General features: G+C 71.5%; 113 protein-coding genes and 1 pseudogene (2 of these 114 only partly in view). 74 read left to right on the top strand and 40 right to left on the bottom strand.

Going from position 1 to position 111,230, the window contains the following annotated elements; translation table 11 throughout:
* The 6 genes from DEJ29_RS17570 to DEJ29_RS17545 form a co-directional block, all read left to right on the top strand.
* Nucleotides 1-206: the final stretch of a DUF6197 family protein gene (locus tag DEJ29_RS17570; protein ID WP_111094078.1), read on the top strand. 397 nt of this gene lie to the left of the window's left edge; only the last 206 of its 603 coding nucleotides appear in the window; its start codon lies beyond the left edge, outside the window; it ends in the stop codon at nt 204-206.
* Nucleotides 203-946 carry a DinB family protein gene (locus DEJ29_RS17565; protein WP_111094077.1) on the top strand — a complete coding sequence of 248 codons (744 nt, stop codon included), beginning with the start codon at nt 203-205 and terminating at the stop codon, nt 944-946. Before DEJ29_RS17570 ends, DEJ29_RS17565 begins: the two co-directional genes overlap by 4 nt.
* Nucleotides 947-1,154: 208 nt before the next feature.
* Entirely contained in the window at nt 1,155-1,802 is a 648-nt protein-coding gene (locus DEJ29_RS17560; protein WP_111094076.1) for an ABC transporter permease, read from the top strand.
* The gene (locus DEJ29_RS17555) at nt 1,789-3,060 is read left to right on the top strand and encodes an ABC transporter ATP-binding protein (protein ID WP_017887899.1); all 1,272 of its coding nucleotides are present in this window, start codon (nt 1,789-1,791) and stop codon (nt 3,058-3,060) included. Before DEJ29_RS17560 ends, DEJ29_RS17555 begins: the two co-directional genes overlap by 14 nt.
* Nucleotides 3,057-3,821 (top strand): ABC transporter permease, encoded by a 765-nt coding sequence (locus tag DEJ29_RS17550; protein WP_111056509.1) that lies wholly within the window; start codon nt 3,057-3,059, stop codon nt 3,819-3,821. Before DEJ29_RS17555 ends, DEJ29_RS17550 begins: the two co-directional genes overlap by 4 nt.
* Entirely contained in the window at nt 3,818-4,843 is a 1,026-nt protein-coding gene (locus tag DEJ29_RS17545) for a glycine betaine ABC transporter substrate-binding protein (protein ID WP_111094075.1), read from the top strand. The genes DEJ29_RS17550 and DEJ29_RS17545 overlap by 4 nt, the downstream gene beginning before the upstream one ends.
* Before the next feature lie 81 nt (nt 4,844-4,924).
* Here the strand turns inward: DEJ29_RS17545 and DEJ29_RS17540 are convergent, their stop codons facing one another.
* On the bottom strand, nt 4,925-5,554 hold the full coding sequence (locus DEJ29_RS17540) for a TetR/AcrR family transcriptional regulator (protein WP_111094074.1): 630 nt from the start codon (nt 5,552-5,554) through the stop codon (nt 4,925-4,927).
* Nucleotides 5,555-5,634: 80 nt separating this feature from the next.
* Between DEJ29_RS17540 and DEJ29_RS17535 the strand changes: the two genes are divergently transcribed.
* Genes DEJ29_RS17535 through DEJ29_RS17510 form a run of 6 tightly spaced genes read left to right on the top strand, consistent with a single transcriptional unit; the run spans nt 5,635 to nt 10,849 of the window.
* Entirely contained in the window at nt 5,635-6,363 is a 729-nt protein-coding gene (locus DEJ29_RS17535) for an ABC transporter ATP-binding protein (RefSeq protein ID WP_111094073.1), read from the top strand.
* Nucleotides 6,360-7,637, top strand: coding sequence for an ABC transporter permease (locus DEJ29_RS17530; RefSeq protein ID WP_111094072.1), 1,278 nt, complete (start codon nt 6,360-6,362; stop codon nt 7,635-7,637). The genes DEJ29_RS17535 and DEJ29_RS17530 overlap by 4 nt, the downstream gene beginning before the upstream one ends.
* 30 nt (nt 7,638-7,667) lie before the next feature.
* Nucleotides 7,668-8,192, top strand: a complete 525-nt coding sequence (locus DEJ29_RS17525; RefSeq protein WP_111094071.1) for a GNAT family N-acetyltransferase — start codon at nt 7,668-7,670, stop codon at nt 8,190-8,192.
* 54 nt (nt 8,193-8,246) lie between these two features.
* A complete protein-coding gene (locus tag DEJ29_RS17520) occupies nt 8,247-8,915 on the top strand; it encodes a hypothetical protein (RefSeq protein ID WP_027466829.1) in 669 nt (222 codons plus the stop codon).
* A gap of 39 nt (nt 8,916-8,954) precedes the next feature.
* The gene (locus DEJ29_RS17515; RefSeq protein WP_111094070.1) at nt 8,955-10,400 is read left to right on the top strand and encodes a phytoene desaturase family protein; all 1,446 of its coding nucleotides are present in this window, start codon (nt 8,955-8,957) and stop codon (nt 10,398-10,400) included.
* A 5-nt stretch (nt 10,401-10,405) separates the two neighbouring features.
* Complete coding sequence (locus DEJ29_RS17510; protein ID WP_111094069.1) at nt 10,406-10,849, top strand: SRPBCC family protein; 444 nt, start codon at nt 10,406-10,408, stop codon at nt 10,847-10,849.
* 76 nt (nt 10,850-10,925) lie between these two features.
* Here the strand turns inward: DEJ29_RS17510 and DEJ29_RS17505 are convergent, their stop codons facing one another.
* The gene (locus DEJ29_RS17505; RefSeq protein WP_111094068.1) at nt 10,926-11,744 is read right to left on the bottom strand and encodes a shikimate 5-dehydrogenase; all 819 of its coding nucleotides are present in this window, start codon (nt 11,742-11,744) and stop codon (nt 10,926-10,928) included.
* A gap of 95 nt (nt 11,745-11,839) precedes the next feature.
* Between DEJ29_RS17505 and DEJ29_RS17500 the strand changes: the two genes are divergently transcribed.
* The 3 genes from DEJ29_RS17500 to DEJ29_RS17490 all read left to right on the top strand — a co-directional run bounded on the left by DEJ29_RS17500 (nt 11,840) and on the right by DEJ29_RS17490 (nt 14,500).
* Nucleotides 11,840-12,766, top strand: coding sequence for an NADP-dependent oxidoreductase (locus DEJ29_RS17500; protein WP_258369835.1), 927 nt, complete (start codon nt 11,840-11,842; stop codon nt 12,764-12,766).
* Nucleotides 12,767-12,864: 98 nt separating this feature from the next.
* On the top strand, nt 12,865-13,059 hold the full coding sequence (locus tag DEJ29_RS17495; protein WP_027466823.1) for a PspC domain-containing protein: 195 nt from the start codon (nt 12,865-12,867) through the stop codon (nt 13,057-13,059).
* A 34-nt stretch (nt 13,060-13,093) separates the two neighbouring features.
* Nucleotides 13,094-14,500, top strand: coding sequence for an L-serine ammonia-lyase (locus DEJ29_RS17490; protein WP_111094067.1), 1,407 nt, complete (start codon nt 13,094-13,096; stop codon nt 14,498-14,500).
* Between the two features lie 15 nt (nt 14,501-14,515).
* On the opposite strand, the gene DEJ29_RS17485 is transcribed toward DEJ29_RS17490, so the two are convergent.
* Genes DEJ29_RS17485 through DEJ29_RS17465 form a run of 5 tightly spaced genes read right to left on the bottom strand, consistent with a single transcriptional unit; the run spans nt 14,516 to nt 19,299 of the window.
* A complete protein-coding gene (locus DEJ29_RS17485; RefSeq protein WP_111094066.1) occupies nt 14,516-15,352 on the bottom strand; it encodes a class II fructose-bisphosphate aldolase in 837 nt (278 codons plus the stop codon).
* On the bottom strand, nt 15,349-16,398 hold the full coding sequence (locus DEJ29_RS17480; RefSeq protein ID WP_111094065.1) for a 1-phosphofructokinase family hexose kinase: 1,050 nt from the start codon (nt 16,396-16,398) through the stop codon (nt 15,349-15,351). Before DEJ29_RS17480 ends, DEJ29_RS17485 begins: the two co-directional genes overlap by 4 nt.
* Nucleotides 16,395-17,513 (bottom strand): N-acetylglucosamine-6-phosphate deacetylase, encoded by a 1,119-nt coding sequence (nagA, locus tag DEJ29_RS17475; protein ID WP_111094064.1) that lies wholly within the window; start codon nt 17,511-17,513, stop codon nt 16,395-16,397. Before nagA ends, DEJ29_RS17480 begins: the two co-directional genes overlap by 4 nt.
* Entirely contained in the window at nt 17,510-18,421 is a 912-nt protein-coding gene (locus DEJ29_RS17470) for an ROK family protein (RefSeq protein WP_111094063.1), read from the bottom strand. The genes nagA and DEJ29_RS17470 overlap by 4 nt, the downstream gene beginning before the upstream one ends.
* Nucleotides 18,421-19,299: an SIS domain-containing protein gene (locus tag DEJ29_RS17465; RefSeq protein WP_071406232.1), complete on the bottom strand. Its 879-nt coding sequence runs from the start codon at nt 19,297-19,299 to the stop codon at nt 18,421-18,423. The genes DEJ29_RS17470 and DEJ29_RS17465 overlap by 1 nt, the downstream gene beginning before the upstream one ends.
* A gap of 133 nt (nt 19,300-19,432) precedes the next feature.
* Between DEJ29_RS17465 and DEJ29_RS17460 the strand changes: the two genes are divergently transcribed.
* From DEJ29_RS17460 to DEJ29_RS17395, 14 genes are all read left to right on the top strand, one after another.
* Nucleotides 19,433-20,221: a DeoR/GlpR family DNA-binding transcription regulator gene (locus DEJ29_RS17460; protein ID WP_027466817.1), complete on the top strand. Its 789-nt coding sequence runs from the start codon at nt 19,433-19,435 to the stop codon at nt 20,219-20,221.
* 147 nt (nt 20,222-20,368) lie between these two features.
* Nucleotides 20,369-21,610, top strand: coding sequence for a Gfo/Idh/MocA family protein (locus tag DEJ29_RS17455; RefSeq protein WP_111094062.1), 1,242 nt, complete (start codon nt 20,369-20,371; stop codon nt 21,608-21,610).
* A 23-nt stretch (nt 21,611-21,633) separates the two neighbouring features.
* Nucleotides 21,634-22,959 (top strand): ABC transporter substrate-binding protein, encoded by a 1,326-nt coding sequence (locus DEJ29_RS17450; RefSeq protein WP_111032187.1) that lies wholly within the window; start codon nt 21,634-21,636, stop codon nt 22,957-22,959.
* A 9-nt stretch (nt 22,960-22,968) separates the two neighbouring features.
* The gene (locus DEJ29_RS17445) at nt 22,969-23,946 is read left to right on the top strand and encodes a carbohydrate ABC transporter permease (RefSeq protein WP_027466814.1); all 978 of its coding nucleotides are present in this window, start codon (nt 22,969-22,971) and stop codon (nt 23,944-23,946) included.
* A complete protein-coding gene (locus tag DEJ29_RS17440) occupies nt 23,943-24,803 on the top strand; it encodes a carbohydrate ABC transporter permease (protein WP_071406230.1) in 861 nt (286 codons plus the stop codon). Before DEJ29_RS17445 ends, DEJ29_RS17440 begins: the two co-directional genes overlap by 4 nt.
* Complete coding sequence (locus DEJ29_RS17435; RefSeq protein ID WP_111094061.1) at nt 24,800-25,573, top strand: hypothetical protein; 774 nt, start codon at nt 24,800-24,802, stop codon at nt 25,571-25,573. The genes DEJ29_RS17440 and DEJ29_RS17435 overlap by 4 nt, the downstream gene beginning before the upstream one ends.
* Before the next feature lie 34 nt (nt 25,574-25,607).
* A complete protein-coding gene (locus DEJ29_RS17430; RefSeq protein WP_017887924.1) occupies nt 25,608-25,802 on the top strand; it encodes a hypothetical protein in 195 nt (64 codons plus the stop codon).
* A 54-nt stretch (nt 25,803-25,856) separates the two neighbouring features.
* Entirely contained in the window at nt 25,857-27,542 is a 1,686-nt protein-coding gene (locus DEJ29_RS17425) for a bifunctional 3'-5' exonuclease/DNA polymerase (RefSeq protein ID WP_111094060.1), read from the top strand.
* 43 nt (nt 27,543-27,585) lie between these two features.
* Nucleotides 27,586-28,404, top strand: coding sequence for a phosphatase PAP2 family protein (locus DEJ29_RS17420; RefSeq protein ID WP_111094059.1), 819 nt, complete (start codon nt 27,586-27,588; stop codon nt 28,402-28,404).
* Nucleotides 28,405-28,533: 129 nt separating this feature from the next.
* Nucleotides 28,534-30,129: a serine/threonine-protein kinase gene (locus DEJ29_RS17415; RefSeq protein ID WP_111094058.1), complete on the top strand. Its 1,596-nt coding sequence runs from the start codon at nt 28,534-28,536 to the stop codon at nt 30,127-30,129.
* Between the two features lie 46 nt (nt 30,130-30,175).
* Entirely contained in the window at nt 30,176-33,388 is a 3,213-nt protein-coding gene (locus tag DEJ29_RS17410; RefSeq protein ID WP_258375872.1) for a GH92 family glycosyl hydrolase, read from the top strand.
* A gap of 34 nt (nt 33,389-33,422) precedes the next feature.
* Nucleotides 33,423-33,653 (top strand): hypothetical protein, encoded by a 231-nt coding sequence (locus tag DEJ29_RS17405; protein WP_017887929.1) that lies wholly within the window; start codon nt 33,423-33,425, stop codon nt 33,651-33,653.
* Between the two features lie 64 nt (nt 33,654-33,717).
* Nucleotides 33,718-33,930, top strand: a complete 213-nt coding sequence (locus tag DEJ29_RS17400; protein WP_146248277.1) for a hypothetical protein — start codon at nt 33,718-33,720, stop codon at nt 33,928-33,930.
* 71 nt (nt 33,931-34,001) lie between these two features.
* Nucleotides 34,002-34,547, top strand: a complete 546-nt coding sequence (locus DEJ29_RS17395; RefSeq protein WP_111094055.1) for a hypothetical protein — start codon at nt 34,002-34,004, stop codon at nt 34,545-34,547.
* Nucleotides 34,548-34,628: 81 nt separating this feature from the next.
* On the opposite strand, the gene DEJ29_RS17390 is transcribed toward DEJ29_RS17395, so the two are convergent.
* Genes DEJ29_RS17390 through DEJ29_RS17375 form a run of 4 tightly spaced genes read right to left on the bottom strand, consistent with a single transcriptional unit; the run spans nt 34,629 to nt 37,627 of the window.
* Nucleotides 34,629-35,174 (bottom strand): GNAT family N-acetyltransferase, encoded by a 546-nt coding sequence (locus DEJ29_RS17390; protein ID WP_111094054.1) that lies wholly within the window; start codon nt 35,172-35,174, stop codon nt 34,629-34,631.
* A 37-nt stretch (nt 35,175-35,211) separates the two neighbouring features.
* Nucleotides 35,212-36,150 carry an aldo/keto reductase gene (locus DEJ29_RS17385; RefSeq protein ID WP_111023351.1) on the bottom strand — a complete coding sequence of 313 codons (939 nt, stop codon included), beginning with the start codon at nt 36,148-36,150 and terminating at the stop codon, nt 35,212-35,214.
* 51 nt (nt 36,151-36,201) lie between these two features.
* Nucleotides 36,202-36,822, bottom strand: coding sequence for a CG0192-related protein (locus tag DEJ29_RS17380; protein WP_111094053.1), 621 nt, complete (start codon nt 36,820-36,822; stop codon nt 36,202-36,204).
* Nucleotides 36,823-36,871: 49 nt separating this feature from the next.
* On the bottom strand, nt 36,872-37,627 hold the full coding sequence (locus DEJ29_RS17375; RefSeq protein WP_111094052.1) for an SDR family NAD(P)-dependent oxidoreductase: 756 nt from the start codon (nt 37,625-37,627) through the stop codon (nt 36,872-36,874).
* 34 nt (nt 37,628-37,661) lie between these two features.
* On the opposite strand from DEJ29_RS17375, the gene DEJ29_RS17370 reads away from it, so the two are divergent.
* From DEJ29_RS17370 to DEJ29_RS17360, 3 genes are read left to right on the top strand one after another with little or no spacing between them, the layout of a single operon-like run.
* Entirely contained in the window at nt 37,662-38,474 is an 813-nt protein-coding gene (locus tag DEJ29_RS17370; protein WP_111094051.1) for a putative RNA methyltransferase, read from the top strand.
* Nucleotides 38,475-38,533: 59 nt separating this feature from the next.
* Complete coding sequence (locus tag DEJ29_RS17365; protein WP_111094050.1) at nt 38,534-39,124, top strand: hypothetical protein; 591 nt, start codon at nt 38,534-38,536, stop codon at nt 39,122-39,124.
* Between the two features lie 12 nt (nt 39,125-39,136).
* A complete protein-coding gene (locus DEJ29_RS17360; RefSeq protein WP_111094049.1) occupies nt 39,137-39,346 on the top strand; it encodes a hypothetical protein in 210 nt (69 codons plus the stop codon).
* Nucleotides 39,347-39,411: 65 nt separating this feature from the next.
* Here the strand turns inward: DEJ29_RS17360 and DEJ29_RS17355 are convergent, their stop codons facing one another.
* Nucleotides 39,412-39,831, bottom strand: coding sequence for a VOC family protein (locus DEJ29_RS17355; RefSeq protein ID WP_111094048.1), 420 nt, complete (start codon nt 39,829-39,831; stop codon nt 39,412-39,414).
* A gap of 62 nt (nt 39,832-39,893) precedes the next feature.
* Between DEJ29_RS17355 and DEJ29_RS17350 the strand changes: the two genes are divergently transcribed.
* Nucleotides 39,894-40,850: a helix-turn-helix transcriptional regulator gene (locus tag DEJ29_RS17350; protein ID WP_111094184.1), complete on the top strand. Its 957-nt coding sequence runs from the start codon at nt 39,894-39,896 to the stop codon at nt 40,848-40,850.
* Here DEJ29_RS17350 and DEJ29_RS17345 read toward each other — a convergent pair whose 3' ends face one another.
* On the bottom strand, nt 40,851-41,333 hold the full coding sequence (locus tag DEJ29_RS17345) for an Abi family protein (protein ID WP_111094047.1): 483 nt from the start codon (nt 41,331-41,333) through the stop codon (nt 40,851-40,853).
* Between the two features lie 344 nt (nt 41,334-41,677).
* Here DEJ29_RS17345 and DEJ29_RS17340 point away from each other — a divergent pair, with 344 nt between their 5' ends.
* The 4 genes from DEJ29_RS17340 to kdpC are packed head-to-tail and all read left to right on the top strand — an operon-like array spanning nt 41,678 to nt 46,147.
* Nucleotides 41,678-41,767 (top strand): potassium-transporting ATPase subunit F, encoded by a 90-nt coding sequence (locus DEJ29_RS17340; protein WP_017887940.1) that lies wholly within the window; start codon nt 41,678-41,680, stop codon nt 41,765-41,767.
* A complete protein-coding gene (gene kdpA, locus DEJ29_RS17335; RefSeq protein ID WP_111094046.1) occupies nt 41,767-43,449 on the top strand; it encodes a potassium-transporting ATPase subunit KdpA in 1,683 nt (560 codons plus the stop codon). The genes DEJ29_RS17340 and kdpA overlap by 1 nt, the downstream gene beginning before the upstream one ends.
* The gene (kdpB, locus tag DEJ29_RS17330; protein WP_111094045.1) at nt 43,446-45,545 is read left to right on the top strand and encodes a potassium-transporting ATPase subunit KdpB; all 2,100 of its coding nucleotides are present in this window, start codon (nt 43,446-43,448) and stop codon (nt 45,543-45,545) included. Before kdpA ends, kdpB begins: the two co-directional genes overlap by 4 nt.
* A 2-nt stretch (nt 45,546-45,547) precedes the next feature.
* A complete protein-coding gene (kdpC, locus tag DEJ29_RS17325) occupies nt 45,548-46,147 on the top strand; it encodes a K(+)-transporting ATPase subunit C (RefSeq protein ID WP_111094044.1) in 600 nt (199 codons plus the stop codon).
* Nucleotides 46,148-46,155: 8 nt separating this feature from the next.
* Here kdpC and DEJ29_RS17320 read toward each other — a convergent pair whose 3' ends face one another.
* Nucleotides 46,156-46,920 carry an Abi family protein gene (locus tag DEJ29_RS17320; RefSeq protein ID WP_111094043.1) on the bottom strand — a complete coding sequence of 255 codons (765 nt, stop codon included), beginning with the start codon at nt 46,918-46,920 and terminating at the stop codon, nt 46,156-46,158.
* A 236-nt stretch (nt 46,921-47,156) separates the two neighbouring features.
* Between DEJ29_RS17320 and DEJ29_RS17315 the strand changes: the two genes are divergently transcribed.
* From DEJ29_RS17315 to DEJ29_RS17305, 3 genes are all read left to right on the top strand, one after another.
* Entirely contained in the window at nt 47,157-49,649 is a 2,493-nt protein-coding gene (locus DEJ29_RS17315; RefSeq protein ID WP_111056540.1) for an ATP-binding protein, read from the top strand.
* Complete coding sequence (locus DEJ29_RS17310; protein WP_111094042.1) at nt 49,646-50,329, top strand: response regulator; 684 nt, start codon at nt 49,646-49,648, stop codon at nt 50,327-50,329. Before DEJ29_RS17315 ends, DEJ29_RS17310 begins: the two co-directional genes overlap by 4 nt.
* Nucleotides 50,330-50,438: 109 nt before the next feature.
* On the top strand, nt 50,439-50,957 hold the full coding sequence (locus tag DEJ29_RS17305; protein WP_111094041.1) for a helix-turn-helix domain-containing protein: 519 nt from the start codon (nt 50,439-50,441) through the stop codon (nt 50,955-50,957).
* Here the strand turns inward: DEJ29_RS17305 and DEJ29_RS17300 are convergent.
* A complete protein-coding gene (locus tag DEJ29_RS17300; RefSeq protein WP_071406217.1) occupies nt 50,941-51,786 on the bottom strand; it encodes a helix-turn-helix transcriptional regulator in 846 nt (281 codons plus the stop codon). The genes DEJ29_RS17305 and DEJ29_RS17300 overlap by 17 nt on opposite strands.
* 110 nt (nt 51,787-51,896) lie before the next feature.
* Here DEJ29_RS17300 and hxlB point away from each other — a divergent pair, with 110 nt between their 5' ends.
* From hxlB to DEJ29_RS17285, 3 genes are all read left to right on the top strand, one after another.
* Nucleotides 51,897-52,460, top strand: coding sequence for a 6-phospho-3-hexuloisomerase (gene hxlB, locus DEJ29_RS17295; RefSeq protein ID WP_056072118.1), 564 nt, complete (start codon nt 51,897-51,899; stop codon nt 52,458-52,460).
* 11 nt (nt 52,461-52,471) lie between these two features.
* Nucleotides 52,472-53,095, top strand: coding sequence for a 3-hexulose-6-phosphate synthase (gene hxlA / locus DEJ29_RS17290; protein WP_111094040.1), 624 nt, complete (start codon nt 52,472-52,474; stop codon nt 53,093-53,095).
* Between the two features lie 123 nt (nt 53,096-53,218).
* Complete coding sequence (locus DEJ29_RS17285) at nt 53,219-53,941, top strand: alpha/beta hydrolase (RefSeq protein ID WP_111094039.1); 723 nt, start codon at nt 53,219-53,221, stop codon at nt 53,939-53,941.
* A 71-nt stretch (nt 53,942-54,012) separates the two neighbouring features.
* Here DEJ29_RS17285 and DEJ29_RS17280 read toward each other — a convergent pair whose 3' ends face one another.
* On the bottom strand, nt 54,013-55,368 hold the full coding sequence (locus tag DEJ29_RS17280; protein ID WP_111094038.1) for an APC family permease: 1,356 nt from the start codon (nt 55,366-55,368) through the stop codon (nt 54,013-54,015).
* A 199-nt stretch (nt 55,369-55,567) separates the two neighbouring features.
* On the opposite strand from DEJ29_RS17280, the gene DEJ29_RS17275 reads away from it, so the two are divergent.
* From DEJ29_RS17275 to budC, 3 genes are all read left to right on the top strand, one after another.
* Complete coding sequence (locus DEJ29_RS17275; RefSeq protein ID WP_111094037.1) at nt 55,568-56,335, top strand: HAD family hydrolase; 768 nt, start codon at nt 55,568-55,570, stop codon at nt 56,333-56,335.
* A 73-nt stretch (nt 56,336-56,408) separates the two neighbouring features.
* Complete coding sequence (locus tag DEJ29_RS17270; RefSeq protein WP_111094036.1) at nt 56,409-58,919, top strand: glycoside hydrolase family 65 protein; 2,511 nt, start codon at nt 56,409-56,411, stop codon at nt 58,917-58,919.
* 202 nt (nt 58,920-59,121) lie between these two features.
* A complete protein-coding gene (gene budC / locus DEJ29_RS17265) occupies nt 59,122-59,889 on the top strand; it encodes a meso-2,3-butanediol dehydrogenase (protein ID WP_111094035.1) in 768 nt (255 codons plus the stop codon).
* A 24-nt stretch (nt 59,890-59,913) separates the two neighbouring features.
* Here budC and DEJ29_RS17260 read toward each other — a convergent pair whose 3' ends face one another.
* Genes DEJ29_RS17260 through DEJ29_RS17250 form a run of 3 tightly spaced genes read right to left on the bottom strand, consistent with a single transcriptional unit; the run spans nt 59,914 to nt 61,105 of the window.
* Nucleotides 59,914-60,297, bottom strand: coding sequence for a VOC family protein (locus DEJ29_RS17260; protein ID WP_111094034.1), 384 nt, complete (start codon nt 60,295-60,297; stop codon nt 59,914-59,916).
* Complete coding sequence (locus DEJ29_RS17255) at nt 60,297-60,812, bottom strand: DUF1697 domain-containing protein (protein ID WP_111094183.1); 516 nt, start codon at nt 60,810-60,812, stop codon at nt 60,297-60,299. Before DEJ29_RS17255 ends, DEJ29_RS17260 begins: the two co-directional genes overlap by 1 nt.
* Before the next feature lie 26 nt (nt 60,813-60,838).
* Complete coding sequence (locus tag DEJ29_RS17250; RefSeq protein ID WP_035809269.1) at nt 60,839-61,105, bottom strand: hypothetical protein; 267 nt, start codon at nt 61,103-61,105, stop codon at nt 60,839-60,841.
* Nucleotides 61,106-61,205: 100 nt separating this feature from the next.
* Here DEJ29_RS17250 and DEJ29_RS17245 point away from each other — a divergent pair, with 100 nt between their 5' ends.
* From DEJ29_RS17245 to DEJ29_RS17235, 3 genes are read left to right on the top strand one after another with little or no spacing between them, the layout of a single operon-like run.
* On the top strand, nt 61,206-61,670 hold the full coding sequence (locus tag DEJ29_RS17245; protein ID WP_027466785.1) for a hypothetical protein: 465 nt from the start codon (nt 61,206-61,208) through the stop codon (nt 61,668-61,670).
* A 4-nt stretch (nt 61,671-61,674) separates the two neighbouring features.
* Nucleotides 61,675-62,019, top strand: coding sequence for a hypothetical protein (locus tag DEJ29_RS17240; protein ID WP_027466784.1), 345 nt, complete (start codon nt 61,675-61,677; stop codon nt 62,017-62,019).
* Between the two features lie 39 nt (nt 62,020-62,058).
* A complete protein-coding gene (locus DEJ29_RS17235) occupies nt 62,059-62,511 on the top strand; it encodes a hypothetical protein (protein ID WP_111094033.1) in 453 nt (150 codons plus the stop codon).
* Between the two features lie 156 nt (nt 62,512-62,667).
* Here the strand turns inward: DEJ29_RS17235 and DEJ29_RS17230 are convergent, their stop codons facing one another.
* The gene (locus DEJ29_RS17230; RefSeq protein ID WP_110863257.1) at nt 62,668-64,143 is read right to left on the bottom strand and encodes an NCS2 family permease; all 1,476 of its coding nucleotides are present in this window, start codon (nt 64,141-64,143) and stop codon (nt 62,668-62,670) included.
* 157 nt (nt 64,144-64,300) lie between these two features.
* On the opposite strand from DEJ29_RS17230, the gene folE reads away from it, so the two are divergent.
* The 5 genes from folE to DEJ29_RS17205 all read left to right on the top strand — a co-directional run bounded on the left by folE (nt 64,301) and on the right by DEJ29_RS17205 (nt 68,505).
* Nucleotides 64,301-64,912: a GTP cyclohydrolase I gene (gene folE / locus DEJ29_RS17225; RefSeq protein WP_110863256.1), complete on the top strand. Its 612-nt coding sequence runs from the start codon at nt 64,301-64,303 to the stop codon at nt 64,910-64,912.
* Nucleotides 64,909-65,844 carry a dihydropteroate synthase gene (gene folP / locus DEJ29_RS17220; protein ID WP_111094032.1) on the top strand — a complete coding sequence of 312 codons (936 nt, stop codon included), beginning with the start codon at nt 64,909-64,911 and terminating at the stop codon, nt 65,842-65,844. The genes folE and folP overlap by 4 nt, the downstream gene beginning before the upstream one ends.
* Nucleotides 65,841-66,590: a pyrimidine reductase family protein gene (locus DEJ29_RS17215; protein WP_258375871.1), complete on the top strand. Its 750-nt coding sequence runs from the start codon at nt 65,841-65,843 to the stop codon at nt 66,588-66,590. The genes folP and DEJ29_RS17215 overlap by 4 nt, the downstream gene beginning before the upstream one ends.
* 78 nt (nt 66,591-66,668) lie before the next feature.
* Nucleotides 66,669-67,322: an HAD-IA family hydrolase gene (locus tag DEJ29_RS17210; protein WP_111094030.1), complete on the top strand. Its 654-nt coding sequence runs from the start codon at nt 66,669-66,671 to the stop codon at nt 67,320-67,322.
* Between the two features lie 640 nt (nt 67,323-67,962).
* Complete coding sequence (locus DEJ29_RS17205; RefSeq protein ID WP_071245566.1) at nt 67,963-68,505, top strand: type 1 glutamine amidotransferase domain-containing protein; 543 nt, start codon at nt 67,963-67,965, stop codon at nt 68,503-68,505.
* A 39-nt stretch (nt 68,506-68,544) separates the two neighbouring features.
* On the opposite strand, the gene DEJ29_RS17200 is transcribed toward DEJ29_RS17205, so the two are convergent.
* Nucleotides 68,545-69,129, bottom strand: a complete 585-nt coding sequence (locus tag DEJ29_RS17200; protein ID WP_258375927.1) for a molybdenum cofactor biosysynthesis protein — start codon at nt 69,127-69,129, stop codon at nt 68,545-68,547.
* 89 nt (nt 69,130-69,218) lie between these two features.
* On the opposite strand from DEJ29_RS17200, the gene DEJ29_RS17195 reads away from it, so the two are divergent.
* Genes DEJ29_RS17195 through DEJ29_RS17180 form a run of 4 tightly spaced genes read left to right on the top strand, consistent with a single transcriptional unit; the run spans nt 69,219 to nt 71,866 of the window.
* Complete coding sequence (locus DEJ29_RS17195; protein ID WP_111094786.1) at nt 69,219-70,811, top strand: AlkA N-terminal domain-containing protein; 1,593 nt, start codon at nt 69,219-69,221, stop codon at nt 70,809-70,811.
* Nucleotides 70,808-71,320: a methylated-DNA--[protein]-cysteine S-methyltransferase gene (locus DEJ29_RS17190; protein WP_111094787.1), complete on the top strand. Its 513-nt coding sequence runs from the start codon at nt 70,808-70,810 to the stop codon at nt 71,318-71,320. The genes DEJ29_RS17195 and DEJ29_RS17190 overlap by 4 nt, the downstream gene beginning before the upstream one ends.
* A 28-nt stretch (nt 71,321-71,348) precedes the next feature.
* A complete protein-coding gene (locus tag DEJ29_RS17185) occupies nt 71,349-71,609 on the top strand; it encodes a type II toxin-antitoxin system prevent-host-death family antitoxin (RefSeq protein WP_258375928.1) in 261 nt (86 codons plus the stop codon).
* Nucleotides 71,606-71,866, top strand: a complete 261-nt coding sequence (locus DEJ29_RS17180) for a type II toxin-antitoxin system RelE family toxin (RefSeq protein WP_111094789.1) — start codon at nt 71,606-71,608, stop codon at nt 71,864-71,866. The genes DEJ29_RS17185 and DEJ29_RS17180 overlap by 4 nt, the downstream gene beginning before the upstream one ends.
* Before the next feature lie 25 nt (nt 71,867-71,891).
* On the opposite strand, the gene DEJ29_RS17175 is transcribed toward DEJ29_RS17180, so the two are convergent.
* Nucleotides 71,892-72,485, bottom strand: coding sequence for a TetR/AcrR family transcriptional regulator (locus DEJ29_RS17175; RefSeq protein ID WP_111094790.1), 594 nt, complete (start codon nt 72,483-72,485; stop codon nt 71,892-71,894).
* Between the two features lie 9 nt (nt 72,486-72,494).
* Nucleotides 72,495-73,061, bottom strand: a complete 567-nt coding sequence (locus DEJ29_RS17170) for a hypothetical protein (protein WP_111094791.1) — start codon at nt 73,059-73,061, stop codon at nt 72,495-72,497.
* A 211-nt stretch (nt 73,062-73,272) separates the two neighbouring features.
* On the opposite strand from DEJ29_RS17170, the gene DEJ29_RS17165 reads away from it, so the two are divergent.
* From DEJ29_RS17165 to DEJ29_RS17155, 3 genes are all read left to right on the top strand, one after another.
* On the top strand, nt 73,273-74,094 hold the full coding sequence (locus tag DEJ29_RS17165) for an alpha/beta fold hydrolase (RefSeq protein WP_111094792.1): 822 nt from the start codon (nt 73,273-73,275) through the stop codon (nt 74,092-74,094).
* 18 nt (nt 74,095-74,112) lie between these two features.
* Nucleotides 74,113-74,985: an HAD family hydrolase gene (locus DEJ29_RS17160; protein ID WP_111094793.1), complete on the top strand. Its 873-nt coding sequence runs from the start codon at nt 74,113-74,115 to the stop codon at nt 74,983-74,985.
* A gap of 239 nt (nt 74,986-75,224) precedes the next feature.
* The gene (locus DEJ29_RS17155) at nt 75,225-76,700 is read left to right on the top strand and encodes an APC family permease (protein ID WP_111094794.1); all 1,476 of its coding nucleotides are present in this window, start codon (nt 75,225-75,227) and stop codon (nt 76,698-76,700) included.
* Between the two features lie 120 nt (nt 76,701-76,820).
* Here the strand turns inward: DEJ29_RS17155 and DEJ29_RS17150 are convergent, their stop codons facing one another.
* Complete coding sequence (locus DEJ29_RS17150) at nt 76,821-77,552, bottom strand: LysE/ArgO family amino acid transporter (protein WP_220037329.1); 732 nt, start codon at nt 77,550-77,552, stop codon at nt 76,821-76,823.
* A gap of 69 nt (nt 77,553-77,621) precedes the next feature.
* Between DEJ29_RS17150 and DEJ29_RS17145 the strand changes: the two genes are divergently transcribed.
* Complete coding sequence (locus DEJ29_RS17145) at nt 77,622-78,542, top strand: LysR family transcriptional regulator ArgP (protein WP_111094796.1); 921 nt, start codon at nt 77,622-77,624, stop codon at nt 78,540-78,542.
* Here the strand turns inward: DEJ29_RS17145 and DEJ29_RS17140 are convergent.
* Both DEJ29_RS17140 and DEJ29_RS17135 read right to left on the bottom strand, forming a co-directional pair.
* Nucleotides 78,533-79,312: an Fpg/Nei family DNA glycosylase gene (locus tag DEJ29_RS17140; protein WP_111094797.1), complete on the bottom strand. Its 780-nt coding sequence runs from the start codon at nt 79,310-79,312 to the stop codon at nt 78,533-78,535. The two genes, DEJ29_RS17145 and DEJ29_RS17140, sit on opposite strands and share 10 nt — an antisense overlap.
* A 92-nt stretch (nt 79,313-79,404) precedes the next feature.
* Nucleotides 79,405-84,162, bottom strand: coding sequence for an Lhr family ATP-dependent helicase (locus tag DEJ29_RS17135; RefSeq protein WP_111094798.1), 4,758 nt, complete (start codon nt 84,160-84,162; stop codon nt 79,405-79,407).
* Between the two features lie 154 nt (nt 84,163-84,316).
* On the opposite strand from DEJ29_RS17135, the gene DEJ29_RS17130 reads away from it, so the two are divergent.
* Nucleotides 84,317-84,991 carry a PadR family transcriptional regulator gene (locus tag DEJ29_RS17130; protein WP_027466765.1) on the top strand — a complete coding sequence of 225 codons (675 nt, stop codon included), beginning with the start codon at nt 84,317-84,319 and terminating at the stop codon, nt 84,989-84,991.
* Nucleotides 84,992-85,114: 123 nt separating this feature from the next.
* Here the strand turns inward: DEJ29_RS17130 and DEJ29_RS17125 are convergent, their stop codons facing one another.
* Nucleotides 85,115-85,735 (bottom strand): alpha/beta hydrolase, encoded by a 621-nt coding sequence (locus DEJ29_RS17125; protein WP_111094799.1) that lies wholly within the window; start codon nt 85,733-85,735, stop codon nt 85,115-85,117.
* 73 nt (nt 85,736-85,808) lie between these two features.
* Here DEJ29_RS17125 and DEJ29_RS17120 point away from each other — a divergent pair, with 73 nt between their 5' ends.
* Nucleotides 85,809-86,351 (top strand): NUDIX hydrolase family protein, encoded by a 543-nt coding sequence (locus DEJ29_RS17120; RefSeq protein ID WP_071406188.1) that lies wholly within the window; start codon nt 85,809-85,811, stop codon nt 86,349-86,351.
* A gap of 88 nt (nt 86,352-86,439) precedes the next feature.
* On the opposite strand, the gene DEJ29_RS17115 is transcribed toward DEJ29_RS17120, so the two are convergent.
* Nucleotides 86,440-86,643, bottom strand: coding sequence for a CsbD family protein (locus tag DEJ29_RS17115; protein WP_027466762.1), 204 nt, complete (start codon nt 86,641-86,643; stop codon nt 86,440-86,442).
* A 250-nt stretch (nt 86,644-86,893) separates the two neighbouring features.
* On the bottom strand, nt 86,894-88,504 hold the full coding sequence (locus tag DEJ29_RS17110) for a DEAD/DEAH box helicase (RefSeq protein WP_111092205.1): 1,611 nt from the start codon (nt 88,502-88,504) through the stop codon (nt 86,894-86,896).
* 294 nt (nt 88,505-88,798) lie between these two features.
* Here DEJ29_RS17110 and DEJ29_RS17105 point away from each other — a divergent pair, with 294 nt between their 5' ends.
* A complete protein-coding gene (locus DEJ29_RS17105) occupies nt 88,799-89,626 on the top strand; it encodes an endo alpha-1,4 polygalactosaminidase (RefSeq protein WP_258375931.1) in 828 nt (275 codons plus the stop codon).
* A 153-nt stretch (nt 89,627-89,779) separates the two neighbouring features.
* On the opposite strand, the gene DEJ29_RS17100 is transcribed toward DEJ29_RS17105, so the two are convergent.
* The 4 genes from DEJ29_RS17100 to DEJ29_RS17085 all read right to left on the bottom strand — a co-directional run bounded on the left by DEJ29_RS17100 (nt 89,780) and on the right by DEJ29_RS17085 (nt 92,047).
* Nucleotides 89,780-90,139: a GntR family transcriptional regulator gene (locus DEJ29_RS17100; RefSeq protein WP_035809483.1), complete on the bottom strand. Its 360-nt coding sequence runs from the start codon at nt 90,137-90,139 to the stop codon at nt 89,780-89,782.
* Between the two features lie 10 nt (nt 90,140-90,149).
* Nucleotides 90,150-90,722, bottom strand: a complete 573-nt coding sequence (locus tag DEJ29_RS17095; RefSeq protein ID WP_051597091.1) for a DUF1684 domain-containing protein — start codon at nt 90,720-90,722, stop codon at nt 90,150-90,152.
* A gap of 132 nt (nt 90,723-90,854) precedes the next feature.
* On the bottom strand, nt 90,855-91,337 hold the full coding sequence (locus DEJ29_RS17090; RefSeq protein ID WP_111094801.1) for a hypothetical protein: 483 nt from the start codon (nt 91,335-91,337) through the stop codon (nt 90,855-90,857).
* A 71-nt stretch (nt 91,338-91,408) separates the two neighbouring features.
* Nucleotides 91,409-92,047 (bottom strand): GNAT family N-acetyltransferase, encoded by a 639-nt coding sequence (locus DEJ29_RS17085; RefSeq protein WP_071406184.1) that lies wholly within the window; start codon nt 92,045-92,047, stop codon nt 91,409-91,411.
* A 91-nt stretch (nt 92,048-92,138) separates the two neighbouring features.
* Between DEJ29_RS17085 and DEJ29_RS17080 the strand changes: the two genes are divergently transcribed.
* Both DEJ29_RS17080 and DEJ29_RS17075 read left to right on the top strand, forming a co-directional pair.
* Nucleotides 92,139-92,744, top strand: coding sequence for a hypothetical protein (locus DEJ29_RS17080; protein ID WP_258375929.1), 606 nt, complete (start codon nt 92,139-92,141; stop codon nt 92,742-92,744).
* A 36-nt stretch (nt 92,745-92,780) separates the two neighbouring features.
* A pseudogene (locus DEJ29_RS17075) lies at nt 92,781-93,089 on the top strand (DUF427 domain-containing protein); the annotation flags it as partial.
* Between the two features lie 30 nt (nt 93,090-93,119).
* Here the strand turns inward: DEJ29_RS17075 and DEJ29_RS17070 are convergent.
* The 6 genes from DEJ29_RS17070 to DEJ29_RS17045 form a co-directional block, all read right to left on the bottom strand.
* Entirely contained in the window at nt 93,120-94,379 is a 1,260-nt protein-coding gene (locus DEJ29_RS17070; protein WP_111094803.1) for an Nramp family divalent metal transporter, read from the bottom strand.
* 422 nt (nt 94,380-94,801) lie between these two features.
* On the bottom strand, nt 94,802-95,497 hold the full coding sequence (locus tag DEJ29_RS17065) for a CGNR zinc finger domain-containing protein (RefSeq protein WP_027466753.1): 696 nt from the start codon (nt 95,495-95,497) through the stop codon (nt 94,802-94,804).
* A 47-nt stretch (nt 95,498-95,544) separates the two neighbouring features.
* A complete protein-coding gene (locus DEJ29_RS17060) occupies nt 95,545-96,036 on the bottom strand; it encodes a SprT-like domain-containing protein (protein ID WP_071406182.1) in 492 nt (163 codons plus the stop codon).
* On the bottom strand, nt 96,033-96,863 hold the full coding sequence (locus tag DEJ29_RS17055) for a hypothetical protein (protein ID WP_111094804.1): 831 nt from the start codon (nt 96,861-96,863) through the stop codon (nt 96,033-96,035). The genes DEJ29_RS17060 and DEJ29_RS17055 overlap by 4 nt, the downstream gene beginning before the upstream one ends.
* A gap of 141 nt (nt 96,864-97,004) precedes the next feature.
* Nucleotides 97,005-97,778, bottom strand: a complete 774-nt coding sequence (locus tag DEJ29_RS17050) for a YhjD/YihY/BrkB family envelope integrity protein (RefSeq protein WP_146248317.1) — start codon at nt 97,776-97,778, stop codon at nt 97,005-97,007.
* 106 nt (nt 97,779-97,884) lie between these two features.
* A complete protein-coding gene (locus DEJ29_RS17045; RefSeq protein ID WP_110863235.1) occupies nt 97,885-98,727 on the bottom strand; it encodes a spermidine synthase in 843 nt (280 codons plus the stop codon).
* Between the two features lie 131 nt (nt 98,728-98,858).
* Here DEJ29_RS17045 and DEJ29_RS17040 point away from each other — a divergent pair, with 131 nt between their 5' ends.
* The 6 genes from DEJ29_RS17040 (at nt 98,859) to rpoC (ending at nt 110,043) form a co-directional block, all read left to right on the top strand.
* Nucleotides 98,859-99,380, top strand: coding sequence for a hypothetical protein (locus DEJ29_RS17040; protein WP_181438169.1), 522 nt, complete (start codon nt 98,859-98,861; stop codon nt 99,378-99,380).
* Complete coding sequence (locus tag DEJ29_RS17035) at nt 99,377-100,591, top strand: sensor histidine kinase (protein ID WP_181438170.1); 1,215 nt, start codon at nt 99,377-99,379, stop codon at nt 100,589-100,591. The genes DEJ29_RS17040 and DEJ29_RS17035 overlap by 4 nt, the downstream gene beginning before the upstream one ends.
* Nucleotides 100,588-101,271 (top strand): response regulator transcription factor, encoded by a 684-nt coding sequence (locus DEJ29_RS17030; protein ID WP_111094807.1) that lies wholly within the window; start codon nt 100,588-100,590, stop codon nt 101,269-101,271. Before DEJ29_RS17035 ends, DEJ29_RS17030 begins: the two co-directional genes overlap by 4 nt.
* A gap of 330 nt (nt 101,272-101,601) precedes the next feature.
* Nucleotides 101,602-102,228: a hypothetical protein gene (locus DEJ29_RS17025; protein WP_111094808.1), complete on the top strand. Its 627-nt coding sequence runs from the start codon at nt 101,602-101,604 to the stop codon at nt 102,226-102,228.
* A 400-nt stretch (nt 102,229-102,628) separates the two neighbouring features.
* On the top strand, nt 102,629-106,117 hold the full coding sequence (gene rpoB, locus DEJ29_RS17020; protein WP_111094809.1) for a DNA-directed RNA polymerase subunit beta: 3,489 nt from the start codon (nt 102,629-102,631) through the stop codon (nt 106,115-106,117).
* A gap of 44 nt (nt 106,118-106,161) precedes the next feature.
* Nucleotides 106,162-110,043 carry a DNA-directed RNA polymerase subunit beta' gene (rpoC, locus tag DEJ29_RS17015; protein WP_110863230.1) on the top strand — a complete coding sequence of 1,294 codons (3,882 nt, stop codon included), beginning with the start codon at nt 106,162-106,164 and terminating at the stop codon, nt 110,041-110,043.
* Nucleotides 110,044-110,172: 129 nt separating this feature from the next.
* Here the strand turns inward: rpoC and DEJ29_RS17010 are convergent, their stop codons facing one another.
* Complete coding sequence (locus tag DEJ29_RS17010) at nt 110,173-110,568, bottom strand: VOC family protein (RefSeq protein WP_071245506.1); 396 nt, start codon at nt 110,566-110,568, stop codon at nt 110,173-110,175.
* Nucleotides 110,569-110,970: 402 nt separating this feature from the next.
* On the opposite strand from DEJ29_RS17010, the gene DEJ29_RS17005 reads away from it, so the two are divergent.
* Nucleotides 110,971-111,230: the beginning of a GspE/PulE family protein gene (locus DEJ29_RS17005; protein WP_111094810.1), read on the top strand. It continues 1,408 nt past the right edge of the window; 260 of the gene's 1,668 nt are visible here — the first part of the coding sequence; the start codon lies at nt 110,971-110,973; its stop codon lies off the right edge, out of view.

Here is a 111,230-nt window from a genome sequence, read left to right as displayed (position 1 = left end):
CCCTCGCCCGCGACGAGGGCGAGCCCGTGCTGTGGTGCCCCGCGCCGGACATCCGGATGGGGCGGGTGCGTGACCTGACGAGCTGGAACGACGCCCCGGCACGCACCGGTGCCGAGGTCGCCGGGCTGCTGCTGACGGCCGAACGGGTCGCCGTGCAGGAGTCGACGCGCCTGGAGGAGCTCCGGGTGGCACGATCGGGGGCATGAGCGACGTCGAAGCGGTCCCCGAGGTGCACCCCGCGAGCACCAGCACCCTGGCCGCGAGCGGCAACGCGCTGCTGTCGGACGAGGGGGCTGCGCGGAACCCCGACGGTGCGGCGGCCGTGGACGGCGCGGGCGCGCACGCGGACGCAGCTGCCGCCGACGCCGCGGTGAAGCGGACGCTGCACCGGTACCTGCAGAAGCACCGTGCGGCCCTGCTGGCGAAGCTCGACGGGCTGGCCGAGCGGCAGGCCCGCTGGCCGGTGACGCCCACGGGCACGAACGTCCTCGGGCTCGTGAAGCACGTCGCCGGGGTGCAGGCCGGCTACTTCGGCGAGGTGTTCGGGCGGCCGTTGCCGGACCAGCCCGCCTGGCTCGAGTCGGAGGACGGCGAGGACATGTACGCCTCGCTCGACGAGACCATGGCCGACATCGTGGCCTTCCACCACCGGAGTGCCGCCCACGCCGACGCCACGATCGAGGCGCTCGACCTCACCACCACCGGGACCGTGCCGTGGTGGCCGGAGGGGCACCGGGACGTCACCCTGCACCGGATCCTGGTGCACATGGCGTACGAGACCGCCCGGCACGCGGGCCATGCCGACATCGTGCGCGAGATGCTCGACGGCCTGGCCGGCGACGGCGACGGCAACCTGGCCGACAAGTCTCCGGAGGAATGGGTCCGGTGGCGTGAGCAGCTCGTTGACATCGCGGAGCGATCCGGGTTGCGCGACTTCGATGCATAGCCGAGCAGGCAGACCGATCGTTACCGTTCTCCCAGGCTGGGCACGCTGAACCACTCCTGACCTGGGGTTATCCTCCTCGCAACCGCAAGGGAAACCGTCGTACAGGCTGGGTTGCGTTGTACAACCGGTCCAGCTGTTGCATAGCTTTGGCCGAGCTCGTGCCCCGATCTGTGGGCAGTTCAGCCGACCGGAAGGGGAGCGCCCACCCGTGTTCCAGTACGTCGTGGAGCGATGGAGCCAGATCTGGTTCGCATCGTGGCAGCACTTCTCACTGGTCGTCCAGTGCGTCGTCCTCGCCACGGTCATCGCCGTGGTGCTCGCCACACTCGTCTACCGCAGCCCGCGCCTGACCGCGTTCGCGAACGGGGTGTCGGCCATCGGCCTCACCCTGCCGTCGTTCGCCGTCATCGGCCTGCTCATCGTCCCGCTCGGCTTCGGCGTCCTGCCGTCGGTCGTGACGGTCGTCTTCTTCGCCGCCCTGCCGATCCTGCGCAACGCGGTCGTCGGTCTGGCCGAGATCCCGCCCACCGTCGTCGAGTCGGCGCGTGGCATCGGCATGAGCCGGTTCCGCACCCTGCTGCAGGTCGAACTGCCGATGGCCTGGCCGATCATCCTGAGCGGGGTCCGCGTGTCCGCGCAGATGGTGATGGGCATCGCCGCCATCGCCGCGTACGCGCTCGGCCCCGGGCTCGGCGGCTTCATCTTCTCCGGGCTGTCCCGCCTCGGCGGCGCCAACGCCCTGTTCTCCGTCGTGGTCGGGGTGGTCGGCGTCGTCCTGCTCGCCCTGGTCCTCGACCTGCTCCTCATCGGCCTCGGCCGCCTGACCATCTCGAGAGGTATCCGTGTCCAGCACTGACTCCGCCACCACCACCGCGCCCGACGGGGACGTCACCGGGCGCAGCATCCTGCTCGACGAGGTCACCAAGCGGTACCCCGGGCAGTCGAAGCCCGCCGTCGACGGCATCACGCTCGAGATCCCGGCCGGCAAGATCGTCATGCTCGTCGGCCCGTCCGGCTGCGGCAAGACGACGACCCTCAAGATGATCAACCGCCTGATCGAGCCCACGCAGGGCCGGATCGTCGTCGGCGACGACGACGTCACGGGCATCGACGGTGACGAGCTCCGCCGCCGCATGGGCTACGTGATCCAGGCCGGCGGTCTCTTCCCGCACATGACGGTCGCGGCGAACATCGCGATCGTGCCGAAGATGCTCGGCTGGTCCAAGGAGAAGATCGCGGCGCGCGTCGACGAGCTGCTCGACCTGGTCTCGCTCGACCCCGACACCTACCGCGACCGGTTCCCCCGCGAACTCTCCGGTGGGCAGCAGCAGCGCGTCGGCGTGGCCCGTGCGCTCGCGGCGGACCCGCCCGTCCTGCTCATGGACGAGCCGTTCGGCGCCGTCGACCCGATCACCCGCCAGCGCCTGCAGGACGAGCTGCTGCGCATCCAGGAGGAACTGCACAAGACGATCGTCATCGTCACGCACGACTTCGACGAGGCCGTGAAGCTCGGCGACTGGATCGTCATCTTCACCGAGGGTGCGCACATCGTGCAGTACGACACCCCGGAGCGGATCCTGGCCGAGCCGGCGAACGAGTTCGTCGAGAACTTCATCGGTTCCGGTGCCGGCCTGAAGCAGCTCACGCTGAACCGCGTGCGCGACGTCGAGGTCGAGTCGGCCGTGACGTGCTCGCCCGGCGAAGAGGTCAAGGCCGTGCTGCAGCGGATGAACGAGGCCGGCGGGCACCAGCACGCCGTCGTCGTCGATCACCGCCAGCGCCCGATCGGGTGGCCGTCGCGCCGCCAGCTCGAGCGTCTCGACCGCATCCCCGACGGCGTCGAGCCCGGCCTGCCCGTCGTGGGCGAGGCCGCGACCCTCAACGACGCACTCGACACCATGCTCGTCTCGAGTGCGGGCGCCGCACTCGTCACCGGTCGTCGTGACGCGTTCCGCGGGGTCATCACCGTCGAGACCGTGATGGAGGCGATCACCCGCTCCCGCGCGACCGCCGCCGGCGACCAGGCCTACACGCCCGTCGGCACCAACACGAACCCGATCGAGACCATGCCGTCGTCACCGGTGTCGGCGATGCCCACCGGAGAAGACCTGTGAGCGCAGTCGCCGTCGCCGGTCCCGCCACCGGTGCGCGCACCTCGTGGAAGGGCCTGCTGTTCCAGCCGATCGCGATCCTGGTCGTCTTGGCCGGCTTCGCGGTGTGGCTCGCGACGGCGGACCTGACCCCGACGGAGCGTACGACGCTCAACCCGGCGGACATCCTGGCCCTGACCGGGCAGCACCTCGTGCTGACCCTGCAGTCGACGGTCCTGGTGCTCGTGATCGGCATCCCGCTGGGCGTCGTCCTGACCCGCGGGCCGCTGCGCCGGGCGAGCCCGTACGTGCTCGCCGTCGCGAACTTCGGGCAGGCGGCCCCGGCCGTGGGCCTGATCGTGCTGCTCGCCGCCTGGCTCGGCCTGAACAGCTCGTCCGCCGTCATCGCGCTCGTGCTCTACGCGATCCTGCCGGTGCTCCGGAACACCATGATCGGTGTGCAGAGCGTCGATGACCGCCTGGTCGAGGCCGGTCGCGGCATGGGCATGAGCGCGTTCAGCGTGCTGATGCGCGTCGAACTGCCGCTCGCGGTGCCCGTGATGCTCTCGGGTATCCGGACCGCCCTCGTGCTGCTCGTCGGCACGGCGAGCCTGGCGACCTTCGTCGGTGCGGGCGGACTCGGTCTGCTCATCACGACCGGTGTGACGCTGTTCCTGCCGAAGGTGCTCGTCGCCGGGGCCCTGCTCGTCGCCCTGCTCGCCCTCTCCATCGACTGGCTCGGCCGCGTGGTCGAGACGGTCGCACGACCGAAGGGACTCCGATGACCCGCCGCATCCGCAGCACCCGCCGCACCCGCACCCGGGTCGGAGCCGCCGCGTTCGTCGCCGGTGCCACCGCCCTCGTCCTGACCGGGTGCGGCCTGCAGCCGGCGACGTCGTTCGTGCCCGAGGCCGGTGCCGGCACGATCCAGCGCATCGACGACCTGCCCGCCGGCGCGCACATCACCGTGACGTCGAAGAACTTCACCGAGCAGCTCGTGCTCGGCAAGATCGCCGTGCTCGCCGCCAAGGCCGCCGGGTTCGACGTCACCGACGAGACGAACGTGCCGGGCAGCGTCGCGGTCCGCGAGCTGATGACCTCGCACGCCGCCGACTTCACGTACGAGTACACCGGGACCGCCTGGCTGACCTTCATGGGCCACACCAAGGGCATCCCGGACAAGACCGAGCAGTGGACGGCGGTGAAGAAGGAGGACGCCCGCAACGGGCTGACCTGGCTCAACCCGGCGCCGATGAACAACACCTACGCCTTCGCCGTCCGCGACGAGGCCGTCAAGGAACTCGGAGACGTCAAGACGCTCTCCGACATCACCAAGCTGCCGGTCGACCAGCGCACGTTCTGCGTCGAGTCGGAGTTCAACTCCCGTGCCGACGGCTTCAAGCCGATGCTCAAGAAGTACGGCTTGGAGCTCGGTGGTTCGGGGTCGAACGGCGTGCCGAGCAGCAACGTCAGCATCCTCGACACCGGCACGGTCTACACGGCCACCGACCGTGGCAAGTGCAACTTCGGTGAGGTCTTCACCACCGACGGCCGCATCAAGTCGCTCGGCCTGACGGTGCTCGACGACGACAAGGGCTTCTTCCCGGCCTACAACGTCGCCCCGGTGATGAACTCGACGACGCTCGAGGAGTACCCGCAGCTCGAGGGCATCTACGACCAGATCTCGCCGAAGCTCACGGACGCCGTGCTGCAGGAGCTGAACCGTCAGGTCGACGTCGAGGGGCGCGAGCCGGCCGACGTCGCCTTCGACTGGATGGTGAAGGAGGGCTTCATCACGAAGCCCTGACCGTTCTCGACGTGACCACCAACGGACGGGAGGCCCGGTGCCAGCTGGCACCGGGCCTCCCGTCCGTGGTGTGGCTGCGTCTCAGGCGCCGGCGATGCGCGCCGCCGTGTCGCGGATCGACGCGACCACCGCCGCACGCACCTGCTCCGGATCGGAGCCCTCGTGCCGTGCGGCACTGCGCAGCCCGGTCATGCACATGCCGAGCAGCATCTCGGCCGCCTGCGGGGTCGCGGCGTCCGGCCCCCAGGTCGGATCGCGCTCGAGGATCGTGCGCACCGCACCGGTCATCGCCTCGGCGACCGTGGTCATCCGCGCGACCTGCCGACGCATCAGCTGGGGGAAGCGCACGATGACGGCCTTGCGCTCGAGCCGCTCGTGCTCGTCGCCGAACGACGACCCGAACACCAGGAACGCCAGGTCCACGACGGCCTGCGCTGCCGGCTCCCCCGCTACTGCGGTCAGGTGCGCCGCGAGGGTGGCGGGCTCCAGGTCGAGCTCGGTGTGCCCGAGGACCGCGTCCTCCTTGCTCTCGAAGTAGTTGAAGAACGTCCGCGGGGACACGTCGGCACGCGCGGCGATCTGCTCGATCGTGGTGCCGTCGACGCCCTGCTCCAGGGCAAGGGACCGAGCGGCATCGGCGATGCGGTTGCGGGTCTCGATGCGTTTGCGGTCACGGAGACCGAGTTCTGACGCGGGCACGGAGTCGGGCATGGCCCGACTGTAACCGGAACGTCACATGATCTACAGCAAACGCAAACTTGCAGTCGTGCAGCGGACACTACGGTGAACCCATGACCACTCCCGTGCTCGAGGCCCGTGACCTCGCCAGGACCTACGGCCGCGGCGCGACGCGGTTCGACGCGCTCAAGGGGGTGTCGCTGGCGGTGCACCAGGGCGAGAGCCTGGCGATCGTCGGCAAGTCCGGCTCCGGCAAGTCGACGCTGATGCACCTGCTCGCGCTGCTCGACCAGCCCTCGGCCGGACAGGTGCTGCTCGACGGCACCGACGCGGCGACGCTCGGTGCCCGGCAGGTCAACCGCACGCGCAACAGCACCTTCGGGTTCGTGTTCCAGCAGTTCTTCCTGACCCCGAAGACCTCGGTGCTCGACAACGTCGTGCTCCCGCTCAAGATCGCCGGGGTGTCCGGTGCCGAGCGGAAGCGTCGGGGGATGGCGGCGCTCGACGCCCTCGGGCTGGCCGACAAGGCCAAGAACGACGCCAACGACCTGTCCGGCGGGCAGAAGCAGCGCGTGGTCATCGCCCGGGCGCTGGTCGGCGAGCCGAGCGTCATCTTCGCCGACGAGCCGACCGGCAACCTCGACACGAACACCGGGCAGGTGGTCGAGGACATGCTGTTCGGGCTGCAGCGCGAGCGGGGGATCACGCTCGTCGTGGTCACGCACGACGAAGAGCTCGCCGCACGCTGCGACCGCAGCGTGAACGTCCGCGACGGCCTGATCGTCGCCGGCTCGGACGACGCGGTCGACGCGTCGGCCACCCACGGAAGGCACTCCGCATGAACTTCCTCGACCTCCTGCGCACCGCGGTCTCGAACACCTTCCGCTCGAAGCTGCGCACGACCCTGACCGTCATCGCGATCTTCATCGGCGCCTTCACGATCACCCTCACCTCGGCCATCGGCACGGGCGTCAGCAACTACATCGACAGCCAGGTCTCCTCGATCGGAGACGACGGCACCCTGGTCGTCACGAAGGCCGTGGACTCCACCTCGACCGACAGCGGCCCGGCGGAGTACGACCCCGAGGCGTCCGGTCAGAGCGTCGACCGCGGCCCGGCGTCGTTCTCGTACCTCTCGCAGTCCGACGTCGACGCCATCGAGAAGACCGACGGCATCAAGAGCCTCCGCCCCGCGGTCGCCCTCGCGCCGAAGTACGCCGAGTACGGGGACCAGGGCAAGTACGTCGTGTCGCTCACGGCCAACGCCGGCGAGCTCGACGCCGACCTGGCGAGCGGCAAGCAGCTCGACGACGAGACCGACGCCAACCAGGTGATGCTGCCCACCGATTACCTGAAGAACATGGGTCTCGGCAGCGCCTCGGCCGCCGTCGGCAAGGAGCTCACGTTCGCCGTCGACGACTACCAGGGCAAGGCGCACACGCTCACCGCCACCGTCGTCGGGGTGCAGAACGAGTCGCTGTTCGGCAGCGGTGCCGGGGCGAACGCCGCACTGACCGACGCCATGCAGGCCGCGCAGGAGATCGGCAAGCCCGACTCGATCGCGACGTCCTACGCCAGCGCCACCGCGACGCTCGACGCCGACGCCTCCGTCACCACGGTCAAGAAGTCCCTGGCCGACGACGGGTTCCTCGGCCAGACCATCCAGGACCAGCTCGGTCAGTTCCAGACCGTGATCAGCGGCATCGTCGGGGTCCTGAACGCCTTCGCGGTGATCGCCCTCGTCGCCGCCGGCTTCGGCATCATCAACACCCTGCTCATGAGCGTGCAGGAGCGCACCCGCGAGATCGGCCTGATGAAGGCGATGGGCATGGGTGGCGGCAAGGTCTACACGCTGTTCTCGCTCGAGGCGGTGTTCATCGGGTTCCTCGGCAGTGCCATCGGCGCCGGGGTCGCGATCCTGCTCGGCACCGGGATCTCGAACGTCCTGGCCGGCACGCTCCTCAAGGACCTGCCGGGGCTGCAGATCATGCAGTTCGCGCCGGGGTCGGTCGCCACGATCATCCTCGTCGTGATGTTCATCGCGTTCCTGGCGGGCACCCTGCCGGCACGACGTGCGGCACGGCAGAACCCGATCGAGGCGCTCCGGTACGAGTGACAGGCAGGGGTGCCTAGTGTCTGGACGGTGATGACGTTCGGACGCGACCTCGGTGACGGCTACACGCTGACGCTGCGCGACATGACGACGGTCGACCCGGTGCTCGCACTCGTGCACGCCAACACCGATCGTCTGCGGGCCGCCGAGCCCTGGGCCTGGGACCCCCAGACCCGCCAAGCCATCGCCCTGCACACCGAGCGGCTGCTCGGCCAGTTCGCGATGGACCGCGCGCTGCCCTGCGTCATCCGCGCGGACGACCGCATCGTCGGGGTGGCCTCGCTGACGTTCGATCCGTACCTGGGCCAGGCATCGCTCGGTTACTGGGTGGACGCCGGACAGGAGGGCCGTGGTGTCGTCCGGCGGGCCGCCACCGTGTTGACGGGGGTCGCCCGGGCACGCGGCGTGGCACGGATGGAGATCCGGACGGCGGTCGACAACGTCCGGAGCCGTGGGCTCGCCGAGCGGCTCGGCTTCACGCACGAGGGGACCCTGCGGGGCGCGCTGCCGCTCGGGCCCGAGCGGGTCGACGTCGCCGTGTACGGCCTGCTGCTCTGACGCCCGTCGCCGTCGTGCAGGCCGACCGACACCGGTCGCCGGTATCGTCGGAGCATGGCCTTGTTCGGACGACGCAACCCCGACGTGCGCGATCGACCCATCAGCCAGGTCGAACTGAAGCGGGCGGTCGACGAGGGCTTCCTCATCGCGAAGGCCGCCGTCACCATCGCGGTGGCCAACCGCATCATCACGAACGCCCTGCGTGACCAGGGGTACTTCGACCACGCGCTCATCGCCGAGGCCACGCGCGAGGAACTCCACCGCATGGCCGAGGAACAGCGGGGCGACGCCGCACGCATGCGGGAGATCCGCTCCACCTCGAGCAAGCAGAAGGGCCGTTCCCGCCACCAGCACGACTACCGGCGGGGTGACGACCTGAAGCTCCGGATGCGCGAGGCCACGTACGAGCAGCTCGCCACCATGCTCGACAAGCGGCGCGACGACCAGCACTTCGTCGACGGCATCGTGCTCGCCGCGCGGGCCCGCGCCTGGGACGACATCGGCACCACCGTCGTCGGACGCCTCGGTTGGGCGCAGCGCCCGGCGGACGACTACGAGATCGGCCGTGACGACCGGCTGCAGCAGATGCTCGACGAGGACTTCGCCGAGTTGCTCGCCGAGCACCCCGTCGGATCGACCCCGGTCGACGCCGACGAGCCCGACGACGCCGACGGTGACCAGGACGAGTCGGACCCGGCTGATCCCGACACCTCGCGCACCTGACCGACACCACACGCAGTCACGAGTCCCTAGGCTCGGTGCATGGTTGATGCGGTGGTCGTCGGAGCGGGACCGAACGGGCTCGCGGCAGCGGTGACGCTGGCACGCGCCGGACTGTCGGTCGAGGTCGTCGAACGGAACGACACGATCGGCGGCGGCGCCCGCACGGCCGAGCTCACCCTGCCCGGCTTCCTGCACGACGTCTGCTCCGCCGTGCACCCGATGGCCCTGCAGTCCGAGTTCTTCCGGCTGTTCCGGATGGAGCAGCGCATCGAACTCCGCCTGCCCGAGGTGCAGTACGGCCACCCGCTCGACGGCGGCCGCGCCGGCATCGCCTACCAGGACCTCGACCGCACCGCCGCCGAGCTCGGGGTGGACGGGCCGGCCTTCAAGCAGCTGATGGCCCCGCTGGCGGAGAACGCCGACCAGGTCGCCGACTTCGCGACCGACGCGCTGCTGCACGTGCCGCGGCACCCCCTGACCGTCCTGCGCTTCGGTCTGCGGGCGCTCGAGCAGGGCACCGCCGCGTGGAACCTGCGCTTCCGCGGCGAGGCCGCCCCGGCGATGGTGTCCGGCGTCGCGGCGCACTCGATCCAGCACCTGCCGTCCCTGTCCACCGCGGCGGCGGCCCTGTCACTCGGCTCGTACGCGCACGCCCGCGGCTGGCCGGTACCGATCGGCGGCAGCCAGGCGATCGTCGACGCGCTCGCCGCCGACCTCGTCGCGCACGGCGGCCGCATCGTCACCGGGCAGGAGGTCCGGTCGCTCGGTGACCTCACCCCGGCGAAGGCGGTGCTGTTCGACACGAGTGTGCCGGGCATGCTCCGGATCGCGGGCAAGCAGATCCCGACCCCGAAGCGCGGTGCACTGCGACGCTTCCGGTTCGGCAACGCGGCGGCGAAGGTCGACTTCGCGCTGTCCGACCCGGTGCCGTGGACCAACGAGGACCTCCGGAAGGCCGGGACCGTGCACATCGGCGGGACCCGGCAGGAGATCGCGGCCGCCGAACGTGCCGTGGCGCACGGCCAGCACGCCGAGCGCCCGTACGTGCTCGGCGCGGAGCCGACCGTGGTGGACCCGACCCGCGCCCCGAAGGGCAAGCACGTCTTCTGGGCCTACGCGCACGTCCCCGCGGGGTCGGACGTCGACCCGACCGAGGCCGTCACCCGCCAGATCGAGCGGTTCGCGCCGGGGTTCCGCGACACGATCCTGTCGTCGAGCTCTCGCACCGCCGTGCAGATGGGCGAGTACAACCCGAACTACGTCGGTGGCGACATCGCCGCCGGTGCCGCGAGCTTCTGGCAGCTCGTTAAGCGCCCCGTCCTGTCCAGCGACCCGTGGCGGATGGGCGGCGGCATGTACCTGTGCTCCGAGTCCTCCGCGCCCGGCCCCGGCGTGCACGGCATGGCCGGCTGGCACGCGGCGAAGAGCGCACTCCGGCACACCTTCGGCCTGCCGGAGGACGTCGACCTCACCCCGGAAGGCTGATCACCATGGCGAAGAACGTCCGCATCCTGCACTGCCGTCCCGAAGCCGTCTTCGACGTGCTCGGCGACGGGTGGCTCTACACGACCTGGGTGGTCGGGGCCTCGCGCATGCGCCAGGAGGAGTCCGGCTGGCCGCAGGTCGGCACCCACCTGCACCATTCGTTCGGCGTGTGGCCGATCGTCATCAACGACGTCACGACGTCGCTGGTGTGGGAGCCGCCGCACCGCATGGTGATCCAGCCGAAGGGCTGGCCCATCGGCGAGGCCCGCGTCGAACTGACGGTCGAACCGCACCGGCACGGCTGCAAGGTCACGATCACCGAGAACGCGGTGGCCGGGCCCGGCTCGTACGTGCCGGGGTTCCTCATGCAGCCGCTCATCTGGATCCGGAACCGCGAGACGCTCCGCCGCCTCGAGTGGGTGGCCGTCGGGCGCGCGGCGAACGCCTGAGACGTCCCCACGGACGGACGGGAGGCCCGTGGCGGCGTCGCCACGGGCCTCCCGTCCGGCCCTGTGGGTGCGTCGGCTACTCGGCGCGCGAGAACTCGCTGGCCCGCGCCACCTGGTCGTCGGTCAGGGCGACGCCCGTGTACCGCTCGAACTGACGGGCCGCCTGCAGGGCGATGACCTCGGCGCCGGTGATGACGTGCTTGCCGGCGTCGCGGCCCGCCCGCACGAGCGGGGTCTCCGACGGGAACGCGACCACGTCGAAGACGGTGTGCGCCGCCTCGATCCGTTCCGGCGCGAAGGCGAGTGCGTCCTGCTGGTCGCCGCGCATGCCGAGCGGGGTGACGTTGACGACCAGGTCGGTCTCCCCCGCCTCGCGCTCGTCGGCGACCCACTCGTAGCCGTACTGCGACGCCAGGGCCGGGCCGGTCTGCTCGTTGCGGGCGACGACCGTCAACCGGTCGAAGCCGGCACCGCGGAACGCCGCCGTGACGGCCTTGGCCATGCCGCCCGAGCCGCGGAGCAGCACCCGCGAAGCCGGGTCGACCTGGTGCGACCCGAGCAGGGCGGCGATCGCCTCGTAGTCGGTGTTCGACGCGGTGAGCACGCCGTCGTCGTTCACGACCGTGTTGACCGACTGGATCGCGGCGGCGGAGTCCTCGATGTGGTCGACCAGCGGGATGATCGCCTCCTTGAATGGCATCGACACCGAGCAGCCGCGGATCCCGAGCGCGCGGATGCCGGCGACGGCGCCGGGCAGATCGGTCGTGGTGAACGCCTTGTACAGGAAGTTGAGGCCGAGCTCGTCGTACAGGAAGTTGTGGAACCGGGTGCCGATGTTGCTCGGGCGCGCGGCCAGCGACATGCAGACCTGCATGTCCTTGTTCAGGATGGGCATGCCCCCAGTCTCGCACCCTCTCCCTTTCGCGTCCTCGCAGGGATGGAGCGGTCCACGCAGACCGGGTGCCGCGCGCCGGGGTAGCGTCGGTTCCGATGACTGAGATCCCGGAGACCATGCGCGCTGTCCGCTTCGACGAGTGGGGTGACCGATCGGTCCTGCACGTCGCCGAGGTGCCCGTTCCCGAGGTGACGCCCGGGCGGGTGCTCGTCCGCGTCCGCGCCGCGGGCATCAACCCCGGTGAGTCCGCCATCCGCCAGGGTGCGTTCGGCGGCGATCTGCCGTCCGGGCAGGGCACCGACTTCGCCGGCATCGTGGTGGCCGTCGGGGCCGAGGTGGACGGCGTCGACGAGGGCGAAGAGGTCATCGGCTGGTCGTGGGACCGCGCCAGCCAGGCCGAGTACGTCTCCGTGCCGGCCGTCCAGGTCGTCCAGAAGCCACGCCTGCTCGACTGGACCGTGGCGGGTGGCCTCGACGTCATCGCGACCACCGCAGCCGCAGCCGTCCGTGCGGTCGACCCGCGTCCGGGCGAGACCGTCGTGGTGTCCGGCGCCGCCGGCGGGGTCGGCGGCTTCGTCACCCAGCTCCTCGCGAACGAGGGCATCGACGTCATCGCCGTCGCCTCCGAGGCGAACCACGAGTGGCTCCGCTCCAAGCGTGCACGGCCGGTCGCGTACGGCGACGGGCTGCAGGAGCGCATCACCGAACTCGCGACGAACGGCATCGACGCCGTGATCGACACCCACGGCGCCGAGTACGTCCGGCTCGGCATCGCCCTCGGGGTGCCGGTCGACCGCATCGAGACGATCATCGCGTTCGACGAGGCCGCCGAGGTCGGGGCGAAGGCCTCGGGCAGCGCGGACACTGCCGACCCGGAGATCCTCGGCGCGCTCGCCCTCGAGGTCGCGAACGGCGCGATCGAGGTGCCCGTCGCCGCGACCTACCCGCTCGACCGCGTGCAGGACGCCTTCGAGGAGCTCGAGCAGGGCCACACCCGCGGCAAGATCGTCCTCATCCCCTGATCCCAGGGCGGCTCAGGGCCGGTCCGGGGGTTTCCCCCACCACGCTCGGGGTGCGTCCCGGATGCGCTCGACCGGCGGCGTTGCGTAGCGTCGTCGGTATGAGCACACTCTCCCGTCCCCGCAACGGTCGTCTGCTGGCCGGCGTCTGCGCCGGTCTCGCCGATCGCTTCAACCTGTCCCGCACCCTGGTCCGGGTGGTCTGGGTCATCCTGAGCTTCTTCCCCGGGCCGCTGTGGATCGCGTACGTCGTGCTGTGGTTCGTGATGCCGCCCGAGGGTGGTCGGCGGCGCTGAGCACCGGTCCGTCCGGACGGGTTAGTGTGGCGGCGTGCCGGTCTCCGTCTTCGATCTGTTCAGCGTCGGTGTCGGCCCCTCGAGCTCGCACACCGTCGGCCCGATGCGGGCCGGTGCCGAGTTCGCGACCCTCGTCCGTGGCCTGCCCGTCGCGTCCGTGGTGGTCGACCTGTACGGTTCCCTCGCGTCGACCGGGCAGGGACACGGAACCCTCGGTGCCGTCGTCGCCGGGCTCATGGGGTCCCATCCGGAGACCGTCGACCCCGATGCCATGGTCCTCGCGCTCGACGCCCTCGAGCACGAGGGTGTCCTGCGGCTCGACGGCGGTGCGAGTGTGCCGTTCCGCCTCGCCGACATCGTCCTGCACCCCCTGACGATGCTGCCCCGGCACCCGAACGCCATGCGGCTGCGTGCCCGTGACGCCGACGGGACCGACCTGGCCGACGAGACCTACTACTCGATCGGTGGCGGGTTCATCGCACGGGACGAGGCGGCGGAGCCCGCGGCCGACGCGTCCGCTGCCGTCGCCGGTGCCGCGATCCCGGTCGACGACGCCGTGCCGTACCCGTTCTCGAGCGGCGCCGAGCTGCTCGCCGCGTGTGCCGGTTCCGGCCTGCCGATCAGCGGCGTCGCCCTGGCGAACGAGGCCGTCACCCGGACGGACGCCGAGATCCGGTCCGGACTGCTGGGCATCCACGGCGTGATGGAGTCGTGCGTCGACCGATCCGTCCGCCGGGGCGGGTGCCTGCCCGGGGGACTCGACGTCCGCCGCCGCGCCGCCACCTGGCACGAGCAGCTCACCCGCGAGGACCCCGACCACGACCCGCTGTTCGCGATGGAGTGGGTGAACCTCGTCGCCATGGCGGTCAACGAGGAGAACGCCACCGGAGGCCGCGTCGTCACCGCCCCGACGAACGGCGCAGCCGGCATCATCCCCGCGGTCCTGTACTACGCGCTCACCTACGTGTCCACGGTCGCCGACGCCCCCGCCGCCGAACGGGACGACGCCGTCGTCCGGTTCCTGCTCACCGCCGGGGCGATCGGGTCGATCTACAAGGAACGGGCGTCGATCTCCGGTGCCGAGGTCGGCTGTCAGGGCGAGGTCGGTTCGGCGGCGTCGATGGCGGCTGCAGGGCTCGCCGAGGTCCTCGGGGGCACGCCGGAGCAGGTCGAGAACGCCGCCGAGATCGCGATGGAGCACAACCTCGGGCTGACCTGCGACCCGATCGGCGGCCTGGTGCAGATCCCGTGCATCGAGCGGAACGCGATCGCGGCGAACAAGGCGATCAACGCCGCCCGGATGGCCCTGCGCGGGGACGGGGTGCACCACGTGTCGCTCGACCAGGTCGTCGAGACGATGCGGCAGACCGGGGCGGACATGTCGTCGAAGTACAAGGAGACCGCGATGGGCGGGCTGGCGGTGAACGTCCCGCTCTGCTGAGCGCCCGCTCGCGCGTCAGGCGTGCAGGAGCGTCAGCAGCCGTGCCGTCTCGGTGGCGATGGCGTCCCGGCCCGCCGACACGTACTTGCGCGGGTCGACGACGTCCGGCCGCTCGTCGAGCACGGTACGGAGCGCACGGGTGAACAGGCCGTTCAGGTGCGTCGAGATGTTGATCTTCGTCATCCCCGCGTGCACGGCGCCACGGAGTTCGTCGTCGGACAGGCCCGAGGACCCGTGCAGCACGAGCGGCACCGGCACCGCGGCACGGAGGCGCTCGACCAGGTCACGGTCCACCGACGCCTCGCGGGTCTGCATCGCGTGCGAGGTCCCCACCGCGACCGCCAGGGCATCGACCCCGGTGTCGGCCACGAACGCGGCGGCGTCGGTCGGATCGGTGCGGACGCCGGGCGCGTGCACGCCGTCCTTGCCGCCGACCTCGCCGAGCTCGGCCTCGATCGCGACGCCCGCGGCGTGACAACGGGCAGCGAGTTCGCGGGTCGCCGCCACATTGGCGGCGAAGTCCAGGTGTGAGCCGTCGTACATGACCGAGTCGACGCCCAGGTCGACGCCGGCCACCACCAGCTCCGGGTCCTCGATGTGGTCGAGGTGCACGAGGACCTCGACGTCGGCGGCCCGTGCGACCGCCTGGGTCGCGGTCGTGATCGGTGCGAGGCCACCGTGGTACCGGACGCAGTTCTCGCTGATCTGCAGGATCACCGGCAGACCGGCCAGCTCGGCGCCGGAGACGATCGCCTCGGCGTGCTCGAGCAGCACCACGTTGAACGCACCGACCCCGCGGCGTGCCGTGCGGGCGGTGTCGAGCAGGCCGGTGAGGGCGAGGTCGGTGATCATGCGGGGGTCCTCGTTCGGTCGTGGGCGGGAGCGGGCGGGGTGGACAGGAAGCGGTCGACGTCTGCCGGGTCGACCACGCCGGCCACCGGCTGGAGGACGGCGGCGGCCCCGTGTGCAGCGGCGGAGCGGAGGGCTCGGAACAGGGTGGCGTCGTCGGGGGCCGGGACGCTGCCGTCGGGCGCGGAGAGGCCAGCACCGACGAGGACATCGACGAGCACACTGACGAGCCCGGCGGTGGCTGCGTCCCCGGCGCCGGTGGGGTTGCCCGAGACCCCGGGGATCGCCGGCACCTCGAGCACGTGCTCGGTGGTGTGGGCGGCGATGCCGTCGGAGCCGCGAGAGACCACGACGACCGTCGCGCCGAGTCCGAGGAGCCGGAGTGCCCCCGAGCGCTCGTCGTCCGTGCCCGTGGCCTCGAGCAGTTCCTCGCGGTTTGGCTTGCAGACCGTCGCCCCGGCCGACGCGGCAGCCAGCAGCGCGGTGCCCGAGCAGTCGACCACGGAGAGCGCACCGCGGCGGCGGGCGGTGGTGACCCAGCGGGCGACGACCGTGGGGTCGGTGTCGCGGGGCAGTGAGCCCGACACGACCAGGGCCGCGGCGGCCGGGGCGCCGGCGGCACCGCGGGTGCCGCCGGCGGCACCGCGGGTGCCGCCGGCGACGCCGTCGTCGAGCAGTTGCTCGACCGCGCTGGTGACGGTGTCCCACTCGTCGGGGCTGAGCACGGGTCCGGGCTCGCCGAACATCGTCGGGTGGGCGAGGTCGTCCACCACCGTCACGGTCGTGCGGGTCTCGCCTTGGACAGCGACGTCGGTGTGGGCGAGTCCGAGGTCGTCGAGGGCGTGGGCGATCCAGTGCCCGCCGTCGCCGCCGAGGGGCACCACGGCGTGGGTCGGGACACCGGTGGCGGCGAGGACCCGTCCGACGTTCAGGCCCTTGCCGCCCGGGCGCCGCTGGACCTCGAGCACGCGCTGGGTCTCGCCGATGCTCTGTTCGGCGACGCGGTAGGTCACGTCGACGGCCGGGTTCGGGGTGACGACGAGGATCATGCGGCGACCGCCGTCGGCAGGGCTCGGACGCTGCCGCGCTCCGGGTCGAGCACGACCAGGTCGGCGGGGGCGCCCACGCTGAGCGGTGCCGGTGCCCCGAGCAGCCGTGCCGCGCGCGCCGCGGACGCCGCGACGACCTCGGGCAGGTCGGTCCCCGCGTCGAGCAGGCGGCGGACGGCGTCGGCGACCGTGATCGTGCTGCCCGCCAGCGACGAACCGTCGGCGAGCACGGCGAGCCCGTCGCGGACGGTCACCGCCGATCCGGCCACCGTGTAAGCCCCGTCGGGGCAGCCCGTCGCCGCCATGGCGTCGGAGACCAGGACCATCCGGCCCGGAGCACTGCGCTGCACGAGCGTGACCGTCACGGGGTCGAGGTGGTGGCCGTCGACGATGCACTCGAGCAGCACGCGGTCGTCGGTGAGCGCGACCCCGACCGGCCCGGGCGCGCGGTGGTGCAGCGGTGGCATCCCGTTGAACAGGTGGGTGACGAGCGAGGCACCGGCGTCGACCGCGCGGCGGGTCTGCTCGGCGGTGGCGGCGGTGTGGCCGATGGCGACGACGACCCCGGCTTCGACGAAGCGGGCGACGGCGTCGAGTGCACCCGGAAGCTCCGGCGCGAGCGTGACGATCCGCAGGGCGCCACCCGCGGCGTCGCAGTAGGCGTCGACCTCGGCGGGGTCCGGGGCGTGCAGCAGGTCGACGCGGTGCGCCCCGCGACGAGCGGGCGCGAGCCACGGCCCCTCCAGGTGCAGCCCGGCGAGCGTGCCGTCCGCGACGAGCGGCTGGAGCCGGCTGAGGGCCGCCACGGTGTCCGTGCGCTCTCCCGTGGCGATGGACCCGACCAGGGTGGTCGTGCCCCGCGACCGGTGGTGCCCGGCTGCGGCACGGGCATCCTCGGCGGAGCACCCGGCGAAGTCGTGCCCGAGCGCGCCGTGGGCGTGCAGGTCGACGAACCCGGGCACGACTGCGCCGTCGACGGTGACGGCGATGTCCGTGCGCATCGGGGACCCGGTGCCGGTCGCCAGAACGGTGTCGTCGTCACCGATGACGAGCCAGCCGTCGTGCAGGTCCGCCTGGGCCGTGACGATGCGTTGGGCTCGGACGAGGGTGGTCACAGCAGGACCCCGGTCTCGGTCTCGGTCATCGCGCGTGCGAGGATCCCCGCACCGATGGCGCCGGCTGCGTCGCCGTGCCGGGCGGCGACGATGACGGGGACACGGACGCCCTGCAGACGCTCCGTGACGGCAGCGCGCAGCGGGTCGAGCAGCAGCGGGCCCGACTCAGCGAGTCCCCCGCCGACGATGATCGTGTGGTTCCCGGCGACCGCGGTGGTCCAGGCGAGCGCATCGGCCAGGACCGCGACGCAGTCGTCCCAGACCGCACGGGCGGCGGGGTCGCCCTGGCGGACCAGGAGCATGGCGGCGTGTGCGGACGGAGCGCCGGAACGACGCGCGACTCCCCCGGCGGACGCGATCTCCTCGACGCGGTGGCCCGCGTGCGGACCGGTCTGGATGCGGACCTGCCCGATCTCCCCTGCCCAACCACCGCCGGACACGACGACGCCGTCGACCACCAGGGCGCTCGCGAGCCCGGTGCCGACCGGCACGAACGAGACCGAACCCCGCGAGAGCGCCGGGTCACCGGCCCGGACCTCGGCCAGGGCGCCGGCGCGGACGTCGTGGCCGAAGGCGAGCGGCACGTCGATCCCGTGACGCAGGAGCTCGGCACGGACGAGGTCACGCACCGGGACGTCGCGCCACCCGAGGTTGACGGACAGGTCCACGGTGCCGCGGGTCTCGTCGACGACGCCGGGGGTCACCACCCCGATGGCTCCGAGCGGCGCCCGTCGGGTGGCCTGTGCGGCCAGTTCGGCGACGACGGCGGCGAGGCGCTCGGCGCCCGGGTCGTCGCGCGGCGTCGGTACCCGGGTCTCGTCGAGGACGAGCCCGTCGGCCGTCGTCAGCCGGGTCTTGATGCCCGTGCCGCCGACGTCGACCCCGAGCACCGCGCCTGCGCCACCCATCAGGTGAGGATGACCGACCGGGTGAGCGACCGGGGGTTGTCCGGGTCGAGCCCGCGTCCCTCGGCCAGGGCGACGGCGAACCGGTGCACCACGACGAGTCCGGCGATCGGGTCGAGGTCGTGCTGGACGAAGCGGGCGCCGGTGGCGGCGACCTCGTCGGCCAGGCCCTCGGGTGCCGTGCCGAGCGACCAGACGAGCCGGCCGGGCTGGGCGATCGCGATGGGACCGTGCCGGTAGTCCATCGCCGGGTAGGACTCAGCCCAGAACTGCGCGGCCTCACGCGTCTTGAGCGCGGCTTCGAACGTCAGGCCGACTGCGGCCCCACGACCGACGAACGAGACCTGCTCGGCGTCGAGCAGGTCGTCGATCGGCACCGTCAGCGCGGTCTCGGCCTGGGCTGCGAGCGCGTCGACGTCGTCACCGATGGACGCCCGCAGCAGTGCGAGCGTCGTGGTGGCGAAGCGGGTCTGGACGACCGAGCGCTCGTCGGCGAAGGGCAGGGCGACCACCTGGTCGGCGACGGCCGCGGCAGGGCTGTCGGCGACGGCCGTGATCAGGACGGTCCGCTGCGACGGCAGGGCCTGCAGCAGGTCGACGATCTCGGTCGTCGTGCCCGAGCGGCTGATCATGAGCACGCGGTCGTACTCGCGGGATGCGGGGTACTCGGATCCGGCGAAGGCATCGGTCACACCGAGGCCCGCCTGCTCACGGGCGACGGCGTAGCTCATGGCGATGAACCAGCTCGTGCCGCAGCCGATCACGGCCACGCGTTCGCCCGGCTGGGGGAGCGCGTCGGCGAAGGTCGGCAGGAGCGCGGCGGCTGCACGCCAGGTCTCCGGCTGCGAGGCCAGTTCAGCGCTCACGAAGGTGTCGGTCATGGGAGCCTTCCGGGTCCGGATCGATCCGGGTGATCGATGATCAGGAAGCGTAGCGAGCGATCGTGCGCAAGGGAAGGGGAAAACGTCATTTCCGATCACCGAGGGACGGTGGTGACGCCGTAGGATGACCGTCATGACCCCCCAACAGCGGCTGAACGCCCTGCTCGAACTGGTGAGCGAACGCGGCAACGTGTCGATCGCCGAGATCGGGGAGCTGCTCGGGATCTCCGCCGCGACGGCTCGCCGTGACCTCGCGACCCTCGCCGACCAGCGGCTCGTCACGCGCACGCACGGGGGAGCGGCAGCACTCGGGGCCGGGTACGAGCTCCCGCTGCAGTACAAGATCGCCCGGCAGGCCGAGGCGAAGACGGCGATCGCCCGCGCGGCCGCCCGACTGGTGCAGCCGGGGGAGACCGTCGGCCTCAACGGCGGGACGACCACGACCGAGGTCGCGCGTGAACTCGGCAAGAGCGAGCGGTTCATCCGCGCCGACGGCGAGTTCGGCATCACGATCGTGACGAACGCGCTGAACGTCGGGTACGAGCTGTCCGTCCGCGCCAACGTGAAGATCGTGGTCACCGGTGGAGTGGCGCGGCGGCAGTCCTACGAGCTCGTCGGGCCGCTCGTCCGGGACACCCTCGACGAGTTCGCCCTCGACCTCGTGGTGCTCGGCGTCGACGGTCTCACCGGCCAGTACGGCGCGACCACCATGCACGAGGGCGAGGCCGAGGTCAGCCGCCACTTCGCCTCGGTCGGACGACGCGTCGTCGTGGTCGCCGACTCGACCAAGATCGAACGGTCGACCTTCGCCCGGATCTGCCCGCTCGACCGCATCGACGTCCTGGTCACCGACCAGCCGGTGCCTGCCTCGTTCGCTGCTGACCTGGCCAGCGCCGGCGTGGAGCTCGTCGTCGCCGACTGAGCACCCCCTGCGGCCACCCCGGAACGGTCCGGACGTTTCGATCGTGTAAAACCCTCCCCGGCACGGATGCGTGAGCGATCCGTGAGCGCCTATTGTGCATTCATGATCGATTCGGCATCATGGGCGTCACATTCACGCAAGGGAGCGATGAGCATGGGCGCTGACAACGCAAGACTCCGCGTCGCGGTGATCGGGATGGGCCAGCGGTCCGCCATCGCCCGCCACGTGGCCGAGGCAACCGCGGACGACCCGTCGCTGCAGGCCCGGGTCGTGGCCGTCGCGGACGTGACCGCGGCCGGCCGGGACCGCGGGCACGACGAGTACCCGGACGCCCTGGTGGTGGAACACCACCGTGACCTCACCGGTCACGTCGACGCGGCCATCGTCACCACGCCGGACTGGACCCACGCCGAGATCGCGATCGACCTGCTCCGCGCGGGCATCGCCGTCTACCTCGAGAAGCCGCTGGCCATCACGGTCGAGGACGCCGACGCCGTCCTGAACACCGCGGCGGAGACCGGGACGCCGCTGTACGTCGGGCACAACTTCCGGCACGCCGCCGTCGTCCGCCTGATGCGCGAGATCGTCGACCGCGGCGAGATCGGTCAGGTCAAGGCCGTCTGGTGCCGGCACTTCGTCGGCAACGGCGGTGACTACTACTTCAAGGACTGGCACGCCGACCGCAGCAAGGTGAACTCCCTGCTCCTGCAGAAGGCGAGCCACGACCTCGACGTCATCCACGCGCTCGGCGGGGGCGACACCGCCCGGGTCGTCGGGATGGGTTCGCTGTCGGTCTACGGCGACGTCACCGACCGGCGCGACCGCAGCGGCGAGCTCATGGGGGACTGGTTCTCCCACGACAACTGGCCGCCGCTCGCCCAGACCGGGCTGAACCCCGTCGTCGACGTCGAGGACGTCTCGATGGTGATGATGACGCTCGACAACGGGGTGCAGGCCAGCTACGAGCAGTGCCACTTCACCCCGGACTACTGGCGGAACTACACCGTCATCGGTACCGAGGGACGCCTCGAGAACATCGGCGACACCGGTGGGGGCGTCGTGAAGGTCTGGACGCACCGCCGCGGCTGGGACACCACGGGGGACCGCGAGTACCCGATCGACGGCGTCGAGGACGGGCATGCCGATGCCGACCTGCTCACCATGACCGAGTTCCTGCGGTCCGTCGCGTTCGGCGAACCGTCGGAGCTCTCCCCGATCGCGGCCCGTGCCGCGGTCGCCGCCGGCGCGCTGGCCACGCGCTCGCTCCGCAACGGGTCCGTCCCCATCGACGTCCCGCCCCTGCCGGCCGAGACCATCGCGCACTTCACGTCGAACGCCCCGCACTCCACCCCCTCCACCCCGCATCCCGCCCAGACCGTCGGCTCCTGACGGCCGTGCGAAAGGACACCCCGATGACCGCACACATCCCCACCCGAGGAACCGGCGTGCGCCGCGTCCTCCTCGGCGCCGTCGCCGCACTCGGCGCGGCAGCGCTCCTGGCCGGCTGCTCCTCGTCGTCCGGCGCGTCCGGCTCCGGCGGCGACTACGAGGCCGCGCCGAAGGACACCAAGGCGTCCCTGACCTACGCCGTCTGGGACGAGAACCAGGTCAAGGCCATCAAGGCCAACCTGAAGGGCTTCAACGAGGAGTACCCGGACATCAAGGTGAGCGTCGACGTCACGCCGTTCGCCAACTACTGGACGAAGCTGCAGACCCAGGGCTCGAGCAACACCCTGCCCGACCTGTTCTGGATGAACGGCCCGAACTTCCAGCTGTACGCGGCCAACGGCAAGCTCGCGCCGATCACCGGCGAGGTCGAGTCGGGTGACATCGACGCGTCGAAGTACTCGAGCGCACTCAACGACCTGTACACGTACGACGACACCCAGTACGGCGTGCCGAAGGACTTCGACACCATCGGCGTCTGGGTCAACAAGTCGCTGTTCGAGCAGGCCGGCATGGACCTGCCGTCCAAGGACTGGACCTGGGACGACTTCCAGCAGACCGGCGCCGAGCTGTCCGAGAAGCTCAAGTCGAAGGGTGCCTACGGGGCAGCCGGCGGCATGGACGGCCAGACGACGTACTACAACACCATCCTGCAGGCCGGGGGCTCGGTCGTGAACGCCGACGGCACCGAGTCCGAGTACGCCACGAAGGCCTCCGAGGACGGCCTGCAGTTCTGGACCGACCTGATCGACTCGGGGGCATCGCCCTCGATCAAGCAGCTCACCGACACCACGGCCGACCAGTGGTTCACCTCGGGCAAGCTCGCGATGTACCAGGGCGGCAGCTGGTTCCGCTCCGCACTGACCGGCACCGAGATGGAGAAGGACGTCGTCGCCTACCCGCTGCCGAAGGGCAAGGAGCAGGCGACCGTCATCCACGGCGTCTCGAACGTCGTGTCCGAGGCGAGCAAGGACAAGGCCGCCGCCCAGGCGCTGCAGGTCTACCTCGCTGGCGAGACGGCCCAGCAGCAGCAGGGCGACATGGGCGCGGTCATCCCGGCGTACGAGGGCACGCAGAGCGCCTTCACGAAGACGATGCCCGACGCCGACCTGCAGGTGTTCCTCGACGCGGTGGACTACGCGAAGCCGCTGCCGGTGTCGAAGAACACCGCCGCCTGGAACACCCTCGAGACCACCCTGCTGCCGAGCGCCTTCGACGGGTCGAAGCCCGTCGACCAGGTGGCAGAGGACCTCGCACAGAAGATGGACGCCGCCCTCGCCAAGGAAAAGTAGGACCCGCGCGTGACGATCAACACCGAGCGGCCCCCGGCCGCAGCCACCCCCGCCCGGACGACACGTTCGTCCGGGCGGGGCGCCCCCGCGCCGCGCGCCGACGGCGGCCGAGCGCCACGACGGACCGACGGCTGGTGGCCGTGGCTCTTCGTGCTCCCGTTGCTCGTCGGCGTCGGCACCTTCTACATCTGGCCGATCATCCAGACGTTCTGGTACTCGTTCACCAGCTGGGGCGTCTTCGGGGGCGCCACGTTCACCGGCGTCGCCAACTACGTCCGGCTCGTCGGTGACCCGCAGCTGTACCAGTCGCTGCTCAACACGGTGATCTACACCGTGATCGTCCTCGCCGGGATCCCGATCGCGGTGTGGCTCGCCAGTCTGCTGAACACCCCGGGGCTGCGGTTCGCCCAGTTCTACCGGGTGCTCTTCTTCCTGCCGTACGTTGCCATGCCCGCGGCGATCGCCCTGGTCTGGCGCATCATGTACAACGGCGACTACGGCATCGTGAACTGGTTCCTCGGCAACTTCGGCATCGACGGCCCGTACTGGATCTCGACCCCCGGCTTCGCGCTGATCGCGGTGAGCCTGGTCGGCCTCTGGTCGTCCCTCGGGTTCTCGATGATCATCCTCGGCGCCGGGCTCAAGGACATCCCGCCGGAGCTCTACGAGGCCGCGGAGCTCGACGGCGCGAGCCGGTGGCGGCAGTTCCGGTCGGTGACCGTGCCGTTGCTCAGCCCGAGCATCTTCTTCGTGGTGATCGTCACGACGATCTCGAGCTTCCAGCTGTTCGACCTGCTGTACGCGATCCTCGGCAGCACCAATCCGGTGATCCCGAAGACGATGTCGCTCGTCTTCTACTTCTACAGCGCCGGGTTCATCGACAACGACAAGGGCTTCGCGGCCGCGATCGCGATGGTGATCTTCCTGCTCATCGGCATCGTCACGCTCGTGCAGTTCCGCGTCCAACGGAAGTGGGTGCAGGGATGACCGCCACCGTCACACCGCCTCGGGCCGCACGCCGGCCCGGCCGTCGCGGCGGCAGCCACTGGTGGATCCACGTCGTGCTCGGCATCGGCGGGTTCGCGATGGCCTTCCCGTTCCTGTGGCAGATCATCATGTCGCTGTCGACGAACGCGCAGGTGCAGTCCGTCACGCCGGTCTTCTGGCCGGGGGAGCTGCAGTGGCAGAACTACGCGCAGGTGTTCGAACGCCTGCCGTTCCTCAGCCAGCTCGGCACGTCGGTGTACGTCACGATCATCCGCACGATCGCGCAGATCGTCCTGTGCACGCTCGCCGGGTACGCCTTCGCCCGGATGCGGTTCCGCGGCCGGGCGGCACTGCTCGCGATCGTGCTGTCGATCCTGCTCGTGCCCTCGCAGGTCTACCTGATCTCGCAGTACCAGATCGTGCAGGGGCTCGGCTGGCTCGACACCCTGATGGGGATCGTCGCACCCGGGCTGTTCAGCGCCTTCGGCACGTTCCTGATGCGGACCGCGTTCCTGAACATGCCGCCCGAGCTGGAAGAGGCAGCGCGGATGGACGGCGCGAACCCGTTCCAGACGTTCTGGCGGATCATGCTGCCCCTGGCCCGTCCCTCGATCAGCGTGCTCGCGATCACGACCGTGCTGTGGTCGTGGAACGAGCTGCTCTGGCCGCTCGTGGTCTCCACCCGCGCCGAGGACATGCCGCTCGCCGCCGGCCTCGCGACGCTGTCGAGCGACCGCACGATCGACTACCCGGTGCTGATGGCCGCCAGCCTGATGGCGATGGCGCCGGTGCTCATCATGTTCGTCGTGCTGCAGCGTCGGGTGATGGACGGGCTCGCGTCGTCCGGTCTGAAGTGACCACCGTGACCCCCGGCCCGGAGGCCCGTCCCGCGTCCGTCGCGGTCCTCGCCGCCGCCGTGGGGTCACCGGACGACTCCGCGACGGTGGCGGCCGCACTGGCCGCCACCGTCGCCGACGCCGGGTCCGCGGAGCGGGACGCGCGGCTGGTGGCGGCGCTCCGCGCCGCGGTGCCGGACACCGCCGACGCCCTCGCGGAGCGGGGGCTCCCGCGCGCGCTCGCCGAGGCATCCGTCGCCGACGTCGACCGCAAGCTCGCGCGCTACGGGCTGCACGGCACCGGGGTGGAGTGGCTCGTCGCCGTGGTGACCGGGCGTGTGGTGGCCGTGGGACGCCTCCAGTTCGAACTCGGCGACCACCTGGCGGACGGCACGCCGGCCTGGGGCGTGCACGTCCCGGAGACCGGGCCGCTCGACCCGGTGGCCTGCGACCGCTCGTTCGCCCGCGCACCCGAGGTCCTGCGCGGCCTCGCACCGCAGCTCGCTGCGGACCGGTGGCAGTGCCGCTCCTGGATGCTCGATCCGGGCCTGCCGGCCGCGCTCGGCCCCGATGGCAACCTCGTGCGCTTCGCCCGGCGCTTCCGTCTCGTCCCGCCGGGGGAGCACGATGCGACCGAGGGGGACGCCAGTGTCGCGAAGTTCGTCTTCGGGGTGCCGCTGGCGACCGCACGGTCCGCGGCGCCGTCCGGTCGGTTGCGCGCGGCGGTGCTCGACCGGTGGGCGAGCGGTGGGCACTGGACCGAGCGGACCGGCACGGCACCCGTCGCGTGACCGTCCGCAGCTGCGGCCGCGTACCGTGCACGGCATGACGAAGCCCGACCACGACCACCTCGACGACGGCGTCGACATGACGTTCGAGGAACGCCGACAGGACACGTTCCGCCGCATGTCCGGATCCGACGAGCACGACGCCGACCCGCGGGTCGAGGTCTCCCGTGCCGAGGACGGCGACGTCCGCATCGACGTCGCCGACACCGCGGCGGTCCGACCCGGCGAGTGACACCCGTTCCGGCCCTGGTGCACCGGGGTCGGTGGGGCACGGCATGATCGTGTCGTGCACCTCGTCCTCCGCCGCGTCGACGGCGGCGTCCTCGCGACGCCCCTGACCGACGCGGGGACCGCCGGAGGTGAGCCGATCCGCCTGGACGAACCGAGCCTCCCGGCCTTCGTCGCGGCCCACGACGCACCGGGCGTGCGCTGGGTGTGGGACGACACCGCCCGCTGGTACCCGGCCGTGCTTGCCGCTGGCGGGCGAGTCGGACGCTGCGTCGACCTGCGCCTCGGCCGTCGTGTCCTGCGGGCCGCGCTGGCGGCGCGGGGATCCGCGCTCGCGGCCGCGCCGGCCGACGCCCTGGACGCCCCGGTCGCGGAAGCTCGCGTGGTCCGGCCGACGCAGGCCCAGCTCTTCGACGACGCCCTGTTCACCGCCGCCGCGCCCGACGACGAGGTCGACCCGGTGGCGGAGTTCCGGGCGCAGCTCTCTGCGGTGGCGGGGTCGAGCGCTCCCGGTGCGCTCCGCCTGCTGCTCACCGCGGAGTCGGCCGGTGCGCTCGTGGCGGCCGAGATGCTGCACGCCGGGCTGCCGTGGCGTGCCGACGTGCACGAACGGCTGCTCGAGGACGCCCTCGGGCCGCGCGTGCCCTACGGGGTGCGGCCGCGACGCCTCGAGGAGATCGCCGCCGTCGTGCGCGAGCGCCTCGACGACCCCGGTCTCAACCCGGACTCACCCGCCGACGTCCTGAAGTCGCTGCGCCGGGCCGGCCTGATGGTCACGAGCACGCGGAAGTGGGAGCTGCAGGAGATCGAGCACCCCGTCATCGAGCCGCTGCTCGAGTACAAGCGCCTGGCGCGACTGCTCACCGCCAACGGCTGGACCTGGCTCGACGACTGGATCCGCGACGGACGGTTCCACCCGAAGTACGTCGTCGGCGGTGTCGTCACCGGCCGTTGGGCGGCCGACGGCGGGGGAGCGATGCAGCTGCCGAAGGGCATCCGCGGGGCCGTCATCGCCGATCCCGGGTGGAAGCTCGTCGTGGCGGACGCAGCGCAGCTGGAGCCCCGGGTGCTCGCCGCGATGTCCGGCGACCGGGCGATGGCCGCGGCCGGCGACGGGCGCGACCTGTACGACGGCGTGGTGGCCTCGGGTGCGGTCGAGACCCGGCAGCAGGCCAAGGTGGCGATGCTCGGCGCGATGTACGGCGCGACCCAGGGCGAGGGCGGCCGACTCGTGCCACGTCTGGTCCGGGCGTTCCCGCAGGCGCTCGACATGGTGGAGCGAGCCGCGCGTGCGGGGGAGCGCGGCGAGCCGGTGACGACGCTGCTCGGTCGGACGTCACCGGTGCCCGAGGACTCGTGGTTCGAGGCCCGGAACCAGGCGTACACGGTCGAGGGGACCCCGGCGATGCAGCGTGCGGTCGAGTCCCGGGCCCGGAGCTGGGGGCGGTTCACCCGGAACTTCATGGTGCAGGGGACCGCGGCCGAGTGGGCACTCGCGTGGATGGGCTCCCTGCGCTCGCGGTTGCTCGCGCGGTTCCCCGGCGCCGTGACGGACGGGCCGCACCTGGTGTTCTTCGTGCACGACGAGATCGTGGTGCACGCCCCGGCGGAGCACGCGGAGTGGGTGGCGCAGCAGATCGAGGAGGCCGCCGTCGATGCCGGACGGCTGTTGTTCCAGGACTTCCCGGTGACGTTCCCGCTGTCGGTCGGGGTGGTGGGGGCGTACTCGGAGGCGAAGGACTGAGGCGGCCGGGACGGCTCCCGGCGGCTTCGGGCAGGGTGGACGGATGCACACCGAACGCGGGGACGCCGCCGACCGCACCGTCGGCGAAGTCGACCTGACCCGTTGGCGCTCCCGTGCTGGCCGCAGCGTCGCCGGTGCGTGGACCGCGCTCGGCAAGCGCTTCGGCGCCATGCCCGTCCTGCTGCTGACCCTCGCCGTGGGCCTGGGCATCGCCGTCCTCGCGACGTGGATCGCCTCCGAGGTCTACGACGCCGTGCGGGAAGCCGACGACGTCGCGGTGCTCGACCGACCCGTCCTCGACTGGGCGCTCACACTCCGATCACCCACGGCGGACACGCTCGTCACCTGGTGGACCGACATCGCCGGCACGATCGGGATGCCGATCGTCGCGCTCGGGTTCCTGGTCGGCTTCACGATCCAGCGCCGTGCGTGGACGCCACTGGTGCTCCTGGTCGCCGCGAGCGGTGGTTCGTTGCTCATGACGATCGCGGGCAAGGACCTGATCGGTCGCGCCCGTCCGCCGCTGTCCGACGCGGTGCCGCCGTACGAGACGTCGCCGTCGTTCCCGTCGGGCCACACGCTCAACTCCACGGTGATCGTGGGCACGATCGTGTACCTCCTGCTCCTGCGGCAGTCGCGCGTCGTCACCCGGGTGTGGACGATCGTCGTCGGCACCCTGTTCGTGCTGTCGGTGGGGGCGTCGCGGGTGTTCCTCGGGCACCACTGGCTGACCGACGTGCTGGCGGCGTGGGCGCTCGGACTCGCCTGGCTCGCCCTCGTGATCACGGCACACCGGTTGTACCTGACGGCGCTCCACCACGGTGCCGAGCCCGCGCCGGACGTCGACCGCATCACTTCGTGAGCAGAAGACGTCGGTTGCTCGCCCGCACCCGACATCTTCTGCTCACGAAGTCGCAAAGCCCCCCGCCGCCCGGGCCCGCCCCCCCCGAACGGCAGAGCGCCGTCAGCCGCGACCGGTAGGTTGCCGGGCATGGAAGAACGGGTCTTCGGCGGCAGGTACCGCGTCACGGGCACGCTCGGACACGGTGGCATGGCGTCCGTGTACCGGGCGGTCGACGAGCAACTCGGTCGCGAGGTCGCGGTCAAGGTGTTCCGCATCGGCCCCGTCGACCGCGGTGAGCGCGCCCGCGCCGAGGCGGAGATCCAGACGCTCGCGACGCTGCGCGCCCCCGAGCTCGTCACGCTCTACGACGCCGCTCTCGACGACGTCGACGGCGACTCGTACCTCGTCATGGAACTCGTGCCGGGCAGTGACCTGGCGACCCGTCTGCGCGAGGGTCCGCTCGACCCCGCGACCGCTGCCCGCCTGGGTGCCCAGGTCGCCGACGGCCTGGCCGCCGTGCACGCGCAGGGGATCGTCCACCGTGACGTGAAGCCCGCGAACGTCCTGCTCGAGAGCGACGGCCGGCACGTCAAGCTCGCCGACTTCGGGATCGCCCTGCTCCGTGACGCCTCACGCGTGACGGGGACGGGGACCGTGATGGGGACGGCCGCGTACCTTGCCCCGGAGCAGGTCCTGGCGAAGGAGATCACCGGCAAGGCCGACGTCTACTCACTCGGGCTCGTGCTGCTCGAGTGCATGACCGGCCGCCAGCCGTTCCCGGGCAGCGCGGTCGAGTCGGCCACCGCCCGGCTCACCCGTTCGCCCGAGATCGACCGGCAGCTGCCCACGGCCTGGCGCACCCTGCTGCACGTGATGACCGCGCAGGACCCGGCGGAGCGACCGACGGCTGCCGAGGCCGCCGAGCGCCTGCGTGCGCTGGGCCGCGACGAGCCGACGAACGCCACGCAGCTGCTGCCCGGCACGCCCGGTGCGGTGACGTCTGCGGCCGCCGGTGCGGCTGGTGCCGCGGTCGGCGCCGGCGCCGCCGCAGCGGCGAACGCCGACGACCGGACGCAGGCGATGCCGGCGAGCGAACTGCCGAACGGCGGCGCGGGTCCGGGGGACGACGCCACCCGCGTCCTCGACACCCAGCGTCCGAACGCCGCCGACGACGTCTCGACGACCGTCCTCGGCGCCCAGGCGAACGGCCGCGGCGCATCGGGCCCGAGCGGGCCGACCCCGCCGCCGGTCACGCCCCGGCCGGTCCGGGCCGACCGGCCGGACGACCAGCCGGAGAAGAAGAAGCGCGGACCGCTCATCGCCGCGATCATCGTGATCGTCCTGGTGCTCATCGGCATCGGGGTCGCGGTGTTCGCCCTGAACGGCGACGACGACGGCACCCCGGCCCCGACGGACACCACGTCGACCGCGCCGACCGAGCAGCAGCCGTCCGAGGACCCGGGCGAGGAACAGCAGCCGAGCGAACCCGCCGAGCAGCAGCCCTCGCAGGAGCAGCAGCCGTCGCAGCCCGCCGAGGAACCGAGCGAGCAGCCGAGCGAACCGACCGAGCCGGAGCAGCCCACGCAGGACCCGCCCGTCGGCCCGGAGCCGAGCACCCCGGCATCGAACCCGGTGCAGGAGCCGCAGGACGGCACGGGCGCGGCCGACACCGGCGCGGTCGACACCACGTCGGACACCGCCCCCGGCAAGTCCGGCAGCGCTCCCGGGCAGAACAAGGACTGACACGCCGGGGTTTTCGTCCAGTCCCTGGAGCAAATAGGCTCGTTCCGTGCGAGAACTGCAACGGAGCGGTGGCCCGACGACGGCCGTGGCCGCTCGGAACGGTGTCGGCTTCGGTTCGGCAGAGGCCTGGTTCGTCGAGCGACCAGCGGGAGCGTCCGTGGCCGAGGCGATCGTCCCCGGTTTCACCGGACGCACCATCGCCATCGGCGACGAGCTCTCCTGGGTCTGGTTCCCCGAACGGACCCTGCCCGACGGGGCGTCGGAACCGACCGAAGCAGACCTGCCGCACTTCTGGGACGCCACGGCCTTCGCCGTCGACGTCGTCTTCACCGACGGCTCGCGGCTGCGTGACCACGCCGCGGTCCGCGACCAGTACGGCGACGCGGTCACCCCGGACGCGCAGGACGCGGCCCGCAAGCAGTGGGTGGACCAGTGGAACCGCCGCGCGGTCGACCTCACGCCGTTCGCGGGGCTGGTCATCGACCGCCTGGAGGCCCGGCTCGGCTCCGACGCACCGGCTGCGGCGACCGACGGCGAGCGTCCCGCACTGCGCGGCTGGCTCGACGCCGTCCGGATCGGTCCCGCCCGTCCGACCCCGACGACCCCGCTCGGCCACGTCCGGACGACCCGTGGCACCCAGGCGTCCTCCCGGTTCTCCCGCGGCAACAACGCCCCGCTGGTCGGCGTCCCGCACGGCGGGGTGTTCGGCCTGCCGATGACGGACGCCTCGAGCAACCGCTGGCCGTACGCGTACCAGGAGCACGACCGGCTCGACGACCAGGGGCGGCTCCGCCCGGCGATCCAGGCCTTCGCGACGAGTCACATCCCGTCGCCGTGGATGGGCGACCGCGGGGTGTTCCAGGTGATGCCCTCGCCACTCGACACCCCCGATCTCGACCGGTCCGCCCGCGCGCTCGGGTTCGACCACGAGGACGAGCAGGACGGCCCGCACGGCTACCGGGTCGCCCTCGAGCACGGTGTGACGGCCGAGCTGACCGCGGGGGAGTTCGCCCTCGGGTTCCGGTTCACCGGCACCCGCAGCGTCGTGCTCGACCACCACGGCCGGGTGTCCGACGTCTCCGTGACGATCACCGATGGCACTGCCGTGGTCGAGGCGCTCCTGGACGACCGCCCCGGCACCCCGCCGCACCACGTGCACCTGCGGGTCGCTGGGGTCACAGCCGACCACACGACGATCGGCGAGCACGAGCTGCGCGGCTGGCTGTCCCTGGGGGAACCCGGGGGCACCGGCGGCCCGGTCGACGTCCTGCTCGGCATCTCGACCGTCTCGATCGAGGACGCCCGCGCGAACCTCGACGACGCCGGCTCGTTCGACGCCATGGGGTCCCGTGCCGAGGCGCTGTGGACCGAGAAGCTCGCGACGCTGTCCTTCGACGGCGCGACCCCCGACCAGCTGACGAGCCTGTACTCCGGGCTGTACCGGCTGTTCCTCTACCCGAACCGCGCCGGGGAGACCGCCCTGACCGGCACCCCGCGGCATCGCTCCCCGTACGGCGACGTGCTGGCGAAACCGATCCGCGACGAGCCCGGGCCGGAGGTCGTCGAGGGCCCGTTCACCACCACGAACGGCTTCTGGGACACCTACCGCACGGCCTGGCCGCTCCTCGGACTCCTGACCCCCGAGACCGCTGGCGAGCTCGCGCAGGGCTTCGTCGAGCACCACCACGACGGCGGGTGGACGCCCCGCTGGAGTGCCCCCGGCGCCGAGGACTGCATGACCGGCACCACGAGCGACACCGTCTTCGCCGACCTCGCGGTGAAGGGCGTGCGCGGCTTCGACCTGGCCGAGGCGTACCGGAGCGCGGTGCGGAACGCGACCGTCCCACCGCGTGACGAGCGCGTCGGACGCAAGGGGAGCCTCCCGGGCGCCTTCCGCGGCCACGTCGACACGGCGACCCACGAAGGGATGTCGTGGACCCTGGACGCGGCCATCAACGACTGGGGTCTGGCCGTCATGGCGGGCCTGCTCGCGTCACGGGCGCGGACGCCCGCCGACCTGTCCCGCTACGAGGCCGAGGCCGAGTGGTTCGCCCGCCGGTCCCTGCAGTACCGGCACGTGTTCGACTCCGAGCGCGGGTTCTTCATCGGCCGCGACCCGGACGGCTCGTGGCGGGTCGGCACCGAGTTCGACCCGCGCGACTGGGGCGACGACTACACGGAGACGAACGCGTGGGGTACCGCGTTCACGGCGCCGCACGACGGCGCCGGCGTCGTCGACCTGCACGGCGGGCCGGAGCGCTTCGACGCCGCTCTCGACGCGTTCTTCGCGACCCCCGAGACCGGCGCGCTGGCGCGGTCCGGCTCGTACGGGTTCCCGATCCACGAGATGACCGAGGCCCGCGACGTCCGGATGGGCATGCTCGGGCTGTCGAACCAGCCGGCGCACCACATCCCCTTCTTCCCGATGTTCACCGGGCGCCACGATGACGCGCACCGCATCGTCCGCGAGTCGCTCGAGCGGCTGTTCGTCGGGTCCGACCTCGGCCAGGGCTACCCGGGTGACGAGGACAACGGTGAGATGAGCGCCTGGTACGTCTTCGCGACCATCGGCCTGTACCCGCTGGCGCCGTCGACCGGCACCTACGTACTCGTGCCGCCGTCGGTCCGCAGGACGGTGCTGCGACAGCCTGGGCCCACGCCGCCGGTTCCTGACCGACGCGCCAGCGGCGGGCAGGCCGTGCCGGTGGGGAGAGGCGCGGCCACGGTCATCGAGATCGCCGCGGGCTCCGCAGGTTCGTACGTGGCGTCGGTGACGGTCGACGGCTCGCCCTGGACCTCGGTCACCATCCCGCACAGCGTGGTCGTGGCCGCGTCGCGGATCGAGTTCACGCTGTCCGACGAACCGCAGGGATGGGCGTCGGACACCCGCCCCGTCTCCGCCTCCGACGTGCACGGCTACCGGGACGCTCCGGTGGACGTCCTGCCCGTCGGCGCGTCGGCGCTCACCGACGACACCGGCCGCACCGTCACGGCGCTCGCCGCGGGGGAGTCCGTGTCCTTCGACGTGTCGTGCCCCGCCGCCTCGTTGTACACCGTGACGGTGGCATCGCCGGGGTCCTACTCGTGGCAGGTCGGCCTCGACGACGCCGTCACGGCGGTCGACGGCGCCGAGTTCTCGTGGGCCGGCCAGACCCGGGTGTTCCGGATCCTCGGCGGCGGTTCGTCGTTCACGTTCACCGCCGGCACCGACCTGACGCTGACGCAGCTCGAGCTCATCGCGGCCGACGGACAGCGTTGACCCGGCGTTCACCGAGCGGGAGCATGCTCGCCCCATGTCGATGAGCGCACCGTTCGATCCCGAACAGCAGGGCCGGTCCATCCCCGTGGACGGCAGTGACGAGTCCGAGCTCGAGATGGAGGAGGACCGCGGCGCCGACGTCGGCGACGACTCCGCCGACCCGAGCGTCTCGCCCGTCAGTCATCACGACGAGGACGAGGCCGGCGGCGGCCCGGTGTTCCGACGTCCGCACGCCGGTGAGCGGCTCCACCCGGACGACCTCTGACCGTTCCGGGGGTCCTCCGGGGTTTCTTGGGCGATTGCCAAGCGGCTCGGGCATGCTCGTGCGCATGTCGATCGCGAACTCGTGGGACCCGTCCGGTGGCCGTGCAATCCCGGAGGACCAGGTCCGTCAGGACGGGCTCGAACTCGACGAGGACCCGGCGATGCTGGGGATTTCGTTCGACGTCGTGGGTGGTGCGTCCGCCGATCCCGCCGGGGTGTCCCCGGTCGACGTGAACGTGCCGACGCCGAGGGCTGCTGGCGCCGACTCCGACGACTAGCGCGCGCCGGCTGTATCAGCCGCGCGGTCCCATCCCACCGGTAGTATTCCGGAATGGTACCGACGGCCTACGTGGACGAGTCCGAGCCTGGAGACGAACGTGACCCCGGCGCGTACATCCTGGGGGCGGTGACAGTTGCCGACAGCGATGCTGAGCGGTTCCGGGACTCGCTCTGCGCCATCAAGCCACGTTCGGCGCGGAAGCTGCACTGGTCCGAGAGTGACGCCCGGCACCGCACCGGGATCGTCGGGATGCTGTGCGACCATCCGTTCGAAGCCATCGGGGTCGTGAGCGTGACTGACCGATCCGTCCGGAGCGAGCGTCGTCGCCGTCTTGCTCTTGAGCACTTGATCCTCGAACTCCGCGCGGGCGGTGTCGACCGAGTCGTCCTCGAATCTCGCGGGCCCTCGGACCGGAACGATCGCGCGCACCTCGACGCCCTGCGGTCACGCAAGTTGGTTCACGGGTTGGTGTTCGAGCACCTGCCGGGTGGCCGTGAGCCACTTCTCTGGGCGGCGGATGCGGTCTGCGGCGTGGTCGCGCTGGCTCGGCGAGGGGAAACGGCCTACCTCGAGCAGCTGGGCCATGTGCTGAGCGTCCACGAACACCGTCGGTGAACGCGCGAATCCCCGGGCCCCGCTATACCGCAGGAGCTCCCGGGGATCACTTCCGCACCCACCTCGATGGGGCGACTGGTCTCAGTGTGACATATCAGGCGGGATGGCGGAAGGGTCGGAGACCCGGTAATTGAACCCGACGTGCGAGCCGGTGAAGCCGAGGCGCTCGTAGAACCGGTGCGCATCGGTCCGTGCAGCGTCGGACGTGAGCTGCACGAGCGGGGTCCCGAGGGCCGGTGCCGCCACGTCGGTCACCCAGCGCATCAGCGCGGTCCCGATGCCGCCGGAGCGCCGAGCACGGCTGACCCGCACCGCCTCGACGAGCAGTCGGGTGGCACCACGACGAGCCATCCCGGGGATCCGGGTGAGTTGCAGCGTCCCGACGAGCCGTCCGTCGGCGTCCTCGGCGACGAGCAGCGCGTTCGCCGGGTCGTCCGCGATCGACCGGAGTGCCTCGGCGTACTGGGGGCGGTCCTCCGATGCGGCGACGTCACCGCGCGCGGCGCTGATCGGGTCGTCGGACAACAGCGCCATGAGTGCGTCGAGGTCCGCTTCCGTGGCGTTCCGCAGCGTCAGTTCGCCGGAGCGTGTGGTCAGGCGGACGGGCAGGGCGAGGTCGTGGAGCACGACCCCACCCTGCCCGACCCGGCGGGGCGGTCCCGGTTCAGGGAACGGTGTGTCCGGCCGCGGTGAAGATCCGGTACCACTCCTCGCGCGACAGCTCGACGTCCGAGCCGGCTGCCGAGTCCCGCACGCGCTGCGGGTTGGTGGTGCCGAGGACGACCTGGAAGTGCGCGGGGTGGCGGGTGATCCACGCGACCGCGATGCCGGTCGGGGTGACACCGTGTGCGGCGGCGACCTCCTCGAGCACGTCGTTCAGCTCGGCGTACTGCTCACGGTCGCCCAGGAAGACGCCGTCGAAGAAGCCCTTCTGGAACGGCGACCAGGCCTGCAGCGTGATGTCGTTGATGCGCGAGTAGTTGAGGATGTCGTTGTCGCGGTCCACCGACTGCTCGAGGCCGCCCATGTTCGCGGTCAGGCCCTGCGAGATGACGTTGGCGTGGGTGATGCTCAGCTGCACCTGGTTGAACGCGAGCGGCTGGCGGACGTGCTTCTTGAGCAGGTCGACCTGGCCGGGGGTGTGGTTCGAGACGCCGAAGTGGTGCACCTTGCCGGCGGCGTGCAGCTCGTCGAATGCCTTCGCGACCTCTTCCGGCTCGACCAGGGCGTCGGGGCGGTGCAGCAGCAGGACGTCGACGTACTCGGTCTGCAGTGCCTCGAGCGACTCGTGCACGGACTCGAGGATGTGCTCGTACGAGAAGTCGAAGTACGCGCCCTTCGGCGTCGGCCGGATGCCGACCTTGGTCTGCAGCACGATCTCGGCGCGTTCCGCGGGCGTCAGCGTGACGGCGGCGCCGAACCGCTCCTCGCAGCCGTGCCACTCGCCGTAGACCGCGGCGTGGTCGAACATGTTCACGCCCGCATCGCGCGAGGCGCTGTAGAGCGAACGGATGTCCTCATCGCTCATGTCGTTGATCCGCATCAGTCCGACGACGACGTCGGAGGCGGTGAGGTCTGTCTGTGGCAACTCCAGTGTCTTCACGCCGTCGATCCTGCCAGCCGGTCCCCGGCACAGGCAGGCCCTGCCAGTACCTCAGGCGCGTTCGGGCAGCAGCACGGCGAGCACCTCGGAGCCGTCCGTCCACGTCCCGGTCAGCGTCTCGCCCTCGGGCAGGGCCGTACCGACGACCCGAGCGATGACGATCGTGCCGTGGTCGGTCGCGATCGACGTCACCGCACCCGTCGTCGTCGCGTGCACCGAGGTGACTGTAGGGGAGTCCGGCGCGGAACCGCTGCCGCTGGCCCAGGCGTCCTTCGGCCGCTGTCCGGCACCGTTGGCCAACTCGAGCGAGGCTTCGTGCCCACCGGTGACGATCGCCCGGCGCAGGACGTCGGCGTGGACGGGATCACCCACCGCGTCGTACACCCACCGTCGGCCCAGCACGGAGTGGTCCATCTCGGTGACCAGGAACGCGTCGGCACCCGGCAGTGGTGCGTCCCGGTAGGTCAGTGGCGCCTGCAGGACCCGGCCGTCGTCGGTGCGGACGAGGAGCACCTCGACGCCGACCTCGCCAGCGGGGTCGTCGAACCGGAACTGCCCGACGACCTCGAGCGGCGCTCCCGCGACGACGCCGCTCCACGCCTGGTCGGGGAGCCAGGCGGCGAGCGCCTCGGCCTTGGAGGGGCGGAGCGTTGCCTGCTCGATGACTGCCATGTCCTGACCGTACTGCCGTGCAGCACCGTGCCGTCGGCGTCGCTCGAGGTCAGTGGACGGAGAACCCGCCGTCCACTGCGATGGACTGCCCGGTGACGTAGGCAGACCCGGGTCCGGCGAGGAACACCGCCGCGCTGGCGAAGTCCGACGCCAGCCCGTTCCGCCCGACCAGCGTCCGTGCGGCGAGGGCCGCGACCGTCGCCGGGTCGGACCCGAGTCGCTCGTTGAGCGGGGTGCGCACGAAACCGGGGACGAGGACGTTGGAGGTGACCCCCTGCGCGGACCAGGCCTCTGCCTGGGACCGGGCCAACGCCTCCAGACCAGCCTTGGAGACCCCGTACGCGCCGCTGGCGGCGAAGGGGCGGTGGGCCTGCTGCGAACTGATCGACACGATCCGCCCGTACCCACGGGCCGCCATGCCGGGTGCGAGCCGCTGCCCGAGCACGAACGGCGCGTCGAGGTTGACGGCCATCGTGGCGTCCCAGGTGGCCTCGTCGAGTTCCGGCATCGGCGGCCGCAGGTTGATCCCGGCGGAGTTCACCAGCACGTCGACGTCCCCGGCGGCGTCCGCGAGCGCGTGTGCGCCAGCGCGTGAGGACAGGTCCGCGACGATGCCGTCAGCCGAGCGGCCCGCCTGGCGGATGCCGGCGACGGTGGCGTCGATGGTCGCGGACGTCCGGGCGGCGACGAGGACGTGGGCACCTGCGTCGGCGAGTGCGGTGGCGATCGCTCGGCCGATGCCGGAGCTGCCTCCCGTCACGAGTGCGGTGCGGCCGTCGAGGCCGAAGAGCTGCTGCAGCGACATCCGGTCAGGCTACCGAGGCCCGTACGCTGGGCCGGTGCGTGACGACCTGCTGCCGATGCTCGCCTGCCCCGTGTGCGCCGAGCCCCTCGGCCGCGTCGACGACGGCCAGGTCGGCTGCCCGAACGGTCACCGGTTCGACGAGGCGAAGCAGGGCCACCTGACGCTCCTGCCCGCGAAGCGGCGCGCACTCACCGCGGACACTCCGGAGATGGTGGACGCGCGGCTGCGGTTCCTGGGGCGCGGGCACTACGCGCCCGTCGAGCGGGCGCTCGCCGCGATCGTCGCGGACGCCACCGCGCCCGGCATCGTGCTCGACGTCGGTTCGGGCCCAGGGACCTACCTGGCGCATGCGCTGCGCGCGGCGGACGGGAGGCTCGGGGTCGCGTTGGACTTGTCGGCCGTCGCGATCCGGCGTGCGGCACGCGCCCACGAGCGTGCGGGGGCCGTCGTCGGGGACGTGACCGAGCGCCTCCCGGTCGTCGACGGCGCTGCCGCCGTCCTGCTCGACGTCTTCGCGCCCCGCAACCAGACCGAGTACGCCCGCGTCCTGCACGCCGACGGCGTGCTCGCGGTGGTGACCCCGCGGGCCGGCCACCTGGCGGAACTCGCCGAGGCGACGATCAGCGTGGACCCGGAGAAGGAGCGCCGGCTGCACGACTCCCTGACGCCGTCGTTCGCGCTGCGGTCCTCCGAGGACCTGACGTGGACCATGGAGCTGTCGACGGAGGACGTCCACGACGTCGTGCACATGGGGCCGAGCCACCACCACGTCGCGGCGGACACGGTGTTCGAGCCGGCGACGGTGACGGCCGCGGTCACCGTGTCGACGTGGACGCCGACGCGCTGACGCGGCCACGCAAGCAGGTCTGTATCACGGTCTTGGCATGAAGAATCTGATGTTCTAGTGTGCTGCGAGGGGTCGCCAACGAGGGCGGCTCCGACACGGAGAGGCTGCACATGTCGAAGCGAACCAACACCTGCGCTGGAATCCTCCTGAGCGCCGCGCCGATCGTGGGCGGAGGCCTGACCGCCCCTGCTGCCAGCGCCGAACAGGCCGGTATCAAGGTCGTCGAGGCGCAGTCCGAAGCGCCGTTCGTCACCCGAGCGCTGATCGCACAGGCGGTCGACGAAGCTCGCAGTGCGGGCGCGGTCAAGCGGGAAGAGACGCAGTCCGACGGCAGCCGGACCGTCATCGTCGATGGTGGAAACGGATTCGAGCTGGCGTTGAACGACACCAATCCGAACGCCCGTCTGGCCTACGGCTCGGACAACCGCGGCGCTTACATCGCCTTCAACTCGTTCGACCAGGGCGTGATCATCAGCGGTGCCGGATCACTGCTCGCCGCCGGGATCTGTGCGCTCGGTCCGGCTGCGTGCATCGTCGGGAGCGCCGCGATCATCCTGGCAAGTCAGTACATCACCTCGCACAGCAAGTGCCCCAGCCCGAAGTCCGTCCGCGTCTACCCCGTCACGAAGAAGACGAGTCGCTGCGTCTAGGAGGAGTCCCTCATGTCGAAGATCCTGAACAATTTCCCCCTCGCGATCTGCGCCGCCATCGGGCTCGTGCTCATCGGGGCCGCCGTCTACGCCGGAGTCAACGGAACAACCGCGCAGTCCTGGGGCGGGATTGCCGTCGGTGCCGCTGCAGTCTCCGGGGGCGCGTGCACGGCATCAGCGATGCGGTACCGCCGCTCCCGGCACCACGGTCGGCGGGACTGACGGCGGTGGACGGCGAATGCCCCGTTCTCACTGAAGAACGGGGCATTCGCCGTTTCGCAAGGTCGTCAGTTGCCAGCCGGGGCGAGGTCGAGCTGCCAGACGACGCCGAAGCGGTCGCGCAGCTGCCCGGCCAACGGTGCCCAGGCCGAGGGTTCGAGGGGCTGCCGGATCTCGGCGCCCTCGGACAGCGCGGCCCAGTACCGCTCGATCTCGGGGGCGTCGTCGCCGTGCACGAACACGTAGAAGGCGTTCGATCCCTGGTCGTAGGGCTGCCCGGGCCAGACGTCGAAGGCCATGACGCGGAAGCCGGCGGCCGTGGCGACCTGACCGAACACGATCCGGTCCGCCCAGGCCGGGTCGTCCAGGGCGCCCATCTGGCCGTAGGTGGCGGCGGTGACCTCGCCGCCGAAGACCGATGCGTAGAAGTCGAGCGCCGCGCGGGCGTCGCCGTCGAAGTTGAGGTGGGTTGTCGTTTCGATGCTCATGGGACGAGGATGTCGGGCAATGCGGTCAGATCGTGTCCGCTTCTCTGACGAGGATGGACGCCATGGCCGGACCCTCCGCACGGATGCTCGCGCTGCTCTCCCTGCTCCAGGTACACCGCGACTGGCCGGGCGACGAGCTCGCCGGGCGGCTCGAGGTCAGCCCCCGCACCGTCCGGCGCGACGTCGATCGGCTGCGCGGCCTCGGGTACCGGGTCGAGGCGCTCCGCGGGCCGGCGGGGGGCTACCGGCTCGAGGCGGGCTCCGACCTGCCCCCGCTGCTCTTCGACGACGACCAGGCGGTGGCGATCGCCCTGGCGCTCGCCGTGGCCCCGGCATCGGGGGCGGACGTCGCCGAGTCGGCGGCCCGTGCCCTCGCGACCGTCCGGCAGGTGATGCCCGCGCGGCTGCGGTCCCGGGTCGACGCGGTGCAGGCCGTGACCGCGACGAGCCGGACCACCACCGACCCGGAGGTCCTGGTGGCGGTGAGCGAGGCCGTCCACCTGCAGGAGGTCTTCCGCTTCGGGTACGGCGAGGACGAGACTCCGCACCGGGTGGAACCGCACGCCGTCGTCGCCCGGAACGGCCGCTGGTACCTGCTCGACTGGGATGCCGATCGCGACGACTGGCGCACGCACCGCATCGACCGGATCACGCCCCGGATGCGCACCCGCGTCCCCTTCACGCTACGTCCGATCCCCGGTGGCGATGCGGCCGCGTTCGTGTCCGCGCGGTTCAAGGGGTCTGCGGTCGACGACGTGTGGCCGTACACCGGGTCGGTGACCACGACGGCGGGCGATGCGCGGCGGATCGGGCCGTACCTGCCCGAGGACGCCGTGGTCGAGCAGCTCGACGACGACCGGGCCCGCGTCACCCTCGGATCGTGGTCGTGGGACGGGCTCGCGGGCGTGGTGTCAGGACTTGCGGTCGACTTCGTCGTCGCGGGTCCGGACGAGCTCGTCGAGGCCGTGGCAGACCTCGCTGACCGGTTGCGCGCGGCCGGCACGCGTGGCCCAGCGTGATCAGTGGCGACCTCTCCAGATCGCGTGGTCCAGCCAACCGGCGCCGACACCCATCGACGAGAGATCGAGGTGTTCGTTGCTCGGGAAGGCCCCGAGGAAAGCGGCCACGCGCTCGGCCCAGTCGTGGTCGGACGGGATCGACCTGAGCAGGTAGGCCATCACCGCCAAGGTGTTGTAGACACCGAACTGCTTCGGCGCATCGGTTCCCGAGAGATGTGCGAGGAGCGGTACCGCACCGGACCTCGGCCGTTTCGGGACCACGACCAACTTCCGGTTGAACAGACGCGCATGGTGTGCTTCCACGTTCCGGACGTAGTTGACCGAGGCGAGCCAGCGGAAGGGGTAGAGGTACCCGGTGAGGCAGTAGTAGCCGACTTCGCGCAGCACCGAACGCGCGACGCCCCGATCACCGATGCGGACTCCCTTGGAAGCCAGCTTCTCGATCTGCTCACCGATCGAGAGCCACGGCTTCACGTACTCCATGCGCCCCCCCCGAGACAAGAAAATCGGCCCGAGCCGTGAGGCGAGCGGGCCGATCGTGATGCCGAAACTCTACCAGGATCCACGTCACGGGATCGAGCGCTCTCCACAGGCGTTAGGAGCGTGCATGCGTCCGCCAGGGCGGCGTCAGGGATCCGTTAGGAGCGGCCTGGAGGCGCGGCGCAGGATCCAGCATCGGTTCGGCACCACTCGTGGTGCCGGTCCGCGTCACCCGGCGCGGACACCGCAGATCTTCTGGAGTCCCTCGTGTTCGACGTGTTCGTCGTCGCCGGTGTCCTCGCCGTGTTCGGCGTGGTGGCACTGATCGCCAAGGGGGTGGAACGGCTGTGATCGGCATCACCATCGCGGCCGCCGTCCTCGGCATCGCCGCAGTCGTGTACCTCGTCTGGGCGCTCGTGCGTCCGGAGCGCTTCTAGTGGGCGCCGCGGACGTCTGGGCGGGCATCGCCCAGGTCGCCACCCTCGTCCTGCTGCTCGTCGTCGCGTACCGCCCGCTCGGTGACTGGATGGCGAAGGTCTTCACGCCCGTCCGCCACAACCGGGTCGAGCGCGGGGTCTACCGGCTGATCGGGGTCGACCCGGACGCCGAGCAGTCCTGGCCCGTGTACCTGCGCGGCGTGCTGCTCTTCAGCGTCGCCGGGCTCCTGCTCGTCTACCTGCTGCAGCGCATCCAGGTCGTCCTGCCCGGTGACCTCGGGCTGCCCGGCGTCGGACCGTCGCTCGCGTTCAACACCGCGGCGTCGTTCGTCGCGAACACGAACTGGCAGTCGTACTCGCCCGAGGCCACCCTCGGCTACACGGTGCAGATGGCCGGCCTGGCGGTGCAGAACTTCCTGTCCGCGGCCGTCGGCGTCTCGGTCGCCGTGGCGCTGGTGCGCGGGTTCGCCCGTCGCAAGTCCGGCACGCTCGGCAACGTGTGGGTGGACATCGTGCGCGGTCTCGGCCGTCTGCTGCTGCCCGGCGCGTTCGTCTTCGCGATCGTCCTCGTCGCCGGCGGGGTCGTCCAGTCGTGGGGGAGCGGTACCGACGTCACCACGCTCATCGGTGGCACGCAGCACATCCCCGACGGGTTCGTCGCGTCGCAGGAGGCGATCAAGGAGCTCGGCACGAACGGTGGTGGCTACTTCAACGCGAACTCGGCGCACCCGTTCGAGAACCCGCAGGCGTGGACGAACCTCGTCGAGATCTTCCTGATGCTCGTCATCCCGTTCTCGCTCCCGCGCACGTTCGGGCGCCTGGTCGGCGACGACCGCCAGGGGTACGCGATCCTCGCCGTGATGGGCGCGATCTTCCTCGTGTCGCTGTCGGTCATGTCGATCGCCGAACTCGGCGGCGGCGGTGTCGCCACACACGCTGCCGGGGCCGCGATGGAGGGCAAGGAGAGCCGCTTCGGCATCCTCGGTTCGACGCTCTTCTCGACCGCGACCACCTCGACGTCCACCGGTGCGGTCAACGCGATGCACGACAGCTACACCCCGATCGGCGGGATGATGGCGCTCGTCAACATGATGCTCGGCGAGGTCACCCCCGGCGGCGTCGGATCCGGCCTGTACGGCATGCTCGTGCTCGCCGTCATCACGGTGTTCATCGGCGGCCTGCTCGTCGGTCGCACCCCGGAGTACCTCGGCAAGAAGATCCGCGCCAAGGAGATGACCTTCGCGGCGCTGTACATCCTCGTCACGCCGACGCTCGTACTCCTGGCCACCGGGCTCTCGCTCGTGATCCCCGGGGTCCGCGAACAGGTGCTCGGGACGTCGATCTTCAACCCCGGCAACCACGGGCTGACCGAGCTGCTCTACGCCTTCACCTCGGGTGCCAACAACAACGGCTCGGCCTTCGGCGGGCTCACCGCGAACACCACCTGGATGAACTCCTCGCTCGGCGTCGTGATGCTGCTCGGCCGCTTCGTGCCGATGGTGTTCGTCCTGGCGCTCGCCGGGTCCCTCGCCGCGCAGGACCGGGTGCCGGAGACCGCCGGCACGCTGCCCACCCACCGCCCGCTGTTCATCGGGCTGCTCGGCGGCGTCGCCGTCATCGTCACCGCACTCACCTACTTCCCGGTGCTCGCACTGGGTCCGCTCGCAGAAGGACTGTCATGACCACCCCCGTGACCACGGATTCGGAGCCGCGCACCGCCGTGGAACCGGCCACCCGCTCGTCCGCATTCGGACCCCGCCAACTGGTGGCGGGCCTCCCGGGTGCCCTGCGGAAACTCGATCCGCGACTCATGTGGCGGAATCCCGTCATGTTCATCGTCGAGGTCGGCGCGGCGCTGACGACGGTGGCCGCCGTCGTCGAGCCGTCCGCGTTCACCATCGCGATCGCCGTGTGGCTCTGGCTCACCGTCGTCTTCGCCAACCTGGCGGAGTCGGTGGCCGAGGGTCGCGGCAAGGCGCAGGCCGACACCCTGCGGAAGACCCGCTCGACCACGAGCGCCCGCCGCGTGCTCGGGTACACGACGACCGACGCGGCCGCGACCGGCAACGAGACCGAGGAGGTCGCGTCCGTCGACCTGGCCAAGGGCGACGTGGTCGTGGTCGTCGCCGGCGAGGTCATCCCGGGCGACGGCGACGTCATCGACGGCATCGCGTCGGTCGACGAGTCGGCCGTCACGGGTGAGTCCGCACCGGTCATCCGCGAGTCCGGCGGTGACCGCAGTGCCGTCACCGGCGGCACCCGGGTGCTGTCGGACCGGATCGTGGTGCGCATCACCTCGACGCCGGGCGAGACCTTCATCGACCGGATGATCCGCCTGGTCGAGGGTGCGGCACGGCAGAAGACACCGAACGAGATCGCGCTGAACATCCTGCTCGCCTCGTTGTCGATCGTCTTCGTGATCGTCTGCCTGACGATGCAGCCCATCGCGGGACTCGTCGGCGCGACGGTCAGCGTGCCGGTGCTCATCGCCCTGCTCGTCTGCCTCATCCCGACCACCATCGGAGCCCTGCTCTCCGCGATCGGCATCGCCGGCATGGACCGGCTCGTGCAGCACAACGTGCTGGCGATGTCGGGCCGCGCGGTCGAGGCCGCCGGTGACATCACGACGCTGCTGCTCGACAAGACCGGCACGATCACCTACGGCAACCGTCGGGCATCCCGCGTGGTGCCGGTGCCGGGCGTGAGCGAGGCTTCGCTCATGGCGGCAGCCGCGCTGTCGAGCGCCGCCGACGGGACACCGGAAGGCCGCTCGATCGTGTCGCTCGCTGCTGACGCAGGGGTGGCGCCGGCACTGCCGGACGGCGCTGTCGAGGTGCCGTTCACGGCGCAGACGCGCATGTCCGGTCTCGACCTGCCCGACGGGTCGCAGATCCGGAAGGGCGCTGCTGCGGCAGTGCTCGCCTGGGCGGACACCACCGAAGCCGGTGTGGTGTCGGCCATCGACGCGACCGTCGCAGAGATCTCCGACCAGGGCGGCACCCCGCTCGTCGTCGGCCGCCGCTCCTCCGACGGCGCGGTCGCCCTGCTCGGCGTCGTGCACCTGAAGGACGTCGTCAAGGACGGAATGGCGTCGCGGTTCGCCGAGCTCCGGTCGATGGGCATCCGCACGGTGATGATCACCGGCGACAACCCCCGCACCGCCGCCGCCATCGCCCACGAGGCCGGCGTCGACGACTTCCTCGCCGAGGCCACCCCGGAGGACAAGCTCGCCTACATCAAGCGCGAGCAGGAGGGCGGCAACCTCGTCGCCATGACCGGTGACGGCACCAACGACGCCCCGGCCCTGGCCCAGGCGGACGTCGGCGTCGCGATGAACACCGGCACGACGGCGGCGAAGGAGGCGGGCAACATGGTCGACCTCGACTCCGACCCGACCAAGCTCATCGACGTCGTCCGCATCGGCAAGCAGCTGCTCATCACCCGCGGTGCCCTGACCACCTTCTCCATCGCCAACGACGTCGCGAAGTACTTCGCGATCATCCCGGCGATGTTCCAGGCGGCGTTCCCCGGGCTCGCGGCGCTCAACATCATGGGGCTGCACAGCCCGTCGTCGGCGATCCTGTCGGCTGTCATCTTCAACGCGCTCGTCATCGTGGCGCTCATCCCGCTGTCCCTGCGTGGCGTCAAGTACCGCGCGGCCGCAGCGTCGTCGATCCTCGGCCGCAACCTGCTCGTCTACGGGCTGGGCGGCGTGGTCGTCCCCTTCATCGGCATCAAACTGATCGACCTCGTGGTCGGTCTCATCCCGGGGTTCTAGTCATGGCATCTGCACGTTCCACCTTCCGTTCCGCCGGTGTGGCCATCCGCCTCACCCTCGTCGCCACCGTCGTCCTGGGCGTCGGCTACCCGCTCGCCGTCTGGGGCGTCGGCCAGGCGGCGTTCCACGACCAGGCCAACGGTTCGATGGTCACGGACTCGTCCGGCAAGGCCGTCGGTTCCTCGTTGATCGGGCAGTCGTTCACCGGCAAGCAGGCCGACCGTTGGTTCCAGTCGCGGCCGTCCGCCGCCGGGGACGGCTACGACGCGGGGGCGTCCTCCGGCTCGAACCTCGGGCCGAACAACGCCGACCTGCTCAAGGCCGTCGAGGAGCGTCGTGCGGCGCTGGCGAAGGCCGACGGGGTCTCCGCTGCGCAGGTGCCTGCCGACGCCGTGACCGCATCCGGTTCGGGGCTCGACCCGGACATCAGCCCGGCCTACGCGTCCCAGCAGGTCGTGCGGGTGGCCTCGGCGCGAGGCCTGTCGGTTGCTGACGTGCGGGCGCTCGTGGCCGAGCACACCGAGTCGCGGCAGCTCGGGTTCCTCGGCGAGCCCGTCGTGAACGTGTTGTCGCTGAACCTGGCCCTGGCAAAGCTGTCCTGACCGTGCGGTCACCTCGACGCCCAGCTCGGCCGTCCGCCGATGCCGTCGGTCAGATCGTCGTGCTCGTCGATCAACCGTCGAAGGGCATCGGCGTGACGGTCGCACGGGCCGACGGCCTCGGCGAGGTGTGCGAGCAGCTCGAGGGAGTGCACCGGCGTGCGCTTCGGCAGCCCCTCGAGTCGAGCGACCAGGTCGGCGGGGGAGCGGAAGGTCGGCGGCGGCATCCGGAAGCTGCGGCCCCAGAGTCGCGTGTGGTGGGCGCAGCAGTTCCGGACGTGCGTGATGTGGTGCAGGCACGCACGGAGCGTCCCCGCCGGCAGGCGGAACGCGAGGGCCACCGCATCGTGCAATCGGCGTTCCAGGGCACCCGTCATCCGCGAGAGTTCACCGAAGCTGAGCTCTTCGGCCAGCATCCCGAAGGGAACCTGATCGAGCGCTCGCTCTCGCCAGACCTTCTGCGTCACCGGGTCGTTTGCTCGGTCGAGTACTCCTGCTGCGCGCCGCAGCAACGAGTCGTGGTCGAACGTGTCTCGGAACGCCTTCGGGTCAAGGTGCCAGAGCTTGCCGAAACGGTGCCGTGCCGCGCGGTCGACCCGCCCGCGCAAGGCGATCTCGATCCGTTCGGTCAGTGCAAGCGCGATCGATCGGAGCTCGCTGTCGAAATCGTGCGTCCGCAGGACAGATGCGTCGGATGTGTCGAGCGTATGCACGTGCAGTGCGTGGCGAAACTGTTCGGCACGGTACTGCGACATGGGGATGCGGGCATGCGCCATGGTGCGACTCCGAGATCGAGCGAAGAACGAGGGATCTCGGGCAAGCCGGCAGCAACTACAGCGTGGGAAACGAACGTGAGCGAAAGAAAAGAGTGCCCCGCGCCAACAAGCGACACGGGGCGGTGCAGTCCCACCCGATTTGAGGAAGCCGAGGCTCGAGCCTTGGTGGGAACGGTTACGAGGAGAATATCAGTCGACCGGCTGCCCCGCAACAGCGGACGCGAGAGGATGAGCACGTGAAGCGCGGGAAGCTGCGGGTCCTGCTCGGTGCGGCGCCCGGTGTCGGCAAGACCTACACGATGCTCGAAGAGGGGCGTCGGCTGCTCGACGAGGGTCGCGACGTGGTCGTCGCCGTCGTCGAGACGCACGAGCGCGCCGCCACCGCGGCACTGGTGAACGGGCTCGAGGTCGTGCCCCGCCGCACCGTCTCGCACCGCGGTGTCGACCTGGACGACCTCGACCTCGACGCCGTCATCGCCCGGGCACCCGAGGTCGCGCTGGTCGACGAGCTCGCCCACACGAACGCCCCGGGGAGCCCGAACGAGAAGCGCTGGCAGGACGTGGAGGCACTGCGGGACGCCGGCATCGACGTCATCTCGACCGTCAACGTGCAGCACATGCAGTCCCTCGGCGACGTGGTCCGCGAGATCACCGGCACCGTGCAGCGCGAGACCGTCCCCGACGCCGTGGTGCGCGCGGCCGACCAGATCGAGGTCGTCGACCTGGCCCCGGCAGCGCTGCGCGAGCGGCTCTCCGACGGGCTCGTGTACCCGGCGGCCCGGATCGACGCCGCGCTGTCGAACTACTTCCGCCTCGGCAACCTCACCGCGCTGCGCGAGATCGCCCTGCTCTGGCTCGCCGACGAGGTCGACGACGCGCTCAAGGCCTACCGCGCCGAGCACGGCATCGAGCACCGGTGGGAGACCCGGGAGCGCGTGCTCGTCGCCCTGACCGGTGGCCCCGAGGGCGAGACCCTGCTGCGCCGCGGCGCCCGGATCGCCGCCCGCAGTGCCGGTGGGGAACTCGCCGCCGTGCACGTCACGACGAACGACGGCCTGCGCGTCCGGCACCCCGGTGCGCTCGGCAAGCAGCGGACCCTGCTCGAGCAGCTCGGTGGGACGTACCACCAGGTCGTCGGCGACGACGTGCCGAGCACGCTCGTGCGGTTCGCGCGGTCGATCGACGCCACCCAGATCGTGATCGGGGTCAGCCGCCGCAGCCGGCTCGCGGCCGCGATGACCGGTCCGGGGATCGGCAACACCGTGATCCGCGAGTCCGGCGACATCGACGTGCACGTCGTCACGCACGAGCGCGCCGGCGGCGGGATCACCCTGCCGAAGCTCGGCGGAAGCCTGTCCCGCGGCCGGGTGGTCGCCGCGTTCGTGCTGTCGGTCCTGGTCGGGCCGCTGCTCACCTGGGTGCTGTCGATCGGCAGCGACCCGGACGCCATCACGGTGGACGTGCTGGCGTACCAGCTACTCGTCCTCGTCGTGGCGCTCGTGGGCGGGATGTGGCCGGCGGTCTTCACGGCCGTGCTGTCCGGGCTGAGCCTCGACTACTTCTTCGTGCAACCCCTCTACATGGTCACCGTCCAGCAGCCGTGGCACCTGTTCGCCCTGGTCATGTACGTGATCAGTGCGGTGCTGGTCAGCTTCGTGGTCGACCGGTCCGCTCGGCGGTCCCGCGCTGCCCGTCGGGCCTCGGCCGAGTCCGGGCTCCTGATGGGCATCGCCGGCAGCGTGCTCCGCGGCGACGACGCCCTGCAGGCACTGCTCGACCGCACCCGTGAGGCCTTCGGCTTCGCCGGCGTCCGGATCCGCCAGGGCGACGAGGTGCCGGCGACCTCCGGCGAGTTCGGTGCGACGCCGGACGCGTCGACGACGCTGGCGTCCGGTGCCGTGCTCGAGTTCGCCGGTGCGCCCGACGACCCGACCCAGCGCCGGCTGCTGCGGGTCGTCGAGCAGCAGCTCGACGCCGCCGTCGAGCACCGCGAGCTGACCCGCACCGCCGTCGGCGCCGAGCGCATCGCCGCCGCCGACCGGGTCCGGAGCGCGCTGCTCGCGGCCGTCGGGCACGACGTTCGCCGACCCATCGCCGCGGCCTCCGCCGCCGTGCAGACGCTGCGTGCGCCCGACATCGACCTGTCACGGGCCGACCGGGAGGCGCTGCTCGCGACCGCCGACGAGAGCCTCGGTCAGCTGGCGGTGCTGTTGGCAGACCTGTTGGACGTCAGCCGCGTGCAGGCCGGAGTCCTCGCGGTCACCCCGGCGGCGATCGCGCTCGAGACGGTGGTCGCGCCGGCGCTCGACGAGCTGGAGCTCGGCCCCGACGACGTCGACCTCGACCTGCCTGCGGACCTGCCGCCGGTGCTCGCCGACCCGGTCCTGCTGCAGCGCGTCGTCGTGAACCTGCTCGCGAACGCCGCCCGGTACGCGCCGGACGGCACCCACGTCCGGGTCGCCGCGAGCGCGTTCGCCGGCGGGGTGGAACTCCGCGTCGCCGACCACGGCCCCGGCATCCCCGAGGACCGCCGCGACGAGGTGTTCCAGCCGTTCCAGCGGCTCGGCGACACGGACAACGAGACCGGCCTCGGGCTCGGCCTGGCCCTGGCGCGCGGGTTCACCGAGGGCATGGGCGGGACGATCGAGGTCGACGACACCCCGGGCGGTGGGCTCACCGTCGTGGTGCGGCTGCCGATCGCCGGGCACGTGGGAGTGGAGATCCGATGAAGGTCCTGATCGCTGACGACGACACGCAGCTCGTCCGCGCCCTCTCGGTGACGCTCTCGGCGCGCGGGTACGACGTCGTCACGGCTCGGGACGGGCGCGAGGCCATCGACGCCGTCATCACCGAGCGCCCGGACCTGGTGCTGCTCGACCTCGGCATGCCCCGGCTCGACGGCATCGGGGTGCTCGAGGGCGTCCGGGCCTGGTCGCAGGTGCCGGTCCTCGTGCTCTCCGGGCGCACCGACTCGTCCGACAAGGTCGACGCACTCGACGCCGGTGCCGACGACTACGTGACGAAGCCGTTCCAGATGGACGAGCTCCTCGCCCGGCTGCGGGCACTCGGACGGCGACGGGTGGTGGCGTCCGAGGAGACCCCGACGATCGCGATCGGACCGCTGCTCGTGGACCTCGTCGCGAAGCAGGTCACCCCGGCCGAGGGTCCGGCGATCCGCCTGACGCCCACCGAGTGGCGCCTGCTCGAGGTCCTGGTCACGAACCCCGACCGCCTGATGACCCGCGAGATGCTGTTGACTGAGGTCTGGGGACCGACGCACGGCAACGACTCCGGGTACCTGCGCCTCTACATGGCCCAGCTGCGGCGAAAACTCGAGCCCGACCCCGCGCACCCGCGCTACCTGGTGACGGAGTCCGGCATGGGGTACCGCTTCGCCCCCGGAGCGTAGGGCGGACCGCCGCCGCGGACACCCTGGCGGGTCGCTGTCGGGGAACTGTCGTGTCGGTGGCGGGTCCCTGTCGTGGTGCGCCGTTCCGCGGTTCCCTACTGTTCAGGACATGAACGAGATGCGGATCGGTGAACTCCGACGACTGCGGGGCTGGACCCAGGAACGACTGGCCGAGACGAGCGGCATCGCCGTGCGGACGGTGCAACGGATGGAGAGCGGCAACGACGCGAGCCTCGAGTCGCTGTCCGCTGTGGCCACGGCCCTCGAGGTCCCCGTGCGCGACCTGTTCGCCACCGAGCAGCCGGCCTCGCTCGACCCCGGGGTGCGCGGGCTCGACGAGCGCGCCGAGCGGGAGCAGGCGCAGCGCGACGCAGCTTCGCGCGGTTGGCAGTACCTGTACTCCGGTGTCGGCATCGTCGTGACGCTCGGCACCCTGGCACTGATCGGTTCGCGCATCTGGCCGGGGGCCGCGATCTTCGTCATCCCGATCTACTGGGCGGGTGGGCGGCTTCTCTCGCAGTTCCTGATGGCGACCGTCGTCGAGCCCGCGCTCGACCGTCGGTACCCGTTGTCGCGGTCTCGTCGGGACGCCTCGTCGCGATCCCGTCGGTTCACGCCCGGGAGCTGAAGGCCGCGAGCTCGGCCCGGGTCCGGGCGCCGTGCTTCCGGAGCAGGTTCGCCACGTGGTACTTCACGGTGTTGACGCTGATGCCGAGTCCCTCGGCGATCTCCCGGTTGCCCACACCGGTCGCCACGAGCCGCAGGACGTCGCGCTCCCGCGGGGTCAGGTCGCCGTCGTCGACCGCGTCCACCTCGGTCGGCCGCGGGTCGAGCGGCAGTGAGATGTCGAGCACCGATCCCCAGCCGGGCGTGCTCGCGACCTGCACCCGGCCGTCGAGCGTGACGACCCGCTCCGCGATCGGCCGCATGGCGTCGTCGTGCACGTCGAGCGTGCCGGAGCCGTCGTCGCGGAGCTGCATGAGCAGGTTCCGGCCGTCGCAGTCCCACTGGATGCGCACCCGCTTCGCCGCACCGTCGTCGACCAGGGCGAGCACCGCGGTCCGGACGATCGCCCGGGCCGCGTGGGCGACGTCGCCCGGGAGCGCGCGACCGGTGGCCGGTGGTTCGACGAACTGCACGTCGAGGTCCCCGAAGCGCACGAGCGGTCGCAGGTCGGCGCGCAACCGCGAGAACGCGCCGGTGACGGGTTCGAGCAGGGTGCTCCGCTGCTGATCGGTCACGGTGCGCAGGTCGACGAGGGCGGCCGAGGCGATCTCGACGGCCTCGGCCCGTGCGGCCGCGTCGGTGACCCGCGACGACCGGAGCACGGCGAGGACGGACTCCAGGGTGAGCGCGTGCCGGTCCGCCTGCTCGGCGACCGTGCGGGCGTGCTCGGCGGCCGCGAGCCGGATGGCGGAGCCGCCCCGGGCCTCCAGGGTGTCGACCGATGCGTCCATGGACGCGACCGTACCCGTCCCACCCGAGCGGACGGGCCCACCCGATGGGATGGGGTCCCTGCCGGGGCGGGTAGCGGCGTGCCGAGGCGTGCGACGGAAGGATCGAGGGCATGGCAGCAACCACCGTCTCCGCAGCGCTCGACCTGGTCGTCCGCGAGGTCGGCGACCTGGCAGCCCGCCTCGACGACGCTCCGGCCCAGCGCGCACTCGACCTGATCGAGGGCGCCGACCGGGTGTTCGTCCACGGCGCCGGTCGCTCCGGCCTCGCCCTCCGCATGACCGCGATGCGCCTCATGCACCTCGGGCTCGACGCCCACGTCGTCGGCGAGGTCACCACCCCGGCGATCCGTCAGGGTGACCTGCTCCTCGTCGCGAGCGGCTCCGGTACGACCACCGGCATCGTGCAGGCCGCGCGCACCGCGCACGAGGTCGGCGCATCCGTCGTGGCGCTCTCGACCACCGACGACTCCCCGCTCTCCGAGCTGGCGGACGTCACGATCGTGCTGCCCGCCGCGACGAAGACCGACCGCTCCGGCACCGCCTCGGCCCAGTACGCCGGTGGCCTCTTCGAACAGGCGGTCGCTCTCGTGGGCGACGCCGTGTTCCACGCCCTGTGGACCCGAGGCGGGCAGTCCGCCGACGACCTCTGGCCCCGTCACGCCAACCTCGAATGAAAGGCACACCCATGCAGCTCCAGTTCGCCATGGACACCCTGACCACCGAAGCCGCCCTCGAGCTCGCCGCCGCGGCCGCGCCGCACGTCGACGTCCTCGAGCTCGGCACGCCCCTGATCAAGAGCGCCGGCCTGTCCGCCGTCACCGCGATCAAGGAAGCGCACCCCGACAAGATCGTGTTCGCCGACCTCAAGACCATGGACGCCGGTGAACTCGAGGCCGACATCGCCTTCTCGGCCGGTGCCGACCTGGTCACCGTCCTCGGTGTCGCCGGCGACTCGACGATCGTCGGCGCCGTCAAGGCCGCCAAGAAGCACGGCAAGGGCATCGTCGTCGACCTGATCGGCGTCTCCGACAAGGCCACCCGTGCCCGCGAGGTCGTCGCGCTCGGCGCCGAGTTCGTCGAGGTCCACGCCGGGCTCGACGAGCAGGCGGAAGAGGGCTTCACGTTCTCGACCCTGCTCGACGCCGGCAAGGACTCGGGCGTCCCGTTCTCGATCGCGGGCGGCGTGAACGCGTCCTCGGTCGCCTCGGTGCAGGAGGCCGGTGCCCGCATCGCCGTCGCCGGCAGCGCGATCTACAGCGCCTCGGACGTCGGCGCAGCAGCCGCCGAGATCCGCGCCGCCATCAAGTAGCGCGTCCCAGTCGCCCTTCCCGGGCGACATCGTGAGCAGGAATGGTCGGGTGTGCACGTCGCACCCGACCATTCCTGCTCACGAAGCGAACGCCGCCGTCCGGATGCGCCGTACGGTGGCCACATGAACCGAGCGCTGCGCTGGACCACCTGGATCGTCGCCGTCGTCGTGCTGATCGCCGTGGTGTTCCTCGTCTGGGCGCACATCGTGATGCAGGGCACCCGCAGCGCCGCCCTGCAGGTCTGGCGCGACGACCGGATCGCGGTCCGGGACGCCGGTGACTCGGTGGTGATGACCCCGACCGGCCAGGCCGACGGGGTCGGGATCGTCTTCATCCCCGGCGCGAAGGTCGATCCGTACGCCTACATGGCCACGTTCCGGCAGGTGGTCGCGAACGGCACGACGGTGGTCATCACGAAGCCGACGCTGAACCTCGCGTTCTTCGACACGCGACCGCTGGCGGCGTTCGAGGCCCACGCTCCGTCGGTCACCCGCTGGGCGGTCGGCGGGCACTCCCTCGGCGGCGTCCGCGCGTGCCAGCTGGCGCAGGACGCCGACGGCCTGCTGCTGCTCGGCAGCTACTGCGCGAACGACATCAGCCGCTCGTACATCGACGTGCTGAGCGTCTCCGGCTCGCGTGACGGCCTGTCGACCCCGGCCAAGGTCGACGCCGCGCGGGACAAGCTGCCGTCGACCGCCACCATGACCGAGATCCAGGGGTCGAACCACGCCGACTTCGGTGCCTACGGCGACCAGCCGGGCGACCGCACGGCGACCATCAGCCGTGCTGATGCCCGCCAGCAGATCTCGGACGCGATCGAGGCCTGGGTGCGTGACCTGCGCTGATCACGCGTGCGGACCGGCGGACGCACCACGGGCCTCCAGACGGTCTGCCTGGAGGCCCGTGGTGCGCAACGTCAGTGGATCCGGCCCGCCTCGTGGTCGCGTCCGGAACGGCGCCCGGTGAACCGGGCGACGAAGTACAGGACCACGCCGACGGCGAGCAGGATCGCGGCGTAGAGCCAGACCTGCCCGCTCTGCTGCGTCAGCAGCAGGATGCACGACAGCACCCCGAGCACCGGGACGAAGGTCCAGACCTTGAAGTGGTCGTGCTCGACGTGGTCGCGGCGGAGCACCAGGACGGCGACGTTCGTGCTGATGAACACGAAGAGGAGCAGGAGCACGACGGTCTCCGCCAGCACACCCACGTCGCCGACCAGGGTGAGGAGCATCGCGACGACCGTGGTGGCGATGATCGCGGTCCACGGGGTCTTCCGGTTCGGCAGGACCTTCGCGAGCAGAGCGGGCAGGAGCCGCTGCTCGGCCATCCCGTAGGTCACGCGGCTCGACATGATCATCGTGAGGAGCGCGCCGTTCGCGACGGCGACCAGGGCGATGAGGCTGAAGACCCAGTCGGGGATCGGGACGCCGGTGGCGGAGACGACCGCGAGCAGCGGGCCGCTGGACTCGGACAGCTCCGAAGCGGGCAGGGCGATCGCGCTGGCGAGGGCGACGAGGACGTAGACGACGCCGGCGGTCGCGAGGGCACCGAACAGGGCCTTGGGGTAGACACGGCTGGGTTCGCGGACCTCCTCCGCGATGTTGGCGGACGTCTCGAAGCCGACGAACGAGTAGTAGGCGACGATCGCGGCGCTCAGGGTCGCCAGGGCCGGGTTCGCCTCGGACGGGAACGCGCCGATCCGGGAGACGTCACCGCCGCCACCGCCGAGCATCACGGCCACGACGACGATCACGATGACGAGGCCGGAGACCTCGATGATCGTCATCACGACGTTGCTCTTGAGCGAGTCGGAGATGCCGCGGGCGTTCAGGCAGGCGATCAGGGCGAGGAAGACGATCGCGGTGGGCACGGGCGGCAGGTCGACGAACGTGCCGAGGTAGTCGCCGGCGAAGGCGAGCGACAGACCGGCGGCGCTCGTGACGCCGGCGGCGAGCATGCTGAACCCGACCAGGAACGAGACGATGGGCGCCTTGTAGGCGCGTTCGGCGAAGACCGCGGCACCGCCGGCCTTCGGGTACTTCGTCACGAGTTCGGCGTAGGAGCCCGCCGTGAGCAGTGCCAGCAGGAGCGCGAGCACCAGCGGTGCCCAGAGCGCACCGCCGACGTCCTTCGCCAGCGTCCCCATCAGGGCGTAGATGCCGGCGCCGAGCACGTCGCCGAGGATGAAGAGGAACAGCAGCGGGCCGGAGATCGCCTGGCGGAGCTTCGACTGCGTGCCGTCGTGGGGTGCGGCCGTGGTGTCGCTGGTCATGGTGGTGCCTTTCGTCCGGGTCAGCGTGCCGGTGCGTGTCTCCGAGCACTCACAGGTGGATCGTGGTCACCGTGCTCCTCCACACCGAGGTGCGGGTGAACACCCTCCACAGGGCGCAGCGCCTCCGGACGTGCCGACTGGAGCGGTCCTAGACTCGTCGGGAGCCACACGTCCACCACCAGTCCCCGGAGGACCGCAGATGACGACGCAGGACCAGCGCACGCCCGCGCGACTCAGTGACCAGCGCGCACTCCTGTTCGACCTCGACGGCGTGCTCACCCCGACCGCCGACGTCCACATGCGGGCCTGGAGCCGACTGTTCACGCCGTACCTCGAAGCACACGGGGTCGCGCCGTACACCGAGCAGGACTACTTCACCTACATCGACGGCAAGCCCCGCTACGACGGCGTGCGCTCGTTGCTCGAGTCGCGCGGCATCGACCTGCCGCAGGGCACCCCCGACGACGCGCCCGACACCGACACGGTGTGCGGGCTCGGCAACCGGAAGAACGCGGAGTTCACCGCCGAGCTCGACGAGCACGGCGTCGAGCCCTACCCGGGTTCGCTCCGGTTCCTGACCGCCGCGATCTCCGCCGGCCTGTCCGTCGCGGTCGTCTCGAGCTCGGCGAACGCCACCTCGGTGCTCCGGACGGCGGGCATCCTCGACCGGTTCCCGGTCGTCGTCGACGGGCTCGTCGCGCGCCAGGACGGCCTGACCGGCAAGCCCGCTCCCGACACCTACCTCGACGCGGCGACCCGGTTCGGACTCACCGCCGCCGAGTGCGTCGTGGTCGAGGACGCCACCAGCGGGGTCGAAGCCGGCCGCAACGGTTCGTTCGGTCTCGTCGTCGGTGTCGACCGCGGCGCTGGGGCGGACGCCCTGCGCGAGCACGGCGCCGACGTCGTCGTGTCCGACCTCGCCGAACTCATCGACGAGCTGCCCGCACCGGCCACCAGCACGACGTAGGCCACCCGGCCGGACGCTCCCTGGCTGCCGGCCGCACCGACGCACCCATCTCCCTCCCTTCCCACGGAGCAGCATGAACCCCATCACCTCGGACCCCCTCGACCGCGTCCGCTACCCGATCGACGAGTGGGCCCTCGTCGAGACCGAGTACACCCCCGACGAGCAGGGCGTCGCCGAGACGAACTTCGCCGTCGGCAACGGGTACCTCGGCCTGCGCGGGAACCTCGACGAAGGCCGTGGCGGCGTGCAGTACGGCACGTACATCAACGGGTTCCACGAGACCTGGCCGATCCGGCACGCGGAAGACGCCTTCGGGTTCGCGAAGACCGGGCAGACGATCATCAACGCGCCCGACGCCAAGGTCATCCGCCTCTACGTCGACGACGAGCCGCTCGTGCTGGCCGAAGCCGACATCCTCCGGCACACGCGTCGGCTGGAGTTCCGCGGCGGCTACCTGTTCCGCGAGACCGAGTGGTCGACGCCGTCCGGCAAGCGGGTGCTCATCCGAGCACGTCGACTCGTGTCGTTCACCGACCGGCACCTCGCCGTCATCGACTACGAGGTCACCGTGCTCGACGCGGACGCCTCGATCCTGCTGTCCAGCCAGATCCTCAACCGCCAGGACGTGCAGGACGAGTACCACGCGGGCATGCGGGCTGCGGCGAACGCCTTCGACCCGCGCAAGGCCGAGTCGTTCACCGAGCGGGTGCTCGTGCCGAAGCTCAAGCGCAGCACCGGCGGCCGTTCGGTCCTCGGGTACCAGGCGTCCAGCTCCGGCATGACGATCTGCGTCGGCGTCGAGCACCACATCGAGACCGAGAACAGCTGGGACGAGTCCTCCTCGATCGAGGACGACCTGGCGAAGCACGTCTACCGGGTGCAGGCCCGCGCCGGTCAGCCCATCCGGCTCGTGAAGCACGTGGTCTACCACACCTCCCGCGGGGTGCCCGTGCGCGAGCTCGCCGACCGGTGCGACCGCACGCTCGACCGCGCGCACGCCGAGAACGTCGACGAGACCTTCGCGAAGCAGCGCGAGTGGCTCGACGACTACTGGGCCCGCAGCGACGTCGAGATCGCCGGTCAGCCCGCGATCCAGCAGGCCGTCCGCTGGAACCTCTTCCAGCTCGCGCAGGCCACCGCCCGCACCGACGGCCACGGCATCGCCGCGAAGGGCGTCACCGGGTCCGGCTACGGCGGCCACTACTTCTGGGACATGGAGATCTACGTCCTGCCGTTCCTGTCGTACACGGCGCCGATCGTCGCCCGGAACGCCCTGCGCTTCCGCTACAACATGCTCGACGCGGCCCGGGCTCGGGCCCGCGAGCTGAACCAGCGCGGCGCCCTGTTCCCGTGGCGGACGATCAACGGTGAAGAGTCCAGCGCGTACTACGCCGCCGGCACCGCGCAGTACCACATCGACGCCGACATCTCGCATGCGCTCATGCAGTACGTGCGGGCCTCGGGCGACCGCGAGTTCCTGAAGCGCGGCGCCATCGACGTGCTCGTCGAGACCGCCCGGCTCTGGGCCGACCTCGGGTTCTGGCGGTCCAACGGTGACAAGAAGTTCCACATCGACGGCGTCACCGGGCCGGACGAGTACACGACCGTCGTCGACGACAACCTGTACACGAACGTCATGGCGCGGGCGAACCTGTGGTTCGCCGTCAACGCCTGCCGCGAGCTCGCCGCCGACGACGCCGAAGAGTACGACCGCATGGTGCGCCGGACCGGTCTGCAGCCGGACGAGCTCGTCGAGTGGGAGCACGCCGCCGAGTCGATGGAGATCCCGTTCGACCCGCACCGCGGCATCCACCCGCAGGACGCCCAGTTCCTCGACAAGGAACTCTGGGACCTCGAGAACACCCCTGAGTCCAAGCGCCCGCTGCTGCTCCACTACCACCCGCTGGTGATCTACCGGTTCCAGGTGCTCAAGCAGGCCGACGTCGTGCTCGCGCTGTTCCTGCAGGGGCACGAGTTCACGGCGGCCGAGAAGCGTCGCGACTTCGACTACTACGACGCACTCACCACCGGTGACTCGACGCTGTCCGCGGTCGTCCAGTCGATCATGGCGGCCGAGGTCGGGTACCACGACCTCGCCGACCAGTACTTCCAGACCGCGCTCTACGTCGACCTGGCGGACCTGCACGGCAACACCTCGGACGGCGTGCACATCGCGTCGACCGGTGGCATCTGGGGCGCCCTCGTCAACGGGTTCGGTGGCATGCGCGACCACGGTGGTCGGATGACCTTCAACCCGCGGCTGCCGAAGCACTGGGACCGTCTGTCCTACCGTCTGACGGTGCGCGGATCGCGGGTCCGGGTGGACCTGGAGCAGGAAGCCATGACGCTCACGGTCGAGACCGGTTCGGGCTTCACGGTGTGGGTGCACAACCAGCAGTGGGACATCGAGGCGGGGGAGCCCACCGTGGTGCCGCTGCCGCACCACGGGCCGCGCATGTCCGGGCACGCCCCGACCACGAGCGACATCCAGGGCACGCTGCGTGCGGACGGCTCGGTCATCACCGCGTCGATCCCGACGATCTCCCTGGGGCGCGACTTCGACCTCGACGACTCGACCGGCTGACGCCAGTTCCTGCGCTGCACTGCCCTGCGCCGCAGTCGCACGTCGCCCCGGTTCCGCCTCGCGGAGCCGGGGCGACCTGTGTTCCCGGGACGTTGCCGGCGCCTCCGAACGCGTCCAGTCGGCCCGGGGCACCGTGGTCTGCCGTGCCCCTCGGGTCGATGGCGTCTCCCCGGGCACGGTTCGTGCAACGAGAGGAGACATCATGGGCAACCGGTTCGAGGGCAAGGTCGCGATCGTCACGGGCGCGGGGGCCGGCATCGGCGAGGCGACGGTGCGGGCGTTCATCGACGAGGGCGCATCGGTCGTGCTGACCGACAGCGTCGAGGAGAAGGTCCGCGCGGTGGGTGACTCCCTACCGACGCACCGGGTCGTCGCCCTGCACGCCGACGTGGCGAGCCCGGAGGACTGGGAGACCGTCGTCTCGGCGGCGATCGACCGCTTCGACCGGCTCGACGTCCTGGTGAACAACGCCGGGACCTTCAGCTCGGGCGACATCACCGACATCAGCACGGCCGAGTGGCGCCGGGTCATCGAGACCGACCTGTCCGGTGTGTTCTACGGCACCCGGGCGGCCCTGCCGTTCCTGCGCGAGACGAAGGGGTCGATCGTCAACACGTCGTCGGTCTCCGGTGAGGACGCCGACTGGCGGATGAGCCCCTACAACGCGGCGAAGGGTGGCGTGACGAACTTCACCAAGGCCGCTGCCCTCGACAACGGGCAGTTCGGCGTGCGCGTGAACGCCGTCGCTCCGGGACTCATCTGGACCGACCTGACCCAGGAGCAGGCGGAGGACGAGGCCCTGCAGTCGAAGTTCACCGAGCGCATCGCCCTCGGCCGCGGGGGTCGCTCTGCCGAGGTCGCCGAGGCGATCCTGTTCCTGGCCAGCGACGCGGCCTCGTTCATCACGGGCGCGGTCCTGCCGGTGGACGGCGGCACGATGGCGAGCAACGGGCAGCCGCCGCAGGCCTGAGCCACCCCGGCCCCGGCGGCACCGTCAGCTGGCGACGAGCTCGACCTTGAACCGCTCGGCGTCCTCGAGGAAGGCCGCGTGGTGCTCCGGGCCACCGGCGAACGGGTGTCGGTCCTCGTACAGGCGTGCCCAGCCGTGACCGGGAGCCTCGGCCCAGAGTTGCTCCACCGTCTCGGCAGTACCGGCGTGGAACGCCAGGTGGCTGAGCCCCGGGCGGCGCCGGTCGTGGTCGCCGTCCAGTGGCGCTGATTCGAGGACGACGTACAACGGGCCGAGCCGCCAGCTCCGGCCGTGGTCCCACTGCTGGAACGGTTCGTAGCCGAGTTCACCGAGCAGCCAGCCCCAGGACCCGGCGGCGGCGTCGAGGTCGGCGGTGCGGAGCTCGACGTGGTGCAGTGTGCCGAGCATCACAGGAGCTTCCGCAGGGTGTTCGTGTTGCGGGTCGTCGTCGTGCGCTTGAAGCGGGCGGCGGCGGCCCGCTTGGCGAACATCGTGTCGGTACTCGACCCCTTCGGACACGACCAGTAGACGACCCCGTTCCCACGGGCGACCCGCTCGACCGACTCGTCGAGTTCGAGGTCCGCGACCAACGCGTCGAGCGCACCGTCGTCGGACCCGAACACGACGTAGTCGTGCCGTTCGTCGGCACGCGCGAAGGGGAACCCGTCGACCACGGCCGCGAGGGCGTCGTGCCGGACGAGCACGATCCAGGCGTCGTAGCCGAACCGGTCGCGCAGCCCCTGCTCGATCGACGTCTTGAGCTGCTCGGCGGGCACGTCGGCGGAGAACACGACGTTGCCCGAAGCGAGCACGGTGCGGACGTCGTCGAACCCGAGCCCTCGGAAGAGCTCCGCGAGCTCAGCGCTCCGGATCGTGATGCCGTTCACGTTGACGCCGCGCAGCAGCGCCACCCACCTGTCCATGTCCGGACGGTAGCGGTCCGGGCCGCTCACGTCCACGTCCGGGCCACGCCCCAGCCGGCACCCTGCGGAACGATGTCGACCACCAGGGCCTCACCGTCGTCGTCGCTGGTCGCCTGGAACCGCCAGCCCACGGTGCGCTCGGGCGCGTGGGTGATCGCGGTGGGCAGCTCGGCGCGCGTCACGGTCAGCCGGGTGGGGGTGTCGCTCACCCGCCAGCGCCGTCCGGCCCACACCAGCCGGGTCGGCGTGCCCTCGGCCCACCACACCGTGGCGGCCGTGTCGGTGATCATCATCGGGTCTCCTCGTTCGAACGTGTGTTCGAATGGTAGGTGTCGACCTCCGACGTCGCAACTGACCGTTGCATTCAGAACACGTTCTGAATAGGCTCGATCCATGACGCTCGTCGCTCCGCCCCGATCCCGACGGTCGGTGCAGTCCTCTGACCTCTCCCGCCACGCCAAGCAGGTGTTCGCTGCCGCCGAGGAAGCCCCGCTCGAGGTCACCCGTCGCGACGGGAAGCCCCTCGTCCTCACCACGAAGGAACGATCCGACGACGACGACGCAGTGCTCGACATCGCGGCGCAGCTCATCGCCGCGGTGACGCTCAACGAGCAACTGCCACTCCACGATCGGCTGGCGATCCCGTACCCGTGGATCAAGCTCCTCAGCGCCGCAGACCAGCAGCGCTTCGCCCGGGAGATCGTCGACGTCGCCCGTGGCTCGTTCTCGCTCCGGCAGCCGCGCAGACTCCTGCTCGAGATGCAGGCGTGGCGCAACAGTGCCGAGGCGATCGCCGCGGGCTGGGACACCGGAGAGCCGGAGATCCTCGCCGAGCCGATCCGCGTCGAGAAGCCCTGACGCGGTGGCGGGCCGGCGCGGCGGGGTCCCCCGGCCGATCCGTTCGACGGAGTACACGATCGTCTTCGGGACACGTGGCGCGGAACAGGGGTGGCGCGACGTGGTGGCGGTGCAGCGGAACGCAGTCGCTGCCGCGTGGGATCGGCTGACCACGGATCCGTTGACCGAGGACCTGTCCTGCCACGCCCTGCGCGGGGAACTCGGTGTGGTTCGACACTCTGGCCGGGAGTGGACGCGTCGTCAGTTCGAGCTGAAGCGCGGCGCCCGGATCTGGTTCACGGTCGACGTGGATGACCGGGTGGTGTGCATCACCGATGTGCACACCCACCACCCCAACCAGACGAAGTGACTGCGCTCGGCCTCGGCAGTCGTCGTGTAGACGGGACCCATGACGAACGACGAACAGGGCCCCGACGCGCAGCACCAGGTTCCCGAGGGGGTGTCCGAGGCCACGGTCGAGGCACTCGGCAGCCTGTCCGCCGCGGTCGAGGTCATCGAGCACGCCCGCGGCCTGCTCTACGGGTTCCACCGCCTGACCGGCACCGCTGACCTGAACCTCGGTGAGGCGGTCGAGCAGCTGCGGAAGGCCGGGCACACCGAACTCGCCGAGCGCATCGACACCGAACTCGTGGGCCGCAACGTCATCGCGGGCCGCTGGACGTTCCAGATCGTCGAGGACTACGACGACGGCTACTACGCCCTCGCCAAGGAGCTCGAGCGCACGGCGCGGGACGAGCTCGTGCAGGGCCGTCGCCACCTGTTCGAGGCGGGCATGAAGGAAGACCGTCGCTCCCAGGACCAGCGCCACCACGAGGCCACGCCGAGCGACCTGCCGGACTGAGCACGGGCCTCCAGGCCTGCGGGAGACGCCGGCGTCCTGCGGAAGACGCCCCGGAAACGTCGAGACGCCGCCGGATTCGGCGGCGTCTCGATGACACGACGGCGTCTTGCGCCAGGTCCAGCCAGACCCGGATCAGCAAGGCCCAGCCGCAAAGCCTCAGCCGACGCCGAGCAGTGCCTCCAGCGGCCCCCGCGCGAAGTACAGCAGGAAGCCCGCGGCGACGACGTAGAGCAGCCAGGAGACCTCACGGCCACGGCCGGACAGCAGCTTGATGAGCACCCAGCTGATGAAGCCGGCGCCGATGCCGTTCGCGATCGAGTAGGTCAGCGGCATGACGACGATCGTCAGGAACGCCGGCAGGGCCGAGCCGAAGTCCGACCACGAGATGTCCGCGACCTGCGCGACCATGAGCGCACCGACGACGACGAGCCCGGCGGCGGCGACCTCGAGCGGGACGACCTGGGTGAGCGGCGTGAGGAACATCGACGCCAGGAACAGCAGGCCGGTGACGACCGAGGCCATGCCCGTGCGGGCACCTTCGCCGATGCCGGAGGCCGAGTCGATGAAGACGGTGTTCGACGACACCGACGCGCCGCCACCGGCGATCGCGCCGACGCCCTCGACGACGAGCGCCGACTTCAGGCGGGGGAACGTGCCGTCCGGCTTCGCGACACCGGCGGCCTTGGCCAGACCGGTCATGGTGCCCATGGCGTCGAAGAAGTTCGTGAAGACGAGGGTGAAGACGAGCATCGACGCGGCGAGCGGGCCGATGCGGGTGAAGGCACCGAAGACGTCGGCGTGGCCGACGAGCGACAGGTCCGGCACGGCGAACAGTGCACTCGGCAGGCCGGGGGCGTTGAGGTTCCAACCGGTCTTCGATTCGACCGAGGTCGGCACCTGGAAGATCGCCTGCAGGATGATCGCGATGATCGTGGTCGCGACGATGCCGATGAGCAGCGCACCCTTGACCCGGCGGGCCATGAGCGTGCCGATGATGATCAGGCCGATGAGGAACACGATGGTCGGCAGGGCGCCGACGGAGCCGTCCTCGCCGAGCTGCAGCGGCGGCGACGCGAGCCCGGAGGACCGCACGAAGCCGGAGTCGACGAGCCCGATGAACGCGATGAACAGGCCGATGCCGACCGTGATCGCGGCCTTGAGCTGTGCCGGGACGGCGGTGAAGATCATCGTCCGGATGCCGGTCAACGCGAGGATCACGATGATCACACCGTTGATGACGACCAGGCCCATCGCCTCGGCCCAGGTGACCTGGTGCACGACACTGACGGCGAGGAACGAGTTGATCCCGAGCCCCGCGGCGATGCCGAACGGCAGGTTCGCGATGATGCCCATCGCGATGGTCATGACGCCTGCGACGAGGCCGGTCGCCGCGGCCACCTGAGCGTTCTCGAGCCATCCGCCGCTGACGTCCTTGGCGGCCTGGTCGGCGCTGAACCCGCCGAGGATGAGGGGGTTCAGGATGACGATGTACGCCATCGTCACGAACGAGACGAGGCCACCGCGGACCTCGCGGGGGATCGACGATCCGCGTTGGGTGATGGAGAAGAATCGATCGAGGCCGGTCGCGAAGCGGTTCCGGGGCGTGGTGTCGGTCTGCGGGGCGCTCACCACGAGAGTTTAAAGGACGCTGGGTTTCGGGCGTGTCACACCGGTCTCACAGGTTGCGACAGCCGGGAGGCCCGTTCCACGCGGATCGCGCACCTCGCGCTGGGCGTCTGCCCGCGTTCTCCGGCCATGGCTGGTGTTGGATGAGCGGGTGACGTCACCCATGGACCGCGCCCGTGTCGAGGCCGCCGTCCGCGAGCTGCTGCTCGCCATCGGCGAGGATCCCGACCGCCCGGAACTCACCCGCACCCCCGCCCGGGTCGCCGACTCGTACGCCGAGTTCTTCTCCGGGATCGGCACCGACGCGGTCGCCATCGCCCGGGACGGCACCGTGCACGCCGAGGACGGCGAACGCGGTCGGCTCGTCATCGTGCGGGACGTGAAGTTCCGTTCCGTCTGCGAACACCACCTGCTGCCGTTCCTCGGGGTCGCGCACCTGGCGTACGCGCCGGGCGACCGCCTCATCGGGCTCGGCACGCTGGCGCGGGTGCTCGACGCGGTGGCCTCCCGTCCGCAGCTGCAGGAGCGGCTCGGCGAACAGGTCGCCGCGACCATCGCCGAGGGGCTCGGTGCCGAGGGTGTCCTGGTGGTCCTCGACGCCCAGCACCAGTGCGTCACGACGCGTGGGGAGCGCCAGACCGGTTCGACGACCGTGACGGTGGCGGCGACCGGTTCGCTGGCCGACACCGCGGGACGGGCCGAGGCGATCGCGCTCATCGGCGCGGGGCGTGGGACCGAGGCCGGGCACGACGAGCGTGCCGGGGCGGACGCATGACGGGCCTCCTGGACGGCGCGGCCGGACCCGGCACGGCCGGCCCCGGCTGGGTCGTGCCGGACCTGCGCCACCCGGTCCGGACGTTCGGCCGCCGCACCATCGACTTCGACCACCGCATCGCCGTGATGGCGATCGTGAACCGCACCCCCGACTCGTTCCACGACCGCGGCGCCACCTTCGAGCTCGACCGGGCCGTCGCCGCCTCGGTCCGCGCAGCCGAACAGGGCGCCGACTGGGTCGACATCGGCGGCGTGAAGTTCGCCCCCGGTCCGGAACTGCCCGCCTCCGACGAGATCGACCGCGTCGTCCCCGTCGTCGAGCAGCTCGCCCAGCAGTCCGACGTCGTCATCAGCGTCGACACCTTCCGCCCGGAGGTCGCCGCGGCGGCGATCACAGCCGGGGCGACCGTCGTCAACGACACCACCGGCCTGTCCGACCCGCGGATGGCCGCCGTGGTCGCCGACTCCGACGCCACCGTCGTCATCACGCACTCCCTCGCGGAACCCCGACGGCCCCTGCCGGCACCGCCGCAGTACGGCGACATCGCGGGCGAGGTCGTCGCGTTCCTGCGCGAACGGGTCGACCGAGCGCTCGCCGCGGGCATCCCCGAGTCGCGGATCATCGTCGACCCGGGCCACGACCTGCACAAGAACACCGTGCACACCCTCGAGCTCACCCGTCGGTTGCCCGAGGTCGTCGCGCTCGGCTACCCGGTCCTCGCCGCGGTGTCGAACAAGGACTTCGTGGGGGAGTCGCTCGGACGCCCCCGAGGTGAACGGCTCTCCGGATCGCTCGCCGTGGCGACCGTGAGCGCGATGCTCGGCGCCCGGATCGTCCGCATGCACGACGTCGCCGAGAGCGTCGACGCGATGCGCATGGTCGAGGCCACGCTCGGATGGCGCACCCCCGTGGAATCGAGGCACAACACGTGAACGTCCTGCCCCCGTCGATCGCGGACCTGTCCGACGACGACCTGCTCGAGCTCTACACCGCCGACGCCGGGGACCCCTGGCTCCGGGTGAACTTCGTCGCGACGCTGGACGGTTCGGCCTCGGCTGCCGGGGTGTCCGGGTCGCTCGGCGGCGACGACGACCTGCGGGTCTTCGACCTGCTCCGGCGGGTGGCCGACGTCGTGCTCGTCGCCGCCGGCACCGTCCGCGACGAGGGCTACGGGCCGATGGTCCTGCACGACGCCGACGTCGCCTGGCGGCGGGCGCACGGCAAGCCGGACCACCCCGTGTTCGCGATCGTCACCGGCTCGCTGTCGCTCGACCCGGGGTCTCGGGTGTTCACCGAGGCTCCGGTGCGCCCGATCGTCCTGACGTCGGCGACCGCGGCTGCGTCGTCGAAGGCCCGGGCGCTCGCCGAGGTCGCCGACGTCGTGCCCTGCAGCGCGGACGACGAGCCGGACTCGGTGGACGCCGGGCGGATCCGAGGCGTGTTGGCCGCCCGTGGCCTCGGGATGATCCACTGCGAGGGCGGGCCGTCGTTCCTCGGGGCGCTCATCGCCGCGGACGCCGTCGACGAGCTGACCCTGACGATCGACCCGTCGCTCGAGGGCGGGGAGGGGCCGCGCATCGCCCGCGGCTCGTCACCCGAGCTCCGGCGGATGCGACCGGCGCACGTGCTGCTCGGCGCCGGCGGCGTGCTGCTCACCCGGTACGTCCGGGCGCGCTGACACCGGTCGCGCGCGGACCGCGGGACCGCGGGACCGCGGACCGCGGGACGGTCGGGCCCGTGGGCTAGGGTCGGGCGCGTGATCGACATCGTGGCGTCCGGGGTCCTCTTCGACATGGACGGGACCCTCGTCGACTCGACCGCGGTGGTCGAGGCGACCTGGACCCGGTTCGGCCACGCGAATGGCATCGACCCCGACGAGATCCTCGCGTTCTCGCACGGGCGGCAGGCGATCGACACCCTGCGGCGCTTCCTGCCCGACCTGCCCCTGGCCGAGCAGCAGCGGATCGCGGCCGAGCTCGTCGCCGAGGAGACCGCGAGCACCGAGGGCATCCTCGAGATCCCCGGAGCCGTCGCCTTCGTGCAGCGACTCGTCGAACTCGGCGTCCCGGTGGCCCTCGTGACGAGCGCCCCGCGTGACCTCGCCGCGGGCCGGATGGCCGCCGCCGGGTTCGCCGTGCCCGAGGCCTTCGTGCCCTCGGAGGACGTCGAGCACGGCAAGCCCCACCCCGACGGCTACCTGCGCGGAGCTGCCCTGCTCGGCGTCGACCCGACCGACTGCGTGGCGTTCGAGGACGCCCCGGCCGGGCTGGAGTCCGCCATCGCCTCCGGCGCGACCACGGTCGTCGTCGGTCCCCTCGAGCACCCGGTGACGGCCGGCCTGCACCGGGTGCACGGGTACGACGGGCTGACCGTCGAGCGCGACGGCGACGCCTTCCGCATCAGCGGCTGAGCGCGGCGCCCGTCCTCCCCGGCTGGCGGTCTGCCGTCGGTCAGGACACCCCGCCCGACCTGCGCCGAGTGGTCAGGAACCGTCGGCTGCGCCGCCGCCAGGCGACACTTCGTGACCGCTCGGCGGACGTGAGCGGGGGGTTGCGACCGCCCGAGTGGCGGCCTGGAGGCCCGTGGCGGGCCCGCACCGTGCCTCCAGGCCGACTGTGGGCGCGTCCACGGCGCCCCGGCGGCCGGTCAGGACACCCCGCCCGGCCTGCGCCGAGTGGTCAGGAACCGTCGGCTGCGCCGCCGCCAGCCGACGCTTCGTGACCGCCCGGCGGACGTGAGCGGGGGGGTGCGACCGGCGGAACGGCGGCCTGGAGGCCCGTGGCGGGCTCGCACCGTGCCTCCAGGCCGACTGTGGGCGCGTCCACGGCGCCCCGGCGGCCGGTCAGGACACCCCGCCCGGCCTGCGCCGAGTGGTCAGGAACCGTCGGCTGCGCCGCCGCCAGCCGACGCTTCGTGACCGCCCGGCGGACGTGAGCGGGGAGTTGCGACCGCCCGACCGGACCCCCGAGCCGCCCCTGGAGGCCTGCCCAGCCGACCCCGACGACCCTCGGGTGTGCGGCCGGAACGACCGGGCCGCGGAAGGAGCGATCATGGCAACCCTCGACGGCAAGAAGATCCTCGTCATCACGACGAACTACGGCGTGGAGCAGGACGAGATCGTCGTCCCCACCGAGCAGCTGCGTGAGCGCGGTGCCTCGGTGACCGTGGCGGCGAAGGAGACCGGCACGATCCAGACGCTGGTCGGCGACAAGGACCCGGGGCAGACGCTCGAGCCGGACACCACCATCGCCGGTGTCGACGCGAAGGACTTCGACGCCCTCGTGATCCCCGGCGGCACGATCAACGCCGACACGCTGCGCCAGGAGTCCCGCGCGGCGACGCTCGTGCAGGCCTTCGCCGAGGCGAGCAAGCCGGTCGCGGCGATCTGCCACGGCCCGTGGACCCTCGTCGAGGCGGGCGTGCTGTCCGGCAAGACCGTCACCTCGTTCCCGTCGCTGCAGACGGACCTGCGCAACGCCGGTGCCGAGTGGGTCGACCAGGAGGTCCAGGTCGACGGCGGCTTCATCACCTCCCGCACCCCGGACGACCTGCCGGCGTTCGTCGACGCGATCGAGAGCGCCCTCACCGCCTGAGCACTGTGCCGACGAGCGTCTCGCCGCCCGGCGACCGCGTCAGCCGAGCGCCACGGGGCGGGCCGTGCGGAGCACCGCGGGTCCGAGGGTGAGCACGCCGTCGGATTCCGGATCGCACCGCACCCCGCCCCGACCCCTCATCGCCCGGAACGCCCCGGGGGCCACCTCGTGGTCCATCCAGGCGCAGGGGTTCGCCGGTCGGTAGCCACGGAAGCGCACGGGACCTTCGCTGCCGCCGGGAGTCACGCTCTCCAGCGAGAACGGCTCGCCCCGCAGCGCCTCGACGTCGGCGCCCCGCAGGAACACGTTCCGCCGGGTCGCAGCGGGGTCGACGGTGGCGCCGATTGCCTGACCGACGGCTTCGAGCCCCTCCAGTCCGATCACCGTGACCGAGGCGTGCACGTGCGCCCGGGCCGCGAAGTACCGGTCACCGACGATGCCCAGCCCGGCCCGCAGCTCGATCCGGTCGCGTGACTCGTCCGGATCGTCCGCGGCCACCGGCAGCGCGCCGTCGGCCGGGCGCCCCTCGTACCGGTGCCGCGGTGAGACGAGCAGCAGCGCGACCTCGACCTCGGTCCGGAACGGCAGGTCGTCGAGACCGGCCACGTCGTCTGCGAGAGTCACGCGGCCAACGCTAGCCGGGCCTCCCGGCCGTGCACTGCTCCGTCCGATTCCCGCCAGTCGACGTCGGCGGCGCATGTCAGGCTGAGCCCATGACCAGCCCGGACACCGACGCGCAGCCCGACGCGCTGCACGCCGAACGGCACCGCGCCGTCGCCTCCCGCGACGCGCGCTTCGACGGCCAGTTCGTCACCGCCGTGCACTCCACCGGCATCTACTGCCGGCCCAGCTGCCCGGCCCGCACGCCGAGGGTCTCGGGTGTCACCTTCTATCGCACGAGCGCCGCAGCGCACCTGGCCGGCTTCCGCGCCTGCAAGCGCTGCCTGCCCGAGGCGACCCCCGGCAGCCCCGAGTGGGACCTGCGCGAAGACGTTGCCGGCCGGGCGATGCGGCTCGTCCTCGACGGTGTCGTCGAACGCGACGGCGTCCCCGGGCTCGCCGCGCGCGTGGGCTACTCGGAGCGGCAGCTGAACCGCATCATGACGGCCGAGCTGGGCGCCGGGCCGAAGGCGCTGAGCCGGGCGCACCGGGCGCAGACCGCGCGGACCCTGCTCACCTCGTCCGACCTGCCCGTCGCCGACGTCGCGTTCGCCGCGGGGTTCGCCAGCGTCCGACAGTTCAACGACACCGTGCGCGAGGTCTTCGCCGTCACTCCAACGGAGCTCCGCGCACGCCGGTCCGGGCGAGGCGACGGCGCGACGGACGGCGGCGACGGCGCACTGCACGTCCACCTGCCGGCCCGGGCACCCTTCGACGCGCAGGGCCTGCTCGACTGGCACGCGGTGCACGCCCTGCCGGGCACGGAGCAAGTGGACACCGACCCCACCGGTCGGGTCACGTCGTACGGTCGGCTGGTCGACCTGCCTGGAGGCCCGGGCTGGTTCAGCGCGTCGGCAGCCGTCCCCGACGTGGCCGGGCGGGGCACCGGGATCGACCTGCGCGTGCGGGTCACCGACCTCTCCGACCTGCCCGCGCTCGTGGCGCGGGTGCGTGCGCTGTTCGACCTCGACGCCGACCCGGTCGCCGTCGACGCCGTCCTCGGAGCCGTGCCCGAGCTCGCCGGCCCCGTCGCGCGGGTGCCCGGTCTCCGGCTCCCCGGCGCGGTGGACGCGCACGAGATCGTGTTCCGTACCCTGATCGGGCAGCAGGTCTCGGTGGCCGCGGCGCGCACCGCGCAGACCCGGCTCGTGGCTGCACTCGGAGCGACGGTGCCGGGCGCCATCCGGCCCGGCGGACTGCTCTTCCCGTCGGCGGCGGTGATCGCCGAACGCGGGCACGAGGTGCTGCGCGGCCCCGCCGCCCGCGTCGACACGATCCTGCGGGTGGCTGCGGCGCTCGCCGACGGGTCCCTGGTGGTGGACGGTGGGCAGTCGCTCGGTGACCTGCGCGACGGACTCCTCGCGGTGAAGGGCATCGGGCCGTGGACCGCCGACTACGTCGCGCTCCGGGTCCGGCACCACCCCGACATCTTCCTCCACAGCGACCTCGCCGTGCGGAACGGTGCACAGGAACTCGGGCTGCCCGGAACGGCGCGCGAGCTCTCCCTATGGTCGGAGCAGGTGGCCCCCTGGCGGAGCTACCTCACGATGCACTGCTGGCGACCGATCATCGACCGCGCGATGACCGCGACCGCCGGCGCCCGTGCAGCCCGTGCCCCCGAGGACCCCCGGAAGGACGACCGATGACCGACGCAACCATCCAGACCCTGGACACCCCCGACGGGCCGTTCACCGTGCTCGAGGACGCCGAGGGCAGGGTCCTCGCCTCCGGGTGGACCGACTCCGTCGAGCGGATCCTCGCCCGCCTGGCCGATCGCCACCGCCCCGACCGCGTGCTCGACGGCGTGGTCGCCTCGGCCGAGGCCGTGGACGCCTTCTACTCGGGCGAGGTCGAGCACGCCGTGCAGGTACCGGTCCGGCAGTTCGGCACCGAGCTCTTCACCGAGGGGTGGCGCCAGCTCCGCCGGATCCCCGCCGGCGGCACTCTGACCTACACCGGGTTCGCGGCGGCGATGGGGCGGCCCGATGCGGTGCGGGCGGCGGCGAGCGTGTGCGCCCGGAACGCCCCGGCGCTCTTCGTCCCGTGCCACCGGGTGCTGCGCTCGGACGGCACGCTCGGGGGCTTCGCGTGGGGGCTCGACGTCAAGCGCTCCCTGCTCGAACGGGAGTCGGTCGGCACCACGGCACTCGTCTGACTTGTACAAAACGCCCTAGAATGTACAGGTGAGCGAAGTGTCGATCTCCGAAGCCCGTGGCCGTCTGGCGTCGATCATCGACGACGCCCGACACGAACCCGTCTACCTGACCCGGCGCAACAAGCGCGTCGCGGCCGTGGTCGACGCGGCCGTCCTCGACCGGTTGCTCGAGGCGGCAGAGGACCTGGACGACCTGGTCGCCTACGACGAAGCCGTCGCCGAGAGTGCCCGCATCGGTGGCGAGAACGTCGAGTGGGACGACCTCAAGCGCGAACTCGGCCTCGGGTGACGTACTCGGTCGAGGTCATCCCGGCCGCGCAACGCGTCATCCGCACGCTGCCGCTCGACGGGCGGCGGCGGATCGAGGGGCTCCTCGCGATCCTCGCCGAGCACCCCCGGCCACCCGCCGCACGCAAGCTCGTGAACCGGCCCGGGTGGCGAGTCCGCTCGGGGGACTACCGACTGATCTACCGGATCGACGACGGCAAGCTCGTCGTGGTGGTCGTCGAAGCCGGGCATCGGCGCGAGGTCTACCGGGACCGCTGAGCCGGCAGTCGTCCGTCGTCGGCCGTCAGGCGATCGCGCCGCGCAGGCTGTCCACGTGCAGTTCGACGAGCGCCAGGACCCGCTCCGGCGCACGTGCCGTCGGGTCCCACGTGTGCTCGATCGCCAGCCCGTCGATGAGCGCGTGCAGCCGGTCCACCTCGTCGGTCAGGGCGCGATCGGCGCCGAAGCTGCCGTCCTCGCGCAGGATCTCCAGCGCCCGGGTGCACACCCGGCTGACCCCGTCGTTCAGGCGTCGGGCACTCGCAGCCAGGTGTTCGTCGGTGCGCGCGAGCACGCCGAGCTGCACCTGCGCCAGGATCTCGGTCGTGCGCTCGGCATCGAGCGGCAGCACCTGGGCGAGGACGTCCAGTGCGAGCGCACGACCCGTCGAACGCAGGGCGGCGAGCCGAGCGGTGACCCGTTCCTCGATGATCGTCAGGCAGTGCTCGCGCAGGGCGTCCTGCGTCGGGAACACGCGGCGGAGTGACGCCGGGGCGATGCCGGCCTCGTCCGCGACGTTCCGCACGGACAGCGCGCTGAGGCCGTCCCGCTCCAGGATCCGCAGGCAGGCCGCAGCCACCAGGGATCCCCGTTCCTCGAGGTCGACACGGCGGGGCACCGGGTCAGCCTAGGGCCGGCTCGAAGCTCCGGCCGGGTCCGCGGCTGCGGTGGTGACTCGGCGCGGCCAGATCGTGTAACTGATCGCCCACAGCAGTTCGACGCCCAGGACGACCCCGAGCAGTGCGACCGTGCCCTGCAGCTCGTCCGTGCGCTCCGGGTCGCCGACGACGAGGACGAGCGCACCGACGATCCCGCCGGCGATCAGCACGGCGAGCCCGGTCCGCAGCACGTCGCCCCAGCACCGGGCCGTGTACCGCCGTCCACTCAGCCGTTCCGGTGCCGGACCGCCGGCGAACCGGTGCGTGAACCGGACGTCCGCCCACGCGATCATCCGATGCCCGTACGCGACCGAGAAGCCGATGTAGATCGCCGCGAGTCCGTGGTGCCACGACGCGGTCCCACCGCCGAGCAGGTCGACCGTGACGACCGCGAGCAGCACGACGTCGATCACGGGTGCCGCGACGAGCATCGCCGCACCCGTCCGCGGCCGTCGCAGCAGGTACCGGGTGGTCAGGCCGCCGAGGATCGCGACCCAGAAGGCGATCTCACAGGCGACGATGGCGATGAGTGTCATGGTTCCCCGTTGCAGTGGCGGTGATCGGTTGAGTACAGGTGTACTCAACCAGCATGGCACGGCGACCGCCACGGTGTCGAGCGACGGGGTTCTGCCCCTGGAAGCGGGGGGAGACACGGGCTCCCACGCCTGCGACACTCGGAGGACCGGTAATCCGCACGGTCCCCCCCGAGGCCCGACGCATCGCCGTCGACAGCTCGCAAAGGACCCCATGCTCCCTCCAGTCGACCGAACGGTCGTCTCCTCCGACGGCACCACCATCGCCGTCTCCGAGGCAGGGGACGGGCCGGCGGTCGTCGTCGTGGGCGGTGCCTTCGACCACCGGGGGACCCCGTACCTCGCCCGCGTGGTCGCCGAGCTCGGCTCGACCCACCGCGTGGTGACCTACGACCGCCGTGGCCGTGGTGCCAGCGGTGACTCCGCGACGTGGGCCATCGAGCGCGAGGTCGACGACCTGCGCGCCGTCGTCGAGAGCATCGGCGCACCGACCACCGCCGTCGGCATCTGCGTCGGCGCCGGTGTCGTCCTGCACGGGCTCGCCACCGGACTGCCCGTCGACGGCGCCGTCCTGTGGGAACCGCCGTACCGCGCCTCCGTCGACCCGCACGCCGACGACGTCGTGTTCGCCGACCTGCTCGACGAGCACGTCGGTGCCGGCCGCCGAGCCCAGGCCGTCCGCGGGTTCCTGACCCAGGTGCTCGGGGTCCCGATGGGCCAGGTCACAGCCCTGCGGCTCAAGGGGTCGCTCTGGCGCTCCCTGGTCGTCGACGCCCACGTGCTCAGCCGCGAGGTCCGCGTGCTGAACGGCCTCGCCGTGCCCGAGCGGGTCGCTGCCGCCGTGGGTGTGCCGGTGCTCGTCGGCGCCGGTGGCGACGGACTCGAGTGGATGCGACGTGCGGCCCGCGCCGTCGTCGACGCCGTCCCGGGCTCGGAGTACACCGAGGTCCCCGGGCAGGGACACGTCCCCGCCCCGGCGGCCCTCGGAGCCCTGATCGACCGCGTCCGGAGCCGGATCGTCTCGCCCAGCAGCTGACTGCGAGAGGATGGGCGGGTGAACGCACCCCGCCTCGGTCTCCTGCTCGACGTCGACGGGCCCATCGCCAGCCCGGTCTCCCGCACCATCGCGATCCCGAGCATCGTCGCGGACCTCGTCGCGCTCGCCGCCGAGGGCATCCCGATCGTCTTCAACACCGGGCGCAGCGACGCGTTCATCCGCTCCGAGGTCGTCGGCCCGCTGCTCGCCGGTGGCCTCGCCGAGGGCGGGCGGGTGCACGCGGTCTGCGAGAAGGGCGCCGTGTGGTGCTCGATCGGTCCGCAGTACGACGGCGGCATGGGCGAACTGACGGTCGCCGAAGAGCTCGCGCTGCCGCGGGACTACGCCGACGAGATGCGCGAGCTGGTCCGCGACGAGTACGCCGACCTGGTGTTCTTCGACGAGACGAAGCGCGCCATGGTGTCGATCGAGCAGCGCGTCGAGGTGCCGAACGCCACCTACCTGGCCCGCCAGCCGGAGTTCGACGCGAAGGCCATGGCCGCACTCGAGCGTCGCGGGCTCGGTGTCCGCCGACTCGACGACGTCCGACCCGACGCCGACGGTGCCGTGCAGTGGCGCATCGACCCCACGATCATCTCGACCGACGTCGAGTCCGACCGCAGCGGCAAGGACCTCGGAGCCGAGCGCTCGCTCGAGCTCCTCGGGCAGGACGGCGAGCTCCCGGTCACCTGGCGCACCGTGGGGGACTCCCGGAGCGACTACGCCATGGCGGACTGGCTGCACGGCCACGGCCACGACGTCGCGCACGTCGACGTCCGTCCCGCCGACGGGGTGCCGGCCACGCCGTACCCGGTGCTCACCGCCCCCGACGGCGTGATCCACGACGAGGCCGGCGCCCGGTTCCTGACGGGCTGGCGCGCCGGCCGCTGACGCGAGCACAACCGCACCCCGCGACCGCACTCCGCGAACGCGCCCCGCGACCGCGCCCCGCCGGCGCGACCGCGGCCCTGGACGCACCGTCGGCCGACCGAGCGGTGCGTGCCGGACCGGTGCCGGGCCTCCTGGCCGTCGCCGGACCCGGCCACCGTCCGGGCGGACGCTTTGCGTGACACAGTGGTACACCAGTACCCTTCCGAGGTCCGCCGCCAGCCGATGACGGGATCCACCCCATGGCAACGAAGCTCCGCATCAAGTCGATCGAGGCCTCCCTGGCCGACTCCGAGGAGCAGGGCAGGTCCCTGAAACGCTCCCTGAAGACGTTCGACATCGCCGCGATGGGGATCGCGGTCGCCGTCGGCGCCGGCATCTTCTCGGTCGGCGCGAACGCCGCCGCGAACTTCGCCGGGCCCGGCGTCATCATCTCCTTCCTGCTCGCCGCCGTCACCTGCGGCCTGGCGATCATGTGCTATGCCGAGTTCGCCTCGACGATCCCCGTCGCCGGCTCCGCGTACACGTTCACCTACGCCACGATGGGTGAGCTGCTCGCCTGGATCGTGGGCTGGGACCTCATCCTCGAGACCCTCACGGCCAGCGCCGTGATCGCGAAGTACTGGGGCATCTACCTCAGCGAAGCGTTCAAGGTGTTCGGCGTCGACCTGCCCAGCACGATCCAGCTCGGTCCGATCCCGTTCACCTGGGGGCCGGTGCTCATCGTCGGGATCTTCACGGTGCTCCTCGCCTTCGGCACCCGCCTGTCGTCGCGGGTGTCGGCGGTCATCACGGTCATCAAGGTCGCGATCGTCGTGTTCGTCATCGTCGCCGGTGCGTTCTTCGTCAAGGCCGCGAACTTCACCCCGTTCATCCCGCCGGCCGAGCCCGGCAAGGGTGCCGAGGGCAGCGTCTGGACGCAGTCCCTCGTGTCGTGGTTCACCGGTGCGGAGCCCGCCCAGTACGGCGTCTTCGGCCTGCTCGCCGCGGCGTCCCTGGTGTTCTTCGCCTTCATCGGGTTCGACGTCGTCGCCACCAGTGCCGAGGAGACCGAGAACCCGCAGAAGACGCTGCCCCGCGGCATCTTCATCGGCCTCGGCATCGTGACCCTGCTCTACGTCGGCGTCAGCATCGTCATCACCGGCATGGTCTCGTACCAGCGCCTGGCCGAGGAGGACACACCGTCCCTGGCGTCGGCGTTCAACATCGTCGGGCTGCCGTGGGCCGCCGGCATCATCGCAATCGGCTCCCTGATCGGGCTGACCACCGTCGTCATGGTGCTGCTGCTCGGGCTGTCCCGCATCGTCTTCTCGATGAGCCGCGACGGCCTGCTGCCCCGCTGGTTCTCGAAGACCAACCCGAAGACGCAGACCCCGGTGCGCGTGCAGGTCGTCGCCGGTGTCGTCGTGGCGCTGCTGGCAGGGTTCACGGCGGTCGACAAGCTCGAGGGCATGATCAACATCGGCACGCTGTCCGCGTTCGTCCTGGTGTCGATCGGCATCGTCGTGCTGCGTCGTTCGCGCCCCGACGCCCCGCGGGCCTTCCGGGTGCCGTGGTCGCCCGTGCTGCCGATCATCTCGGCGGTGCTGTGCTTCTGGCTGATGCTGAACCTCGAGGTCGAGACCTGGCTCCGGTTCGTCGTCTGGCTGGCCATCGGCTTCGTCATCTACTTCGGCTACAGCCGTCGCCACAGCCGCGTCGGCCAGCGCATGCAGTAGGGCGCTCCGCGGGTCGGCCTGGCCCGCAAAACACCGGTGTTCGCAAGTTGCACACCCGCAGACCGCGGCGCGACGTGTGGACACCGGTGTTTTGCATCTACCGCCCGCCCGCCGCCGCCACTACGCGCCGACGAGCAGCAGCACGCCGAACGCGAGCATCACGACGGCGACCAGGCCGTCGAACACCCGCCAGGTCAGCGGCTTCTCGAACAGCGGCCGCAGCAGGCGTCCGCCGAACCCGAGCGCACCGAACCACAGGCAGCTCGCCGTGACGGCACCGATCGTCCAGAGCCACCGGTCGTCCGCACCCTGCTGGTTCGCCACCGACCCGAGGAACACCAGCGTGTCCAGGTAGACGTGCGGGTTCGCCCACGTGAAGACGAGCATGGTCAGCACGGCCGTCCGCATGGTCACCACCTGGCCGGGAGGCGCGGTGCGCGTCCGCCGCGCCGCCACCGTCGTGCCGGTGGTCGCGTCCACCCCCGCGCCCGCGTCCGCGCTGGCGCCCACCACACCGTCGTCGGCCGCTTCGTCAGCGACCCGCATTGCGTCCCCCGAGGGCCGCAGCGCACGCCGCGCCGCCAGCACCCCGTACGTGAGCAGGAACGCGGCACCGACGAACCGGATCACCAGGAGCGCCAAGGGGAACCGCTCGACCACGGCGCCGACCCCGAGCACCCCGGCGACGATGAGCAGCGCATCCGAGACCGCGCACACCACGACCGCCGCGGCCACCACCCGGAGTCCTGCGCTGACCGCGAGCCGGAGCAGGTACGTGTTCTGCACACCGATCGCGACGATCAGTGCGAGGCCGGTGCCGAGGCCGGAGAGCAGGGGCAGGAGCGAGGTCACGATCTGACGCTAGGGCCGGGTGCCGGTGTAGTACAGCTCACTTTACTGCAGCGCCGTAAGCTCAGCTGCATGACCCGGTTCCAGCGCGAGCACCTCGAGACGCTGCTCGCCGCCGTCGACCACGGCACGCTCGACGCGGCGGCCCGTGCGCTGGCGATCACCCCGTCGGCGGTCTCGCAGCGGATCAAGTCGATGGAGCAGCAGGTCGGCCGGGTGCTGCTCCAGCGCACCACCCCGGTGCGCCCGACCGCGGACGGCGCAGTCGTGCTCCGGCACGCACGGCAGGTCCGGCTGCTCGACGAGGAGACCTCCCGAGCCCTCGGCGGTGGATCGTCGGTGGTGCCGTCGATCCCGCTGGCCGTGAACGCCGACTCGCTCGGCACCTGGTTCCTCGACGCCCTCGCCCTCGTCCGGGCCGACACCGAGGTGGTCTTCGACCTGCACCGCGAGGACCAGGACCGCACCGCCGAGCTGCTCCGCGCCGGCACGGTGATGGGCGCCGTGACGGCCGAGGCAGACCCGGTGCAGGGCTGCTCGTCGGTGCCACTCGGCATCGATCGGTACCGGGCCGTGGCGTCCCCGGCGTTCGTCGCCCGCTACCTCGGCGACACCGACACCGAGCGGCGGATGCTCCGGCGGCTCGACGAGGTCCCGCTCGTCGACTACGACCGCGACGACGACCTGCAGCAGGGGTACCTGCGGCAGGTCCTCGGCCACGCTCCCGGAGGCCCGCGCCACTTCGTCCCGACCTCCGCCGACTTCGCCCGTGCGGTCACGCTCGGGTTCGGGTGGGGGCTGCTGCCCGAGGCGCAGTGCCTCGAGGCGATCGACCGCGGTGTCCTGGTCGAGCTGGCCCCGGGCCGGCACGCGGACGTGGCACTGTGGTGGCAGCGCTGGAACCTGGCGTCACCCCTGCTCGAACGGGTCACCGACGCCGTCCGTGCGACCGCCTCGTCGCGCCTGCACCCCGCGCGTCAGCGTCAAGACTGACAGCGCGGACACCAGTACGTGTCGCGCAGGGTGAGCTCCGAGTCGCCGAGTTCGCCGTGCCGGATCGGGGTCCCGCACCGCAGACACGGCTTGCCGGCGCGGCCGTAGACCCAGAACCGTCGGCCGGGGCGGTCGACGCCGGTCGTGACGCGGGCGCTGCGGTCGCGGTTCGCCAGGATCAGTCGGCTGGCGAGCGTGATCGTCCGCGCCGGGTCCGGCACCTGCCCGACCGGACGCGTCGGCAGCACCCCGCGCAGGAAGCAGAGTTCGTTCCGGTACACGTTGCCGAGCCCGGCGAGCACCTGCTGGTCGAGCAGTGCCAGCCCGACCGGGCGCTCGGGGTCCTCGGTCAGGTTGGCGAGCGCCAGGTCGGCGTCCCAGTCGGGGCCGAGCAGGTCCGGCCCCAGGTGTCCGACGACCTCGGACTCCTGGTCGCGCGGCACCACCTCGAGCACCCCGAGGGCGAAGCCGACGGTGGAGACCCCCTCGGCGTCCAGGATCGCCCGGGCCTGGTGCGCAGGGCGTCGCCAGCGGTCACCGGGCGCGTAGACGTCCCACCGGCCCTCCATCTTCAGGTGCGAGTGCACGGTCAGGTCGCCGATGCGGTGCAGCAGGTGCTTGCCGCGGGGGACGACCTCGTCGACGGTGCGGCCGACCAGGTCGAGCGTCGCGAACGCGGGGACCCGGAAGTCGCTCTTCGTCAGGACCTTGCCCGCCAGCGCGGTGTGCAGGCGGCGGGCAGCCCGGTAGACGGTGTCGCCTTCAGGCACGGGTCACCTCCGACGGGTGCGCGCGCGCAGTCCCGATGGCACGGGTCACCTCCGGCACGTGGTCGCTGCACTGCCGGGAGGCGCGGCTCGCCTCACACACGGAGCCGCAGCCCCTGCGGGGTCGCCGTGAACCCCGCGGCCCGGAGCGCGCCACCGAGCGGCGTCTCGAGCACGAAGTCCCCGTCGACCCGCTCGACCGAGAGCTTCCGCAGCCCGGTCCGGACGATGCCGGCGATCGAGGCGGCGGCGGCAGCGAGGTCGGCGGCGTCGTCGGTGAAGGTGAGCACCGACTTGCCGCCGCGCTCCACGTACACGGTGAGCTTGCCGTCGACGGTCGTGACGAGGGCACCCGCCTTGCGCCCGGGCCGGTGGCCCCGAGCGGTCTTCGCGCCGCTGCCGACCGCGGTCTCAGGCGGGCCGGCTCCGCCGTCGTCGGCCACGAGACCGGGGTCGGCGTCGCCCGTCGGCCACGGCAACGAGGCCCCGAACGGGTTCGCCGGGTCGGTCGCGGCGAGCGTGAGCGCCTCGCGCTTGCGGTCCGGATCGTCGCGCTCGTCGTCGCCGAGTTCGCGGGCGTAGGTGCGCAGCCGGTCGACGGTCGGGCCGGTGGCGAACTGGGCGGCACCGAGCCCCTCGACGAAGTACCCGCGACGAGCCCGGCCGGACTCCTCGAAGCGCGAGAGCACCCGGTACACCCCGGCGAAGCCGCCGCGGACACCTTCGACCTGCACGGCACCGCGGGTGACGACGCCGTAGCGTTCGAGCAGCTGTTCGGCGGTCGCGGCGGCCCGAACGGTCGAGTCGGACTCGGCCAGCGGCAGGAGCGACCAACGACCCCCGACGGACGGCGGCCCGGACTGCGTCGGCATGGTCGGACGCCGACGGCCGCGGTAGGCCCGAGCACGCGGAGCGCTCGAGCTCTTCGCCTTGCCGCCGAGCATCGAGCGCAGCGGGGCGAACGTGTCGTTCGTGATCTGCCCGGCCCAGACCAGGTCCCAGAGCGCGGTGGTGAGCGCCTGGTCGTCACTGCTGCCCACGGCCTGGCCGAGCTGCCGGAAGAAGTACGCGCCACCGCCGGCCAGGGCGCCGAGCACGTCCCGCTGCAGCTCGGTCGTCTCGTCCCCGGAGGGCTCGGCGAGCGTCGTCGCCGCGGTGTCGGCCAGGTGCAGGCGTACCCAGCCGTCGTTGCCCGGCAGGGTGCCCCCGCCGGACCACAGGACCTCGCCGGTGGCGGTGAGTTCGTCGAGCATGCTCGTCGAGTAGTCGGTGACGCGCGACGGCAGCACCAGGGTCTCCCAGGCGCTGGCGGGCAGGGCGACCCCGGCGAGCTGGTCGATCACCTGCAGGACGCCGTCGACGCCACGGAGCCCGCCGCGGGTCCCGGGGGTCTGCACGTGCTGCCACGCGGGCAGGAAGCGGGCGAGGGTGTCCGGCGAGACCGGTTCGACCTCGTGCCGCAGGGCTGCCAGGGACTTCGTGCGGATCCGTCGCAGGACCTCGGCATCGCACCACTCGGCGCCCTGGCGGTCGGGGCGGAACTCGCCCTCCACCACCCGGCGGTCGGCGACGAGTCGGCGCAGGGTGTCCTGCACGACGGCGATGCCCAGCCCGAGGCGACCGGCGGCCTCCTGCGCGGAGAACGGCCCGTGCGACCGGGCGTAGCGGCCGATCAGGTCGCCGAGGGGGTCGGCCACGGGCTCGACGAACGCCGTCGGCACACCGATCGGCAGCGGCACCCCGAGGGCGTCGCGCAGGCGGGCGGCGTCCTCGATCACGGCCCAGCGCGTCGCCCCGGCGTGCGAGAACGAGAGCACCCGGCGGTCCCGCTCCAACACCTGGAGTGTGCTGCGCAGTTCGGCGGTGGCCGCTGGACGGTCGGCGGTGTCGGCGAGCCAGCTCCGATCGACCGCTTCGTCGAGGTCGAGCGCGCCGACGAGCCGCAGCACGTCCACGAGTCCCTCGGCGTCACGGGCACGGCGGTCCGGCGACAGCCGCTGCAGGTCGCGCTCCACCGAGGTGATGACGGCCGGGTCGAGCAGCTCACGCAGCTCCGCACGGCCGAGCAGCTCGCCGAGCAGGGTCGAGTCGAGCGACAGGGCCGCTGCCCGGCGTTCTGCGAGCGGGGTGTCCCCCTCGTACATGAAGGCCGCGACGTACCCGAACAGGATCGACCGGGCGAACGGCGACGGCTGTTCGGTCTCCGTCTCGACCAGGCGGATCCGACGTCCGGCGATGTCGTCGGCGATCCCGAGCAGTGCGGGCACGTCGTAGACGTCCTGCAGCACCTCGCGCACGGTCTCGAGCACGATCGGGAACGTCGGGTACTTCTGCGCGACCTCGAGCAGTTGCGAGGCCCGCTGCCGCTGCTGCCAGAGCGGCGACCGCTGCCCGGGGTTCCGTCGGGGCAGCAGCAGGGCGCGCGCCGCACACTCACGGAACCGCGCGGCGAACAGCGCCGAGCCGCCGACCTCGTCGGTGACCAGGGCCTCGAGGTCGTCGCGCTCGAACACGAACAGGTCGGCACCCGGCGGCTCGGCGTCGGTCTCCGGGATGCGGACGACGATGCCGTCGTCGGCCGCCATCGCGTCACCGTCGATGCCGTGCCGTTCGCGCAGCCGTGCGGCGACGGCCAGGGCCCACGGCGCGTGCACCTGCATGCCGTAGGGCGAGTGCAGGATGAGCCGCCAGTCCCCGAGCTCGTCGCGGAACCGCTCGATGACGAGCGTGGTGTCGTTCGGCACGTGACCGGTGGCCGCGCGCTGGTCGCGCAGGAAGGTCAGCAGGTTGGTGATCGCACGGTCGTCCAGTCCACCGGCGGCGACGCGGGCGCGGGCGTCGTCGTCCGAGGCGCCCTCGACCTCGCGCACGAACGCACCGGTCGCCCGCCCGAGCTCGGCGGGCCGGCCGATGCCGTCGCCCTTCCAGAACGGCACGCGTCCGGGCTGCCCGAACGCCGGGCTCACGACGACGCGGTCGTGGGTGATCTCCTCGATCCGCCAGCTCGTCGCACCGAGGGCGAAGACGTCGCCCACGCGCGACTCGTAGACCATCTCCTCGTCGAGCTCGCCGACGCGGGACGCCTTCTCGCCGACCATGAAGACGCCGAACATGCCGCGGTCGGGGATCGTCCCGCCGCTCGTCACCGCGAGTCGCTGCGCACCGGGGCGCCCGGTCAGGGTGCCGTGCACGCGGTCCCAGACCAGCCGTGGCCGGAGTTCGGCGAACTCGTCGCTCGGGTACCGGCCCGTGACCAGGTCGAGCGTCGCCTCGAACGCCGATCGGGGCAGGCCGCTGAACGGGGCGCTCCGCCGCACGAGCTCGAACCAGTGCTCGACGTCGAGGGTGTCGATCGCCCCGGCCGCCACGGTGTGCTGCGCCAGGACGTCGAGCGGGTTCGCCGGCACCGAGATCGACTCGATCTGGCCCGTGACCATCCGCTCGACCGTGACCGCGCTGTTGACCAGGTCGGCCCGGTGCTTCGGGAACAGCACGCCGCGGGAGATCTCGCCCACCTGGTGGCCGGCACGACCGACGCGTTGCAGGCCGCTCGCGACGGAGGGCGGCGCTTCGACCTGGACGACCAGGTCGACCTCGCCCATGTCGATGCCGAGCTCGAGTGAACTCGTCGCGACGACGCACCGCAGCCGACCGGACTTCAGGTCGTCCTCGATGATCGCGCGCTGGTCCTTCGACACCGAGCCGTGGTGCGCGCGGGCGAGCACCGGGACGGAGGCGTCCGAGCCCCCTCCACCCGTCTGCCCGGACCCGCCGATCAGCTGCGCCGGCGGGCGCTTGGCCCCCTGGGGTGCGACGGCGTGCGCCGAGGTGCGGGCCGGTGACTGCGGGCGGCCCCGCGCCACCGGGAGGCCGTCGCCGTCCGGGGACGCCCCCGCCGGCACCAGCACGCCGTCACCGGCGGCGGCGAGCACGCGTTCCTCGTGGATCTCGTTGAGCCGCGCCGTGAGCCGTTCGGCCAGCCGTCGCGAGTTCGCGAACACGATGGTCGAGCGGTGTTCCTCGATCAGGTCGACGACACGTTCTTCGACGTGCGGCCAGATCGACCCGTTCGTCGGCGACTCGGACGCGTCCGCACCGACCGGCGGCGCCCCGAGCTCGGTCATGTCGTCGACGGGCACGACGACCCGCAGGTCGAAGGTCTTCTGCGCGGGCGGCGCGATGATCGTCACCGGGGCGCGGCCGCCGAGGAACCGCGCGACCTCTTCCGGCGGGCGGACGGTCGCGGACAACCCGATGCGCTGCACGGGCTTGTCGAGCAGGTCGTCGAGGCGCTCGAGGGACACGGCCAGGTGTGCGCCGCGCTTGGTCGAGGCAACCGCGTGGACCTCGTCCACGATGACGGTGTCGACGTTCACCAGGGTCTCGCGCGCCTGCGAGGTGAGCATCAGGTAGAGCGACTCGGGCGTGGTGATGAGGATGTCCGGCGGCTGGCGCAGGAGCTTCTGGCGGTCGGACGACGGGGTGTCACCGCTGCGCACCCCGACCGTGACGTCCGGCGGCTCGGTGCCGAGGCGCCGAGCGGTCTGGGTGATGCCGACGAGCGGGCTCCGCAGGTTGCGCTCGACGTCGACGCCGAGGGCCTTGAGCGGCGAGACGTAGAGCACCCGCGTGCGCTGCTTCGCCGGTGGGCGGTCCGTCGCGCTGATGAGCCGGTCGATCGACCACAGGAACGACGCCAGGGTCTTGCCGGAGCCGGTCGGGGCGATCACGAGTGCGTGCTGCCCGGTCGAGATCGCGTCCCACGCCCCGGCCTGCGCGGGCGTCGGTGCGTCGAAGGCGCCGCGGAACCACTCGGTGGTCGCGGGAGAGAAGCGCTCGAAGACGTCCGTCATGGTCCGTCCCATCCTGCCCGCCACCACCGACAGCAGGCCGAGCGCACGTACCCCTTGACAGAGCGATAGTTACCGATCTATCGTAAACACATCGCGATACGACGAAGACGATCAGGTCAGACCGATCGCGAGCCGCACGACGAAAGGACTCCTCATGCGCCCCTCGTATGACGACGACAGCAACACGTCCCCCCGCGACCAGCGCGGGTTCGGCCCGCGCGGCCCCCGCTTCGGCGGCGCGCGGCAGCACCACGGTGCCGGCTTCCCCGGCCGTGACCGCGGTGACCACGACCACGGCGGCCGCGGCTTCGGTGGCCGCGGGTTCGGCCCCGGCTTCGGCCCGGGCATGGGCTTCGGCCCCGGTTTCGGCGGGCCCGGTTTCGGCCGCGAACGCCGTCGCCGCGGTGACGTCCGTCTCGCGATCCTCGGTCTGCTGGCCGAGGGCCCGCAGAACGGGTACGCCGTGATCAAGACCATCGCCGAGCGCACCGGCGGCGCCTGGAAGCCGAGCCCCGGCTCGGTCTACCCGACGCTCCAGCAGCTCGTCGACGAAGACCTCGTGGTCTCGTCGGGCGACGGCCGCAAGACGCTCTTCGAGCTCACCGACGCCGGCAAGGCCGAGACCGAGGCCAAGGCCGACGAGATCGCTGCGGCACTCGACGGGGCCCCGGGCATCCCGGACGCCCAGCGCGAGTTCTTCGAGGCGCTCCGGAAGACCATGGGCGTCCTGCAGATGTACCGCAGCACCGCGACCGAGGAACAGGCCAAGGCCGCCACGGCCAAGGTGGACCAGCTCCGCAAGGACCTGCTCCAGATCCTCGCCGACTGACGGACAGGAGGCCCGGTGCCAGCTGGCACCGGGCCTCCAGTCCGTCCGCACATCGTGAGCAGCTGTGGTCGGGTCCGCACGTCGGACCCGACCATTCGTGCTCACGAAGCGCGCTCCGCAGCGCTACCCCGCGCCGACGAAGGCGGCCACGTCCGCCAGCTCCGCCGTCGACACGGCGTGCGGCAGGCCCGCGTAGGTGCGGTCGGTCACGTCGGTGTGCGCTGCGGCCCACGCCTGCGTCCGGGCGGTGGCCTCGGGCGGGATCACCGGGTCGAGGTCACCGTGCCCCAGGAACACCCGCGGCCGCACGGCCGACACGGCTTCGTCGCGGGAGTCCGTGACGCCCGGCACGACGAAGCCCGACAGCGACACCGCGAACGCGAACGCCGCGGGCCGGGCGCGTAGCAGCTGGAGCGCCATCGAGCCGCCCTGCGAGAACCCGAGCAGCCCGATCCGCGGGTGGTCGGCGGCGACGGAGCCGATCCAGTCGAGCACCTCGACGGTCGCGGCGTCCACCGCCTCGGGCGCGGGGGAGCCGGGCGTGCCGAGCGGGTACCAGCTGAAGCCGGGCCCCCACGGCATCGGCGCCCGGGGCGACGCGACCGTCCATGCGGGCGGCAGTGCGGGGGCGAGGCCGAGCAGGTCGTGCTCGTTCGACCCGACCCCGTGCATCGCCACGAGCAGGGGTGTGCCCCGCCGGTCCGAGGTACTCCGGGTCCACTGCACCAGGTCCGCATCGATCATGTGGACAACGCTAACCATCCCCAACTCCCGCGCCTTCCGCCGAACTCGCCGCCGTCCCTGGTAGACACGGTGCATGTCCTCGCTGCGCACCCCCGATCCCGACTCCGGCTGGCTGTCCGACGAGGAGCTCGCGAACGTCCGCCGTCGTCTGCCGATCTGCTACGTCGAGGCGGTCCCCGTCCGCACCGACGGCCTCGGCGTCGTGACCGAGGTCGGCGTGCTGCTGCGTGTCTCCCCGAGCGGTTCGATCGCCCGCACCCTGGTGTCCGGTCGTGTGATGTTCGGCGAGTCGATCCGCACCGCGCTGTTCCGTCACCTGGAGAAGGACCTCGGGCCGATGGCGTTCCCGCAGCTGCCCTCGAGCCCGACGCCGTTCACCGTGGCTGAGTACTTTCCGCTGCCCGGCGCCTCGGTGTACACCGACGAGCGGCAGCACGCGATCTCGCTGGCGTACGTCGTCCCCGTCACGGGGACGTGCGAGCCCCGGCAGGACGCCCTCGAGCTCACGTGGATGACCCCGATGGAAGCCGCGTCCGACGCCGTCGCCGACGAGATGGAAGGCGGCCGTGGCGCACTGCTGCGGGCTGGTCTGGCATCGGTCGGCGCCCTCCACTAGTCCGACCGGGGCGTCCGCGCCCGGCGCACGACGAAGCCCCCGGATCCGATCGGATCCGGGGGCTTCGCAGCGCGGTTGCGAACCGGCTTCAGTGCTTGTCGTCCTTGAAGCTGTCGGCGACGCCGTGCGCGGCGTCCTTGACGTCGGTGACGCCCTGCTTCGCCGAGGCCTTGCCCTGGTCGGTCTGGCCTTCGGCCTTCAGGCGGTCGTTACCGGTCGCGTTGCCGGCGGCTTCCTTGACCTTGCCTGCCGCCTTCTCAGCGGCGTTCTTGATGTCATCGATGCCAGCCATAGGCACTCCTTCCAGAAGCGGACGTGTTCCCCGTCAGCAGCTTGCGCGGCATCCGGTGAAGCAGACCGTACGCCGGGTGGAGTACCCCACCCCCAGCCCCCGCCAAGGTTCGCCAGCACACTCACGCAAAACACCGGTGTTCACGGATCACACCCCGGGATGCGGGGGTTCGAAACGTGAACACCGGTGTCGTGCGGGCATCGACGCGCTCAGGCCGAGCGGGTCAGACCGCGGGGGTCAAGCGCGCAGGTCAGTGGCGGTCGGCAGCGCCGGCCGGACGGGAGGCGCGGCGCGAGCCACCACGACGGTTGCCGCCCGACTCGTTGCCGGACCGACCCGCGGCGTAGCCGCCCTCGGACGACCAGACGGCCGACGAGCCGCCGCGCACGACGTCGCTGCTGCCTGAGCGACGGTTGCCGCCGCTGCGGCGACCACCGGTCGAACCGGCGGCCGCGGCACCGGAGCGCCCGGCGCCCTCGGTCCGTGCGCCACGGGCCGGACGGCCCTGACGGCCCCCGGCCGAACCGGCGGACTCGCCAGCCGAGCCGGAACGCGCGGGCTGCGCCGCGCCTCCTGACCGACCGCCGCGACCACGGCGACGACCGCCGCCGTCACCGGCGGACTCGGCCGAGCGCTGCTTGGGCTGACGCTGCTGGGTGGGCTGCTCCTCGGCCACGTGGCGGATCGGAGCGACCTCGCCGACGAGCGCGGTGACGGCCGGCGAGGTCGCCGAGACGTGCTGCGGGGTGACCTTGATCGCGGCTGCACGCATCATCTGCGCGACGTCGCGACGCTCGGCGGGCATGGTCACCGTGACGACGTCACCGGACGAACCGGCACGCGCCGTGCGGCCCGAGCGGTGCAGGTAGGCCTTGTGCTCGGTGGGCGGGTCGACGTGCACGACGAGCTCGACGTTGTCGACGTGCACACCGCGGGCGGCGACGTCGGTGGCGACGAGCACGAGGGCCTCACCGGAGGAGAACTTCGCGAGGTTGCGCTCACGGGCACCCTGCGACAGGTTGCCCTGCAGGTCGACGGCCGGGATCCCCTGGCTGCTGAGCTGCTTGGCAAGGCGCTTGGCGTGGTGCTTCGTGCGCATGAAGAGGATGCGGCGACCGTTGCCCGAGGCGAGGGCGCTCACGAGGTGCTTCTTCGCGTCGGCGTCGGCGACCTCGAACAGGTGGTGGGTCATCGCCTCGACGGGGCTGTTGGCCTCGTCGACGGAGTGCATCACCGGGTTGTGCAGGAACTTCTTGACGAGCTTGTCCACGCCGTTGTCGAGCGTGGCGGAGAACAGCAGTCGCTGCCCGTTCTCCGGCGTCGCCTGCATGATCTTGGTCACGCCGGGCAGGAAGCCCATGTCGGCCATGTGGTCGGCCTCGTCGAGGACCGTGACCTCGATGTCGCCCAGGTTCACGTGACCCTGCTGCATGAGGTCGGCGAGGCGACCCGGGCAGGCGACCACGACGTCGACCCCGCCGCGCAGGGCGTCGACCTGACGACCCTGACCGACGCCACCGAAGATGGTCGTGGTGTTGAGGCCCATGGCCTTGGCCAGCGGGGCGAGGGCGACGTCGATCTGCGTCGCGAGCTCACGCGTCGGTGCGAGCACCAGGGCGCGGGGGCGGCCGGCGCGGCGCTTGCGGCCGCTGGCGGCGAGGCGGGCGACGAGCGGGATCGCGAAGGCGATGGTCTTGCCGGAGCCGGTGCGGCCGCGGCCGAGGACGTCCTTGCCCTGCAGGGAGTCCGGGAGGGTGTCCGCCTGGATGGGGAACGCCATGTCCTTGCCCTGGTCGGCGAGGACGGAGACCATCGGCGCGGGGACGCCGAGGTCGGAGAAACGGATGTCTTCGGTGGTCATGGTGACCTTTCGAGCCGGAGCAGTCCGGCTGTGGGCGCGCTCTGAGGCAGCGCGCGGGCGGGATGCGCGCCAACGGATGTGGCTGGCGCAGTCGCCGCAGCAGAGAAGCCTGGGCACCTTCGTGAGGTGCTCGATCATCGACCAGAGTCCGGGGACAGGTGGTCGGGAGTTCGGGGCGTCCGTACGACGCACGAGGCGATCGGCGCCTCGAGTACGACCAGCATAGCGTGCACATCCCCGGAACAGCGAGGGCGGGGTCGTTCGCCCTGCGCGTGCGAGGATTCCGGGGTGCGCATGCGATCCGTCCTGTTGACCACCGCGATGGCCCTGGTGGCCGTCCTCGGCACGGCCGGCTGCGCCGAGGCCGCCACGACCAGCGCGGCCGCGAGCTACCGCAACCTGCCGACCTCGGGCCGGGTGGACTACCAGCTCGGCGGCGGGTACACCCCGCCCTCCGGCGTGACGATCGTCGAGCGCGACAGCACCGACCGCCCCGCGAAGGGCAAGTACAACATCTGCTACGTCAACGGGTTCCAGACGCAGCCCGAGGCCGCCCGCACGTGGAAGAAGTCGTACCCTTCGGCGATCCTCCGCGACCGCGCGGGCAAGCCGGTCCCCGACCCGGGGTGGCCGGACGAGATGCTCCTCGACACCCGGACCGCGGCCAAGCGTGCCCTGATCACGAAGGTGCTCGCGAAGACCGTCGCCCGCTGCGGTGACCGCGGGTTCGACGCGGTGGAGTTCGACAACCTCGACTCGTGGACCCGGAGCGGCAAGCGGCTCAGCCGTGCCGGCAACCTGGCGCTCGCGAAGTCGCTCGTCGCCAAGGGGCACCGGCACGGCCTGGCCGTCGGGCAGAAGAACACGCCGCAGCTCGGGGCGTCCGGCCGGAAGCAGACCGGGTTCGACTTCGTCGTCGCCGAGGAGTGCGTGCAGTACCGGGAGTGCGCCGCGTACACGAAGGCCTACGGCGGGCGGGTCATCGACGTGGAGTACTCGGACACCCTCGAGCGCTCGTGGGGGTCGGTGTGCGGGCTGAAGAGCCGTCCGGCCATGACGATCCTGCGCGACCGCGACCTGGTGACCCCGAAGGACGACGCGTACGTGTACGAGCACTGCTGAGCGCACGGGACGTTCCTTCCCAGAACGCCTGCGATGCCTGGTCGAATCGGGCGTACCGGGTCAGAACTTCCGACCGGGTACGCCCGGAACGACCAGGTACGCCCGGAAGCGCCAGCCCCGCCACCCCCGCCAGCGCAGCCACCCGCGCCAGCGCTACGCCGGCCAGGCCTCGCGCAACGCGGTCGCGGCCTGGTCCGCCGACAGCCCCGCCGAGCGCGCCGCAGCGGCCAGGGCACGAGCGGCCTCGGCCACCGCGTCCGGCACCGCCGCTGGCCGCACCACCCGGGTACCGGCGCCCCGTGCGGTGTGCACGAGCCCGGCCTCCTCGAGTAGCTGGTAGGCCTTCGCGACGGTGCCCGCGGCGAGCCCGAGCTCGTCCGCCAGCCCACGCACGCTCGGCAGCCGTTCGCCGTCCACCAGGTACCCGGCGGTGATCTGTGCGGCGATCTGCGATCGGACCTGCTCGAACGGCGGCACGCGGCCACCGACGTCGAGGGCGACGAGTCCTGTCATGCGTTCCACCCTAGAAGTCGTACTGCTCGCCGACGGGGATCGGGACCGGCACGGTGTTGCCCGGGGGCGCGAGCGGGCACGCCCACGCCGGGTCGTACGCGCACGACGGGTTGTAGGCGAAGTTGAAGTCGAGCACGAGCGACCCGAGGTCGTCGCCGCCCAGGTCCGAGCCCTTGATGGTGTCGAGCAGGTAGCGCCCGCCGCCGTAGGTGCCGCGGGCCTTGCCGGCGCTGGCGTCCTTGACGGGGACGAACACCCCGCCCGCGTAGCCGCCGTGCTTCCAGACGTCGAGGGTGCCGACACCGGGGACCCGCACGAGTCCGAGCCGGTCGAAGTGGACGACGCCGTCGGTGCCGGTCTCGAAGTCGAACTCGGCGGGCTCCGTGGCCTCGATGCGCACCTGGAACCGCCACGCCGGGTCGTAGTCCGGCACCGGCAGGGACTCGAAGTCGCGGGCGTCCTCGTCGAGCAGCGGCGAGGCGGGGTGCTCCGCGAACATCGCGTCACGGGTCTCGCGCCAGAGTGCGTGCGCCGTCTGGGGGTCCGGGGTGGCGCGGACGCGGCGGTACAGGTCGAACGTCATCCGCCGCCAATCCGTCGTCGCCAGCGTGCTGCGCACGCGGTCGTCGGTCGTCGGCTCCTGGGGGCGCGTCTGGCTCACGTGGTCGAGGCTACGCCCGCTCCGCGGTGGACGGGAGGCCCGACCCGCGTCACGTCACTCGCCGTCGGTCCGCCAGGTGGGCGCGAGGGCGCGCATCCGGAACGCCCGCCACTGCCAGATGACCCACATGCCGGGCCACAGGGCGACTCCGAGGACGGCCGGTCGCATCCGGTAGGTCAGGCGGTCGAGCAGCAGGGTCTGGCCACCCGGTGCGGGGACGACGGCCATCCGGTGCGACATCGTCATCCGCCCGAACAACCCGGACGTGCCGCCGCCGTTGTCGCGCTGCACGGGGACTCCCCGGACCTCGTACAGGTCGAGGTCGACGTGCGTGTCGCCGCTCGGCACCAGTCCGAAGGCGTCCGCGGTGATCGGGTGCGGGTGCCCCGGCTCCCAGCGCTCCGGGAACCCCTGGGGATCACGCGAGCGGTACGCCAGGAACGGTTTCGTCACCGCCACCATCACGGACGGTGACAGCAGAGCATCGCGCACGGCCTCGACCGGCGCGTCGAGGACGATCCGGAGGCCGACGTGCATGGCGGTGACGCTACGCCCGCGGGCTGGACGGCGCGCCGTGGCACGCTGGACGACGACGCAGGCGAGACGCCTCAGGCGTGCCGGGCCGACCGGCGGCGGGACCCCTCGGCGCGGTCGTGCCGCCGGAGCCGCTCGGCCAGCGAGAGCCGCACGGCCGGCCACTCCGACGCGATCACCGAGAACACCACGGTGTCGCGCAGCGTGCCGTCACGGCCGATCGCATGGTTCCGGAGCACGCCGTCCTGCTTGGCGCCGAGGCCCGCGATGGCCGCCCGGGACTGCAGGTTGTGCCAGTGGGTGCGGAACTCGACCGCGATGCACTGCCAGGCCTCGAACGCGTGCGACAGCATGAGCAGCTTCGACTCGGTGTTGATCCCCGAGCGCTGCGCGGACCGGGCCAGGAACGTGCTGCCGATCTCGACGTGACGGTTGCCCGGGTCGATGTTCATGAAGGTCGTCGCCCCCACCACCCGGCCGGTCGGGCGGTCCCGCACGGCGAAGGGCACCATGCGTCCGGCCTCGTGCTCGGCGAGCCGCCGGTCGATCTCGGCCTCGACCTGTGCCGGGGCGGGCACGGAGGTGTACCAGGTGCGCCACAGATCGCCGTCCGCGACCGCCGCCCGCAGGTCTTCCGCGTGCTCCTGCCCGAGGGGCTCGAGCGTCACACGGTCACCGGTCAGGGTGGGTACGGGGGCGATCTCCATGACCATGCATCCTAGGGTTGGCGACCCTGGTGGAACCCGGTCGGACGGCGACCCTGTGGAGAAGGACAGCATCGCCCGGGCGGCTATCGTGACGGACGTGGCAGAACGCACCCAGGAGAAGTACCAGGTCCGGTTCGCGTGGGGTTCCGGAGGTGCGGCACGGATCGCCCACGGCACCCACCTGCTCGTCTGGGTCGACGCCCTGCCGCCGACCCCCGACGCCGCAGCACAGCGGCGCGCGCTGCGGAACGTGACCGCCCAGCTGCCGCAGGGGCCGGAGGTCGTGCTCGGCCACCTCGGCAACGCGGTGGCGGTCGCGGAACGGGTGACGAGCCTCCAGGCCGCACGCGGTGACCGGTGCGTCGTCGCGATCGTGGCCGCCGGGCTGCACCACACCGCAGCCCTCGACGACGCGGCCGAGGCGGCGGGGGAGTCCGTCGACGTCGCCGACGCACCCGACTTCGCCGTCGAGGACCTGCTCGCCGCCGGAGCCGTCGTCGACGCGCTCACCGAGGTCGGCATCGACCACACCTCACCCGAGGCCGCTGCGGCCTGCGCGGCGTACACGGGGCTGCGCCGTGCCGTGCGGCACCTGGTCAGCGCGTCCGAGGGAGCCGCCGTCCTGAGCCGTGACGACGTGCACGCGGCGCTCGCCGCGGGGCCGGACCTGCCCGTCCTGCGGGAATCGGGGGAGCGCGCGTAGCGTTCGCCCCGTCACGGAACCAGCGAGCGAAGGAGCAACGCCATGAAGGCAGTCGTCGGCGACACGGTGATCGCGGAGGCCCCCGAAGAGGACCTCATCAAGATCGAGGGCAACTGGTACTTCCCGCCGTCGAGCGTGAAGACCGAGCTCTTCACCGAGAGCCCCACCCAGTACCACTGCCCGTGGAAGGGCGACACCCAGTACTTCACGGTGAACGTCAACGGGCAGGCGCTGCAGGACCGCGCCTGGTCGTACCCGACGCCGATCCCGTCGTCGTTCGACCGCGTCGGCAAGGACTACTCGGGCTACGTCGCGTTCTGGAAGGACGTCCAGGTCGTCGAGTGACGACCGCCCGTCACCCTGACCGGCTGCGACTCAGCCGGTCAGGGTGAGCACGACCAGCGCGACGTTGAGCGCCACGATGACCGCCGCGATCACCCACGCCACCACGCGGGTGGTCGCGGCGTTCACGTCGGTCTCCATCACGCTCCGTCGCGACGTGTAGACCACCAGGGGCACGATCGCGAAGGCGATCCCGAAGCTCAGCACCACCTGGCTGACGACGAGCAGCATCGTCGCGTCGATGTTCAGCGCGAGCAGCACGATCGCCGGCACCAGGGTGATCGCGCGCCGGGCAACGAGCGGGATCCGCACGTGCAGCAGGCCCTGCATGATCTCCGCGCCGGCCATGCAGCCCACCGAGGTCGAGGCCAGGCCGGACGCGAGCAGGCCCACGGCGAAGAGCACCCCGACGACCGGGCCGACGTTCTCGGCGATGGCGCGCTGCGCCCCGGGGATGGAGTCGGTGCCCTCGACTCCCGGCAGGGTGGCCGCGGCGAGGACGAGCATCGCGATGTTCACCCCACCCGCGACGATCAGGGCGAGCCCGACGTCCCACCGGGTCGCGACGAGCACCCGGCGACGCTCCGGCCCGGCGGGGACGTCCCCGTGGCGGTCCCGGGCGAGCGCCGAGTGCAGGTACACCGCGTGCGGCATCACGGTCGCGCCGAGCATCGAGGCCGCTAGCAGCACCGACCCGGAGTCCTCGAACCGCGGCACGAGCCCGGCGACCAGGTCGGCCGGGGACACCCGGGCGAACAGCAGCCCAGCGCAGAAGCCCACCGTCAGGATCGCGAGCATCGCCGTCACCACGGTCTCGAACAGTCGCGTGCCCCGGCGGCTGTGCAGGGTCAGCAGGAGCATCGAGACGAGCCCGGTGATGATCCCGCCGACCACGAGCGGCAGACCGAAGAGCAGGTAGAGCGCCAGCGCGCCGCCGATGACCTCGGCGATGTCGGTCGCGGCGGCGACGATCTCGGCCTGACCCCAGAACAGCAGGCGCGGGGTGCGCCGCATCCGCAGGCCGAGGTGCTCGGGCAACGACTTGCCCGTCACCACCCCGAGCTTGGCGGACAGGTACTGCACCACCACGGCGCTGGCGTTCGCGGCCACGAGCACCCAGAGCAGCAGGTACCCGTACTCGGCGCCGGCCGTCAGGTTGGCGGCGACGTTGCCCGGGTCGACGTACGCGATGGCCGCGACGAAGGCCGGTCCGAGCAAAGTGAGCCCGGCTGCGCGGCGACGCGGGGCACCGGATGGGTGCTCGTCGAGCCGGGGGCTGGCAGTGTCGGTCATGCACCGATCCTGCCAGAGAGTTCGGCGTGCCGAATCTTTTTCTTCGTCGATCTTGCGTTACGTGGCCAGCACACCACGTGGGTGCATCGGGTGGTCGCGATCGGTCGGCTGGGGCGCCGTCGGGCGACGGTTGGTGACCGCTCGGCGGAGGTGAGCGGGGTGTCGTGACCGCTCGCGGAGGGCGGACGGGAGGCCCGTGGCGGCGCGGCCACGCGCCTCCTGGCCGGTGGCTGGTCGTGACTCGTCGCGTGCGTTGCGTCGGGTGGTCACGATCGGTCGGCTGGGGCGCCGTCGGGCGACGGTGGGTGACCGCTCGGCGGAGGTGAGCGGGGTGTCGTGACCGCTCGCGGAGTGCGGAGGGCGGACGCAAGGCCCGTGGCGGCGCGGCCACGGGAGGTGGCCACCCCGTGCTCAGCTCGTGGTCACTCCGCGGCGCGGCGGGCGCGGTGCGCCCGGACCTTCGCCCGGTTGCCGCACCGCTGCATCGAGCACCAGCGACGGGTCCCACCGCGTGACGAGTCGTAGAACACCAGGCCGCAGTCCTCGGCCGAGCAGCGGCTCAGCCGCGTCGGCCGGCCGTCGGCCTCGACGTCGTCGAAGCCGACCTCGGTGAAGAGCGCGACGGCGTCGCGCGCCACGCTCGACAGGGCCTGCGCCAGGCGGACCCGGTTCGCTCCGGCGCGGCGTCGGCCACCCGGGAGGCTCGGGGGCACGTCCGGCAGGGCGGCGAACAGGTTGACGGTGTCGATGTCGTCGGGCGCGGGGCGCGTGCGGCCGGCCCCGGCACGCAGGCCCGCCGCCACGGCGGTGCGTTCCGCGGCGGTGCTCGCCGGCGCGGGGGCGGCGGCCACGGCGAGCCGGGCGATCGCGGCACGCAGGGCCCGGGCGTCCTGCAGCTCGCGGGCGCTGGCACCGACGTCGATCGGCTCGGTGTGCTCGCTGAGCCACTCGTCCAGGTCGGCCGGGCTCGCGAGCAGCTCCCCGAGCTGCGACCGCGGTCGGCGTCCGGTGGGATCGTCGGCGAAGCCACCCGTGTGCGCGAAGTCGAGCGCGATCCGTCCGGCGTCGAAGAACCAGGAGGAACCGGCGTCCGTGCGGATGTGCTGCCCCGTGTGCATCCGCCCAGGCTAACGGGTTACCGGCGCGCCTCCGTGCGTCGGGACCCTCATGCGGTAGTCGACGCCATCGTGGCCGCGTCGTCGTCCGCGGTCCGGCGCCGCCAGGTGATGACGTTCCGGGCATCGAACCGCCGGGAACAACGGGCACAGGCCAGGGGACGGGTGGGCGTGCGGTACCGGAAGTGCTCGTGCCCCGCGGGGCAGGTGCCGATCCAGGGGGCGAGTTCGCTTGCGATCGGCCCGTCGTGCAGCCGGGAGCCGGTGTACCCGATCGCCGCGGCCGTGCGCTTCCACTTCGGTCCGTGTGCCGCCCGGGCGCCGGCGAGTGCGTGCGCGACCTCGTGCAGCAGGACCTGCTCGACGTCGTCGTCGGAGAACCGGGCGGCCAGGTGACGGCTCACCGTGATCCGCTTCCGCGCGAAGTCGCACTGCCCAGCGCGGGTCTTGGCGTGGTCGAAGCCGAACGCCCACGTGCCGGCACCGAGGTGTTCGGCGATGAGCGCTTCGGCACGGAGCCGGACGGTCTCGAGCGCGGTCACTGCTCGGCGCGCGGGTCGGCCTGGCCCTTCTTCGCTGCCCGGGCCGCGATCCGGCCCCAGATGTCGTCGGCCTCGGTCCGTGCGGCGTCGGGCGCACCGAGCACGCGGCGGCGGATCGGCGGGACCTGCTTCACCGGCTCGGCGACGCGGGTGGTGGGTTCCTCGTCCTCGGCACGGCGGGCGGCGACCTCGCGGGCGGTCCGTGGCTTGTCGGACGGTTCCGCCGGGTTGGTGATCGAGGCCCGCATGGCGGCTTCGACCGCGGTGCGCAACGCGTCGGTGCGCTCGGACGGCGCGCCGGCCTGTCGGAAGGCCTGGTACGCCCGCGACAGGGCGGCGCGGGCCTCGTCGAAGCGGTCGTTCTCGAACAGCGACCAGCCCTCGATCTCGGCTGCGGCGCCCTCGAGTTCGGGCCACTCCTCGGTGGCGGCGGTGTCGCGGGCCATGGCGGCCTCGGTGGCGGCGCGGTCGTGCCGCCCGAGGTCGTGCAGGACGTGCGCACGACGGATCCGCGCGGCGACCTTGTCCTGGCGCTCCCCGGTGAACATCGCCAGGCGGAACACCTCTTCGGCGATGACGAGCGACTCGTCCAGACGACCGAGCAGGCGGAGGAGCTCGGCCCGTTCGGCGAGGGCGTCGGTGCTGCGGCTCTGGCCGAGGTCACGGAGCCGCTGGTGCACGGCGTCGACGTCGACCGCGGGTCGCAGGCTGATGGGCGCGAAGGTGCTGCCCGGGCTGACTCCGGCCGTCACGGGAGCCGCGTGGCGCGGTTCACGGGAACGGTCGGACGAGTCGGGCTGCTGGCGGTCGTCGGGCGGGAGGGACATCGGTTCGAGGGTAGCCGCGGTCTCCCGGGAGCGGTCGGTGCGACGCGCTCAGGTTGCGCGGGTGCGGCCGTCCGCGCGTGCCCCCGTGGACGGCGAACGGCCCGCCGTGCCGGAGCACGACGGGCCGTTCAGAGTGGTCGATCAGGAGTTGGCGGCCACCGCGGCGGCAGCGGCCACGCCGACGTAGGTGACCAGCGTCGCGATCGTGGCCACGACGGCCAGGATGATCGCGAAGATGCCCCAGCCGCGACCACGCTTGGTCACGGCGGCGATGATGCCCTGCACGAGCGCCCAGAGCCCGAGGATCGCGGCGACGCCGGCGATGACCGCACCGACACCGATCTGCGAGATGACGGCCGGGTCGTTCATGAGCTGACGCTGCAGCTCCTGCTGGTCCGGGGTGGCACCGCTGCTCGGTACGAGGTTGTTGATCGCGTCGCTGTTGGCGAGCGCCGACCCCATCACGTACCCGCCGATGACGCCGATGACGAGCGCGGCGAGTCCGAGGAAGAACGCCACGACACCGAGGGTCTTCTTCTTGGGCTTCGGCTCGTCGTGGCTCTGCCAGGCCGGGGCACCGGAGTGCGCGGGCGCGGCGGCGTACGGCTGCTGGTCGTGGTGCTGGTCGTGGCGCTGCTGGTCGTTCCAGCTCGGCGTGCTCGACGGCTGGCCGTACTGCTGCTCGCCGTTCGGCTGGCCGTACTGCGGCTGGCCCTGCCCGGACTGCTGCCCGTACTGCTGCTGCTGGCCCTGCCCGTACTGCTCGCCGTACTGCGGAGTCGAGGTCGGCGCCGGGTCCACCCGCTCGCCGTACCGCGGGGCATCGGCGTCGGGCTGCTGCTGCGGGGCGTCGCCCCAGCGCGGCGCCTGGCCGTCGCCCGTCCGGTCCTGGTCGTTCCGGTCGTCGTTCGTCATCAGGGTTCCCATCGCTCGGTCGCGCACCTGCGCGGTCGTTCAGACCATCCTGACAGCCGGACCCGCCGAGTGCCCGAAGTCCGTCCCCGGCGGTGCCGCGCGGGCATCAGCCCCCGAACACGCTCCGGTTCGGCTCCGGCGACGCGACCGCCGTCTGGTCGGTGACGATCGGCGCCCCGGCGATGAACGCCTTGAGCTCCGCACCGTGCACGACCTTCGCCGGCATCGGGTCGGACGAGTACCGCCTCGGCATGTCCGCCACCGGCAGGTCGGTCGGCGACCCGAGCAGCACGATGTTCCCGAACCGCCGGCCCTTGAGCATGCCGGTGTCCGCGACCGCGGCGACCGACGGCAGCACCGACTGCAGCGTCGACGCCTGCCCGCGGGCGAACGCCAACCCGGCGCCGTCGGCCACGTTCACCGCGACGATGCCCGTCGGCGACAGGAACGCTGCGACCTCACGGTAGAACTCGACGCTCGTCACGTGGGCGGGGATCTGCGAACCGCCGAAGACGTCCACCACCGCCAGGTCCACGGTGCCGCGGAGTCCGGCGGGCAGCTTGCCGAGGACCTCCCGGGCGTCGCCGTACCGCACCCGGATCGAGGCACCGCGGGGGAACGGCAGGGCCTCGCGCACGTGCTCGACCAGGTCGCGCTCGAGCTCGATCACCTGCTGCCGCGAACCCGGACGGGTCACCGCGACGTAGCGGGGCAGGGTGAGGGCGCCGGCGCCCAGGTGCAGTGCCGTGATCGGGCCGTCCGGCAGCAGGTCGATCGCGTGCCCGATCCGCCGGATGTACTCGAACGCCAGGTGGGTCGGGTCCTCGAGGTCCACGTGTGACTGCGGGGTGCCGTCCACCACCAGGGTGAAGGACCCCGGTCGGTGCCGGTCCGGCTCCACCACCGAGTACCCCGCACCGATCCGGAACCCGTCGAACGCATCAGCCATGCCGTCAATGGAACACCACCGCGATCACCACCCGCGTCCCCACCCCTGGTTGGTGTGCCCGCGGAGCGTCCGGAACGAGGCTGATCACACCGGTCGGGAACGCCCCGCCGGACCACCTCGAAAGGCACACCATGTCGGTCCAGCTCCTCGCGAACGTGCTCATCGGCCTCGCCCTCGTCGGGCTCCTGGCGTACCGGCAGGCGACCTGGCGGTACCTCGACCCGGCGCGCATCTGGCGGGGACCGCTCGTGATGGCGATCGTCGGCGTGGTCGTCCTCGCACAGACCACGACGACCGTCACCACCACCGACGTCGTGTTCCTCGGCCTCGAGGCCCTGCTCACCGTCGGCGTCGGCCTCGCGATGGGGGCCATGACCCGGTTCCGCACGGTCACGACGCCGGACGACAAGGGCCGCACGCTGCAGTCCCGCACCGGGTGGCTCGGCGCCGCGCTCTGGATCGTCCTGATCGCCGCCCGCGTCGGGCTCGACGTCCTCGGCGGCCACCTCGGTGCGCACCTGCTCACGTCGACCGGCACGATCCTGCTCGTGCTCGCCCTGAACCGTGCCGCCCGTGCCCTGGTCGTCGACCAGCGCATCCCCCGTGGCGGCGACCGGTCGGCGGCCGCCCGCCGCGGCATGATGGTGCGGTGAGCCTGCCGACCGCCCCGGACCGGACCGACCCCGCCGGGGTCCGGTCCGCCTCGGTGCTCTCCTGGGGACTCAACGCCGTCGGGATCGCCGTGGTCGCCTTCTGGTTCGTGCGGAACGGCCTCCTGCTCCACCACCCCGCGTGGGTCTGGGCCGTCGGGGCCGTGGCGCTCGCCGCCTGGGCCGTCCGCGAAGGGGCACGCACGCCCCGCGTCCTCGTCGCCGCAGCCGGCGTGATGATCGCCGCCGGATCGCTCGCCGTGGTGCCGACCGACTCGCTGCTGGTGGTCCCGGTGATCGTCGGGCTCGTCGTCCTCGGCGCGGACCTGCGTCTGCCGGTCTGGACGGCCGCGGTCGCCGCGCTCGCGGCCGTCGTGGTGGTGGCCGTCACCGCGACGCTCGCGCAGACGTCGGTGCAGTTCGTCCTCGGCGTGAGCGGCGGGCTGCTGCTCGGCGTGCTCGTCGGCTTCAGTCGTCGGCAGGTCCGGATCACGACGGCGCAGGCCCGCGAGACCGAGCGGCAGCAGCAGCGCGCACGGCTCCTCGCCGACCGGTCCCGGGCGTCCCGGGACATCCACGACGTCCTCGCCCACTCGCTCGGCGGCCTGGTCCTGCAGCTCGACGCGGTCGAGGCCCTGCTCGAGGCCGGCCGCGTCGACGAGGCCACCCGCCGAGCCGGCGACGCTCGCGCGCTGGCCGCGGACGGCCTGGCCGAGGCACGGCGTGCGGTGCACGCGCTCCGCGACGAACCGCAGCCCGGCCAGCCGGAGCCGACCCGTGCCTCCAGTCCGTCCGCGGACCACGCGTCGGGCCTGTCGGCCCTGCTCGACGCGCACCGCTCGTTCGGCGGCGAGGCCGTCGTGCAGGGTGACGCGACCCTCGCGGTCCTCGACGACGCCCACCGTGCCGCCGTGGTCCAGGTCGTCCGGGAGGCCCTCAGCAACGCCCGCAGGCACGCTCCCGGCCGCCCCGTGTCCCTGTCCGTGATCCGGGACGGCGACGCCGTGGACGTCGTCGTGGCCAACCCGCTGCCGAGCGGCGGGCAGGGGGTGCTCGGGATGCGCGAGCGGTTCGCGGAACTCGGCAGCGAGGCCACGGTGGAGGCCGAGCGTTCCGACGACGAGTTCGTCGTCGCCATGCACCTGCCCGTCGACGGCACGCGCGACGCGGACACTGCGGACGCTGCGGTCGCCGCGGAGGACGACCGCTCGTGACCATCCGGGTGCTCGTGGTCGACGACCAGGCCATCGTCCGCGACGGCCTGGTGACGGTGCTGTCGCTCGTGCCCGACCTGCAGGTCGTCGGGCAGGCGGCCGACGGTGCCGAGGCGATCGCCGCTGTCGACCGGCACGTGCCCGACGTCGTCCTGATGGACCTGCGGATGCCGGGTGTCGACGGGCCGACCGCCACCGCGCGGATCGTCGCCGAGCACCCCGGGGTCGCGGTCCTGGTGCTGACGACCTACGCCGACGACGACTCCATCACCACCGCGCTGCGAGCGGGGGCCCGCGGCTACCTGACGAAGGACGCCGGGCGCGCGGAGATCGCGACCGCGGTACGTGCGGTGGCCGCCGGGCAGTCGACCTTCGACGCGACCGTGGGGGCGCGGCTGGTGGCGCGCCTCGCCGGTGGTGCCGGTGCAGGTGCCGGTGTCGCTGCTGGTTCCGCGGCGCCTGCGTCACCCGATCCCGGTCCGTCGCTCGGTGCGCGGTTCCCGGAGCTCACCCCGCGCGAAGTGGACGTCCTCGAGCGGATCGCGGACGGCCGGACGAACCCGCAGATCGCCGCCGAGCTGTTCCTGACGGTGCCCACCGTGAAGTCGTACGTGAACCAGGTGTTCGCGAAGCTCGGGGTCCGCACCCGCGCCGAGGCCGTCGCCCGCGTCCTGCGCTGACCGTCCGCACCCCGTCGTCGCTGGGCGACGCACTGCGGACACGTGAATGCGTACACATGGACGACCAGCGGACGCCAAGACTCGTTGCGTACCGTTGACGTCTGTCGTCACGACGCCAGAGCGTCGATGCGTGTGTGCCCCCACACTCCACGCGTCCGCCCGGACACCGTGACCACGACGTGCCCGTGAGCGCCCCCACCGCTCGAGCGTGCGCGCCGTCGGCGTGCTGCTGCGCGCCACCCCTCCGGCCACCCGCGCGCGCTGGCCGTCGAACGCACCGCACCCGATGACGAGTGCACCACTGCTGATCCGCCGCAGGAGACCTCCGTCATGACCGCCGACACCATGAGCGTGCCAACCGCACGCCTCACCACCCCGGACACGCGCCGGTCCGGGACCCGACCCACCCGGGTGATCCGGGCCTCCCGGCCGTCCCGCGCTTCCCGCGCCGCCCTGCCGTTCCACGCCGACCGTGAGACGGCACCAACCTGGATGCGGGTCGTCGGCACGGCGCTGCTCCTCGGCGGCGCCGGGCTGTCCGCCGCCGTGCTCGGCTGGCCCGGGGACGCGCCGGAGGTCGCCCTGCTGGTGCCGGCCCTGCTCGCCGTCGCCCTCGGGTCGCTGCTCCTGCTCGCCCGGGCCGGGTTCACCGTCACCGAGCGGCACGTGACCCTGCACTTCCGTCCGCTCCCGCCGCGGCGCATCCCGCGCCGGCGGATCACCGACGTCCGCCTGGTCGAGGCGGACGCGGCCACCTACGGCGGTGTCGGCCTGCGGATCCGTCGCGGCGTGCGTGCGCTCATCCTGACGCCGGGACTCGGGATCGAGCTCACGGACGACCGGGGCCGGGTCACGTTCGTCCGCACGCGTCGACCGGAGGACGCGTTCCGTGCGCTGGCCGGACTGCCGGGCGGGCCGGGAGGCGCGGATCGCGTCGAGCGCGAGCGGCTGGGTTGATCAGAGCCCGGCTGAGCAGGGACCCGGCTAGCCCGGGAATGGAAGCGGCGTGTGGCGGCTTATACACGCCACTGCCGAATCCGGTCAAGCCGGGACTGGACAGCACGCCACGGAGCGAACTATGATGATAGTTCGCGCTCCCTGGCATCCGTGTCGTCATATTGCGGTCGACGCAGAGTTCTGAGACAGAAACTCATCTCGCCCTGGTGCAGCCGGACCCGTATATGGCGGCGGGTACCGCTCACGGAGATCATCCCACACGTGCACCGACGTTCAGCGTCAAGGCACGCGTCGGCGTGGTCGCAGGGCTTGCATCTCAGGGTTCGCCGAGCGATCAATCCACTCACCTACACACTGCTCGTCAGTGTCGGCCCGACGGGGCCTACCGGAGGTCACACCCTTGGCTGCTGCGCCCAACGCATCCACCAACCCCAAGAACGGTCGCAACCACTCGCGACTCTCGTTCGCCAAGATCACGGACACCCTCACGGTTCCTGATCTGCTCGCACTCCAGACGGAGAGCTTCGACTGGCTCGTCGGCAACGACGTCTGGAAGGCCCGCCTCGCCGAAGGGCAGGAGCAGGGTCGTACCGACCTCGCGCTGCACTCGGGGCTCGAGGAGATCTTCGAGGAGATCTCCCCGATCGAGGACCTCGGCGAGACCATGCAGCTCTCGTTCACCGCGCCGGAGCTCGAAGACCCGAAGTACTCGATCGACGACTGCAAGGAGCGCGGCAAGACCTACGCCGCTCCGCTGTACGTCAACGCCGAGTTCATGAACCACATGACGGGTGAGATCAAGACGCAGACGGTCTTCATGGGCGACTTCCCGCTCATGACCGAACGCGGCACGTTCATCATCAACGGCACCGAGCGCGTCGTCGTGTCGCAGCTCGTCCGTTCGCCCGGCGTGTACTTCGAGCGCCAGCAGGAGAAGACCTCCGACAAGGACATCTACTCGGCGCGGATCATCCCGTCGCGTGGTGCCTGGCTCGAGTTCGAGATCGACAAGCGCGACCAGGTGGGCGTGCGCATCGACCGCAAGCGCAAGCAGTCCGTGACCGTCTTCCTCAAGGCCCTCGGCCTGACGAGCGAAGAGATCATGGACGAGTTCCAGGGCTTCGCGTCGATCGAGTCGACCCTCGAGAAGGACGCCGTCCTCACGAAGGAAGAGGCGCTCAAGGACATCTACCGCAAGCTCCGTCCCGGTGAGCAGGTCGCTGCCGAGGCCGCGCGTGCGCTCCTCGACAACTTCTACTTCAACCCGAAGCGTTACGACCTCGCGAAGGTCGGCCGCTACAAGGTCAACCGCAAGCTCGGCATGGACGCCCCGCTGTCCGACTCGGTGCTCACCGTCAAGGACATCGTCGCGACGATCAAGTACCTGGTGTCGCTGCACGCTGAGCGCACCACGATCGACGGCGTCCGTGACGGCGAGCCGGTGCAGCTGCGCCTCGACGTGGACGACATCGACCACTTCGGCAACCGTCGCATCCGCGCCGTCGGCGAGCTCATCCAGAACCAGGTCCGCACGGGTCTGTCCCGCATGGAGCGCGTCGTCCGCGAGCGCATGACCACGCAGGACATCGAGGCGATCACCCCCCAGACGCTCATCAACGTGCGTCCGGTCGTCGCCGCGATCAAGGAGTTCTTCGGAACGTCCCAGCTGTCGCAGTTCATGGACCAGAACAACCCGCTCGCGGGCCTGACGCACAAGCGTCGTCTCTCGGCCCTCGGCCCGGGTGGTCTGTCCCGTGAGCGTGCCGGCGTCGAGGTCCGTGACGTCCACCCGTCGCACTACGGCCGCATGTGCCCGATCGAGACCCCGGAAGGCCCGAACATCGGCCTGATCGGTTCGCTCGCGTCCTTCGGTCGGATCAACTCCTTCGGCTTCATCGAGACCCCGTACCGTCGCGTCGTCAACGGCGAGGTCACGAAGACCATCGACTACCTCACCGCTTCGGAAGAGGACGAGTTCGTCGTCGCGCAGGCCAACGCCCCGCTGACGAACGACTTCCACTTCGCCGACGACAAGGTGCTCGTCCGCAAGAAGGGTGGCGAGGTCGAACTCGTCGCCAAGGACGAGGTCGACTACATGGACGTCTCCCCGCGCCAGATGGTGTCGGTCGCGACGTCGCTCATCCCGTTCCTCGAGCACGACGACGCGAACCGCGCCCTGATGGGTGCGAACATGCAGCGTCAGGCCGTCCCGCTGCTCCGTTCCGAGTCGCCGCTCGTCGGTACCGGTATGGAGGGCTACACGGCCATCGACGCCGGCGACGTCGTCACCGCCGACAAGGCCGGTGTCGTCTCCGAGGTCTCGGCCGACGCCGTCACCCTGCAGCTCGACGAGGGCGGCACCCAGACCTACTACCTGCGCAAGTTCGACCGCTCCAACCAGGGCACGAGCTACAACCACCGCGTCATCGTCTCCGCAGGCGAGCGCGTGGAGCAGGGCGAGGTCATCGCCGACGGTCCCGCGACGGAGAACGGCGAGCTCGCGCTCGGCAAGAACCTCCTCGTCGCGTTCATGCCGTGGGAGGGCTACAACTACGAGGACGCGATGATCCTGTCGCAGAACCTCATCAAGGACGACACGCTCTCCTCGATCCACATCGAGGAGTACGAGGTCGACGCCCGCGACACCAAGCTCGGCAAGGAGGAGATCACCCGTGACCTCCCCAACGTCAGCCCGGACCTGCTGGCCGACCTCGACGAGCGCGGCATCATCCGCATCGGTGCCGAGGTCCGCCCCGGCGACATCCTCGTCGGCAAGGTCACGCCGAAGGGCGAGACCGAGCTGAGCGCCGAGGAGCGTCTGCTCCGTGCCATCTTCAACGAGAAGTCGCGCGAAGTCCGCGACACCTCGCTCAAGGTGCCCCACGGCGAAGAGGGCACGATCATCGGCGTCAAGGTGTTCGATTCGCAGGACGGTGACGACGAACTCGGCTCTGGTGTCAACCAGCGCGTGGTCGTCTACATCGCCCAGAAGCGCAAGATCACCGCGGGTGACAAGCTCGCCGGTCGTCACGGCAACAAGGGCGTCATCTCGACCATCCTCCCGGTCGAGGACATGCCGTTCCTCGCCGACGGCACCCCCGTCGACATCGTCCTCAACCCGCTCGGCGTCCCCGGCCGCATGAACTTCGGCCAGGTGCTCGAGATCCACCTCGGGTGGCTCGCCAAGCAGGGCTGGAACGTCGAGGGCATCCAGGACTGGGCCGAGAACCTGCCGGAGGCAGCGCACAGCGCCGAGCCCGGCACCAAGGTCGCAACCCCGGTGTTCGACGGTGCGTACGAGCGCGAGATCGAGGGCCTCCTCGACTCGACCCTCCCGAACCGCGACGGCGAGCGCCTGATCGGCTCGTCCGGCAAGGCGCAGCTCTTCGACGGCCGCTCCGGCGAGCCGTTCCCGGAGCCCGTCTCGGTCGGCTACATGTACATCCTCAAGCTGCACCACCTGGTCGACGACAAGATCCACGCGCGTTCGACCGGTCCGTACTCGATGATCACGCAGCAGCCGCTGGGTGGTAAGGCGCAGTTCGGTGGACAGCGATTCGGTGAGATGGAGGTGTGGGCGCTCGAAGCGTACGGCGCCGCCTACGCCCTCCAGGAGCTCCTGACGATCAAGTCCGACGACATCCTCGGCCGCGTGAAGGTCTACGAGGCGATCGTCAAGGGCGAGAACATCCAGGAACCCGGCATCCCCGAGTCCTTCAAGGTCCTCATGAAGGAGATGCAGTCGCTCTGCCTGAACGTCGAGGTCCTCTCGGCCGACGGCCAGGCGGTCAGCCTGCGCGACAACGATGACGAGGTCTTCCGCGCTGCGGAGGAGCTGGGCATCAACATCTCCTCGCGGTTCGAGTCGTCCTCTGTCGACGACATCTGATCCCGCCCGTACATCGAAGCCTGAATCAGCAAGAGAGAAGAACATTGCTCGAAGCAACTTCCTTTGACGCCATTCGGATCGGCCTCGCGACCGCCGAGGACATCCGTCAGTGGTCGTACGGCGAGGTCAAGAAGCCGGAGACCATCAACTACCGCACCCTGAAGCCCGAGAAGGACGGTCTGTTCGGCGAGCAGATCTTCGGTCCTTCCCGCGACTGGGAGTGCGCCTGTGGCAAGTACAAGCGTGTCCGGTTCAAGGGCATCGTCTGCGAGCGCTGCGGCGTCGAGGTCACCAAGTCCTCGGTCCGTCGAGAGCGCATGGGCCACATCGAGCTCGCTGCCCCCGTCACGCACATCTGGTACTTCAAGGGCGTCCCGTCGCGCCTCGGGTACCTCCTCGACATGGCGCCGAAGGACCTCGAGAAGGTCATCTACTTCGCGGCGTACATGATCATCGACATCGATGAAGAGGGCCGTCACGCGGACATGCCGGGTCTCGAGAACGAGATGCGTCTCGAGATCAAGACCCTCGAGGGCCAGCGCGACTCGATCATCGCTGACCGCCTCAAGAAGCTCGAGGACGACCTCGCAGCCCTTGAGGAAGAGGGTGCGAAGGCCGACGTCAAGCGCCGCACCAAGGACACCGCCGAGAAGGAGATGTCCCAGGTCCGCAAGTCGTTCGACGAGGACATCACCCGTCTCGAGCGTGTGTGGGAGGACTTCCGCAACCTCAAGGTGGGCGACCTCAAGCCCGAGGACGCCGTCTTCCACGAGCTCCAGGACCGGTTCGGGATCTACTTCGACGCCTACATGGGCGCCGAGGCGATCAAGCTCCGGCTCGAGGCGTTCGACCTGGCCGCCGAGGCTGAGGCACTGCGTCTGCAGATCGCCGAGGGCAAGGGCCAGAAGAAGATCCGCGCGATCAAGCGTCTGCGCGTCGTCAGCTCCTTCCTCGCCACCGGCAACTCGCCGGCCGCGATGGTGCTCGGCGTCGTGCCGGTCATCCCGCCGGAGCTGCGCCCGATGGTGCAGCTCGACGGTGGCCGTTTCGCCACGTCGGACCTCAACGACCTCTACCGTCGTGTGATCAACCGCAACAACCGTCTCCGCCGCCTGCTCGACCTCGGTGCCCCCGAGATCATCGTGAACAACGAGAAGCGCATGCTGCAGGAAGCCGTTGACGCGCTGTTCGACAACGGTCGTCGTGGTCGTCCGGTCACGGGTACCGGCAACCGCGCCCTGAAGTCCCTGAGCGACATGCTCAAGGGCAAGCAGGGTCGTTTCCGCCAGAACCTGCTCGGCAAGCGCGTCGACTACTCGGGCCGTTCGGTCATCATCGTCGGCCCGCAGCTGAAGCTGCACCAGTGCGGTCTGCCCAAGCAGATGGCGCTCGAGCTCTTCAAGCCGTTCGTGATCAAGCGCCTCATCGACCTGTCGCACGCGCAGAACATCAAGTCGGCCAAGCGCATGGTCGAGCGTTCGCGTCCGCAGGTGTGGGACGTGCTCGAGGAGATCATCCGCGAGCGCCCCGTGCTGCTGAACCGTGCGCCGACGCTGCACCGTCTGGGCATCCAGGCGTTCGAGCCGCAGCTCGTCGAGGGCAAGGCCATCCAGCTCCACCCGCTCGTGTGTGCTGCGTTCAACGCGGACTTCGACGGTGACCAGATGGCCGTGCACCTGCCGCTGTCGGTCGAGGCCCAGGCCGAGGCCCGCATCCTGATGCTCGCCTCGAACAACATCCTGAAGCCGTCCGACGGCCGTCCGGTGACCCTGCCCGCACAGGACATGATCATCGGTCTGCACCACCTGACGACCGTCCGCGAGGGCGCCGTCGGTGAGGGCCGTGCGTTCTCCTCGGTCGCCGAGGCGATCCTGGCCAACGACCAGCACACGCTGCACCTCAACGCGATGGCGAAGATCCGCATGACGGGTGTCCACTTCGCCGAGGGTGAAGCTCCCGAGGGCTACGAGCAGGGCGACACCGTGCTGCTCGAGACGACCCTGGGCCGTGCGCTCTTCAACGAGACCCTGCCGGCGAACTACCCGTTCGTCCAGAAGGTCACCGACAAGGGCGTGCTCTCCGCGATCGTCAACGATCTCGCCGAGCGCTACTCCAAGACCGAGACGGCCGCTGCGCTGGACCGGATCAAGGACGCCGGCTTCTACTGGGGCACCCGCTCCGGTGTGACCGTCGCCCTGTCGGACGTCGTGACGCCTCCTCGCAAGAAGGAGATCATCGCGGGCTACGAGATCCAGGCCGCCAAGGTGCAGGGCGAGTTCGACAAGGGTCTGATCACCGACTCCGAGCGTCGCGCCGACCTGATCAAGATCTGGACCGAGGCCACGAACGAGATCGCGCAGGAGATGCGCGACAACTTCCCGGTCGACAACACCATCAACCGCATGGTGTCGTCCGGTGCTCGTGGTAACTGGCTCCAGGTCCGAAACATCGCCGGTATGCGTGGTCTGGTGAACAACCCGAAGGGCGAGATCATCGCCCGCCCGATCATCAACTCGTACCGCGAGGGCCTGACCGTGGCGGAGTACTTCATCGCCACCCACGGTGCTCGTAAGGGTCTTGCCGACACCGCGCTCCGTACCGCGGACTCCGGGTACCTCACCCGTCGTCTCGTGGACGTCTCGCAGGACGTCATCATCCGCGAGGACGACTGCGGCACGACGCGTGGCCTCGAGCTGCCGATCGCGACCGTGGACGCCGACGGCAAGCTCGTCCGCGACCCGCGCGTCGAGAACACCGTGTACTCCCGCACCCTGGCCACCGAGGCCGTGGACGCACAGGGCACGGTCGTGGCAGAGGCTCGCGAGGACGTCGGTGACGTGCTCCTCGAGAAGCTGCTGGCAGCCGGTGTCGAGAGCATCAAGGTGCGCTCGGTCCTGACCTGCGAGTCGGCCGTCGGTGTCTGCGCGAAGTGCTACGGCCGTTCGCTCGCCACCGGCAACCTGGTCGACATCGGTGAGGCAGTCGGCATCATCGCCGCGCAGTCCATCGGTGAGCCCGGTACCCAGCTGACGATGCGTACCTTCCACACGGGTGGTTCGGCCTCGGCCGACGACATCACCCAGGGTCTGCCGCGTGTCACGGAGCTCTTCGAGGCGCGTACCCCCAAGGGCGCGTCCCCGATCGCCGAGGCCCCCGGCCGCGTCGTGGTCGAGGACACGGACAAGGGTCGTCGGATCATCCTCACGCCGGACAACGGCGACGAGCCGTTCATCTACCCGGTGCTCAAGCGTGCGACGCTCCTCATCGAGGACAACCAGCACGTCGAGCTCGGCGAGCAGTTCATCGCCGGCACCGTCGACCCGAAGGAAGTCCTCCGGGTCAAGGGTGTCCGAGAGGTCCAGAAGCACCTGGTCAACGGTGTGCAGGACGTCTACGGCTCGCAGGGTGTGCCGATCCACGACAAGCACATCGAGGTCATCGTCCGCCAGATGCTCCGCAAGGTCACCGTCGTCGACCACGGCGACACCGACCTGCTGCCGGGTGAGCTCGTCGACCGGTCGCGCTACAACGCGCTGAACCGTGCGGCGCTGCAGGAAGGTCGCAAGACCGCTTCGGCTCGCCAGGAGGTCATGGGCATCACGAAGGCGTCCCTCGCGACCGAGTCGTGGCTGTCCGCCGCTTCCTTCCAGGAGACCACCCGCGTGCTCACGCAGGCGGCCATGGAGGGCAAGCAGGACCACCTCGTCGGCCTCAAGGAGAACGTCATCATCGGTAAGCTCATCCCCGCCGGGACGGGCCTCAGCCGGTACCGTGACGTGGACGTGAACGCGACCGAAGAGGCGAAGGCGGAGCGGTACCCCAACCGCATCTTCGCTGACGACTCGTCGTTCTCGGACGCCGACCTGAGCTTCGTCGACTTCGACAGCTTCTCGTCGGACGACTTCACGCCGGGCACGTACAACTGAGCCTGATGTGATCTCACGAAGGCCCCGTCTCCGCAAGGAGGCGGGGCCTTCGTCGTGTCGTCACCACGTGACGGCCTGGAGGCGCGGTGCGGGGCCGCCACGGGCCTCCCGTCCGCCGTGGGGTCGCGGCTAGAGCGCGCGGCCCGCGCCGTTGTCGCGGCCGGAACCGCGTCCGGTCTCGTCGACCAGCGAGAACAGGCTCAGCACGTTGCCGTCGGGGTCGCGGACGTCGAACCAGTCGACCGCCCCGTCGACGCACTCGACGGGGCCGATGTCGATGCCGAGCGCGCCGATGCGTGCGTGCTGCGCGGCGACGTCGTCGACGCCGAAGCGGACGCTGACCGGGTTCTCCTCAGCCTGTTCGTCGACGTAGAGCTGGATCCAGATGCCGCCGACCTCGTACTCGGCGACGCCGTCCTCGGGCTCGAGGTCCGGCTCGGTGCGCTCGAAGACCGCGCCGTACCAGAGGCAGGACGCCTCGATGTCGCTGACGGGCAACCCCACGGTCACGCTCGTGATGTCCATGACTCATCATGTGCCCGGGTGGGGGCGCGCGTCGAGAGGGATTCCGCGGTGCCGCGCTGTCCGGCCCGCGTCGGACGGCGGCGTCGTTCCTCCACACCCCCGTGTGACACCGACGTTCTCCACGGACTGCTCGCCATGGCTCCGAGACCGGTGCGGGGTACGGGAGGCTGGCGGACATGCACCCTCCGACGACCACCGCGAAACCGGCCGAGGCGTCCCCCGGACCGGGGCCGAACCGGTCGTGGACCCCAGTTCTGGGTGCAGCCGGACCCCCTCCGCCCCCTCTTTCTGGGACTGCGGTCGGCGAGGGCCCCAGAAGTAGCGTGGTCGGGCGCCACATCCCTGGTGGCGCATCACCCGACGACGTCTCGCCGTGCGCGAGTCCAAGGAGGCACGGGACTCATGGCGACCCTGTCCGAGATCCTCATCCTGAACGGCGCCCTGCCCATCGAGCACCTCGATGCGATGACGGGTGACGAGGACCTCGACGAGCGCGCCATCCGTGGCCTGGTCGACCAGGGCGTCGTGAGCGAGGCCCAGTTCATCACCGCCCGGGCCGCGTCGAACAACTCCCGCACCGTCCCGCTGAGCGACTACCCCGTCGACGGCACCGCGGTGTCGATCCTGCCGGCGGCGCTGTGCCGTCGTCACGGTGTGCTCGG

This window comes from Curtobacterium sp. MCPF17_021 (assembly GCF_003234605.2).
In the GTDB taxonomy this organism is placed as follows: domain Bacteria; phylum Actinomycetota; class Actinomycetes; order Actinomycetales; family Microbacteriaceae; genus Curtobacterium; species Curtobacterium flaccumfaciens.
This window is presented reverse-complemented; position numbering and strand designations above follow the sequence as displayed.

Coding starts and splice junctions, on each gene's coding strand:
- DEJ29_RS17565 (WP_111094077.1), top strand. CDS start 203: ATGAGCGACGTCGAAGCGGTCCCCGAGGTGCACCCCGCGAGCACCAGC.
- DEJ29_RS17545 (WP_111094075.1), top strand. CDS start 3,818: ATGACCCGCCGCATCCGCAGCACCCGCCGCACCCGCACCCGGGTCGGA.
- DEJ29_RS17540 (WP_111094074.1), bottom strand. CDS start 5,554: ATGCCCGACTCCGTGCCCGCGTCAGAACTCGGTCTCCGTGACCGCAAA.
- DEJ29_RS17535 (WP_111094073.1), top strand. CDS start 5,635: ATGACCACTCCCGTGCTCGAGGCCCGTGACCTCGCCAGGACCTACGGC.
- DEJ29_RS17530 (WP_111094072.1), top strand. CDS start 6,360: ATGAACTTCCTCGACCTCCTGCGCACCGCGGTCTCGAACACCTTCCGC.
- DEJ29_RS17525 (WP_111094071.1), top strand. CDS start 7,668: ATGACGTTCGGACGCGACCTCGGTGACGGCTACACGCTGACGCTGCGC.
- DEJ29_RS17520 (WP_027466829.1), top strand. CDS start 8,247: ATGGCCTTGTTCGGACGACGCAACCCCGACGTGCGCGATCGACCCATC.
- DEJ29_RS17515 (WP_111094070.1), top strand. CDS start 8,955: ATGGTTGATGCGGTGGTCGTCGGAGCGGGACCGAACGGGCTCGCGGCA.
- DEJ29_RS17510 (WP_111094069.1), top strand. CDS start 10,406: ATGGCGAAGAACGTCCGCATCCTGCACTGCCGTCCCGAAGCCGTCTTC.
- DEJ29_RS17505 (WP_111094068.1), bottom strand. CDS start 11,744: ATGCCCATCCTGAACAAGGACATGCAGGTCTGCATGTCGCTGGCCGCG.
- DEJ29_RS17500 (WP_258369835.1), top strand. CDS start 11,840: ATGACTGAGATCCCGGAGACCATGCGCGCTGTCCGCTTCGACGAGTGG.
- DEJ29_RS17495 (WP_027466823.1), top strand. CDS start 12,865: ATGAGCACACTCTCCCGTCCCCGCAACGGTCGTCTGCTGGCCGGCGTC.
- DEJ29_RS17485 (WP_111094066.1), bottom strand. CDS start 15,352: ATGATCACCGACCTCGCCCTCACCGGCCTGCTCGACACCGCCCGCACG.
- DEJ29_RS17480 (WP_111094065.1), bottom strand. CDS start 16,398: ATGATCCTCGTCGTCACCCCGAACCCGGCCGTCGACGTGACCTACCGC.
- DEJ29_RS17470 (WP_111094063.1), bottom strand. CDS start 18,421: ATGGGTGGCGCAGGCGCGGTGCTCGGGGTCGACGTCGGCGGCACGGGC.
- DEJ29_RS17465 (WP_071406232.1), bottom strand. CDS start 19,299: ATGACCGACACCTTCGTGAGCGCTGAACTGGCCTCGCAGCCGGAGACC.
- DEJ29_RS17460 (WP_027466817.1), top strand. CDS start 19,433: ATGACCCCCCAACAGCGGCTGAACGCCCTGCTCGAACTGGTGAGCGAA.
- DEJ29_RS17455 (WP_111094062.1), top strand. CDS start 20,369: ATGAGCATGGGCGCTGACAACGCAAGACTCCGCGTCGCGGTGATCGGG.
- DEJ29_RS17450 (WP_111032187.1), top strand. CDS start 21,634: ATGACCGCACACATCCCCACCCGAGGAACCGGCGTGCGCCGCGTCCTC.
- DEJ29_RS17440 (WP_071406230.1), top strand. CDS start 23,943: ATGACCGCCACCGTCACACCGCCTCGGGCCGCACGCCGGCCCGGCCGT.
- DEJ29_RS17430 (WP_017887924.1), top strand. CDS start 25,608: ATGACGAAGCCCGACCACGACCACCTCGACGACGGCGTCGACATGACG.
- DEJ29_RS17420 (WP_111094059.1), top strand. CDS start 27,586: ATGCACACCGAACGCGGGGACGCCGCCGACCGCACCGTCGGCGAAGTC.
- DEJ29_RS17415 (WP_111094058.1), top strand. CDS start 28,534: ATGGAAGAACGGGTCTTCGGCGGCAGGTACCGCGTCACGGGCACGCTC.
- DEJ29_RS17405 (WP_017887929.1), top strand. CDS start 33,423: ATGTCGATGAGCGCACCGTTCGATCCCGAACAGCAGGGCCGGTCCATC.
- DEJ29_RS17400 (WP_146248277.1), top strand. CDS start 33,718: ATGTCGATCGCGAACTCGTGGGACCCGTCCGGTGGCCGTGCAATCCCG.
- DEJ29_RS17380 (WP_111094053.1), bottom strand. CDS start 36,822: ATGGCAGTCATCGAGCAGGCAACGCTCCGCCCCTCCAAGGCCGAGGCG.
- DEJ29_RS17375 (WP_111094052.1), bottom strand. CDS start 37,627: ATGTCGCTGCAGCAGCTCTTCGGCCTCGACGGCCGCACCGCACTCGTG.
- DEJ29_RS17360 (WP_111094049.1), top strand. CDS start 39,137: ATGTCGAAGATCCTGAACAATTTCCCCCTCGCGATCTGCGCCGCCATC.
- DEJ29_RS17355 (WP_111094048.1), bottom strand. CDS start 39,831: ATGAGCATCGAAACGACAACCCACCTCAACTTCGACGGCGACGCCCGC.
- DEJ29_RS17350 (WP_111094184.1), top strand. CDS start 39,894: ATGGCCGGACCCTCCGCACGGATGCTCGCGCTGCTCTCCCTGCTCCAG.
- DEJ29_RS17345 (WP_111094047.1), bottom strand. CDS start 41,333: ATGGAGTACGTGAAGCCGTGGCTCTCGATCGGTGAGCAGATCGAGAAG.
- kdpB (WP_111094045.1), top strand. CDS start 43,446: ATGACCACCCCCGTGACCACGGATTCGGAGCCGCGCACCGCCGTGGAA.
- kdpC (WP_111094044.1), top strand. CDS start 45,548: ATGGCATCTGCACGTTCCACCTTCCGTTCCGCCGGTGTGGCCATCCGC.
- DEJ29_RS17320 (WP_111094043.1), bottom strand. CDS start 46,920: ATGGCGCATGCCCGCATCCCCATGTCGCAGTACCGTGCCGAACAGTTT.
- DEJ29_RS17310 (WP_111094042.1), top strand. CDS start 49,646: ATGAAGGTCCTGATCGCTGACGACGACACGCAGCTCGTCCGCGCCCTC.
- DEJ29_RS17305 (WP_111094041.1), top strand. CDS start 50,439: ATGAACGAGATGCGGATCGGTGAACTCCGACGACTGCGGGGCTGGACC.
- DEJ29_RS17300 (WP_071406217.1), bottom strand. CDS start 51,786: ATGGACGCATCGGTCGACACCCTGGAGGCCCGGGGCGGCTCCGCCATC.
- hxlB (WP_056072118.1), top strand. CDS start 51,897: ATGGCAGCAACCACCGTCTCCGCAGCGCTCGACCTGGTCGTCCGCGAG.
- hxlA (WP_111094040.1), top strand. CDS start 52,472: ATGCAGCTCCAGTTCGCCATGGACACCCTGACCACCGAAGCCGCCCTC.
- DEJ29_RS17285 (WP_111094039.1), top strand. CDS start 53,219: ATGAACCGAGCGCTGCGCTGGACCACCTGGATCGTCGCCGTCGTCGTG.
- DEJ29_RS17280 (WP_111094038.1), bottom strand. CDS start 55,368: ATGACCAGCGACACCACGGCCGCACCCCACGACGGCACGCAGTCGAAG.
- DEJ29_RS17275 (WP_111094037.1), top strand. CDS start 55,568: ATGACGACGCAGGACCAGCGCACGCCCGCGCGACTCAGTGACCAGCGC.
- DEJ29_RS17270 (WP_111094036.1), top strand. CDS start 56,409: ATGAACCCCATCACCTCGGACCCCCTCGACCGCGTCCGCTACCCGATC.
- budC (WP_111094035.1), top strand. CDS start 59,122: ATGGGCAACCGGTTCGAGGGCAAGGTCGCGATCGTCACGGGCGCGGGG.
- DEJ29_RS17260 (WP_111094034.1), bottom strand. CDS start 60,297: ATGCTCGGCACACTGCACCACGTCGAGCTCCGCACCGCCGACCTCGAC.
- DEJ29_RS17255 (WP_111094183.1), bottom strand. CDS start 60,812: ATGGACAGGTGGGTGGCGCTGCTGCGCGGCGTCAACGTGAACGGCATC.
- DEJ29_RS17250 (WP_035809269.1), bottom strand. CDS start 61,105: ATGATGATCACCGACACGGCCGCCACGGTGTGGTGGGCCGAGGGCACG.
- DEJ29_RS17245 (WP_027466785.1), top strand. CDS start 61,206: ATGACGCTCGTCGCTCCGCCCCGATCCCGACGGTCGGTGCAGTCCTCT.
- DEJ29_RS17235 (WP_111094033.1), top strand. CDS start 62,059: ATGACGAACGACGAACAGGGCCCCGACGCGCAGCACCAGGTTCCCGAG.
- folE (WP_110863256.1), top strand. CDS start 64,301: ATGGACCGCGCCCGTGTCGAGGCCGCCGTCCGCGAGCTGCTGCTCGCC.
- folP (WP_111094032.1), top strand. CDS start 64,909: ATGACGGGCCTCCTGGACGGCGCGGCCGGACCCGGCACGGCCGGCCCC.
- DEJ29_RS17205 (WP_071245566.1), top strand. CDS start 67,963: ATGGCAACCCTCGACGGCAAGAAGATCCTCGTCATCACGACGAACTAC.
- DEJ29_RS17195 (WP_111094786.1), top strand. CDS start 69,219: ATGACCAGCCCGGACACCGACGCGCAGCCCGACGCGCTGCACGCCGAA.
- DEJ29_RS17190 (WP_111094787.1), top strand. CDS start 70,808: ATGACCGACGCAACCATCCAGACCCTGGACACCCCCGACGGGCCGTTC.
- DEJ29_RS17170 (WP_111094791.1), bottom strand. CDS start 73,061: ATGACACTCATCGCCATCGTCGCCTGTGAGATCGCCTTCTGGGTCGCG.
- DEJ29_RS17165 (WP_111094792.1), top strand. CDS start 73,273: ATGCTCCCTCCAGTCGACCGAACGGTCGTCTCCTCCGACGGCACCACC.
- DEJ29_RS17155 (WP_111094794.1), top strand. CDS start 75,225: ATGGCAACGAAGCTCCGCATCAAGTCGATCGAGGCCTCCCTGGCCGAC.
- DEJ29_RS17145 (WP_111094796.1), top strand. CDS start 77,622: ATGACCCGGTTCCAGCGCGAGCACCTCGAGACGCTGCTCGCCGCCGTC.
- DEJ29_RS17135 (WP_111094798.1), bottom strand. CDS start 84,162: ATGACGGACGTCTTCGAGCGCTTCTCTCCCGCGACCACCGAGTGGTTC.
- DEJ29_RS17130 (WP_027466765.1), top strand. CDS start 84,317: ATGCGCCCCTCGTATGACGACGACAGCAACACGTCCCCCCGCGACCAG.
- DEJ29_RS17125 (WP_111094799.1), bottom strand. CDS start 85,735: ATGATCGATGCGGACCTGGTGCAGTGGACCCGGAGTACCTCGGACCGG.
- DEJ29_RS17120 (WP_071406188.1), top strand. CDS start 85,809: ATGTCCTCGCTGCGCACCCCCGATCCCGACTCCGGCTGGCTGTCCGAC.
- DEJ29_RS17115 (WP_027466762.1), bottom strand. CDS start 86,643: ATGGCTGGCATCGATGACATCAAGAACGCCGCTGAGAAGGCGGCAGGC.
- DEJ29_RS17110 (WP_111092205.1), bottom strand. CDS start 88,504: ATGACCACCGAAGACATCCGTTTCTCCGACCTCGGCGTCCCCGCGCCG.
- DEJ29_RS17105 (WP_258375931.1), top strand. CDS start 88,799: ATGCGATCCGTCCTGTTGACCACCGCGATGGCCCTGGTGGCCGTCCTC.
- DEJ29_RS17100 (WP_035809483.1), bottom strand. CDS start 90,139: ATGACAGGACTCGTCGCCCTCGACGTCGGTGGCCGCGTGCCGCCGTTC.
- DEJ29_RS17095 (WP_051597091.1), bottom strand. CDS start 90,722: ATGACGTTCGACCTGTACCGCCGCGTCCGCGCCACCCCGGACCCCCAG.
- DEJ29_RS17090 (WP_111094801.1), bottom strand. CDS start 91,337: ATGCACGTCGGCCTCCGGATCGTCCTCGACGCGCCGGTCGAGGCCGTG.
- DEJ29_RS17085 (WP_071406184.1), bottom strand. CDS start 92,047: ATGGTCATGGAGATCGCCCCCGTACCCACCCTGACCGGTGACCGTGTG.
- DEJ29_RS17070 (WP_111094803.1), bottom strand. CDS start 94,379: ATGACCGACACTGCCAGCCCCCGGCTCGACGAGCACCCATCCGGTGCC.
- DEJ29_RS17065 (WP_027466753.1), bottom strand. CDS start 95,497: ATGCACACGGGGCAGCACATCCGCACGGACGCCGGTTCCTCCTGGTTC.
- DEJ29_RS17055 (WP_111094804.1), bottom strand. CDS start 96,863: ATGTCCCTCCCGCCCGACGACCGCCAGCAGCCCGACTCGTCCGACCGT.
- DEJ29_RS17050 (WP_146248317.1), bottom strand. CDS start 97,778: ATGACGAACGACGACCGGAACGACCAGGACCGGACGGGCGACGGCCAG.
- DEJ29_RS17045 (WP_110863235.1), bottom strand. CDS start 98,727: ATGGCTGATGCGTTCGACGGGTTCCGGATCGGTGCGGGGTACTCGGTG.
- DEJ29_RS17040 (WP_181438169.1), top strand. CDS start 98,859: ATGTCGGTCCAGCTCCTCGCGAACGTGCTCATCGGCCTCGCCCTCGTC.
- DEJ29_RS17025 (WP_111094808.1), top strand. CDS start 101,602: ATGACCGCCGACACCATGAGCGTGCCAACCGCACGCCTCACCACCCCG.
- DEJ29_RS17010 (WP_071245506.1), bottom strand. CDS start 110,568: ATGGACATCACGAGCGTGACCGTGGGGTTGCCCGTCAGCGACATCGAG.